This window comes from Streptomyces sp. NPDC005017 (genome assembly GCF_042873115.1).
Classification (GTDB): Bacteria; Actinomycetota; Actinomycetes; order Streptomycetales; family Streptomycetaceae; genus Streptomyces.
In genome coordinates this window covers 1-112921 of the sequence record NZ_JBIALD010000024.1, presented here as the reverse complement: position 1 = coordinate 112921, position 112921 = coordinate 1, and the positions used below count along the sequence as shown (strand labels likewise).

The 112921-nt window shown below is 70.8% G+C and carries 104 protein-coding genes and 1 tRNA gene (1 of these 105 cut by a window edge); 68 read left to right on the top strand and 37 right to left on the bottom strand.

The genetic code is table 11. The features are described 5' to 3' along the window. The 5 genes from ACFYR0_RS29615 to ACFYR0_RS29595 form a co-directional block, all read left to right on the top strand. Positions 1-233, top strand: partial view of a nuclease-related domain-containing protein gene (locus tag ACFYR0_RS29615; RefSeq protein ID WP_389334680.1) — the 3' portion only. The gene continues 574 nt to the left of window position 1, outside the view; the window shows 233 of its 807 coding nt (coding positions 575-807); the start codon falls outside the window, past its left edge; the stop codon is at positions 231-233. A gap of 873 nt (positions 234-1106) precedes the next feature. Further along, the gene (locus tag ACFYR0_RS29610; protein WP_389334677.1) at positions 1107-2408 is read left to right on the top strand and encodes a GNAT family N-acetyltransferase; all 1302 of its coding nucleotides are present in this window, start codon (positions 1107-1109) and stop codon (positions 2406-2408) included. A gap of 179 nt (positions 2409-2587) precedes the next feature. Continuing rightward, positions 2588-3763 carry a hypothetical protein gene (locus tag ACFYR0_RS29605; protein ID WP_389334674.1) on the top strand — a complete coding sequence of 392 codons (1176 nt, stop codon included), beginning with the start codon at positions 2588-2590 and terminating at the stop codon, positions 3761-3763. A 930-nt stretch (positions 3764-4693) separates the two neighbouring features. After that, entirely contained in the window at positions 4694-5929 is a 1236-nt protein-coding gene (locus tag ACFYR0_RS29600; protein ID WP_389334671.1) for a helix-turn-helix domain-containing protein, read from the top strand. Beyond that, positions 5911-6489 (top strand): flavoprotein, encoded by a 579-nt coding sequence (locus ACFYR0_RS29595; protein WP_389334668.1) that lies wholly within the window; start codon positions 5911-5913, stop codon positions 6487-6489. Before ACFYR0_RS29600 ends, ACFYR0_RS29595 begins: the two co-directional genes overlap by 19 nt. 216 nt (positions 6490-6705) lie before the next feature. Here ACFYR0_RS29595 and ACFYR0_RS29590 read toward each other — a convergent pair whose 3' ends face one another. Next, positions 6706-7101: a GntR family transcriptional regulator gene (locus ACFYR0_RS29590; protein WP_389334665.1), complete on the bottom strand. Its 396-nt coding sequence runs from the start codon at positions 7099-7101 to the stop codon at positions 6706-6708. 164 nt (positions 7102-7265) lie between these two features. Here ACFYR0_RS29590 and ACFYR0_RS29585 point away from each other — a divergent pair, with 164 nt between their 5' ends. The 14 genes from ACFYR0_RS29585 (at position 7266) to ACFYR0_RS29520 (ending at position 18192) form a co-directional block, all read left to right on the top strand. Then, a complete protein-coding gene (locus tag ACFYR0_RS29585) occupies positions 7266-7565 on the top strand; it encodes a hypothetical protein (protein ID WP_389334662.1) in 300 nt (99 codons plus the stop codon). Further along, entirely contained in the window at positions 7562-8551 is a 990-nt protein-coding gene (locus tag ACFYR0_RS29580; RefSeq protein ID WP_389334659.1) for a DUF2637 domain-containing protein, read from the top strand. Before ACFYR0_RS29585 ends, ACFYR0_RS29580 begins: the two co-directional genes overlap by 4 nt. Next, positions 8548-9198 carry a GGDEF domain-containing protein gene (locus tag ACFYR0_RS29575; RefSeq protein WP_389334656.1) on the top strand — a complete coding sequence of 217 codons (651 nt, stop codon included), beginning with the start codon at positions 8548-8550 and terminating at the stop codon, positions 9196-9198. Before ACFYR0_RS29580 ends, ACFYR0_RS29575 begins: the two co-directional genes overlap by 4 nt. Further along, a complete protein-coding gene (locus ACFYR0_RS29570; protein WP_389334653.1) occupies positions 9195-9941 on the top strand; it encodes a DNA methylase in 747 nt (248 codons plus the stop codon). Before ACFYR0_RS29575 ends, ACFYR0_RS29570 begins: the two co-directional genes overlap by 4 nt. Next, entirely contained in the window at positions 9941-10324 is a 384-nt protein-coding gene (locus ACFYR0_RS29565) for an RRQRL motif-containing zinc-binding protein (protein WP_389334650.1), read from the top strand. The genes ACFYR0_RS29570 and ACFYR0_RS29565 overlap by 1 nt, the downstream gene beginning before the upstream one ends. Positions 10325-10398: 74 nt before the next feature. Then, a complete protein-coding gene (locus ACFYR0_RS29560) occupies positions 10399-12654 on the top strand; it encodes a cell division protein FtsK (RefSeq protein WP_389334647.1) in 2256 nt (751 codons plus the stop codon). A gap of 139 nt (positions 12655-12793) precedes the next feature. After that, a complete protein-coding gene (locus ACFYR0_RS29555) occupies positions 12794-13045 on the top strand; it encodes a hypothetical protein (protein ID WP_389334644.1) in 252 nt (83 codons plus the stop codon). A 36-nt stretch (positions 13046-13081) separates the two neighbouring features. After that, a complete protein-coding gene (locus tag ACFYR0_RS29550) occupies positions 13082-13270 on the top strand; it encodes a hypothetical protein (RefSeq protein ID WP_389334641.1) in 189 nt (62 codons plus the stop codon). 11 nt (positions 13271-13281) lie between these two features. Further along, the gene (locus tag ACFYR0_RS29545; protein ID WP_389334638.1) at positions 13282-13890 is read left to right on the top strand and encodes a hypothetical protein; all 609 of its coding nucleotides are present in this window, start codon (positions 13282-13284) and stop codon (positions 13888-13890) included. 3 nt (positions 13891-13893) lie between these two features. Next, positions 13894-14403, top strand: a complete 510-nt coding sequence (locus tag ACFYR0_RS29540) for a hypothetical protein (protein ID WP_389334635.1) — start codon at positions 13894-13896, stop codon at positions 14401-14403. Between the two features lie 90 nt (positions 14404-14493). Further along, a complete protein-coding gene (locus ACFYR0_RS29535; RefSeq protein ID WP_389334632.1) occupies positions 14494-15393 on the top strand; it encodes a bifunctional DNA primase/polymerase in 900 nt (299 codons plus the stop codon). After that, entirely contained in the window at positions 15390-16550 is a 1161-nt protein-coding gene (locus ACFYR0_RS29530; RefSeq protein ID WP_389334629.1) for an AAA family ATPase, read from the top strand. The genes ACFYR0_RS29535 and ACFYR0_RS29530 overlap by 4 nt, the downstream gene beginning before the upstream one ends. Next, complete coding sequence (locus tag ACFYR0_RS29525) at positions 16547-16741, top strand: helix-turn-helix domain-containing protein (RefSeq protein WP_351364262.1); 195 nt, start codon at positions 16547-16549, stop codon at positions 16739-16741. Before ACFYR0_RS29530 ends, ACFYR0_RS29525 begins: the two co-directional genes overlap by 4 nt. Continuing rightward, on the top strand, positions 16738-18192 hold the full coding sequence (locus tag ACFYR0_RS29520; RefSeq protein ID WP_389334626.1) for a tyrosine-type recombinase/integrase: 1455 nt from the start codon (positions 16738-16740) through the stop codon (positions 18190-18192). Before ACFYR0_RS29525 ends, ACFYR0_RS29520 begins: the two co-directional genes overlap by 4 nt. Before the next feature lie 30 nt (positions 18193-18222). Here the strand turns inward: ACFYR0_RS29520 and ACFYR0_RS29515 are convergent, their stop codons facing one another. The 3 genes from ACFYR0_RS29515 to ACFYR0_RS29505 all read right to left on the bottom strand — a co-directional run bounded on the left by ACFYR0_RS29515 (position 18223) and on the right by ACFYR0_RS29505 (position 19980). Next, positions 18223-18813, bottom strand: a complete 591-nt coding sequence (locus ACFYR0_RS29515) for a hypothetical protein (RefSeq protein WP_389334623.1) — start codon at positions 18811-18813, stop codon at positions 18223-18225. Between the two features lie 158 nt (positions 18814-18971). Continuing rightward, positions 18972-19676, bottom strand: a complete 705-nt coding sequence (locus tag ACFYR0_RS29510) for a DUF6338 family protein (RefSeq protein ID WP_389334620.1) — start codon at positions 19674-19676, stop codon at positions 18972-18974. 232 nt (positions 19677-19908) lie between these two features. After that, positions 19909-19980 (bottom strand) — tRNA-Arg (locus ACFYR0_RS29505). Between the two features lie 193 nt (positions 19981-20173). Between ACFYR0_RS29505 and ACFYR0_RS29500 the strand changes: the two genes are divergently transcribed. The 26 genes from ACFYR0_RS29500 to ACFYR0_RS29375 all read left to right on the top strand — a co-directional run bounded on the left by ACFYR0_RS29500 (position 20174) and on the right by ACFYR0_RS29375 (position 47963). Continuing rightward, positions 20174-20632, top strand: a complete 459-nt coding sequence (locus ACFYR0_RS29500) for a response regulator (RefSeq protein WP_389334618.1) — start codon at positions 20174-20176, stop codon at positions 20630-20632. A 122-nt stretch (positions 20633-20754) separates the two neighbouring features. Continuing rightward, positions 20755-21762: an ArgS-related anticodon-binding protein NrtL gene (nrtL, locus tag ACFYR0_RS29495; RefSeq protein WP_389334615.1), complete on the top strand. Its 1008-nt coding sequence runs from the start codon at positions 20755-20757 to the stop codon at positions 21760-21762. A gap of 15 nt (positions 21763-21777) precedes the next feature. Beyond that, positions 21778-23169, top strand: a complete 1392-nt coding sequence (lysA, locus tag ACFYR0_RS29490) for a diaminopimelate decarboxylase (protein WP_389334612.1) — start codon at positions 21778-21780, stop codon at positions 23167-23169. Positions 23170-23330: 161 nt separating this feature from the next. Beyond that, the gene (locus ACFYR0_RS29485; RefSeq protein WP_389334749.1) at positions 23331-24629 is read left to right on the top strand and encodes a homoserine dehydrogenase; all 1299 of its coding nucleotides are present in this window, start codon (positions 23331-23333) and stop codon (positions 24627-24629) included. 6 nt (positions 24630-24635) lie between these two features. Next, a complete protein-coding gene (gene thrC, locus ACFYR0_RS29480; RefSeq protein ID WP_389334609.1) occupies positions 24636-25694 on the top strand; it encodes a threonine synthase in 1059 nt (352 codons plus the stop codon). 304 nt (positions 25695-25998) lie between these two features. Beyond that, complete coding sequence (gene thrB / locus ACFYR0_RS29475) at positions 25999-26928, top strand: homoserine kinase (protein ID WP_389334606.1); 930 nt, start codon at positions 25999-26001, stop codon at positions 26926-26928. Between the two features lie 422 nt (positions 26929-27350). Beyond that, the gene (gene rho, locus ACFYR0_RS29470; protein WP_389334603.1) at positions 27351-29390 is read left to right on the top strand and encodes a transcription termination factor Rho; all 2040 of its coding nucleotides are present in this window, start codon (positions 27351-27353) and stop codon (positions 29388-29390) included. 203 nt (positions 29391-29593) lie between these two features. Next, the gene (locus ACFYR0_RS29465) at positions 29594-31288 is read left to right on the top strand and encodes a trypsin-like serine protease (protein WP_389334600.1); all 1695 of its coding nucleotides are present in this window, start codon (positions 29594-29596) and stop codon (positions 31286-31288) included. Positions 31289-31493: 205 nt separating this feature from the next. Continuing rightward, positions 31494-32615 (top strand): LCP family protein, encoded by a 1122-nt coding sequence (locus tag ACFYR0_RS29460; protein WP_389334597.1) that lies wholly within the window; start codon positions 31494-31496, stop codon positions 32613-32615. A gap of 154 nt (positions 32616-32769) precedes the next feature. Then, positions 32770-32991 (top strand): 50S ribosomal protein L31, encoded by a 222-nt coding sequence (gene rpmE, locus ACFYR0_RS29455; protein WP_389334594.1) that lies wholly within the window; start codon positions 32770-32772, stop codon positions 32989-32991. 109 nt (positions 32992-33100) lie between these two features. Continuing rightward, the gene (gene prfA, locus ACFYR0_RS29450) at positions 33101-34177 is read left to right on the top strand and encodes a peptide chain release factor 1 (RefSeq protein ID WP_386380963.1); all 1077 of its coding nucleotides are present in this window, start codon (positions 33101-33103) and stop codon (positions 34175-34177) included. Between the two features lie 39 nt (positions 34178-34216). Continuing rightward, positions 34217-35062 (top strand): peptide chain release factor N(5)-glutamine methyltransferase, encoded by an 846-nt coding sequence (gene prmC / locus ACFYR0_RS29445; RefSeq protein WP_389334591.1) that lies wholly within the window; start codon positions 34217-34219, stop codon positions 35060-35062. Between the two features lie 52 nt (positions 35063-35114). Next, a complete protein-coding gene (locus ACFYR0_RS29440) occupies positions 35115-35762 on the top strand; it encodes an L-threonylcarbamoyladenylate synthase (protein WP_389334588.1) in 648 nt (215 codons plus the stop codon). Next, positions 35759-36427: a protein-tyrosine-phosphatase gene (locus ACFYR0_RS29435; RefSeq protein ID WP_389334585.1), complete on the top strand. Its 669-nt coding sequence runs from the start codon at positions 35759-35761 to the stop codon at positions 36425-36427. Before ACFYR0_RS29440 ends, ACFYR0_RS29435 begins: the two co-directional genes overlap by 4 nt. 82 nt (positions 36428-36509) lie before the next feature. Continuing rightward, the gene (glyA, locus tag ACFYR0_RS29430; protein ID WP_389334581.1) at positions 36510-37751 is read left to right on the top strand and encodes a serine hydroxymethyltransferase; all 1242 of its coding nucleotides are present in this window, start codon (positions 36510-36512) and stop codon (positions 37749-37751) included. Between the two features lie 162 nt (positions 37752-37913). Further along, positions 37914-39248, top strand: a complete 1335-nt coding sequence (locus ACFYR0_RS29425; RefSeq protein ID WP_389334578.1) for an MraY family glycosyltransferase — start codon at positions 37914-37916, stop codon at positions 39246-39248. A 299-nt stretch (positions 39249-39547) separates the two neighbouring features. Further along, positions 39548-39994: a hypothetical protein gene (locus ACFYR0_RS29420; protein WP_386380969.1), complete on the top strand. Its 447-nt coding sequence runs from the start codon at positions 39548-39550 to the stop codon at positions 39992-39994. A 210-nt stretch (positions 39995-40204) separates the two neighbouring features. Beyond that, entirely contained in the window at positions 40205-41044 is an 840-nt protein-coding gene (gene atpB, locus ACFYR0_RS29415; protein ID WP_389334575.1) for a F0F1 ATP synthase subunit A, read from the top strand. 77 nt (positions 41045-41121) lie between these two features. Next, on the top strand, positions 41122-41343 hold the full coding sequence (gene atpE / locus ACFYR0_RS29410; protein WP_004925497.1) for an ATP synthase F0 subunit C: 222 nt from the start codon (positions 41122-41124) through the stop codon (positions 41341-41343). Between the two features lie 53 nt (positions 41344-41396). After that, positions 41397-41933 carry a F0F1 ATP synthase subunit B gene (locus ACFYR0_RS29405; protein ID WP_389334572.1) on the top strand — a complete coding sequence of 179 codons (537 nt, stop codon included), beginning with the start codon at positions 41397-41399 and terminating at the stop codon, positions 41931-41933. Beyond that, a complete protein-coding gene (locus ACFYR0_RS29400) occupies positions 41930-42745 on the top strand; it encodes a F0F1 ATP synthase subunit delta (RefSeq protein WP_389334569.1) in 816 nt (271 codons plus the stop codon). The genes ACFYR0_RS29405 and ACFYR0_RS29400 overlap by 4 nt, the downstream gene beginning before the upstream one ends. Before the next feature lie 148 nt (positions 42746-42893). Beyond that, entirely contained in the window at positions 42894-44483 is a 1590-nt protein-coding gene (atpA, locus tag ACFYR0_RS29395; RefSeq protein ID WP_389334566.1) for a F0F1 ATP synthase subunit alpha, read from the top strand. A gap of 20 nt (positions 44484-44503) precedes the next feature. Continuing rightward, positions 44504-45424 carry a F0F1 ATP synthase subunit gamma gene (locus ACFYR0_RS29390; RefSeq protein ID WP_389334563.1) on the top strand — a complete coding sequence of 307 codons (921 nt, stop codon included), beginning with the start codon at positions 44504-44506 and terminating at the stop codon, positions 45422-45424. After that, positions 45424-46860, top strand: a complete 1437-nt coding sequence (gene atpD, locus ACFYR0_RS29385; protein WP_389334560.1) for a F0F1 ATP synthase subunit beta — start codon at positions 45424-45426, stop codon at positions 46858-46860. The genes ACFYR0_RS29390 and atpD overlap by 1 nt, the downstream gene beginning before the upstream one ends. A gap of 111 nt (positions 46861-46971) precedes the next feature. Then, on the top strand, positions 46972-47346 hold the full coding sequence (locus ACFYR0_RS29380) for a F0F1 ATP synthase subunit epsilon (protein ID WP_389334557.1): 375 nt from the start codon (positions 46972-46974) through the stop codon (positions 47344-47346). 170 nt (positions 47347-47516) lie between these two features. Further along, complete coding sequence (locus tag ACFYR0_RS29375) at positions 47517-47963, top strand: DUF2550 domain-containing protein (protein WP_389334554.1); 447 nt, start codon at positions 47517-47519, stop codon at positions 47961-47963. Positions 47964-47983: 20 nt separating this feature from the next. Here the strand turns inward: ACFYR0_RS29375 and ACFYR0_RS29370 are convergent, their stop codons facing one another. From ACFYR0_RS29370 to ACFYR0_RS29360, 3 genes are all read right to left on the bottom strand, one after another. Further along, positions 47984-49807 carry a glycosyl hydrolase family 18 protein gene (locus ACFYR0_RS29370; protein ID WP_389334551.1) on the bottom strand — a complete coding sequence of 608 codons (1824 nt, stop codon included), beginning with the start codon at positions 49805-49807 and terminating at the stop codon, positions 47984-47986. Between the two features lie 117 nt (positions 49808-49924). Beyond that, entirely contained in the window at positions 49925-50566 is a 642-nt protein-coding gene (locus ACFYR0_RS29365) for a response regulator (protein WP_389334548.1), read from the bottom strand. Continuing rightward, positions 50563-51762 (bottom strand): sensor histidine kinase, encoded by a 1200-nt coding sequence (locus ACFYR0_RS29360; protein ID WP_389334545.1) that lies wholly within the window; start codon positions 51760-51762, stop codon positions 50563-50565. The genes ACFYR0_RS29365 and ACFYR0_RS29360 overlap by 4 nt, the downstream gene beginning before the upstream one ends. A 151-nt stretch (positions 51763-51913) precedes the next feature. Between ACFYR0_RS29360 and ACFYR0_RS29355 the strand changes: the two genes are divergently transcribed. After that, positions 51914-52489, top strand: coding sequence for a hypothetical protein (locus ACFYR0_RS29355; protein WP_389334542.1), 576 nt, complete (start codon positions 51914-51916; stop codon positions 52487-52489). 238 nt (positions 52490-52727) lie between these two features. Here the strand turns inward: ACFYR0_RS29355 and ACFYR0_RS29350 are convergent, their stop codons facing one another. Next, positions 52728-53300, bottom strand: a complete 573-nt coding sequence (locus tag ACFYR0_RS29350) for a cob(I)yrinic acid a,c-diamide adenosyltransferase (protein ID WP_389334539.1) — start codon at positions 53298-53300, stop codon at positions 52728-52730. A gap of 156 nt (positions 53301-53456) precedes the next feature. Here ACFYR0_RS29350 and ACFYR0_RS29345 point away from each other — a divergent pair, with 156 nt between their 5' ends. The 3 genes from ACFYR0_RS29345 (at position 53457) to ACFYR0_RS29335 (ending at position 57584) form a co-directional block, all read left to right on the top strand. Beyond that, positions 53457-54305, top strand: a complete 849-nt coding sequence (locus ACFYR0_RS29345) for a 3-hydroxyacyl-CoA dehydrogenase family protein (protein WP_389334536.1) — start codon at positions 53457-53459, stop codon at positions 54303-54305. Between the two features lie 172 nt (positions 54306-54477). After that, on the top strand, positions 54478-54801 hold the full coding sequence (locus ACFYR0_RS29340; protein WP_386380984.1) for an STAS domain-containing protein: 324 nt from the start codon (positions 54478-54480) through the stop codon (positions 54799-54801). A gap of 251 nt (positions 54802-55052) precedes the next feature. Then, complete coding sequence (locus ACFYR0_RS29335; protein WP_389334533.1) at positions 55053-57584, top strand: ATP-binding protein; 2532 nt, start codon at positions 55053-55055, stop codon at positions 57582-57584. An 88-nt stretch (positions 57585-57672) separates the two neighbouring features. On the opposite strand, the gene nucS is transcribed toward ACFYR0_RS29335, so the two are convergent. Further along, entirely contained in the window at positions 57673-58344 is a 672-nt protein-coding gene (nucS, locus tag ACFYR0_RS29330; RefSeq protein WP_389334530.1) for an endonuclease NucS, read from the bottom strand. Between the two features lie 299 nt (positions 58345-58643). Here nucS and ACFYR0_RS29325 point away from each other — a divergent pair, with 299 nt between their 5' ends. Beyond that, positions 58644-59036: an SCO5389 family protein gene (locus ACFYR0_RS29325; protein ID WP_386380987.1), complete on the top strand. Its 393-nt coding sequence runs from the start codon at positions 58644-58646 to the stop codon at positions 59034-59036. Between the two features lie 84 nt (positions 59037-59120). Here ACFYR0_RS29325 and ACFYR0_RS29320 read toward each other — a convergent pair whose 3' ends face one another. Continuing rightward, entirely contained in the window at positions 59121-60149 is a 1029-nt protein-coding gene (locus ACFYR0_RS29320) for an LLM class flavin-dependent oxidoreductase (RefSeq protein WP_389334527.1), read from the bottom strand. 222 nt (positions 60150-60371) lie between these two features. On the opposite strand from ACFYR0_RS29320, the gene ACFYR0_RS29315 reads away from it, so the two are divergent. Beyond that, the gene (locus ACFYR0_RS29315) at positions 60372-60707 is read left to right on the top strand and encodes an ATP/GTP-binding protein (RefSeq protein WP_386380989.1); all 336 of its coding nucleotides are present in this window, start codon (positions 60372-60374) and stop codon (positions 60705-60707) included. Positions 60708-60774: 67 nt separating this feature from the next. Here ACFYR0_RS29315 and ACFYR0_RS29310 read toward each other — a convergent pair whose 3' ends face one another. From ACFYR0_RS29310 to mce, 7 genes are all read right to left on the bottom strand, one after another. Beyond that, positions 60775-61644 (bottom strand): ABC transporter permease, encoded by an 870-nt coding sequence (locus ACFYR0_RS29310; protein WP_389334524.1) that lies wholly within the window; start codon positions 61642-61644, stop codon positions 60775-60777. Then, entirely contained in the window at positions 61641-62888 is a 1248-nt protein-coding gene (locus tag ACFYR0_RS29305; RefSeq protein ID WP_389334521.1) for an ABC transporter ATP-binding protein, read from the bottom strand. Before ACFYR0_RS29305 ends, ACFYR0_RS29310 begins: the two co-directional genes overlap by 4 nt. A 125-nt stretch (positions 62889-63013) precedes the next feature. Continuing rightward, positions 63014-63784, bottom strand: a complete 771-nt coding sequence (locus ACFYR0_RS29300; protein ID WP_389334518.1) for an ABC transporter permease — start codon at positions 63782-63784, stop codon at positions 63014-63016. 2 nt (positions 63785-63786) lie between these two features. Further along, positions 63787-64761: an ABC transporter ATP-binding protein gene (locus ACFYR0_RS29295; protein ID WP_389334515.1), complete on the bottom strand. Its 975-nt coding sequence runs from the start codon at positions 64759-64761 to the stop codon at positions 63787-63789. A gap of 85 nt (positions 64762-64846) precedes the next feature. Next, entirely contained in the window at positions 64847-65782 is a 936-nt protein-coding gene (locus ACFYR0_RS29290) for a cellulose-binding protein (protein WP_386380994.1), read from the bottom strand. A 375-nt stretch (positions 65783-66157) separates the two neighbouring features. Continuing rightward, entirely contained in the window at positions 66158-70006 is a 3849-nt protein-coding gene (gene scy, locus ACFYR0_RS29285) for a polarized growth protein Scy (protein WP_389334512.1), read from the bottom strand. A 235-nt stretch (positions 70007-70241) separates the two neighbouring features. Continuing rightward, on the bottom strand, positions 70242-70682 hold the full coding sequence (mce, locus tag ACFYR0_RS29280) for a methylmalonyl-CoA epimerase (RefSeq protein ID WP_389334509.1): 441 nt from the start codon (positions 70680-70682) through the stop codon (positions 70242-70244). Positions 70683-70829: 147 nt separating this feature from the next. Between mce and ACFYR0_RS29275 the strand changes: the two genes are divergently transcribed. Further along, a complete protein-coding gene (locus tag ACFYR0_RS29275; RefSeq protein ID WP_389334506.1) occupies positions 70830-72032 on the top strand; it encodes an acetyl-CoA C-acetyltransferase in 1203 nt (400 codons plus the stop codon). Positions 72033-72074: 42 nt separating this feature from the next. Further along, entirely contained in the window at positions 72075-73031 is a 957-nt protein-coding gene (gene meaB / locus ACFYR0_RS29270; protein WP_389334503.1) for a methylmalonyl Co-A mutase-associated GTPase MeaB, read from the top strand. 231 nt (positions 73032-73262) lie between these two features. Here meaB and ACFYR0_RS29265 read toward each other — a convergent pair whose 3' ends face one another. The 4 genes from ACFYR0_RS29265 to ACFYR0_RS29250 form a co-directional block, all read right to left on the bottom strand. Then, positions 73263-73739 carry a MarR family winged helix-turn-helix transcriptional regulator gene (locus ACFYR0_RS29265; RefSeq protein WP_386380999.1) on the bottom strand — a complete coding sequence of 159 codons (477 nt, stop codon included), beginning with the start codon at positions 73737-73739 and terminating at the stop codon, positions 73263-73265. A gap of 92 nt (positions 73740-73831) precedes the next feature. Further along, positions 73832-74614, bottom strand: a complete 783-nt coding sequence (locus tag ACFYR0_RS29260) for an AIM24 family protein (protein ID WP_389334499.1) — start codon at positions 74612-74614, stop codon at positions 73832-73834. Continuing rightward, positions 74611-75261 carry an AIM24 family protein gene (locus ACFYR0_RS29255; RefSeq protein WP_389334496.1) on the bottom strand — a complete coding sequence of 217 codons (651 nt, stop codon included), beginning with the start codon at positions 75259-75261 and terminating at the stop codon, positions 74611-74613. Before ACFYR0_RS29255 ends, ACFYR0_RS29260 begins: the two co-directional genes overlap by 4 nt. Further along, a complete protein-coding gene (locus ACFYR0_RS29250; RefSeq protein WP_389334746.1) occupies positions 75261-75893 on the bottom strand; it encodes an AIM24 family protein in 633 nt (210 codons plus the stop codon). Before ACFYR0_RS29250 ends, ACFYR0_RS29255 begins: the two co-directional genes overlap by 1 nt. A 195-nt stretch (positions 75894-76088) precedes the next feature. Here ACFYR0_RS29250 and ACFYR0_RS29245 point away from each other — a divergent pair, with 195 nt between their 5' ends. The 4 genes from ACFYR0_RS29245 (at position 76089) to ACFYR0_RS29230 (ending at position 81403) form a co-directional block, all read left to right on the top strand. After that, a complete protein-coding gene (locus ACFYR0_RS29245; protein WP_389334493.1) occupies positions 76089-76433 on the top strand; it encodes a DUF3817 domain-containing protein in 345 nt (114 codons plus the stop codon). Further along, positions 76430-76723 carry an MTH1187 family thiamine-binding protein gene (locus ACFYR0_RS29240; RefSeq protein WP_386381003.1) on the top strand — a complete coding sequence of 98 codons (294 nt, stop codon included), beginning with the start codon at positions 76430-76432 and terminating at the stop codon, positions 76721-76723. Before ACFYR0_RS29245 ends, ACFYR0_RS29240 begins: the two co-directional genes overlap by 4 nt. Positions 76724-77617: 894 nt before the next feature. After that, positions 77618-79444 (top strand): glycosyltransferase family 2 protein, encoded by a 1827-nt coding sequence (locus ACFYR0_RS29235; RefSeq protein WP_389334490.1) that lies wholly within the window; start codon positions 77618-77620, stop codon positions 79442-79444. A gap of 3 nt (positions 79445-79447) precedes the next feature. After that, positions 79448-81403 (top strand): galactose oxidase-like domain-containing protein, encoded by a 1956-nt coding sequence (locus ACFYR0_RS29230; protein ID WP_389334487.1) that lies wholly within the window; start codon positions 79448-79450, stop codon positions 81401-81403. Positions 81404-81407: 4 nt separating this feature from the next. On the opposite strand, the gene ACFYR0_RS29225 is transcribed toward ACFYR0_RS29230, so the two are convergent. Then, positions 81408-82415: a glycoside hydrolase family 6 protein gene (locus tag ACFYR0_RS29225; RefSeq protein ID WP_389334484.1), complete on the bottom strand. Its 1008-nt coding sequence runs from the start codon at positions 82413-82415 to the stop codon at positions 81408-81410. Positions 82416-82641: 226 nt separating this feature from the next. Between ACFYR0_RS29225 and ACFYR0_RS29220 the strand changes: the two genes are divergently transcribed. The 3 genes from ACFYR0_RS29220 (at position 82642) to ACFYR0_RS29210 (ending at position 85381) form a co-directional block, all read left to right on the top strand. Further along, on the top strand, positions 82642-83151 hold the full coding sequence (locus ACFYR0_RS29220) for a MarR family winged helix-turn-helix transcriptional regulator (RefSeq protein WP_386381007.1): 510 nt from the start codon (positions 82642-82644) through the stop codon (positions 83149-83151). A gap of 124 nt (positions 83152-83275) precedes the next feature. Further along, complete coding sequence (locus ACFYR0_RS29215; RefSeq protein WP_389334481.1) at positions 83276-83608, top strand: DUF3817 domain-containing protein; 333 nt, start codon at positions 83276-83278, stop codon at positions 83606-83608. Positions 83609-83680: 72 nt separating this feature from the next. Beyond that, positions 83681-85381 (top strand): methylmalonyl-CoA mutase, encoded by a 1701-nt coding sequence (locus ACFYR0_RS29210; RefSeq protein WP_389334478.1) that lies wholly within the window; start codon positions 83681-83683, stop codon positions 85379-85381. A 294-nt stretch (positions 85382-85675) separates the two neighbouring features. On the opposite strand, the gene ACFYR0_RS29205 is transcribed toward ACFYR0_RS29210, so the two are convergent. After that, positions 85676-86305, bottom strand: a complete 630-nt coding sequence (locus ACFYR0_RS29205; protein ID WP_389334475.1) for a TetR/AcrR family transcriptional regulator — start codon at positions 86303-86305, stop codon at positions 85676-85678. Positions 86306-86568: 263 nt separating this feature from the next. Between ACFYR0_RS29205 and ACFYR0_RS29200 the strand changes: the two genes are divergently transcribed. From ACFYR0_RS29200 to ACFYR0_RS29185, 4 genes are all read left to right on the top strand, one after another. Further along, positions 86569-87543 (top strand): tetratricopeptide repeat protein, encoded by a 975-nt coding sequence (locus tag ACFYR0_RS29200; protein ID WP_389334471.1) that lies wholly within the window; start codon positions 86569-86571, stop codon positions 87541-87543. A 646-nt stretch (positions 87544-88189) separates the two neighbouring features. Further along, positions 88190-88825 (top strand): DUF6230 family protein, encoded by a 636-nt coding sequence (locus ACFYR0_RS29195; RefSeq protein ID WP_389334468.1) that lies wholly within the window; start codon positions 88190-88192, stop codon positions 88823-88825. 193 nt (positions 88826-89018) lie between these two features. Further along, the gene (locus ACFYR0_RS29190; RefSeq protein WP_389334465.1) at positions 89019-89651 is read left to right on the top strand and encodes a DUF6114 domain-containing protein; all 633 of its coding nucleotides are present in this window, start codon (positions 89019-89021) and stop codon (positions 89649-89651) included. After that, positions 89641-90927: a hypothetical protein gene (locus ACFYR0_RS29185; RefSeq protein WP_389334462.1), complete on the top strand. Its 1287-nt coding sequence runs from the start codon at positions 89641-89643 to the stop codon at positions 90925-90927. The genes ACFYR0_RS29190 and ACFYR0_RS29185 overlap by 11 nt, the downstream gene beginning before the upstream one ends. A gap of 97 nt (positions 90928-91024) precedes the next feature. On the opposite strand, the gene pyk is transcribed toward ACFYR0_RS29185, so the two are convergent. The 3 genes from pyk to pta form a co-directional block, all read right to left on the bottom strand. Continuing rightward, positions 91025-92455, bottom strand: a complete 1431-nt coding sequence (gene pyk, locus ACFYR0_RS29180) for a pyruvate kinase (RefSeq protein ID WP_389334459.1) — start codon at positions 92453-92455, stop codon at positions 91025-91027. A 113-nt stretch (positions 92456-92568) separates the two neighbouring features. Further along, a complete protein-coding gene (locus tag ACFYR0_RS29175) occupies positions 92569-93768 on the bottom strand; it encodes an acetate kinase (protein ID WP_389334456.1) in 1200 nt (399 codons plus the stop codon). Continuing rightward, positions 93765-95855 (bottom strand): phosphate acetyltransferase, encoded by a 2091-nt coding sequence (gene pta / locus ACFYR0_RS29170; protein WP_389334453.1) that lies wholly within the window; start codon positions 95853-95855, stop codon positions 93765-93767. Before pta ends, ACFYR0_RS29175 begins: the two co-directional genes overlap by 4 nt. Before the next feature lie 239 nt (positions 95856-96094). Here pta and ACFYR0_RS29165 point away from each other — a divergent pair, with 239 nt between their 5' ends. Continuing rightward, on the top strand, positions 96095-97120 hold the full coding sequence (locus ACFYR0_RS29165) for a 6-phosphofructokinase (protein WP_389334450.1): 1026 nt from the start codon (positions 96095-96097) through the stop codon (positions 97118-97120). Positions 97121-97191: 71 nt separating this feature from the next. Here the strand turns inward: ACFYR0_RS29165 and ACFYR0_RS29160 are convergent, their stop codons facing one another. Both ACFYR0_RS29160 and ACFYR0_RS29155 read right to left on the bottom strand, forming a co-directional pair. Then, the gene (locus tag ACFYR0_RS29160) at positions 97192-97827 is read right to left on the bottom strand and encodes a helix-turn-helix domain-containing protein (RefSeq protein ID WP_389334447.1); all 636 of its coding nucleotides are present in this window, start codon (positions 97825-97827) and stop codon (positions 97192-97194) included. Positions 97828-98019: 192 nt separating this feature from the next. Then, a complete protein-coding gene (locus ACFYR0_RS29155) occupies positions 98020-98277 on the bottom strand; it encodes a CopG family transcriptional regulator (protein WP_389334444.1) in 258 nt (85 codons plus the stop codon). Positions 98278-98453: 176 nt separating this feature from the next. On the opposite strand from ACFYR0_RS29155, the gene ACFYR0_RS29150 reads away from it, so the two are divergent. Continuing rightward, a complete protein-coding gene (locus ACFYR0_RS29150) occupies positions 98454-99014 on the top strand; it encodes a hypothetical protein (RefSeq protein WP_389334441.1) in 561 nt (186 codons plus the stop codon). Between the two features lie 224 nt (positions 99015-99238). Here ACFYR0_RS29150 and ACFYR0_RS29145 read toward each other — a convergent pair whose 3' ends face one another. Together ACFYR0_RS29145 and ACFYR0_RS29140 are read right to left on the bottom strand one after the other, a co-directional pair. Beyond that, positions 99239-99961 carry a response regulator gene (locus ACFYR0_RS29145; RefSeq protein WP_389334438.1) on the bottom strand — a complete coding sequence of 241 codons (723 nt, stop codon included), beginning with the start codon at positions 99959-99961 and terminating at the stop codon, positions 99239-99241. Beyond that, entirely contained in the window at positions 99958-101577 is a 1620-nt protein-coding gene (locus ACFYR0_RS29140) for an ATP-binding protein (RefSeq protein ID WP_389334435.1), read from the bottom strand. Before ACFYR0_RS29140 ends, ACFYR0_RS29145 begins: the two co-directional genes overlap by 4 nt. Positions 101578-101716: 139 nt before the next feature. On the opposite strand from ACFYR0_RS29140, the gene ACFYR0_RS29135 reads away from it, so the two are divergent. Then, a complete protein-coding gene (locus tag ACFYR0_RS29135) occupies positions 101717-103123 on the top strand; it encodes a cation:dicarboxylate symporter family transporter (RefSeq protein ID WP_389334743.1) in 1407 nt (468 codons plus the stop codon). A gap of 455 nt (positions 103124-103578) precedes the next feature. On the opposite strand, the gene ACFYR0_RS29130 is transcribed toward ACFYR0_RS29135, so the two are convergent. The 4 genes from ACFYR0_RS29130 to ACFYR0_RS29115 all read right to left on the bottom strand — a co-directional run bounded on the left by ACFYR0_RS29130 (position 103579) and on the right by ACFYR0_RS29115 (position 107188). After that, a complete protein-coding gene (locus ACFYR0_RS29130) occupies positions 103579-105798 on the bottom strand; it encodes a HelD family protein (protein ID WP_389334740.1) in 2220 nt (739 codons plus the stop codon). Between the two features lie 201 nt (positions 105799-105999). Continuing rightward, the gene (locus ACFYR0_RS29125) at positions 106000-106332 is read right to left on the bottom strand and encodes a thioredoxin family protein (RefSeq protein WP_389334432.1); all 333 of its coding nucleotides are present in this window, start codon (positions 106330-106332) and stop codon (positions 106000-106002) included. Further along, positions 106329-106715: a MerR family transcriptional regulator gene (locus ACFYR0_RS29120; protein WP_389334429.1), complete on the bottom strand. Its 387-nt coding sequence runs from the start codon at positions 106713-106715 to the stop codon at positions 106329-106331. The genes ACFYR0_RS29125 and ACFYR0_RS29120 overlap by 4 nt, the downstream gene beginning before the upstream one ends. 29 nt (positions 106716-106744) lie before the next feature. After that, positions 106745-107188 (bottom strand): Lrp/AsnC family transcriptional regulator, encoded by a 444-nt coding sequence (locus tag ACFYR0_RS29115; RefSeq protein ID WP_389334426.1) that lies wholly within the window; start codon positions 107186-107188, stop codon positions 106745-106747. A 132-nt stretch (positions 107189-107320) separates the two neighbouring features. On the opposite strand from ACFYR0_RS29115, the gene ACFYR0_RS29110 reads away from it, so the two are divergent. Next, the gene (locus tag ACFYR0_RS29110) at positions 107321-108259 is read left to right on the top strand and encodes an NAD-dependent epimerase/dehydratase family protein (RefSeq protein ID WP_389334423.1); all 939 of its coding nucleotides are present in this window, start codon (positions 107321-107323) and stop codon (positions 108257-108259) included. A gap of 30 nt (positions 108260-108289) precedes the next feature. Here ACFYR0_RS29110 and glgB read toward each other — a convergent pair whose 3' ends face one another. The 3 genes from glgB to ACFYR0_RS29095 form a co-directional block, all read right to left on the bottom strand. After that, the gene (glgB, locus tag ACFYR0_RS29105; protein WP_389334420.1) at positions 108290-110962 is read right to left on the bottom strand and encodes a 1,4-alpha-glucan branching enzyme; all 2673 of its coding nucleotides are present in this window, start codon (positions 110960-110962) and stop codon (positions 108290-108292) included. 43 nt (positions 110963-111005) lie between these two features. Then, on the bottom strand, positions 111006-112394 hold the full coding sequence (locus ACFYR0_RS29100) for a maltokinase (protein WP_389334417.1): 1389 nt from the start codon (positions 112392-112394) through the stop codon (positions 111006-111008). A gap of 146 nt (positions 112395-112540) precedes the next feature. Continuing rightward, on the bottom strand, positions 112541-112921 hold a 381-nt coding region (locus tag ACFYR0_RS29095), incomplete at its 5' end, for an alpha-glucosidase C-terminal domain-containing protein (RefSeq protein WP_389334414.1).

Here is a 112921-nt window from a genome sequence, read left to right as displayed (position 1 = left end):
TCCGCACGGCCGCCGACCGGGCCTCCCACGCCCTGACCGCCGAGGTACGTCCCCTCCTCGCCCTGGCTGGCCCCACCGCCCGGTTCACCGTCGCCGTACCGTCCCGCGAGGTCCGGGTCATCGAGGACGCCGACCTGGGCGGTCTGGCGCGGCTCGGCGGCGCGCTCAAACCGGCCGACGTGGAGGCGCTGCACGCGATGGCCCGTGACCGGCACACATGGGCAGGGGCGTAGGGCCCTGGCCAGACCCGGTCTGGCTGGCAAAGAAGACAGCGGCAAAGAGGTCAACCCTCCGCAAACGATCGGCGTGACCGATCACCGCACCCGCCCAGAACCCCGAAGCCCCCGCACCCACTCCGACCGCGTACTGACCCACGGCCACGGCCGACGACCTCAGCGAGGAGAACACCCGCCGTACCAAACGCCGGAACACCCCGATCCGCCGAGGAAATGACCCGACGCAGGCCGCCAGCCGCTCTGCACGTACGCGAAGACCCCGTCCTCAGCGAACTCGCTGACGGCGGGGTCTTTGGGCACCTGCTACAAGGTGCCCCCGGCAGGATTCGAACCTGCGCACACGGCTCCGGAGAGGGTGCGCCGATCAGCCACCAGGCAGGGCCTGGCCTGCGGCGGAGCCTATCAAGGGCACCAACCTAGCGTGGACTGTGTCGGAGGTGTGTCGCACGGGCACGAGCCCGCAGCTCGCCGCGGCTGGGCACTCCGCCGGCCTCTCTGGGCGGCGGGCTCCCTTATTGAGCGGTCGGCTCCACCGACGGGCTGTAACACCCCAGAGGTGTTACAGCCCGTCGGTGACCGGGCGGCCTGGACAGCGGCCCGCTGGGCCGTCCAGGCTGTTTGTGCAGGTGAGGGGCTTAGCATGACAGCCGGACACCCACCGCCTGGGCGCCGTCACCAGAGGGATTTCCTCGGTCAAGCCCTTTTTGCTTCTGAGCTGGAAGGCGACTCAATCCGGGGTATGGCGCCCATCGGTGTGCCGGAAGTGTGCCGCACGGAGAACGGTCGGACACTCCCCGTGTTCTTCCCGGGGCTTACAGGGGCAGGAATGAGCGGTCTGACCGATCCGGCTAGAGCGCGGGAGTAGAACGCATGACCGAGCGGACCATCCACCTTGTCGCCGATGCGAGCAGCCGGGACACCCGGAAGTTCCGAGTCCGGGCACTACGCTGGTTCGCTACCGTCCAGCTTGACCGAGATGAATACGTCGATGCCCAGTCCTCGCGGGGCCGCGAACCAACTCTGCCCGCGGACTACATCGAGGCGGTCGACAGGGCACGCTATGCAGCAATAGACCGCATTCGGTACGAAGGTTACCGAGGTGCCATTTTCTTCGGGAATGGCCCTCGATGGATTGATTTATGCGCTCGGTTCCGAGATGTCGAGGCTACGGTCGAAGCGTGGCGTACTGCCGAGCTCGAACACAACTACAGCGGCCTACACGCACTCGCCGACCGCCTTGCACTACCCGTCGATGAATGGCTCGCTCCTGGTGAGCGAGAGCTGATCCGCGGAGTCGACTTCGAGTCACCCCCCGCGGTGTTCCTGAGGTTCCTGCGAGCCAAGGCAGCGAAGTCCGGCCTGCGCCTCAACGGTCGGGCGACAGCTGGCAGTGTGTGGGTTCGTCCAACACTGCCAGCTGCTCAGAAGGAGATTCGGGAGATGTTCCCACAGCAATACCCGGGGTGGGTGGACCGCTGGACCGGCTACGTCGAGTCGGATGATGCACCCCTCCGGCCCTGGGTGGGAGGTGGTGGCGAGGATCTGAGCCGTGGCGCGATACCAGTCCAATTCAAGAAGTTGGAGACCGCGAGTGGCCATGAGTGCCCATGCGGTATGCGTCTTCGGGATACAGAGGACGATGACAACGTCCACCGCGTACACCATGCGGCTTGGGCGCTAGGTGTTCGGGTGCCGAGAGGCCTTGACTGGATGGGCGACCTGGCAATTGTCACAACGCAGTCACCTATTTCATGGCGGAAGTTGGCCCACCAAGTCGCGCGTATGCCGCAGAGGGAGGGTAATTATGACTTCCCGTCGTGGTCCCACCTGGAGGAGCCTGAAGCGACCACGGACAACTATCGCGCATTTCTATTGAAAGTGGACGAGCGCATCGTTGGCTATGTGGCGGCCCACGACGCTAGCGAGCACCGCCGTTGGGATCTCGATGACAGGTCCCAGTACGGGGATGAGGATGCCACCCTGCGTCCCCGAATCATCTTGATTTGGGTAGCAGACGCCTATCGACACCGTGGCATCGGTGCCACGCTCGTACAGGCGCTCGCTGCTGACTTCGGATGCAAGGTCGCGGATGTGTCCTGGTCGACTCCCGTAAGCGCCGCGGGCCGGCGCCTTGCTCGCCGACTCTCACCCGATGGCATCTGGGTCAGCTGAACAGAGTCTTACAGCACCTCGAAGAGAGTGCGCTGATCAGCCGCCAGCAGGCTTAGTAACCGCGCAGGACGTGCGGCGTGTGGTTGTTCAGGGGTTTGCCACGGCCGCGCCTTGCTGCCGTTAGGGATCCAGTGGAAAGTCATTTGAGTGGTCGGTGGAACGGCCTACGATCGTTCGTCATGGTTGTATATGCGAGCTGGAACCGGACGGATGCGTCACCGAGGCGGGCGGCCGAGTCGCACGCCCAGTTCTTCGAGAGGGTCGCCGGTCCGTTCTGGGATCAGGTTCGTGATGCGGTCAACGAGTGGTGGTCGCACCTCCCCGACCAGGTTCAGCCCGGCCTACGTAGTCGGCTGCTGGATCGGAACTCCGACGCCAACGTCTCCTCCGCGCTGTGGGAGCTGTACTTGCACGAGATGCTGCTCGGTTCCGGTTGCAGAGTGGAGATCGAGCAACGAATTGGTACGCGTGGAAATAATCCCGACTTCTTGGTCACCCGGAACGGCGAACAATTTGTCGTCGAGGCAATCTGGACGACCCAGCGCCTGAGCGGGGCCGGGTCTAGCCCGGCCCCGCCTCAGCTGGTCGATGCCATCGACCGGGTACCGAGCCCAAACTTCTTCGTGTCGTACAAGGTCGACAGGGTAGGGCCGACAACGCCACCGCAGAAGCGGCTAAGGGCTAGGCTGGAGCAGTGGCTTGCCAGCTTGGACCCCGACCAATTCATCGCCGGGTATGAGCGTGTATCGCTACCCAAATATACTTGGCAGGAAAATGGCTGGTGCCTCACGTTTGAGGCGATCCCTCGCAGCCCCGATAGCCGAGGTAACCCGACGAGCAGGGCAATCGGCTTCCACCCCGCTGCATGGCTTGATGACAAGACCGATCGAGTGCTCGAAGCCGTCAAAAAGAAGGGCGGGAAATACGGTGACCTAGCGCTGCCGTTCATTGTGGCAGTTGGCTATGCGGCCCCTTTCCCTGAGGATGAAGACACCGCGAGGGCGCTGTACGGGACATCGGTGGTTGAGTATGCCGACACTGGTGAACCAACCATCGGCCGAATGTCAGGCGGCTACTGGAATGCTAACCACGGCCATGCCCGGGTCAGCGGCGTGCTCGTCGTCGGCAACCCAGCCCCCTGGACCTGGACGAAACACACCCCCGTCCTTTGGCAAAGCTGTGACCCCAAGTCGATCCCCTCCCCGGTTCTTCCTCCCTGGGCCACCGTCCAGCTGGTCGACGTTCAGGTCGAACGCCGCCCCGCAGCATTCCCCATTCATGCCGCTCTCGGCCTGCCCGAGCACTGGCCGACCGGCGATGCCTTCCCTCGACGTCACCAGGGCAACCTCGGCTGACGGCAGCGACCGTCGCCGGTGTCAGCTACAGCGTTCACCTGTGACGACAGTGAGGCTCGCCAGACCTTGAGGTCGTCAAGTGCCGAGCCTTCGTAGTTGAGGCGTCGTATGCCGGCGTTGCTGACGAGCTGTATGCCATCAGGGTGTTACAGACCCTGGGGTGCGACACATCCTTGATGTCAGACGGACGTCGTAAGGTCGACCCAATCGAGCTCGATGGAGGTTAAATGCCAGAGGGTTTAGGCGAGTTGAGATGGTGGTGGATCAAGGCGCGAAACCCAGGGGTCGACAGGCTGTTTCTGTACTACCCAAACAGTGGGGTGGCGGACGCTCAGGTCCTGCGCGTGTGCAGTCGACTTGGTCATGATCACGCTGTCCTCATCTGGAACATCTGCCACGAGTGCCGAAGCGGTCTGATCGCGAAGATCTCGATGATTCCTGAATGGCAGCGTCAGGGGCTGGGGCGCCGACTTGTGCGATGGGCGCTACGTGGGGGACCGGACTACGACTGGGCTACCTCAAGTCAGTCGCCTGACGGTCAGCGGTTCTTCCCTGTACTGGCACGCGAGACCGGCGCAGCGCTCACCAACAAGGGAAAGACGTGCGCGCACATCGACGTGGCAAACCGGGCCTTTCCCAGGCCTCAACTCGTCCGCGACGTCTGAGTGTGTTGTCCCTGAACCGGACACCCCGGACAGCCTTCGTTCCAGCTGTCCGGGGTGTTGGCGCAGGTGAGAGCCGTAGTCGGACATCCGGACAGTGTGGACAGCTCCTACTGCGGTTCCATCGGACCCGGACAGTCCGTCCGGGTTCCGGCTTGCTCCGTGCCACACGCTGTTCATGGTGGCGGAAGGGCTGAGATCGCTCACCTGTTCTCGTCGCATCGGTACCGTGAAGGCGCCCCTACTCAGCAGCGGGAGGCAACACCCCATGCGTGGTCTTGGAGATCACCTCAGCATCGGCGAGCGCATCGCGTTCTACCGGAAGCGCCGCGGCTACACGCAAGAGGTGCTGGCCGGCCTGGTCGGTCGGAGCACTGACTGGCTGGCGAAGATCGAGACCGGCCGCAGGAAGCCGCCCCGCATCGACATGCTCGCGGAGCTGTCGCGCATCCTGCGCGTGTCACTGGGAGACCTGCTCGGACAGGCCGTCCTCATGGAAGACGAGCGGCAACAGGACGACGTCCCCGCCGTGCGCGACGCCCTTATGAGTCCGCGCCGGCTGTCCCGTCTCCTCTTCGGGCCGGACGCTGAGGCCCAGCTCCCGGCACCTCTTCCTGTGGCTGTGCGCGTGGAACATGGATGGAACGACTACCAGGGTGGTCGGCTCGGTAGCGTCGTCGCTGCGTTGCCTGCCCTACTTCAGACCGCTCAGGAGCTGGAGGAGCGAGCGGCGCGCGGTGGCGAAGATCGCGGCGACTGCTGGGCAGTGTCGGCCCGCACCCACCATTTGGCGGCTACGACGCTCGCGAAGATCGGCGAATCGGACATCTCATGGCTCGCCGCCGAACGCGCGATGCGAGCCGCTGACGAGTCGGATGACCCCCTGGTGCTGGCGTCCGCAGCACGTTCGGGCACGCACGCCTTGCTCGCCAACGGGCGCTATGACGACGCCCTTGAGCTGGGCAACACGGCCGCAGCCTGGCTGTCGTCTCAGGTGACCGATCGCAATCCGGCGGCCCTCAGTCTGCTGGGAATGATCCACCTGCGCGCCGCTGTCGCGGCGGCGCGCCATCAGGACCGGCCCTCCGCAACGGCACTGCTGAACCGTGCCGAGGAACTCGCGGAGGATCTCGGCTCGGATGAGAACTACTGGCAGACCTGTTTTGGGCCGACGAACGTGCTGCTTCACCGCCTGTCCATCGAGCTGGACCTCGACAACGTCTCGTACGTGGTGGAGCACGGTCGGATCAACGTCGACCACATGCCGCAGGAACGCAGCGTCTCGCATCGCATTGACTTCGCGCGTGCCCTGTCGCTGGCCGGGCAGGGTGATGATGCCTTCGCAGAGTTGCGTACGGCTGAGCGCACGTCGCCGCAGCTCGTGCGCAACAATCCGAGGGTGCGCGAGACGCTGCGGGACCTGATCAAGCAGTCTCCGGTGACGGGTGGCTCGCGTTCGTCGGACGTGTTCGCGATGGCTCAGCGGTGCAGGGCGGTGCAGTGAGTTCAGGCAGGCGTGGGGTGCTCGGAGTCGTCGGTTCGGCGGCTGGGGGCGTAGAAGCGTTGCGCACTGGGCTGGTGGAGCCCGCCATGGGGCGCGGATGGCGGGTGGCCGTCACGCTGACGCCGACCGCAGGTCAGTGGCTGCGCATGAGCGGCGAGCACGAGCGGTTGGAGAAACTGACCGGTCTGCCCGTGCGCGATGAGCCGCGCCTTCCTGGCGACGCCCGGCCGCATCCGCCGGTTGACTGCTACGTGGTCGCCCCCGCGTCCGCCAACATGGTCGCCAAGCTCGCGATCGGCCTGATGGACAATCAGGCGCTGACGCAGGTCGGCGAGGCCATCGGCACTCTCGGTCTCCCTGTCGTCGTCTTCCCTCGGGTGAACGCGGCGCATGCTCGCCACCCCGCCTGGCAAGGGCACATTGACGCACTACAGGGGGGAGGCGTGCATCTGGTCTACGGCCCGGATGTCTGGCCGCTGTACGAGCCGAGGGATGCGCCGGCAGGGCGTGAACTCCCGTGGGCGGCCGTGCTGGACGCTGTGGATGAAGCCGCCCAATGACGAGTCGTCAACATGCCTGATCTGCAAGGAAAGAGGACCCGGACAGTCTGTCCGGGTCCTCTGCTGTTTCCGATTGCATGCTCATTGGCATGTCAGGGATCAATGAGCGAAGCAGCGAGTCGGGAGGTCTGACCCCTGCCGAACTCGCCGCGATCAAAGAGAGCCTGAGCCAGGCGCGCGCAACGGCTGAACGGCTGCTGAGGCGTGCGGACAGGATCACGGCGTGGGTGGAGTCTCGTTACCGACGAGCCGCTCAAGACGGTCGAGCCGATCACCGAGCGTACGAAGCGCATCGTGAATCGCGCTGAGTTCAGCGGAGAGCGCGGTGAACGCAGGGCTACTGCCCGGCTCAGTGCCGAGCGGCACCGAAGGATCGCGGACGAAGGTTCCGCGGCCCTGTTGGGTGAGCACGAGCCCCTCGTCACGGAGCTGCCCGTATGCGCTCTGCACAGTCATGAGCTGCACGCCAAGGTCTTTGGCGAGCTTGCGAGCCGCGGGCAACTGATCGCCCGATTCGTACGAGCGGTTCGGACCCGCGATCTTCGCCCGGAAATCAGCGGCGATCTCCTTGGCCGTGGGCGTCTGCTTGGGCGCTTCTGGGCTCTGCTCCATGGGTTCGAGAGTAGCCGGACCTAGGTCAATCTCTGCTCGCCGCTCATCTCTCTTGACAGTCAGATTGACCTAGGTCAATCTGAATATGGCCGCGGCACTGGGACTCCCCAGCAAGGTCGCCCGCCGCTGCGGTTCTCCCTGCTCCTTCAACCCAGGAGAGCACCATGCGTACGTACGTCGGTCATCAACAGGCCGTCTCCGCTGAGGACTTCGCCGAACTGGCCCTTGGCACCCCGGTTGAGCTGTGGCTCGGGGTGGAGGGAGAGAGCGAGATGGAGCGCGCGGCCCGCTTGGACGCGGCGCGCGACATCCTTGCCGACCCCGAGTACAGGAACCTGCCGGATGACGTGGCCCGCATCGCCGCTGAGGTGATCGAGGCGCACGCCCCGGAGCTGTTCAACGTCGTTCCGCTGGCGCGCCCGGCGGGGCGCCGCCGGTCCTCCCGGACGGGAGCCGCGGCATGACGACGGCAACCGAGATGGCACGGCCGGCGGTTCCGCCGCTGACGAAGCCGGAGACGGGCCTTGCCGGACTGGGCGCGCTGGCCGCGGCCGGCGTGGGCGCTCTGGGGCTGATCGCCTCGTTCGACGCGGTCTCCTCTGCCGCCGCGAGCTGGGGCTTCGGCTCGCCGTGGATGCTGCCGGTCGGTATCGACGTGGCCATTCCGGTGTTCACCGTGGCCAACCTGCTGCTGATCCGGATGGATATGGCGCTGGCGTGGGTGAGGTTCGTGCCCTGGTTACTGACGCTGATCACGTGCGGGCTGAACGTTGCGGCCGGGCACTCGCTGTGGGCCAAGGTCGCGCACGGCACGATGCCGCTGCTGTGGGTGGTCTTCTCAGAGATCGGTGCCCACGTCTACGCCGTCCGCATCGGTGCCGCCACCGGCCGGCGGATGGAGAAGGTGCGGTTCTCCCGCTGGATGCTCGCCCCGCTGTCGACGTTCGCCCTGTGGCGGCGGATGACGCTGTGGGAGATCACGTCGTACTCCGAGGCGCTGAAGCGGGAGCGTGAGCGGCAGTTGGCCCGTGCAGCCTTACGCGAGCGGTTCGGCCGGCGGTGGCGGTCGAAGACCCCGCGCCCGGAGCGCGTGCTGCTGAAGCTGGGCGAGCTGGCCCCGGCGAGCGAGGACGTCCCGCCCGCGCCGCAGCAGACGAAGGAGCCGAAGCCGGAGGCGCCCAAGGCGCCGCGCAAGCGCCCGGCCGCCACCAAGGGCAAGGCCAAGACCTCCAAGGCGCAGCGGACCCCGGCGGAACTGCTCGCCGAGGCGCGTGAGGCCACGGCCGACTGGGCCGATGACGCGATCAACGCGGAAGCCATCCGGACAACGCTGCACTGCTCGGCCGCCAACTCCCGCGTGCTGCGCGATCTGCTGCTCAACGAGCGTGCTGAGGGGCGCCGCCTGCACTCCGTCGACGGCGACGAAGGGACCGAGGGGGAGGCGGCATGAACACCTTGCTGACCGTGCTGGCCGCAGCGGCTCCGATCGCCTCCGGCTGGACGGCGCACACGCTGTGGCTGCGGCGGCGCCTGAACGTCGCACGTCGTGACCCGCTCACCGGGCTGCCCACGCGCGAGGCGTTCACCCGCCGCGCCACTGTCCTGCTGCGGGACCCGCGGGCCGTCGTGGTGCTGGCCGACGTGGACCGCTTCAAGCAGATCAACGACACCTTCGGCCACGCGGCCGGAGACGCGCTGCTGAAGGCAACCGCGGACCGGCTCGCCCACCACGTCGGCCGCTCCGGCGTGGCCGGGCGGCTCGGGGGCGACGAGTTCGCCGCCGTCCTGATCGACGACCACGGCGCCGCCGCCGACATGCTCGCCGTGCTGCACGGCGTGCTCGCCCGGCCGGTCGACGGCCAGGACCTGGCCGTGCGCACCACGGTCTCTCTCGGCTGGGTGCGTGCCGCGGACTTCCCCGGCGACGACCTGTCCGCTCTGCTGCGGCGGGCCGATGAGGCGATGTACGTGGCCAAGCAAGCCCGCACCGGAACCCGCCGCGCCGGACTCGGCAGGCTCTTCGCCACCCTGGCCGGCCGTCGAGCCGGTCGCCCCGGCGCCCGTGCCGAGGCGCCAATTGTGGGGGTGACGGCATGAGGCGCCGACCGCGGGTGCTGGATCTGTTCTGCGGTGCGGGTGGTGCCGGAATGGGCTACTGGCGGGCGGGATTCGACGTGGTCGGGGTCGACTTCGTGCCCCGCCCCTCCTACCCGTTCGCGTTCATCGAGGGTGACGCCGTGGACGCGTTCCGGGAGATGGCACAGGACTTCCACCTGGTACACCTCTCCCCGCCCTGCCAGGCGTCCTGCGCGCTGACCAAGGGCACCAACAAGGGCCGCGCCTACGCCGACCTGATCCCGGCCGTACGGGGATTGTGTGAGTGGTACGGGGTGCCGTACGTGATCGAGAACGTGCCAGGCTCCGGACTGCGGCGGGATCTGACGCTGTGCGGGGAGATGTTCGGGCTCGGAGTCATCCGGCACCGCTACTTCGAGGTGGGCCTGTACTGGCGGCCTGTCCCGGCCGTGCACAAGCCACACCGCGGGCCGGTGCGCGGCTGGCGTCACGGAGTCTGGCGGGACGGCCCATACGTCGCCGCTTACGGCAGGGGCGGCGGTAAGGCCGGCGTGGTGGAGATGCAGCGTGCCATGGACATCACGTGGACCGACGTCCACGAGGAACTGACCGAGGCGATCCCTCCCGCCTACACCCGCTATATCGGCGAACAGTTCGTCACCACCGGCGAGTGGGGCGCCCGCTTCGAGCCCGACCCGAGCGCGCGCATGCGGCACTTGGCCCGCCCCGGAGCGCACCTCCGCGAACTGGCGGTGGTGGCCTGATGCCCGCCTACTCCAAGTGCTTTGACCCGGACGGCGCCCGGTTCGGCATCCCTACGTTCCCGTGGCGATTCGCCCCCGACGGCTACGCGACTCGTCGACAGCTGCGGGAGGCCGGGTTGCGGCCGGGCGGTCAGCCGGTCGCCGCGCAGGTGATGCGCAGTCGCCGAGGCCGCAAGGCGGGGGTTCAGGTCGCGTACCTCTACCGCGTCGACCTCGCGAAGCCGGTGCGGCCGATGACCTCCCGCAAGTGGGGTGCGCTCGCCCTGGCGATGCTCGCGCGCCGCACCTGCCCGCAGTGCCAGATCACCTACGGCTACTGCATCCCGACCTCGCTCGGGATGTGCGTCCCGTGTGCCTACCCCGATGAACAGCGCGCTGCGTGACCTGTACGGGGCCCGGTCTCAACCGACCAAAGCAGCGACCGGGCCCCGCATCCTCCAGAGAGAAGGAACCCTCAGTGAAACACCCCGACGACGACAACGAACTCTTCAACCGACTTGAAGCCGAGATGGCTGCCGACTCCACGGGCGATGTGGTCGACCTGAACAAGGCCCGATCCGCCCGTACCGAGTCGGCCGACTCCTCGCGCAGCACGCCGCCCGACTCCGGGTCCGACCGGTCGGCCGACGCGAAACCGACCGAGTCGGCCGACCCGAGCGAGGGGGAGTCGGGCGACTCCGGCCCGACCCTGGTCGACCGTGCGGCGCCGACTCAGTCGGGCCCCGGTCTGATCGACCGCATCCGTGACTCCAGGAGGCTGGACATCCTCCCGGCGTGGGTGAAGTCGGGTCCGGAGTTCGCCGACGCGATGTGGTGGCTGGCCGGGCACGTCTGGCACACCATCGCCTTCCATGCGGTGCGCGTGCTGTTCCTGTACCTGCCCAAGCTCATCTGGCGATCCCCGCGGGGCCTGGCCAACACTCTGACCCGCGTGGGCCGGTGGGCGGTTGACGCGGAGGGCGAGCCGCTGCGGCAGGCCGAGGCACGACGCGAGAACTCCGAGCTCTACCTGAAGCTCTCGCGGCAGCGTGACCGTCGGGTACGCCTGCGCATGCTCCTCACAATCCTCGGTGCCCTGTTCGCCCTGGGCATGGGCTTGTTCCTGATCTACGGCGCGGAGTTGCTCACGCAGGTCATCGCCGCCACGGTCACCGTGCTGACGCTGGGCTGGCTGGGCGCGCCGGCGGATGCGCCGCTGGCCACCCGCGCGGTCATCAAGACCGAGGTGCAGAAGCTGACCAGCGACATCGTGGTCAAGGCCATGGCGTCCATCGGCATCGGCCAGATCGCCTCCGCGGTCGCGAAGGGCCAGGACGGCATAAAGTTCGTCGCCCCGATCACCCGCGAGGGTCCGGGCTGGCGCGCGGACATCGACCTGCCGTTGGGCGTGACGGTCGCGGACGTGGCCGACCGGCGCGCCCGGCTCGCCTCCGGCCTGCGCCGCCCTCTCGGCTGCGTGTGGCCCGACGCCGACCCGAGCGAGCACGAGGGGCGCCTCGTCCTCTGGGTGGGGGACCGGGACCTATCCAAGACGGGCATCGTCAAGTGGCCGCTCGCCGCGGCACGCAGCCACGACATCTTCAAGCGCATCCCGTTCGGCATCGACCCGCGCGGCCGGGCACAGTCCGTGCCGATGATCCAGCACAACATCCTGATCGGCTCACTGCCCGGCCAGGGCAAGACCGCCTCCGTTCGCGTGCTGGCCTGCGGCGCCGCCATGGACCCGTCCGTGGAACTGTGGCTGCACGAGAACAAGGGCACCGGCGACCTGGACTCCCTCGAATGCGTCTCCTACCGGTTCGTCTCCGGTATCGACGACGACTCGATCAAGTACGCGGCCGACTCTCTGAAGCTGCTGCGCGAGGAAGTCATGCGCCGCGCGGCTGCGATCAAGAAGCTGCCGCGGGACCTGTGCCCGGACAAGCGCATCACCCGGCAGATCGCCGACAAGCGCTCGCTCAAGCTGTGGCCGCTCGTGGGCGTGTTCGACGAGTGCCAGAACCTGTTCGCCCACCCCAAGCACGGCAAACAGGCGGGTGACGACGCCGAGTTCATCATCAAGCTCGGTCGCGCCCTGGGCGTGGTCCTCATCCTGGCCACGCAGCGCCCAGACAAGGAATCCCTCCCGACGGGGATCAGCGGCAACGTGTCCATCCGCTTCGCCCTCAAGGTCGCCGGACAGGTCGAGAACGACATGATCCTTGGGACGTCGGCGTACAAGAACGGCGTGCGTGCCACCTCCTTCCGCCCGGAGATCGATGCCGGAAACGGCTACCTCGCCGGCGCGACCGCACTGCCGGTCGTCGTACGCACCGCCTACCTGGACGACAACGCCACCCACGCCATCGCCCAGCGCGCCTACGCTCTGCGCAAGGCCGAAGGAACCCTGTCCGGGCACGCGCTCGGCGAGGACCCCGAGGCCCTGACTGGCCCCTCGTACGACCTGCTCGCCGACGTCGCCGCGGTCGTGCCGCCGTCGGAGGAGCGGGTGTGGAACGAGCGGATCGCAGCCCGGCTCGCGGAACTGCGGCCGGAGATCTACGGCGGCTGGAAGGGCGAGAACGTCACCAGCGCGCTCAAGCCGCACGGCATCAAGACCCGCGACGTGGCCGGAACCACTGACGACGGCACCCGCACCACCCGCCGCGGCATCGCCCGCGCCGACCTCACGAAGGCAATCGCGGAGCGTGACGAAAATCGGGGCGCCGCCTAGCCCGGCTCGGTGCTACCGGTAGCACGTCGTTCTGCTACCGGTAGCACCCCCGCTAGCACCTCACATAGCACCTGATCTGCGATCTAGTGCATAGCAACCCACCTGCGTAAACCCCGGAAACCGCCTGGAAGGGCACCTCATGACCCTCATCGCCCTTGCTATCCCCTGCCTGTCCGCCGTCACACTCGGTTACGTCGCAATGTGTGCGGCCAGCCCGTTCGGCACCTGCCGCAAGTGCAACGGCATCGGCTTCGCCATGGAAACCGACCGCAAGGGACGGCCCAAGCGCGGAAAGAGCTGCCGCCGCTGCAAGACCACCGGCAAGCGCATACGCGTCGGCCGGTGGCTCTTCAACCGTGCCCAGCGGATCTACCGCGAAGGCACCAACTAACCCACCCGCCAACACCACCCGAAGGAGGTTCCGCCCGTGGCCGTCACTGTCTCGCTCGTGGCCCTGTTCGGACTCGTCCTGTTCTTCCTGCTGCGCTCCAAGTCCCTCGGCCACGGCGCCGCGTTCATTGCCGCCGGCTTCGGCTTCTTCCTCGCCTCCACTGGCGCCGCCGGACCCATCAACCAGCTCGCCGCCGCCGTCATCGACGCCATCCAGCAACTGTGAGGAGCCCGGCCATGAACGAACAGACCATCGCCCGGCACCGGCTCGCCGCAGCCCTGCCGAAAGCCGCGCCCGCCCTCGCCACGTCCACCGTTCTCATCCTGGCCCGGATCTGGAACACCAACGGCGCCGAACACTCCGTCGGCAACGCCGTGCTCATGACCGCGCTGTCCCTTGGAGCCGCGGCGGCCGGCGTATGCGCGAGCATCGGCCGAGCCGGAGACTCCGTGATCGCCGGAACCGCGCTTGCTGCGTCCGGCGGGCTCGCCCTCGCCGGAGTCGCCGGATACGCCGACGGGCTGTCCCTGCCACTGCTGCTGTGGGCGCTGGCCACGGCCATCGCCTACGGGATCGCTGCACGGTACTGGCGCACCGACCGCCGCGAGCGCACCGCCTACGAGCGGCAGACCACCGCGCGTCGCGAGGAACACGCCCACATCGAACGCGTGGAAGCCCTGCGCGCCGGAGCACAGATCGAAGTCGCGCGCACCGGCGCCGCCTACGCCGAACAGCTCGCCCAGGCCCTCATCACCCGCGCCGCCTTGCCCGGCTTCGACTTCAAGGCCGTGAACGCCGCCGGACTGCCCGAACTCCCGTCCATCAGCGCCAGCAAGGAGCACTGACCCATGTTCGAGATCCGCGTCATCTGCGACCCGGCCGACACCGACCGCGTCAGCCGCGCCCTGGCCGCCGCATTCGACACCGGCGCGGCACGCCAGTACCCCACCGCTGACGGCGAGCGCCAGCGCCTGTACGTCACGGCCGACCACCGCCCCGAACCGGGACCGTGGCCCACGCCGGAAGAGGCGTACACGCTCGCCCCGAGCATCATCCGCGAGATCGGATGGACCGCCCAGACGGCCGCCGACAAGCCCCACGGCGCGGACATGGACCGGGAGTACTGGCTCCGCAAGGCGGCCGTGCTGGACCGCATCGCCCTGAGCGACGAAGAAGACAACGTCACCGGCGACGCGACCGAGGCAGCCACGCAAGCCGCCCGCTGGCTCATCGCTTACGACCAGGTCGGCAAGCACGACTACCACGGCGCGCCGCACCGACCGGAACACCCGGCCACCAACGCCGAACCGCGCGGCTACGTCCGCCAGGAATACGCCCACTGGGCGAAGACCCACTAGCAACACCGCGGCGGCGGGACTCCCCAGCAAGGTCGCCCGCCGCCGCGGTTCTCCCTGCCCATCCGAAGACAGAACAGGAGAACCCCAAGCATGCCGCACTCGGCTACCTCTGCCCAGCTCACCGCCGCGCTTGACGCAGCGTCGCGTGACTGGCGCGTCTTTCCGCTCATCCCCGGAGACAAGCGCCCGGCCGTCTCCGACTGGGAGAGCCGCGCCACCACGGACCCCGACCGCCTCACCCGCGCGTGGTCCACCGCATCCTTCAACGTCGGCATTGCCACCGGCCCTTCCGGCCTGATCGTCATCGACCTGGACAAGCCCAAGCACCCCGGCGACACCCCGCCGGCCGCTTGGGCCGAGCACGGCGTCACCGACGGCGCCGACGTCCTCGCCATGCTCTGCGAGCGCCACGGCCAGCCCTTCCCCGCCGACACCTACACGGTGCGCACGTGGAGCGGCGGCACTCACCTGTACTTCCTCGCGCCTGCGGGCGAGCCCCTGCGCAACACCGCCGGAGACAGCGCCCGCGGACTGGGCTGGAAGGTCGACACCCGTGCCTGGGGCGGACTCGTGGTCGGAGCGGGCAGCACCTTCGCCGGACACCCGTACGAAGTCCGTCGCAACTGCCCCGTGGCGCCCCTGCCCGGCTGGCTTGCCGAACTCTTGCGCCCGGCTCCACTTCCCCCGCAAACGCCCATCACGGTCGCCCTTACGGGCCTGGGACGGCGCACTGCCTTCCTGCGTTCCGCAGTCAACGGGGAGGTGGAGAGGGTCACCGGCTCCGGCGCGCACGAGCACAACAACGCGCTCTATGTAGCCGCGGTTGCCCTGGGACAGCTCGTGGCCGGGGGTGAGCTGGGCGAAGCCGATGTCACAGGCTGGCTCCTCACGGCTGCTCTTCAAGTCGGCCAGGGCGAGCGCGAGGCCCGGCGCACCATCGCTTCCGGTCTCCGGGCCGGAGCACGGCGCCCCCGGACGGTCGCGGCATGAGCGCCAAGCCCATCCCGCCCCTGCACCTGTACTCCGTGCCCAGCGACCCTGGCACGGCCGCCCCCGCGGTGCTGCCCAAGCGGGAGCGCCCACGGACCGCATGGACGGCCGATCAACTCATGGCCGCTCACTTCCCCGAGCCGAAGTGGGCCGTGCCCGGCATCCTCGCCGAGGGCGTCAGCGTGCTGGCCGGACCGCCCAAGGTCGGCAAGTCCTGGCTCTCCCTCGGCCTGGGCCTGTCAGTCGCGGCCGGCGGCAAGGCGTTCGACTCCGTACCCGTGCAAGGCGGCCCGGTGCTCTACCTGGCCCTTGAAGACACCCCACGCCGTCTCCAGACCCGTATGGGCAAGCTCCTCGGAAGCCAGCCCGCCCCTGCCGGTCTGACCCTGGTCACCGAATGCCCACCCTTCCCCCAGGGCGGCACGGAGGCCATCGCCCAGTGGCTGGACCGCAATCCCGACGCGCGCATGGTCGTCATCGACGTGTTCGCCAAGATGCGCGGACAGGCCCCGGCCGGCGTGTCCGCATACGACGCGGACTATGTCGCCGTCGGCTACGCCAAGCGGCTCGCGGACCACTACGGCGTGGCCGTCGTCCTCGTGCACCACGTCCGCAAGGCAGGGTCCGAGGACTTCCTCACGGAGGTCTCCGGCACCAACGGCATCGCCGGAGCCGCTGACGCCACGCTCGTACTGAAGCGTGCGCGCGGACAGGCCGACGGCATCCTGCACGTCACCGGCCGCGACGTGGACGAAGCCGAATACGCCCTCAGCTTCCAACCCGCCTCCGGCGCCTGGCACCTGTTGGACGGCCCGGTCACAGACCACACCGTCGGCGACACCCGCGCCACGATCCTGCGCTACGTCCGCGCCAACCCTGGCGCCAAGCCGAAGGACATGGCGGGTGAGCTGCCGCAGGTAGACATCGACACGATCCGCCGAACGTGCAACCGCATGGCCGATGCTGGACAGCTCACCAAGGGCCTCGGCGGGCGGTACTACCCGGACACCGAGACCCGGACACAGGGCGCCCAAGAGGTGTCCGCACTGTCCGGCTGTCCGGTTACCCCCTCTGACCAGTACGAAGACCCCGGACAGTCGGAATTGGAGCTGTCCGGCCTGTCCGGTGCGGACGAAGCCGAAGGGATGGCGGAATGAGCGCCCGTACGCGGGACGAGAAGATGACTGTCAAGGAGGTCATCGCTGATCTGAAGGTCGCTCCGTCGACCTTCTACCGTTGGCGCCAGCTCGGGAAGGGGCCCCGCTCGATCAAGCTCCCGAACGGCGACGTGCGGATCAGGCGGTCGGAGTACGAGCGGTGGCTTGCGGAGCGGGAGGATGCTGCGTGAGCGCCGAGAACGACACCCCGACCGGGCGACCTCACGGGTCGGCCCGGCCGGGCTATTCCTTCGACGTCAAGCTGTGGAAGGTGTCCAAGACCGGGCGGAAGTCGCGCCCTTGGCGCCTTCGGTGGGTCGTCGCCGGCCTGGTGCACGGTGCCACGTTTGCCACGTCTGCTCTCGCGGAAAGCCGACGGTCCGAGCTGTGGCAGGCCATGAACCGGCGCGGCGAAGCGTTCGAGATCGAATCGGGGCTACCTGAGTCCGAGGTGCGCGCGGCGGCCGAAGCCGCGGACGCCGAACCGCCGCAACGGTGGTTCGAGTTCTGCCGGAAGTACGTCGCCAGCCGGTGGCGTACGGCTGCGGCCAAGACCCGTGAGGGCATGGCTGACGGTCTTGCGGCTGTGACGCTCGCAATGGTCAAGCGCGGGGACGGCACCCCCGAGGATGAGTTCCTGCGGCTGGCCTTTCGCTGGGGAGTCGTGCCCGCGAACGATGGTGAGGACCCGCCGGCCGAACTAAAGGCCGCGTACGAGTGGGTCACGACGGCTGACCGGCCGTTGGGTGATCTCGCCAATGCTGAGGTGTTCGAGGATGTGCTTTACCGCGTCAGCTACAAGCTGGACGGCACTCCGGCGGCGGGCGACACGTACAAGCGGCGGCGCCGGGCCCTGAACGCCGCTCTCGAACACGCCGTTGCCTCGGGGGAGCTCCTGGAGAACCCGCTTCAGCGAACCCGCAGGAGGCGCGTCGGCTCCCACGACGTGGTGGACCCGCGCGTCCTGGTGAACGCCGTACAGGCTCGGCAGTTGCTCACCGCTGTCTCCTACGTCGGGTCGTGGGATCGCTGCCGTGGGCGGCGCCTGGCTGCCTTCTACGCGGTCCTGTACCACTCGGGGCTACGGCCCGCCGAGGCGGTCGGGCTGCGGCTGTCAGACTGCCACCTGCCAGAGAAGGGCTGGGGTACGTTGACACTGCGGGAGACACGCCCCGTCTCGGGCAAGCAGTGGACCGACTCCGGGGAGCGCCACGACCGGCGCGGCTTGAAGGCGCGCGAGGCGTCTACCGAGCGGCCGGTCCCCATCCCACCAGTCCTGGTCGCCATCCTCCAGGCCCACCTGAAGGAGTTCGGGACCGCCAAGGAAGGGCGCGTGTTCGGCAACGAGCGCGGGGGAGTGGTCGGCTCATCCACGTATTGGCGAGTGTGGGAGGAAGCGCGGGAGTACGCCCTGCCGCCGGAGCGCATCGACTCGCCTTTGGCCGGGCGACCGTACGACCTGCGTCACGCGTGTATCACGCGGTGGCTAAACGCAGGCGTGCCCATCGCTGAGGTGGCCCGGCGGGTCGGCAACTCTCCGGAGGTGATCCACCGCCGATACCACGGTTGCGTCGATGGCCACGAGCAGGCGGCAAACCTAAGAATCGAGAGGTGCCTGCAAGAGGAAGGGGACGAGGTATAGACCTGGTCTTTCCGGAACTCGATCTTCTCACTATGAGTGATCGTCACCGCGTAGCGACTCCGGCCCCTGTAGTAGTTCGCAAACCTCTTCGGAGCTATTCATGCCGTTGGCCTCCCAGATCTCCCCGCAACGGCGCAGGATTTCGTCCGCGTCCTCGGTCAGCACCTGCCGAATCCTGTCCTCTTGTGGGAAGGCTTCAGTTACTTCCGTCCCAGCTGTGTCGCGAGACGCATCTTGAAGCGGGACAACTGCGATTACGACGAGGAGGTTCGGGTGGGGTGCCTTGTAGATCACGAAGTAGTCCGGGAGATCATCCGCATTCGATGTTGACACCAGGCGCCATAGAAACGTCTTATCATCTGACGTCAACTTCCCTTCGAGGGCGCTCTGTTCGTCTGGTTCCGGTGACAGGCGTGCGGTTGCTCGAAGGATCTCGGTAGCGTGCTCAGGGGGTAGTTCGCGTAGCTCGCGCACTGTGCTGGGTAGCCAGTAGACCTCGATGTGGCCTTCAGTTCGCAGGCGGACCGTTGCTGAGGACGCGCTCGATGCGCGCAGGCGCACGCTGCGAGGGGTCGACTCACCGGAGCCATAGATCATCCCGCGCACGTGACGTTTGATCACTCCTGCGCTCTCCCTTTCAGCCGTGAGCTCATCTTCCGATCGACCGAGACGTACAGTGGCCTTCGGCGCGGCTGTTGTCGCGACCCTCAAAGACAGGGGCGCAACTGCCCCTGACCCGTAGATCATGCCGCGAGGGCGGCGCTTGATCACAGACATGTTCACTGCCCTTCCTGGTCCATGACCTCGTATGCCTCTAGCCACAGAACGTTTTCGCGCCTCAAGTAGATGCCCGGCTCGTAGACCGGATTCTCTTGGCCGTCGAGTCGTAACTGACCTTGGTCATCAAGACGCACTTGCGCCTCCAGCCACACGTCCCCCTCCGACTCGCCGGCGGGGGTGACTGACTGGGGTCCAAAATACCCAGCCACCACCGTCGCATCCTCGTCGTTAAGCTGCGCTCTGACAACTAGGGCGCGGCCTGTCCCGGTGTTATTTCCGCCTCCCCCGTACTTGAAGAGCGTTTGCCACGCGCTCCGCGAGAGCGGCTTTCCGATGACGATGTCCTGAGCCTTAGTGCTGTTTCGTATCAGAAACGCCACAAAGGCCCCCAATAGTATTGGGACGGCCACGTACCCCGCGATCACCCAGTAAAACCACTGCGGCAGGTCGTTCGTTGTAAACCTGTTCACGTAGACGACACGGCCCGCTACTGAGCGTTGGACATGCCAGATGTGTGTGTACAGCATGTACAGCACCCAGAAGAAGGGCAGCCACAGCACTGCACTAGCGGCGATGAAGCGCATCGTGCGGTCGGCTACATCCCCGCCATATCGCTGCAAGAGCGCCTCGATCGTGTAGACGAAGAGTGCTCCAGGCAGCAGCGCGAGAAGAGCCAGCACCAAGAACGGCAGTGTCGTGCTCATGTGCCCTCCCGTGAGAGGTGCGACTCCCTCCATGATCCGGCATTCCCGGCGTTGACGCCTCTTCACGGAGAGGCGTCCGGTTCAGGGCGGAGGGGGCGGCCGAGTGTGTCGGAGGTGTGTCGCGAACGCTGAGAGACAACAAGAGAGGGCGGGAGTCAGTGAGACTGACTCCCGCCCTCTTCTGTCGGCATCCGCCCTGGTCAGCGCCTGATTTCTGCTGATCCTCGGCGAGTGCCCCCGGCAGGATTCGAACCTGCGCACACGGCTCCGGAGGCCGTTGCTCTATCCCCTGAGCTACGGGGGCGTGTCGGTTGCGGAGCGTGTTGCTCGCGGCGACGGGTAGAACACTACCAGCTCTCTCGGGGTGGTCATCAACGGGTTTGCGGGTGGGTCCGGGTGTCCCCCGCCCGGGGTGGAAGTCGGGAAAAGCCGGACGCGATGGCCGGTCTGGACCTACTCTCGGGTTTGTGCCAGGCGCGTCGGGCCGGGTGCTTGTTGTGGACGACAACAAGGTCATCCGGCAGTTGATCAGGGTCAATCTCGAGCTGGAGGGCATCGAGGTCGTGACCGCGGCCGATGGTGCCGAGTGTCTGGATGTCGTCCATCGGGTCCGCCCCGACGTCGTGACGCTCGATGTCGTCATGCCCCGGCTGGACGGTCTGCGGACCGCCGCCCGGCTGCGTGCCGACCCGCGGACCCGGCATCTTCCCCTCGCCATCGTCAGCGCCTGCACCCAGTACGAGCTGGACACCGGCCTCGACGTCGGCGTCGACGCGTTCCTCGCCAAGCCCTTCGAGCCGAACGAACTCGTGCGGCTCGTGCGGCAGTTGATCGAGCGCAAGACCGATCGTGAGCGGCGCGCCGCCGACCGGGAGCTCGACACGCTCGACGACCTCGGGGAGGCGGACGGGGCGGCCGCCGCGTACGGCAGCGCCCTCGGCAGCTGCGAGGGCTGACCCGGCCGTCGTGTCGCCCGTGAGCGTCGGCCTCCCCGGCGTGTCCACCCTCACGTCCACATCCCGGACCATCGCCCAAACCGGCTCGCATACCCACCCCCCTCCTCCCATACGCTTGTCCCGTGACCCCCGTCGAGCTCTCGCACACCGTCCTGCACGCGGTTCGCCGTGCCGTGGACACGGGTGAGCTCAGCGTCGACCTGCCCGAGCGGGTGGTCGTCGGGCCGCCGGGGGCCGGCGGCCGCGGGGACTACGCCACCAACGTGGCGATGCAGCTCGCCCGGTCGGCGGGGCGGCCGCCGCGGCAGGTGGCCCAGGTGCTGCTGCCCCATCTCCGTGCGGCGGAGGGCGTCACCGACGTCGTCATCACCGGGCCCGGCTTCCTGAACATCAGTCTGGACGGGCGGACCGGCGCCGAGCTGGTCCGGAAGATCCTCCGCGAGAACCTCCGGTACGGGCACTCCGACGCCCTCGCCGGTCAGGTCGTGGCGCTGCTGGTGCCGTACGAGGTGCGCGCCGAGGTCGTCGCCGACGCCGTGGCGCGGATCGTCGCCTCCCAGGGCGGCCGCACCGACATCAGCCACCTCAGCCAAGGCGACCCCGGCCGCGGCAACACCCCCGCCCCCCACCCCCTCCGCCCCGTCCCCGCCCCCCAGGACCCCTCCGTGCTCGGCCCCGACGCCTGCCGCTGGGCGCTGCTGCACCCCGCCCCGCACGACCGGCCCCGGATCGGTGCCGAGCTGCTGGTGCAGCGGGAGAGCAACCCGCTGTTCCGGGTCCGGTACGCGCACGCCCGCACCAGGGCGCTCGGCCGCAACGCCACGGACCTCGGGTTCCGTGCCGAGCCCGGGCCCGTGGCGGGCGCGGACTCCGGCCGGCTCGAGGCGCTGCTCGCCGACCACCCCCGCATCCTCGCCGCGTCCGCCGCCCACCGCGCCCCGGACCGGCTCGCCCGGCATCTCGTCACCGTCGCCGATGCCGTCCTCGTCCTGCTGCCCGGCGTGCTGCCCCTCGGTGAGGAGAAACCCTCGGCCGCCCACCGCGCCCGGCTCGCCCTCGCCGAAGCCGCCGGGACGGTGCTGGCCGGTGGCCTGTCCCTGCTCGGCATCGACGCACCCGACCACCTCTGAAAGAGACAGCCAACGATGAGCCGTTCCGCCCACCCCGCCGGGCCCCGTCACGCCGACGTCCTTCCCGAGGGCCACTACAGCGCCCCGCCGACCGACCTCAACGCCCTCGACACCAAGGTGTGGGCCGAGACCGTCGGCCGGACCGAGGACGGCGTGGTCACCGTCGGCGGCATCGACGTGAAGGCGCTCGCCGAGGAGTTCGGCACCCCGGCCTACATCCTCGACGAGACCGACTTCCGGGCCCGTGCGCGTGCCTGGCGCACCGCCTTCGGGCCGGACGCCGACGTCTTCTACGCGGGCAAGGCGTTCCTGTCGCGGGCGGTCGTGCGCTGGCTGCACGAGGAGGGGCTCAACCTGGACGTGTGCTCCGGCGGCGAGCTGGCCACCGCGCTGTCGGCCGGGATGCCCGCGGAGCGCATCGCCTTCCACGGCAACAACAAGTCGCCCGCCGAGATCCGCCGCGCCGTCGAGGCCGGGGTCGGGCGGATCGTGCTCGACTCCTTCCAGGAGATCGTGCGGGTCGCGCACATCGCGCAGGAGCTGGGCAGGCGGCAGCGGGTGCAGATCCGGATCACCGTCGGCGTCGAGGCCCACACGCACGAGTTCATCGCCACCGCGCACGAGGACCAGAAGTTCGGCATCCCGCTCGCCGGGGGCCAGGCCGCCGAGGCGGTGCGCCGGGCGCTCAAGCTCGACGGGCTGGACGTCATCGGCATCCACTCGCACATCGGGTCGCAGATCTTCGACCTGTCGGGCTTCGAGGTCGCCGCGCACCGCGTGGTCGGGCTGCTGAAGGCCATCCGCGACGAGCACGGCGTCGAACTGCCCGAGATCGACCTCGGCGGCGGCCTCGGCATCGCCTACACCAGCGACGACGACCCGCGCGAGCCGCACGAGATCGCCAAGACGCTGACCGACATCGTCACCCGCGAGTGCGAGGCCGCCCGGCTCGCCACCCCGCGCATCTCCGTGGAGCCGGGGCGCGCCATCGTCGGTCCCACCGCCTTCACGCTGTACGAGGTCGGCACGGTCAAGCCGCTCGACGGGCTGCGCACCTACGTCTCCGTCGACGGCGGCATGTCCGACAACATCCGCACGGCGCTGTACGACGCGGAGTACAGCGTGTCCCTCGTCTCCCGCACCTCCGACGCCGGGCCGATGCTCTCCCGGGTCGTCGGCAAGCACTGCGAGAGCGGCGACATCGTCGTGCGCGACGCGTTCCTGCCGGCCGACCTGGCACCCGGTGACCTGATCGCCGTACCGGCGACGGGCGCGTACTGCCGGTCGATGGCCAGCAACTACAACCACCTGCTCAAGCCGCCGGTCGTCGCGGTCCGGGACGGCGAGGCACGGGTCATCGTGCGGCGCGAGACCGAGGAGGACCTGCTCCGGCTCGACGTGGGGTGACGGCGCCCGCGCGGGCCACGAGGACGGCGGTGGAAGATCTCCTGTCTTCTACCCTCCGGCAGATGAAATAGATGTCTCACGATCCGGACCAGGGGCAGAAAGTCCGGTCCGGTGAGTGAGACTGGACCAACCTGAACGGTATGAGGAAACGAGGTCGGATGATGCGTACGCGTCCGCTGAAGGTGGCGCTGCTGGGCTGTGGAGTGGTCGGCTCAGAGGTGGCGCGCATCATGACGACGCACGCGGCCGACCTCGCCGCCCGCATCGGCGCCCCGGTGGAGCTGGCCGGCGTGGCGGTGCGGCGGCCCGACCGGGTGCGCGAGGGCATCGCGCGCGAGCTGATCACCACCGACGCCACCGCGCTTGTCAAACGAGGCGACATCGACGTGGTCGTCGAGGTCATCGGCGGTATCGAGCCCGCCCGCACCCTGATCACCACCGCCTTCGAGCACGGCGCCTCCGTCGTCTCCGCGAACAAGGCCCTGCTCGCCCAGGACGGCGCCGCCCTGCACGCCGCGGCCGAGGAACACGGCAAGGACCTCTACTACGAGGCCGCCGTCGCCGGGGCCATCCCGCTGATCCGGCCGCTGCGCGAGTCCCTCGCCGGCGACAAGGTCAACCGGGTGCTGGGCATCGTCAACGGCACCACCAACTTCATCCTCGACAAGATGGACTCCACCGGCGCCGGCTACCAGGAGGCCCTCGACGAGGCCACCGCCCTCGGCTACGCGGAGGCCGACCCGACCGCCGACGTGGAGGGCTTCGACGCCGCCGCCAAGGCCGCGATCCTCGCCGGTATCGCCTTCCACACGCGCGTGCGGCTCGACGACGTCTACCGCGAGGGCATGACCGAGGTCACCGCCGCCGACTTCGCCTCCGCCAGGGCGATGGGCTGCACCATCAAGCTGCTCGCCATCTGCGAGCGGGCCGCGGACGGCCGGTCCGTCACCGCGCGCGTGCACCCCGCGATGATTCCGCTGACCCACCCGCTCGCCTCCGTGCGCGGCGCGTACAACGCCGTGTTCGTCGAGTCCGACGCCTCCGGGCAGCTCATGTTCTACGGCCCCGGCGCGGGCGGCTCGCCCACCGCCTCCGCCGTGCTCGGCGACCTCGTCGCCGTCTGCCGCAACCGGCTCAGCGGGGCAACGGGGCCCGGCGAGTCGGCGTACGCCGCCCTGACCGTGTCGCCCATGGGCGACGTCGTCACGCGCTACCACATCAGCCTGGACGTCGCCGACAAGCCCGGCGTCCTCGCGCAGGTCGCGACCGTGTTCGCCGAGCACGGCGTGTCCATCGACACGGTGCGCCAGCAGGGACGGCAAGACGGCGTCGGCGAGGCCTCCCTCGTCGTCGTCACCCACCGCGCTTCCGACGCCGCCCTCACCGGCACCGTCGCGGCGCTGCGCAAGCTCGACACCGTGCGCGGTGTCGCCAGCATCATGCGGGTTGAAGGAGAGTAACCAGCAATGACCCACCAGTGGCGCGGCATCATCGAGGAGTACCGGGACAGGCTGCCGGTGTCCGACACCACGCCGGTCGTGACGCTCCGCGAGGGCGGCACGCCCCTCGTCCCGGCGCAGGTCCTCTCCGAGCGCACGGGCTGCGAGGTCCACCTCAAGGTGGAGGGCGCCAACCCGACCGGTTCCTTCAAGGACCGAGGCATGACCATGGCCATCTCCAAGGCCAAGGAGGAGGGCGCGAAGGCGGTCATCTGCGCGTCCACCGGCAACACCTCGGCCAGTGCCGCCGCCTACGGTGTGCGCGCCGGCATGGTCTCGGCCGTGCTCGTCCCGCAGGGCAAGATCGCGCTCGGCAAGATGGGTCAGGCCCTCGTGCACGGCGCGAAGATCCTCCAGGTCGACGGCAACTTCGACGACTGCCTCACCCTCGCCCGCGACCTCAGCGAGAACTACCCCGTGGCGCTGGTGAATTCCGTCAACCCGGTGCGTATCGAGGGGCAGAAGACGGCCGCCTTCGAGATCGTCGACATGCTCGGCGACGCCCCCGACGTCCACGTCCTGCCGGTCGGCAACGCGGGCAACATCACCGCGTACTGGAAGGGGTACACGGAGTACGCCCGTGACGGCGTCGCCGCCCGGACCCCGCGCATGTGGGGCTTCCAGGCCTCCGGCAGTGCCCCCATCGTGCGCGGCGAGGTGGTCAAGGACCCCTCGACGATCGCCACCGCCATCCGCATCGGCAACCCGGCCTCGTGGGACTACGCGCTGGCCGCGCGGGACGAGTCGGGCGGCCTCATCGACGAGGTGACGGACCGTGAGATCCTGCGCGCCTACCGGCTGTTGGCCGCGCAGGAGGGCGTCTTCGTCGAACCCGCCTCCGCCGCCTCCGTCGCCGGTCTGCTGAAGGCGGCCGAGCAGGGCCTGGTCGACCCGGGCCAGCGCATCGTCTGCACGGTCACCGGCAACGGCCTGAAGGACCCCGACTGGGCCGTCGCCGGCGCCCCGCAGCCGGTCACCGTCCCGGTCGACGCGTCCACCGCGGCCGAGCGCCTCGGTCTGGCCTGATCCACCCGCCCGGCCGGACACTTCCTCGTCCGGCCAGGTCACCGGACGCCGTAGGGGTATTCCCCGTGAAGGGTGCACGGGGGGCTTGCGACACGCATCGTGCGCCTCCTGTGCGCCCTATGTCGCCACAGAACCTTCCTTCGATAGGCTGTGGCGAACCCGCCTGCCGCATATGCCTGTGCGTTGCGTGCGGCACCGCGTCTCGGCCGCGGCCCGTGGGGTTCCGTCGGTACCTCATCGAACGTCTTCGACCGTCACGCAGCTCAAGTCGACAGTCACGCAGCTCAAGGAGAGTCATCGCGAGATGGCCGGTCCCGCCTTCCGCGCCGCCCCCGTCCGGGTGCGCGTCCCCGCCACCAGCGCCAACCTCGGCCCGGGTTTCGACTCCCTCGGCCTCTCGCTGGGGCTCTACGACGACGTCGTCGTCCGGGTGGCCGACTCCGGGCTGCACATCGACATCGCTGGCGAGGGCAGCGAGACGCTCCCGCGGGACGAGAAGCACCTCCTCGTACGGTCCCTGCGCACGGCGTTCGACGTGCTCGGCGGACAGCCGCGCGGCCTGGAGATCGTCTGCGCCAACCGCATCCCGCACGGCCGCGGCCTCGGCTCCTCCTCCGCCGCCATCTGCGCGGGCATCGTCGCCGCCCGCGCCGTGACCATAGGCGGCGAGTCCAGGCTCGACGACGCCGCCCTGCTGGAGCTCGCCACCGAGATCGAGGGCCACCCCGACAACGTGGCACCGTGTCTGATCGGCGGTTTCACCATCGCCTGGATGGAGGCCGGCGCCGCCCGTGCCATCAGGCTGGAGCCCGCCGATTCCATCGTTCCGGTGGTTTTCGTGCCCGGTAAGCCCGTGCTGACCGAAACCGCCCGCGGCCTGCTGCCGCGCACCGTCCCGCACGTCGACGCCGCCGTCAACGCCGGCCGTGCAGCCCTGCTCGTCGAGGCCCTCACCCGGCGCCCCGAGCTGCTGCTGCCGGCCACCGAGGACCGCCTCCACCAGGAGTACCGCGCGCCCGCCATGCCGGAGAGCGCCGCGTTGGTGGAGCGGCTGCGTGCCGACGGCGTACCCGCCGTCATCTCCGGCGCCGGACCCACCGTGATGGCCCTCGCCGACGCGGAGACGGCCGACAAGGTCGAGGCGCTGGCCGGTCCCGAATGGGCCGCGAACCGCCTGGGCCTGGACCTTCAGGGCGCCGGCGTGCTGCCGCTCGCCTCGGCCGGAGGGGAGTAGGGCACGCGATTGCCGGATTTGGAGAGGGGGAATGTTTGTTGGATCCGGTAGTGTTAATCTCAAGTCTGCACCCGACCCCACCATGGCGAGGTGCCTTGTGTCCCCGTCAGGGACAGACATTCTTCCGGGAGCCCCCCAAGCCGCACTGTGTTCCGTACGTCATACGCGGGCAGTACGCCGTATGCGGACACTGAGCGGTTCCACGGTGGGCGTACCCCCTCTGGGGGAGCTCCGGAATCGGTGCAACCACGCCACGTGACACTGGATGCCACGGCTCGGGGGAGCGCCATCACCAGATATCACGTCCGCCCTTCCGGCGGATTACCGCCCCGGCACGGTCCACACAGCAAGGACCGCAGCCGGACAGCACAACCGGTCGCCGAGCCAGACAGGCCGACGTCCGCTCCAGGGAAGGACCCTTCGTGAGCGACACCACCGATCTGATGGGCGCGCGTGTCGAGGAGACCGCTGCCGCGCCCGCCACGGACGCCTCCGCGCCTGCCACCGGTGCCGGCTCCCGGCGGCGCCGCGGTACCGGCCTCGAGGGCATGGTGCTTGCCGAGCTCCAGCAGGTCGCCTCCGGCCTGGGCATCAGGGGCACCGCGCGGATGCGCAAGAGCCAGCTGATCGAGGTCATCAAGGAGGCGCAGGCCGCAGGCGGCAGCGCCCCGGCGGCGAAGACCGACGCGCCGGCCGAGACCAAGCCCAAGCGCCGCGCCACCTCCCGCACCCGTACGGGCGACGAGGCCGCCGAGAAGAAGGCGGACGCCAAGGCCGAGGCCGTCGCCGAGAAGGCCGTCGCCCAGCAGCAGATCGAGATCCCCGGCCAGCCCGCCGGCGGCACCGGCCGTGCGGCCGAGCGCGGCGCGGAGGCCGAGCGGAGCGGGGACGAGGCACCCACCGAGCGCCGCCGTCGCCGGGCCACCGCCGAGGCCGGCAGCCCCGAGACCGTCACCGTCGAGGCGAAGACCGAGGCCAGGTCCGAGGCGCCCGCCGCGCAGGGCGACGCGAAGGGCGACGCCGACGGTGGCGAGGGCCGCCGTCGCGACCGCCGTGAGCGCGGCCGTGACCGCGACCGCGGTGACCGCGGTGACCGTGGCGACCGCCGCGGCAAGGGCGACGACCAGCAGGGCCAGGGCGGCGCGCAGCGCGGCCAGCAGCAGAGCCAGCAGCAGGGCGGCGGCCGCCAGGACCGCAACACCGGTCCGCAGGACGACGACGACTTCGAGGGCGGCCGGCGTGGCCGTCGCGGACGCTACCGCGACCGCCGTGGCCGTCGTGGCCGCGACGAGATGGGCCAGGAGCCGCAGATCGCCGAGGACGACGTCCTGATCCCGGTCGCGGGCATCCTGGACATCCTCGACAACTACGCGTTCATCCGGACCTCCGGCTACCTGCCCGGCCCGAACGACGTGTACGTCTCCCTCGCCCAGGTCCGCAAGAACGGCCTGCGCAAGGGTGACCACGTCACCGGCGCGGTCCGTCAGCCCAAGGAGGGCGAGCGCCGCGAGAAGTTCAACGCGCTGGTCCGCCTGGACTCCGTCAACGGCATGGCGCCCGAACACGGCCGCGGCCGCCCGGAGTTCAACAAGCTGACCCCGCTCTACCCGCAGGACCGCCTCCGTCTGGAGACGGACCCGGGCGTGCTCACCACCCGCATCATCGACCTGGTGTCGCCGATCGGCAAGGGTCAGCGCGGTCTGATCGTGGCCCCGCCGAAGACCGGCAAGACCATGATCATGCAGGCGATCGCCAACGCGATCACCCACAACAACCCCGAGTGCCACCTGATGGTCGTCCTGGTCGACGAGCGTCCGGAGGAAGTCACCGACATGCAGCGGTCGGTCAAGGGCGAGGTCATCTCCTCGACCTTCGACCGCCCGGCCGAGGACCACACCACGGTCGCCGAGCTCGCCATCGAGCGCGCCAAGCGTCTGGTGGAGCTGGGCCACGACGTCGTCGTGCTGCTCGACTCGATCACCCGTCTGGGCCGTGCGTACAACCTGGCGGCCCCGGCCTCCGGCCGCATCCTGTCCGGTGGTGTCGACTCGACCGCCCTGTACCCGCCGAAGCGCTTCTTCGGTGCGGCCCGCAACATCGAGGACGGCGGCTCGCTGACCATCCTCGCCACCGCGCTGGTGGACACCGGGTCCCGCATGGACGAGGTGATCTTCGAGGAGTTCAAGGGCACCGGCAACATGGAGCTCAAGCTCGACCGGAAGCTCGCCGACAAGCGCATCTTCCCGGCGGTGGACGTGGACGCGTCCGGTACCCGTAAGGAAGAGATCCTGCTCGGCAACGAGGAGCTCGCGGTCGTCTGGAAGCTGCGCCGGGTGCTGCACGCGCTCGACCAGCAGCAGGCGATCGAGCTGCTGCTCGACAAGATGAAGCAGACGAAGTCGAACATCGAGTTCCTGATGCAGATCCAGAAGACGACGCCCACGCCCGGCAACGGTGACTGAGCTTCGTCGAGCCGACAGCCGCTCGTGGGCCACGGTTCCTCCGTGGACCGACGGGCCGCGTGTCGAAGCAGTTCCACGCCCCTGAGGGGGTGTGTCCCGGAGGGCCGTCCTGTGAATCTGGGCGGCCCTTCGGGTTGTGTTCGTGGCGTGTAGGATCGCGTGCCTTGTATCGCCTTCGATTTCCACCCCCAGGGGGGACTCGCGTGGTTGTGTCCACATCCCAGGGGCGTAGCCGTAAACGCCGGATGCGGATCGCCCTGTCCCTCGGCGCCGCCGGTGTCGCCGCGGCCGTCACCGCCGTCGTGCTGACGCAGGTGGCGGGGGCATCGCCGGTGCTGCCCGAGCCGACGCTGGCGCCGCCGGGGCTGAGCACGCTGGGCGCGGGCGAGCTGGAGCGCCGGGTGGCGGGCGCGGTCGTGGGCGACACGGCCGCCGAGCCCGCGCGAGGCTCCGCCGCGGGGACCCCCGTGACGTCCGCCGCGGCCCCCTGGATGGCCCAGCTCTGGTACCACGACGACCGGGGCACCGGGGCGGCCTCCGACGACGTGGACCTCTTCTGCGCCGGGGTTGTCGTCGCGCCGACGAAGATCCTCACCGCCGCGCAGTGCGTCAAGGGCTACAACTGGTACGCGTACGGCGCCGTCGTCACCGGCACCGACCGGCTGCCCACGGCCGGCTCCGGCACGGCCGGCCTGCACGGCGGAACCGTCTCGCTGCCGCTGCGGCAGTACTACGACCCGGCGTACATCTCCGGCATCTACGCGGACGACATCGCTGTCATCACGCTGGACGCGCCGGTGAAGGCCGAGCCGATCCGCATGGCCACGTCGACCGACCCCGTGGCGTACGCCGCAGGCACCGCCGCCGAGGTCTACGGCTGGGGACGTACCGCCTCCGGCGGCGGGCATCCCGCGTCGGCCCTGCGCGTCGCCACGCTGAGGACGCGGTCCGACTGCGCCACCGCGGGCGTGTGCGCGCAGGGCGCGAAGCCGGCCCGCTGCACGGGCGACACCGGCGGCCCGCTCGTCGTGGGCGGCCGGGTCGTCGGCGTCGTCTCGGGGCGCCCGGGGGAGTGCTCCGGGGAGTTCTCCGGGCTCCGCGCCCACCTCGGCACGGTCTCCGCGCGGGTGGACGACGCCAACTTCAGCCGCGACCACCGGGCCGACGTGTTCTCCCGCCGCACAGACGACCGGACGGGCTTCTTCAAGACCTCCAAGGGCAGTTCGTTCGACCCGCGCGACGAGCTCGGCGTCTGGGAGGCCGCGGACCTGGTCGTCCAGACGGACCTGGACCGGGACGGCTTCCAGGACCTGGTGTGGCGCCGCGGCAGCGACGGCGGTGTCTTCTGGGCGCACTACGACCCGTTCCGCGAGGTCTGGTCGACGAAGCGGATCGCCGACGACTGGAGCACCCGCGCCCACGTCGTCGCCCCCGGCGATGTCACCGGCGACGGCCTGCCCGACCTGGTCTCGGTGGACGAGGCAGGTGTGCTGTGGATCCACCCCGGCCACGGCGACGGCACCTTCGCCGCCCCCGTGAAGGCCGGCTCCGGCTGGAAGCGCTACGACTTCGTCGTCGGCCACGGCGACCTCACGGACGACGGCAGGGCCGACCTGATCACCCGCGACGCCACCGGCCACGGCGTGTACCTCCACCAGGGCACCGGCAAGGCCGGCACCGACGCGTTCGCCCCGCCCGTCAAGGTGCGCACCTGGAAGGACTACGACGCCCTCGCCGCCGTCGGAGACGTCAACGGCGACAGCAGGGCCGATCTGCTCGCCCGCGGCCACGACGGCACGCTCTGGCTGTACAAGGGCACCGGGAAGGCCTCCGCGGAGATCTTCGACACACGCGTCGCGTCGGCGCCCGACTACGAGCAGTACGACCTGCTCGGCTGAAGCCGCTGGTCGGGGCGGGACCTTTCCCGTCCGGTGACCCTCCGTGTCCGTACGGCCGCACAGGTCGCCCGCAAGGTGCCGTGCAACCCTGCGCCGGGTTTACCCGTCTGACCCCACAGAGCGACGATGGTTCGGTGAGGGCCGATTCGACCTGGCCTGTCCGCCGATCCAGGGGGTACCCGACCGGGCGGGAGTCGAGGAGCGCATGTCAGCGGAAAGCACGCCGGGCGCCGGCATACCGGGCGCCCCGGGACCGAGCGAGCCCGGCAAGGGCCGTCGCCGCAAGCCCCGGGGCGGGCACACCGGACTGAGGATCGCCGTGTGGACCGCGGCGGGCGTCGTGGTGCTCGGCGGCGCCGGGGCCGGCTATGTGTACGTCAAGCTCAACGGCAACCTGGACAGCGTCGACATCAACCAGGCACTGGGCACCGACCGCCCCACCAAGGCCGACAACGGCTCCGAGAACGTCCTGGTCCTCGGCTCCGACTCGCGCTCCGGCTCCAACCGGAAGCTCGGCGGCGGCGCCGACGAGGGCAGCGCCCGCTCCGACACGGCGATGGTCGTGCACCTCCACAAGGGCCACAAGAAGGCCAGCGTGGTCTCCATCCCGCGCGACACCCTCGTCGACCGCCCCGAGTGCACCGACGCCGACGGCGTCACCCATGACGCGGCCCGGGGCGTGATGTTCAACTCGGCGTTCACCACCGGTGGCGCCGCCTGCGCGGTCAAGACCGTCGAGTCGATCACGGATCTGCGCATGGACCACTATCTGGAGGTCGACTTCAGCGGCTTCCAGAAGCTGATCGACGAACTCGGCGGCGTCGAGGTCACCACCACCCAGGACATCGACGACCCCGACAGCCATCTGAGGCTCGAGGCGGGCACCCACCGGCTCGACGGCGAGCAGGCCCTCGGCCTCGTCCGCACCCGGCACGGCGTCGGCGACGGCTCCGACCTCGGCCGCATCCAGCTCCAGCAGGCCTTCGTCAAGGCCCTCGTCGCCCAGCTGGGGGACGTCGGCGTCCTCGGCAACCCCAAGCGGCTCTACGACCTCGCCGACACCGCGACCAGGACCGTCACCACCGACAGCGACCTGGGCTCGGTCAACTCCCTGCTCTCCTGGGCGAGCGGCCTCAAGGGCATCGGCCCCGGCGACATGACCATGATCACGATGCCGGTCCAGTACGACCCGGCGGACCTCAACCGCGTCATGCTCGACGAGAAGAAGGCCGACCTGGTCTGGAGGGCCCTCAAGGCGGACCGGCCGATCCCCAGGGCCGCGACGACGGGCACGGCCACCGGCCAGGCGAAGTCGGTCGTCGAGTAGCCACCGCCGACCACACCCCGCGGGGAATACCTCACAGCCAGCCCCGGTTTTGGGAGATGGCGCCAGTCCTGGCAGACTGGTACGTCGGCTCCGGTTCACGCCGCCGCACTCCGCGGCAGGCGACCCGGCGCCCTCCCGATACCTAGGAGACACCTTGAAGCGCGACATCCACCCCGCGTACGTCGAGACGCAGGTCAGCTGCACCTGCGGCGCGTCGTTCACCACCCGCAGCACCATCGAGTCCGGCACCGTCCGGGCCGAGGTCTGCTCCGAGTGCCACCCGTTCTACACGGGCAAGCAGAAGATCCTCGACACCGGTGGCCGTGTGGCCCGCTTCGAGGCCCGCTTCGGCAAGGCCGCCAGCTCCAAGAAGTAGCGAGCCCCAACGCGCCGGTCCACGGCCACACCCCGCGCGGGTGTGCCCGGGACCGGCGTTTTTGGTCGCCCGCCCTTCACCCCCGTACACCCCCAACAGGAGCCCCAAGATGTTCGAGGCCGTCGAGGAACTGGTCACCGAGCACGCCGACCTGGAGAAGAAGCTCGCGGACCCCTCGGTCCACGCCGACCAGGCCAACGCGCGCAAGCTCAACAAGCGCTACGCCGAGCTCACCCCCATCGTCGCCACGTTCCGTTCCTGGAAGCAGCTCGGCGAGGACATCGACACCGCGCGTGAGCTCTCCGCCGACGACCCCGACTTCGCGGCCGAGGTCAAGGACCTCACCGAACAGCGCGAGCAGCTGACCGAGAAGCTCCGCCTCCTGCTGGTCCCGCGCGACCCCAGCGACGACAAGGACGTCATCCTGGAGATCAAGGCGGGCGCGGGCGGCGACGAGTCGGCCCTGTTCGCGGGCGACCTGCTGCGCATGTACCTGCGCTACGCCGAGCGCGTCGGCTGGAAGACCGAGATCATCGACGCCACCGAGTCCGAGCTCGGCGGCTACAAGGACGTCCAGGTCGCGGTGAAGACCAAGGGCGGCCAGGGCGCCACCGAGCCCGGCCAGGGCGTGTGGGCGCGGCTGAAGTACGAGGGCGGTGTGCACCGGGTGCAGCGCGTGCCGGCCACCGAGTCCCAGGGCCGTATCCACACCTCCGCCGCGGGTGTGCTGGTGACGCCCGAGGCCGAGGAGGTCGACGTGGAGATCAACCCGAACGACCTGCGCATCGACGTCTACCGGTCCTCCGGCCCCGGCGGCCAGTCCGTCAACACCACCGACTCCGCCGTGCGCATCACGCATCTGCCGACCGGAGTCGTCGCCTCCTGCCAGAACGAGAAGAGCCAGCTCCAGAACAAGGAGCAGGCACTGCGTATCCTGCGCTCCAGGCTGCTCGCGGCGGCGCAGGAGGAGGCGGAGAGGGAGGCCGCCGACGCCCGTCGCAGCCAGGTCCGCACCGTCGACCGCTCCGAGAAGATCCGTACGTACAACTTCCCGGAGAACCGCCTCTCGGACCACCGCGTCGGCTTCAAGGCGTACAACCTCGACCAGGTCCTGGACGGCGAACTCGACGCGGTGATCCAGGCCTGTGTCGACGCGGACTCGGCGGCCAAGCTCGCAGCCGCGTAAACAAGCGGGACGTACGAGTACCACTCACGGAGGACGAGCGTGAATCTGCTGCTCGCAGAGGTGGCCCAGGCCACCCAGCGGCTGGCCGACGCCGGCGTGCCCTCGCCGCGCACCGACGCGGAGGAGCTCGCCGCGTTCGTGCACGGCGTGAAGCGCGGCGAACTCCACTCCGTGAAGGACGCGGACTTCGACGCCCGCTACTGGGAGGTCGTCGCCCGGCGCGAGGCGCGCGAGCCGCTCCAGCACATCACCGGACGGGCCTTCTTCCGCTACCTGGAACTCCAGGTGGGGCCGGGCGTGTTCGTGCCGCGGCCGGAGACCGAGTCGGTGGTCGGCTGGGCCATAGACGCCGTGCGCGCCATGGACGTCGTGGAGCCCTGCATCGTCGACCTGTGCACCGGCTCCGGCGCCATCGCGCTGGCCCTCGCCCAGGAGGTGCCGCGCTCCAGCGTGCACGCCGTGGAGCTCAGCGAGGACGCCCTCGTCTGGACCCGCAAGAACATGGAGGGCTCCCGCGTCGACCTGCGCCAGGGCAACGCGCTGGACGCCTTCCGCGACCTCGACGGCCAGGTCGACCTGGTCATCTCCAACCCGCCGTACATCCCGCTCACCGAGTGGGAGTACGTCGCCCCCGAGGCCCGCGACTACGACCCGCAGATGGCGCTGTTCTCCGGCGAGGACGGCCTCGACCTGATCCGCGGCCTCGAGCGCACAGCGCACCGTCTGCTGCGCCCCGGCGGCGTGGTCGTGATCGAGCACGCCGACACCCAGGGCGGCCAGGTGCCCTGGATCTTCACCGAGGAGCGGGGCTGGGCCGACGCGGCCGACCACCCCGACCTCAACAACCGCCCGCGGTTCGCCACCGCCCGCAAGGCGATGCCGTGAGCAGCCCCCAGACTTCAGTCCGGCAGTACGTGCACGAGGAGGACCGCTAGACATGGCTCGGCGATACGACACCAACGACGCGACCGACCGCGTGACCGGTCTGCGCGAGGCCGCGTCCGCCGTCCGCCGTGGCGAGCTGGTGGTCCTGCCCACCGACACGGTGTACGGCATCGGCGCGGACGCGTTCTCCAAGGAGGCCGTGGGCGATCTGCTGGACGCCAAGGGCCGGGGCCGCAACATGCCCACGCCCGTCCTCATCGGCTCCCCGAACACCCTGCACGGCCTCGTCACGGACTTCTCCGAGACGGCCTGGGAACTGGTCGACGCGTTCTGGCCGGGTGCGCTCACGCTCGTCGCCAGGCACCAGCCGTCCCTCCAGTGGGACCTCGGCGACACCCGCGGCACGGTCGCGGTGCGCATGCCGCTGCACCCGGTCGCCATCGAGCTGCTCACCGAGGTCGGCCCCATGGCCGTGTCCTCGGCCAACCTCACCGGCCACCCCGCGCCGGAGGACTGCGACGCGGCCCAGCAGATGCTCGGCGACTCCGTCTCGGTCTACCTCGACGGCGGCCGCACCCCGGGCATCGTCCCCTCGTCCATCGTCGACGTCACCGGCCCGGTGCCGGTCCTGCTGCGCGAGGGCGCGCTGTCCCCGGACGAGCTGCGCAAGGTCGTACCCGACCTTGAGGTGGCCAGTTGACACCCCCGGACGCGGGGCGTGGCATAGGCGGCATCGGGGAGGAGACGACCACCTTCGGCTTCCCCCGGGACACCTTCCGCATCCTTCACGTCAGTACCGGGAACGTGTGCCGCTCACCCATCACCGAGCGGCTGACCCGGCATTACGTCACCCAGCGCCTCGGCGTGCTCGGTGGCGGCCTGATAGTCGAGAGCGCGGGCACCTGGGGTCACGAGGGAGCCCCGATGGAGGCGAACGCCGAGGCCGTGCTCGTCGAGTTCGGTGCGGACCCGTCCGGCTTCATGGGCCGCGAGCTCCTCGACGAGCACGTCATCATGGCCGACCTGGTCCTGACGGCCACCCGTGACCATCGCGCCCAGGTCATCTCCATGGGCCACTCGGCGGGTCTGCGCACCTTCACCCTGAAGGAGTTCACCCGTCTGGTGAAGGCGATAGACCCGGCGACGCTGCCGCCGCTGGAGGACGGTGTGGTGCACCGCGCGCGTGCGCTGGTGCGCGCGGCCGCCGCGCTGCGCGGCTGGCTGCTGGCGCCCACGGCGGAGGCGGACGAGGTCCATGACCCGTACGGCGCCCCGCTGGGCTTCTTCCGTTCCATCGGCGACGAGATACACCAGGCGCTCGATCCGGTCGTCACGGCGCTCACCGGGGTACCCGCGCGGATGTGACGGCCGCGCGGGTCCGAGGGCCCGGGCCTACATTGGACGTACGTCAGCGCCGACGTACGCCCGCTCGCCCCCGGAGCCCCCCATGACGGTCACTCCCGCCCTCGACGAGGTCGACGCGCTCCGGCGCCAGGACCCCGAACTGGCCGATGTCCTGCTGGGCGAGCGCCGACGACAGTCGACGACGATCCAGCTGATCGCCGCCGAGAACTTCACCTCGCCCGCCGTGCTGGCCGTACTGGGCTCACCGCTGGCGAACAAGTACGCCGAGGGCTACCCCGGCTCCCGCTACCACGGCGGCTGCGAACTCGTCGACGTGGCCGAGCGGATCGCCGTGGAACGGGCCACCGCGCTGTTCGGCGCCGGCCACGCCAACGTCCAGCCGCACTCGGGCTCCTCGGCCGTCCTCGCGGCCTACGCGGCGCTGCTGCGCCCCGGCGACACCGTCCTGGCCCTCGGCCTCACACACGGCGGGCACCTCACGCACGGCTCGCCGGCGAACTTCTCCGGCCGCTGGTTCGACTTCGTCGGCTACGGCGTCGACGCGGAGACCGGGCTGATCGACTACGAGCAGGTGCGCGCCCTGGCCCGCGCGCACCGCCCGAAGGCGATCGTGTGCGGCTCGATCGCGTACCCGCGGCACATCGACTACGCCCTCTTCCGGGCGATCGCCGACGAGGCGGGCGCCTATCTCATCGCGGACGCCGCCCACCCGATCGGGCTGGTGGCCGGGGGAGCGGCGCCCAGCCCGGTGCCGTACGCCGACATCGTCTGCGCGACCACCCACAAGGTGTTGCGCGGGCCGCGCGGCGGGATGCTGCTGTGCGGTCCGGAGCTGGCCGAGCGGGTGGACCGGGCGGTGTTCCCGTTCACCCAGGGCGGGGCGCAGATGAACTCGGTCGCCGCGAAGGCGGTCGCGTTCGGCGAGGCGGCCGGCCCGGCCTTCACGACGTACGCCCATCAGGTGGTGGCGAACGCGCGGGCGCTGGCGGCCGGGCTGGAGGCGGAGGGGCTGACCGTCACCACGGGCGGCACCGACACGCATCTGATCACGGCCGACCCGGCGCCGCTGGGGGTGGACGGCCGCGGGGCGCGCGGACGGCTCGCCGCCGCCGGGGTGGTCCTGGACTGCTGTGTGCTGCCGCACGGGGACACCAGGGGCCTCAGGCTGGGCACGGCCGCGGTCACCACGCAGGGCATGGGGAAGCCGGAGATGGCCCGGCTCGCCGCGCTCGTGGCGGGGGTGCTGCGGGACGAGGTGGACAGCTTCGGGGCCCGCGAGGAGGTGCGGGAACTGGTGGCGGCCTTCCCGCCGTATCCGGGCTGAGGCGGGGTAGGCGGACCAGGGCCCCGACCGGGGCGCGGGCCGGTGCGCGGCCGTCCGTGGAACCATCGTCGCTACCCGGAAGTCCCCACACATATGCGTCGCGTACGCGAGCGTCGCTAGGGTGTGGGGCTGTGATGGCCAGCGAGACCTGTGGGGAAGCCCGTGCGTGAATACCTGCTGACGCTCTGCGTCACGGCCGCGGTGACGTATCTGCTGACAGGGCCGGTACGGAAGTTCGCGATCGTGGCCGGGGCTATGCCGGAGATCCGGGCCCGGGACGTGCACCGGGAGCCCACTCCGCGGCTCGGCGGTATCGCCATGTTCTTCGGACTGTGCGCGGGCCTGCTGGTGGCCGGGCACCTGGCGAACCTGAGCGAGGTCTTCGAGACCTCCAACGAACCGCGCGCGCTGCTCTCCGGTGCCGCGCTGATCTGGCTGATCGGTGTCCTCGACGACAAGTTCGAGATCGACGCGCTGATCAAGCTGGGCGCGCAGATGATCGCCGCGGGCGTGATGGTCATGCAGGGTCTGACGATCCTGTGGCTGCCCATCCCGGGCGTCGGCAACGTGGCGCTGACCCAGTGGCAGGGCACCCTGCTGACCGTCGCCCTGGTCGTCATCACCATCAACGCGGTGAACTTCGTCGACGGCCTGGACGGCCTCGCGGCGGGCATGGTGTGCATCGCGTCGGCGGCGTTCTTCCTCTACGCGTACCGGGTCTGGGTGTCGTACGGCATCGAGGCGGCCGCTCCGGCCACGCTGTTCTCGGCGATCCTGATGGGCATGTGCCTGGGCTTCCTGCCGCACAACATGCACCCGGCCCGGATCTTCATGGGCGACTCGGGCTCGATGCTGATCGGCCTGGTGCTGGCGGCGGGCGCGATCTCCGTCACGGGGCAGGTCGACCCGGACGCGCTGAAGCTGTTCGCGGGGTCGGAGAAGGCGGCGGTGCACCAGACGGTGCCGGTCTACATCCCGCTGCTGCTGCCGCTGACCATCATCGCGATCCCGGCGGCCGACCTGATCCTGGCGATCGTGCGCCGGACCTGGCGGGGGCAGTCGCCCTTCGCCGCGGACCGCGGGCATCTGCACCACCGGCTGCTGGAGATCGGCCACTCGCACAGCCGTGCCGTCCTGATCATGTACTTCTGGTCCGCGCTGATCGCCTTCGGCGCCCTGGCCTACTCCGTGAACTCCGCGTCCATGTGGATCGTGCTCGGTGTCGTGGTACTCAGCGCGATCGGTCTGATCCTTCTGCTGCTGCCCCGTTTCACGCCCCGCGCGCCCCGCTGGGCCGAGCGCTTCGTGCCGCCCCGCTACCGCCGTCGCCGCGGCGAAGCGGAACCGTTCGCGGAGGCGGTGCCGGAGACCGCGGAGCCCGGTACCGCGGAGCCGCGCACGCCGGTCGCGGCCGGTGTCCCCTCGGTCAACGGAGCGACCGCTCTCAGCGCCCGTCCGCACGTCATGGATCGGGGCAAAGCGGAGAGCTCGCGCTGAGGTAAAGGTAAGAATCTGACTAGAGCATTGCCAAGTCATGGGGGAACGAACCGGGCCAATATCAGGCAAGTCGGCTCGGTTTCTGCACAGACGCGCACCTTCACTCTCATGTGTGACGGCAGGCACACTCAGCAGGTAAAGACCTCATCAAATAGTTTGTGATAGCGTTCACGAGAACCCGGGATAGAGCCGAAGGACCGTAGTGCGACGGCCCGCTCGGACGTGAGTTTCCCTCTCGGCCCGGGACTACGCTCGTCCATGACGACACCCCTGCCCCCTGCGAAAGCGGAGTTGCCGCCATGCCGTCCAATGACGTCCGGATCCTTGCCCAGGCCGCTGTACCCACAGCTGCCGTAGGGGCGGTCGCGGCCGTCGTGAGCGGTGTGGTGGCCGGCGGCGAAGGAGCGGTGGGGGCCGTCGTCGCGACGCTGGTCGTCATCCTCTTCATGGGGATCGGCCTGTACGTGCTCCAGCGCACCGCCAAATCGCTTCCGCATCTGTTCCAGGCCATGGGCCTGATGCTCTACGCGGCGCAGATCCTGCTGTTGTTCATCTTCGTCGCCGCGTTCAAGAACACCACGCTGTTCAACCCCAAGGCCTTCGCGCTCACCCTCGTCGTCGCCACCCTGACGTGGATCGCCGCACAGACGCGGGCGCACATGAAGTCCAAGATTCTCTACGTCGAACCCGACTCGACCTCCTCCTCGACCGGTGACAAGCCCGGAAAATCGGGGCACTCGTCGTGATGGGTAGGGCCGGGATAAAGACGCCTGAGAGATGCTGCTATCGTCCGGTGCCAACTGCGGCATCGCGGGCGCGGGCATCCGAGCTGACGCCTGTTCGATCGCGAGGCGAGATGCCCCACAGCCGCCCCCACATCCGAAACACCAGTCCCGTGCCGAACCGCGGCCGCACGCCGCGCCGACACAACGAGGTTGCCGTACCTATGCGCCACGATGAAGGAGCCCGCGGTGAGTGCTGACCCGACGCAGGTGCTCGCCTTCGAGACCGACTGCCACCTGTTCGACGGTTGTGGCTTCCCGGCTCCGGGCCTGCACTCGTTCCTGTTCGAGCCGCTCTGGGGCGACGCCGACGGCAACGGCTTCTACTTCAACAAGCCGATGCTGCTCGCGCTGCTCGGCTCGATCATCGTGGTCGGCTTCTTCTGGGCGGCCTTCGCCCGGCCGAAGCTCGTCCCCGGCAAGCTCCAGATGGTCGCCGAGGCCGGCTACGACTTCGTCCGCCGCGGCATCGTCTACGAGACGATCGGCAAGAAGGAGGGTGAGAAGTACGTACCGCTCGCCGTCTCCCTCTTCTTCTTCATCTGGATGATGAACCTCTGGTCCATCGTTCCCGTGGCCGCGTTCCCGGTGACGTCGATCATCGCCTACCCGGCGATCCTGGCCCTGATCGTCTACATCACCTGGGTCTCGCTGACGTTCAAGCGTCACGGCTTCGTCGGTGCCTTCAAGAACTTCACCGGCTACGACAAGTCGCTCGGCCCGGTGCTCCCGCTGGCCATGACGATCGAGTTCTTCTCGAACCTGCTGGTCCGCCCGTTCACGCACGCGGTCCGGCTCTTCGCGAACATGTTCGCCGGCCACACGCTGCTGCTGCTCTTCACCATTGCCACCTGGTACATGCTGAACGGCATCGGCATCGCCTACTCGGCCGTCTCGTTCACGATGGTCATCGTCATGACCGCGTTCGAGCTCTTCATCCAGGCGGTCCAGGCGTATGTGTTCGTCCTGCTGACCTGCACCTTCATCCAGGGCGCGCTCGCCGAGCACCACTGAGCACCGCCGCTTTCGAAACCCCCGCACTCGTCCGGTGGCCAACCCCCACCGGTCCGTAAAGAGAAGGAAGAACTGGCATGTCCAACCTTGCTGCTGTCACCGGTGACCTCGGTTCCGTCGGTTACGGTCTTGCGGCCATCGGCCCCGGCGTCGGCGTTGGCATCATCTTCGGCAACGGCACCCAGGCCCTCGCCCGCCAGCCCGAGGCGGCCGGTCTGATCCGCGCCAACCAGATCCTGGGCTTCGCCTTCTGTGAGGCGCTCGCCCTGATCGGTCTCGTCATGCCGTTCGTCTACTAAGACGAACCTGACGACCGTCCCTTTCGACGAAAGGCACTGATGTGAACCTCGCCATGATCCTGGCGCAAGAGGGTGAGAAGGAGAACCCCCTCATTCCGCCGTGGCCCGAGGTGGTCATCGGCCTCATCGCCTTCGTCATCGTCTTCGGCTTCCTCGCCAAGAAGCTCCTCCCGACCATCAACAAGGTTCTGGAAGAGCGTCGCGAGGCCATCGAAGGCGGTATCGAAAAGGCCGAGGCCGCGCAGACCGAGGCCCAGAGCGTTCTCGAGCAGTACAAGGCTCAGCTCGCCGAAGCCCGGCACGAGGCCGCGCGTCTCCGCCAGGAGGCGCAGGAGCAGGGTGCCGCGCTCATCGCCGAGATGCGCGCGGAGGGCCAGCGCCAGCGCGAGGAGATCGTCGCCGCCGGCCACGCCCAGATCGAGGCCGACCGCAAGGCGGCTTCGTCCGCCCTGCGTCAGGACGTCGGCAAGCTCGCCACCGACCTGGCCGGCAAGCTCGTCGGTGAGTCCCTCGAGGACCACGCCCGGCAGAGCCGCGTCATCGACCGCTTCCTCGACGAGCTCGAGGAGAAGGCCGAGGCCACGCGATGAACGGAGCGAGCCGCGAGGCCCTGGCTGCCGCACGCGAGCGTCTCGACGCGCTGACGGACTCCACGTCCGTGGACGCGACGCGGCTCGCCGACGAGCTGGCCGCCGTCACCGCGCTGCTCGACCGCGAGGTCAGCTTGCGTCGGGTCCTCACCGACCCGGCGCAGTCCGGCGAGGCCAAGGCCGAGCTGGCCCAGCGCCTGCTCGGCGGCCAGGTCGGCGGCGAGACCGTCGACCTGCTGGCCGGCATGGTGCGCTCCCGCTGGTCGCAGTCGCGCGACCTGGTGGACGCGCTGGAGGAGCTGGCGGACACCGCCGACCTCACCGCCGCCCAGCAGGCGGGCACGCTCGACGACGTCGAGGACGAGCTGTTCCGGTTCGGCCGGATCGTCTCCTCGAGCACCGAGCTGCGCGCCGCGCTGACCGACCGCAAGGCCACCACCGCCGCCAAGGGCGAGCTGCTGCGCAGCCTGCTCGGCGGCCGTGCGAAGGCCACCACCGAGCGTCTGGTGACGCGTCTGGTGACCGTCCCGCGTGGACGTAGCCTGGAGTCGGGACTCGAGTCCCTGTCCAAGCTCGCCGCCGAGCGCCGGGGCCGCATGGTCGCCGTCGTCACCTCGGCGGTGCCGCTGAGCGACGGCCAGAAGCAGCGCCTGGGCGCCGCCCTGGCGAAGCTCTACGGGCGCACGATGCACCTCAACCTCGACGTGGACCCCGAGGTCCTCGGCGGGATGCGGGTGCAGGTCGGTGACGAGGTCATCAACGGCTCGGTCGCGGACCGCATCGACGACGCCGCCCGCCGACTGGCGAGCTGACGCGGGCGCCCAGCGCCACGCCAACTGAAAACGCAAGACGTACCTACGGCCCATGTTGGGCCGTGCAGAGGATTCACCTCGTTCAGGGGGGAGTCCCCATCCCCCCAAAGTGAAACTTCGGGCCCAACAAGGAGAGCAGGGAACCCAGATGGCGGAGCTCACGATCCGGCCGGAGGAGATCCGGGACGCGCTGGAGAACTTCGTCCAGTCGTACAAGCCGGACGCGGCCTCGCGCGAGGAGGTCGGTACGGTCACCCTTGCCGGCGACGGCATCGCGAAGGTCGAGGGTCTGCCCTCGGCCATGGCCAACGAACTGCTGAAGTTCGAGGACGGCACCCTCGGCCTCGCCCTCAACCTCGAGGAGCGCGAGATCGGTGCCATCGTCCTCGGCGAGTTCAGCGGCATCGAAGAGGGCCAGCCGGTCACCCGCACCGGTGAGGTCCTGTCGGTCGCCGTGGGCGAGGGCTACCTCGGCCGCGTCGTCGACCCGCTCGGCAACCCGATCGACGGCCTCGGCGAGATCGAGACCAGCGGTCGCCGCGCCCTCGAGCTGCAGGCCCCCACGGTCATGCAGCGCAAGTCGGTGCACGAGCCGATGGAGACCGGCTACAAGGCCGTCGACGCGATGACCCCGATCGGCCGTGGTCAGCGTCAGCTGATCATCGGTGACCGCCAGACCGGCAAGACCGCCCTGGCCGTCGACACGATCATCAACCAGCGCGACAACTGGCGCTCGGGCGACCCGAAGAAGCAGGTCCGCTGCATCTACGTCGCCATCGGCCAGAAGGGCTCCACCATCGCCGGCGTGCGCCGCGCGCTGGAGGAGAACGGCGCGCTGGAGTACACGACCATCGTCGCCGCCCCGGCGTCCGACCCGGCCGGCTTCAAGTACCTCGCCCCCTACACCGGCTCGGCCATCGGCCAGCAGTGGATGTACGAGGGCAAGCACGTCCTGATCATCTTCGACGACCTGTCGAAGCAGGCCGACGCCTACCGCGCCGTGTCGCTGCTGCTGCGCCGTCCGCCGGGCCGTGAGGCCTACCCGGGCGACGTCTTCTACCTGCACTCCCGTCTGCTGGAGCGCTGCGCGAAGCTCTCCGACGACCTGGGCGCCGGTTCGATGACGGGTCTGCCGATCGTCGAGACCAAGGCCAACGACGTCTCGGCGTTCATCCCGACCAACGTCATCTCCATCACCGACGGCCAGTGCTTCCTGGAGTCCGACCTGTTCAACGCCGGTCAGCGTCCGGCCCTGAACGTCGGTATCTCGGTCTCCCGCGTCGGTGGCTCCGCCCAGCACAAGGCGATGCGCCAGGTCTCCGGCCGTCTCCGTCTGGACCTCGCCCAGTACCGTGAGCTGGAGGCGTTCGCCGCCTTCGGTTCCGACCTGGACGCCGCGTCGAAGGCGCAGCTGGAGCGCGGTCAGCGCCTGGTCGAGCTGCTCAAGCAGCCTCAGTACCAGCCGATGCCGACCGAGGACCAGGTCGTGTCCGTGTGGGCCGGCACCACCGGCAAGATGGACGACGTCCCGGTCGCCGACATCCGCCGCTTCGAGAAGGAGCTGGTCGAGTACCTGCACCGCTCGGAGCAGGGCCTGATGACCTCCATCAAGGAGGGCGCCAAGATGTCGGACGACACCCTGACCGCTGTTGCCGACGCCATCGCCGCCTTCAAGAAGCAGTTCGAGACCTCGGACGGCAAGCTTCTCGGCGAGGACGCCCCGGCCGCGGCCAAGTGACGTAGGAAGGGACCTGACTCATGGGAGCCCAGCTCCGGGTCTACAAGCGTCGCATCCGCTCCGTCACCGCGACCAAGAAGATCACCAAGGCGATGGAGATGATCGCCGCCTCGCGCGTCGTCAAGGCGCAGCGCAAGGTGGCGGCCTCCACGCCGTACGCGCAGGAACTGACCCGCGCGGTCACGGCGGTCGGCACCGGTTCGAACACCAAGCACCCGCTGACCACCCAGGCCGAGACGGTCACCCGGTCCGCAGTACTCCTGCTGACCAGCGACCGTGGTCTGGCCGGCGCCTTCAACGCCAACGCCATCAAGGCGGCGGAGAAGCTGACGGAGCGTCTTGAGGCCGAGGGCAAGGAGGTCGACACGTACATCGTCGGCCGCCGCGGTCTGGCCCACTACAACTTCCGCGAGCGCAAGGTCGCGGAGTCGTGGTCGGGCTTCACCGACGAGCCCGCCTACGCGGACGCCAAGAAGGTCGCGGGTCCGCTGATCGAGGCCATCGAGAAGGAGACGGCGGACGGCGGCGTGGACGAGCTCCACATCGTCTACACCGAGTTCGTGTCGATGATGACGCAGACGGCGGTGGACAGCCGGATGCTGCCGCTCAGCCTCGACGAGGTCGCCAAGGAGACCGCCCCGTCCAAGGGCGAGATCCTCCCCCTGTTCGACTTCGAGCCGTCGGCGGAGGACGTCCTCGACGCCCTTCTGCCGCGCTACGTCGAAAGCCGTATCTACAACGCGCTGCTGCAGTCGGCCGCTTCCAAGCACGCCGCCACCCGCCGCGCGATGAAGTCGGCCACCGACAACGCGGGCGAGCTGATCAACACGCTCTCCCGTCTTGCCAACGCGGCCCGCCAGGCCGAAATCACCCAGGAAATCAGCGAGATCGTCGGTGGCTCCGCAGCCCTTGCCGACGCGACCGCGGGGAGTGACAAGTAATGACGACGACTTCTGAGACGGCCGTTGCCACGGGCCGCGTCGCCCGGGTCATCGGTCCGGTCGTCGACGTGGAGTTCCCCGTCGACGCCATGCCGGACATCTACAACGCCCTGCACGTCGAGGTCTCCGACCCGGCCAACGAGGGTGAGAAGAAGACGCTGACCCTGGAGGTCGCCCAGCACCTGGGTGACGGCCTGGTCCGCACGATCTCGATGCAGCCCACCGACGGTCTGGTCCGCCAGGCCCCGGTCACCGACACCGGTGCCTCCATCACGGTGCCCGTCGGCGACTTCACCAAGGGCAAGGTGTTCAACACCCTCGGTGAGGTGCTGAACGTCGACGAGTCCTACGAGGGCGAGCGCTGGGGCATCCACCGCAAGGCCCCGAACTTCGACGAGCTCGAGTCGAAGACCGAGATGTTCGAGACCGGCGTCAAGGTCATCGACCTTCTCACCCCGTACGTCAAGGGTGGAAAGATCGGTCTGTTCGGTGGTGCCGGCGTCGGCAAGACGGTGCTCATCCAGGAGATGATCTACCGCGTCGCCAACAACCACGACGGTGTCTCCGTGTTCGCCGGTGTCGGTGAGCGCACCCGTGAGGGCAACGACCTCATCGAGGAGATGGCCGACTCGGGCGTCATCGACAAGACCGCCCTGGTCTTCGGTCAGATGGACGAGCCCCCGGGCACCCGTCTGCGCGTGGCCCTCGCCGGTCTGACCATGGCGGAGTACTTCCGCGATGTGCAGAAGCAGGACGTGCTGTTCTTCATCGACAACATCTTCCGCTTCACCCAGGCCGGTTCCGAGGTGTCGACCCTGCTCGGCCGTATGCCCTCCGCGGTGGGCTACCAGCCGAACCTGGCCGACGAGATGGGTCTCCTCCAGGAGCGCATCACCTCGACCCGCGGTCACTCGATCACCTCGATGCAGGCGATCTACGTCCCCGCGGACGACCTGACCGACCCGGCGCCGGCCACCACGTTCGCCCACCTCGACGCGACGACGGTTCTCTCCCGTCCGATCTCCGAGAAGGGCATCTACCCGGCCGTGGACCCGCTGGACTCCACGTCCCGCATCCTGGACCCGCGGTACATCGCGGCGGACCACTACAACACCGCGATGCGCGTCAAGACGGTGCTGCAGAAGTACAAGGACCTCCAGGACATCATCGCGATCCTCGGTATCGACGAGCTCGGCGAGGAGGACAAGCTCGTCGTCCACCGTGCCCGTCGCGTGGAGCGCTTCCTGTCCCAGAACACCCATGTCGCCAAGCAGTTCACCGGCGTCGACGGGTCGGACGTGCCGCTGGACGAGTCGATCGCCGCGTTCAACGCGATCATCGACGGCGAGTACGACCACTTCCCGGAGCAGGCGTTCTTCCTCTGCGGTGGCATCGAGGACCTCAAGGCCAACGCCAAGGAGCTGGGCGTCTCCTGAGCCTCGCGCTCGGCCGGAGGGGGCGGGCGCGTCCTGCCCCCTCCGCCACGCCCATTAGACTTGTAACCAACACCCGGCAGACCCGCCGGGTGGTGACCCGAGGAGCCACCCTTGGCTGCTGAGCTGCACGTCGCGCTGGTCGCGGCCGACCGAGAGGTCTGGTCCGGCGAGGCCACCCTGGTCGTCGCGCGCACCACGTCCGGCGACATCGGCGTCATGCCCGGTCACCAGCCGCTGCTCGGTGTGCTGGAGTCGGGCCCCGTGACCATCCGTACGAGTGACGGTGGAACCGTGATCGTCGCGGTGCACGGCGGATTCATCTCGTTCGCGGACGACAAGCTGTCGCTGCTGGCGGAGGTCGCCGAGCTCTCCGAGGAGATCGACGTCCAGCGTGCGGAGCGGGCGCTGGAGCGCGCCAAGTCGGTGGAGGACGCCTCCGCCGAGCGTCGCGCCGAGGTCCGCCTGCGGGCGGCGACGGCGCGCTGACCCACCGGCGCCCCTGGGGGTGACCCCAGGTCCTCCAGACACTGGGGGAGTCACGCGATGATGTAACTCAGCCGCGGCTGGGACCGGAGCTCTCCGGTCCCAGCCGCGGCTGAGGCAGATCTGGGTGTTTTTTACGTTCCGTTACCTAGGAGACGAGGAGGTCGGTGTCGATGGTCCTCGCTCTGACTGTGTGCGGAATCGTCGTGGCGCTCGTGGTGCTGGGGCTGTTCGTCTTCGGTCTGCGCCGCAGACTGATCCAGCGTTCCGGGGGCACCTTCGACTGCAGCCTGCGCTGGGACGTCCCCGAGGGGGGCGACACCAGCGGCAAAGGGTGGGCGTACGGTATCGCCCGCTACAGCGGTGACCGTATCGAGTGGTTCCGGGTCTTCTCCTACGCGCATCGTCCGCGCCGCGTCCTGGAGCGTTCCGCGATCGAGGTGGCCGGCCGCCGCGTCCCCGAGGGCGAGGAGGAGCTGGCCCTGCTGTCCGACGCGGTGATCCTGGTCTGTCTGCACCGGGGCACACGTCTGGAGCTCGCGATGAGCGAAGACGCGCTGACCGGTTTTCTCGCGTGGCTTGAGGCAGCCCCGCCCGGTCAGCGCGTCAACGTCGCTTAGTGGAACTCTTCAGTCAGCTGTTACTTCAGACCGTTGCTGATGGCGCCGACCAGCTCACCGTTGCTGGTGTCGCCGGAGAACTCCCAGAAGAAGGCGCCGCCCAGGTTCTGGGACTTGGCCCACGCCATCTTCGTGCCGATGGTGGCCGGGGTGTCGTACGACCACCAGTTGGTGCCGCAGTGGGCGTACGCCGTGCCGCCGACGGTGCCGGTGGCCGGGCAGGCCGTCTTGAGGACCTTGTAGTCCTCGATGCCGGCCTCGTAGGTGCCGGGAGCCGCGCCGGTCGCCGTGCCGCCGGGGGCGGCCTGGGTCACGCCGGTCCAGCCGCGGCCGTAGAAGCCGATGCCGAGCAGGAGCTTGCTCGCCGGGACGCCCTTGGCCTTGAGCTTGGCGATCGCGTCGGCCGAGTTGAAGCCGGCCTTCGGGATGCCCGAGTACGAGGTCAGCGGGGAGTGCGGGGCCGTCGGGCCCGTCTTGTCCCAGGCGCCGAAGTAGTCGTAGGTCATCACGTTGTACCAGTCGAGGTACTGCGCGGCGCCGCCGTAGTCGGCCGCGTCGATCTTGCCGCCGGAGGAGGCGTCAGCGGTGATGGCGGCGGTGATCAGGTAGTTCTGGCCGAACTCGGCACGCAGCGCCTGGGAGAGGTTCCTGAAGGCCGCGGCGCCGGAGGTGTCGCAGGTCAGACCGCAGGCGTTCGGGTACTCCCAGTCGATGTCGATGCCGTCGAACACATCGGCCCAGCGCGGGTCCTCCACGACGGCCTTGCAGGACTTGGCGAACGCGGTCGCGTTGGCCGCGGCCTGGCCGAAGCCGCCGGAGTAGGTCCAGCCGCCGAACGAGTACAGCACCTTGATGTGCGGGTACTTGGCCTTCAGCTGGCGCAGCTGGTTGAAGTTGCCGCGCAGCGGCTGGTCCCAGGTGTCGGCGACACCGGAGACGGACTGGTCGGCGGTGTACGCCTTGTCGTAGGCGGCGTAGGTGTCGTCGACGGTGCACTGACCGTTCTTGACGTTGCCGAACGCGTAGTTGATGTGGGTGATCTTCGACGCGGAGCCGGAGGTCACGAGGTTCTTGACGTGGTAGTTGCGGCCGTAGACGCCCCACTCGGTGAAGTAGCCGAGGTTGACCTTGGCGCCGGGCTGCGGGTCGGTGCCGCCGCCGGTGGTGCGGACGGCGACGGAGCCGCTGGCCGGGCCGGTCTGGTCGGCGGTGTCACGGGCCTGGACGGTGTAGGAGTAGTCGGTGCCGGCGGTGAGGCCGGTGTCGGTATAGGTGGTGCCGGTGACGGTCGCGACCTTGGTGCCGCCGCGCAGGACGTCGTAGTTCTTGACGCCCTTGTCGTCGGTGGCCGCCGACCAGCTGAGCTTCACCGAGGTGTCGGTGACGCCGGAGGCGGTCGGGGTGCCCGGCGCGGACGGTGCGGTGTCGCCGGGGACCGTCGGGCCGCCGTCGCAGCTGCCACCGTTGATCTTGCAGTTGGAGGGCGAGCCGGGGCCGGCGCCGTTGAAGCCGAAGGAGATGGAGGCACCGGGGTTGAGGGTGCCGTTCCAGGTCTTGTTCTTGGCGGTCCAGTGGTTGCCGGCGGAGGTGACGTCGGCGTCCCAGGCGGAGGTGACGGACGTGCCGGAGGGGAAGTCCCACTCGACCGTCCAGGAGTTGATGGTCGTGTCACCGGTGTTCTTCACCGTCCACTGGCCGCCGAAGCCGGTGCCCCAGTCCTGGGTCTTGGTGAAGGTGGCGGTGGCACTGGTCGCCGCCTGGGCGGGGCTGGCGAGCCCCACCATTCCGGCCAGCGGGAGCAGCAGGGTCGCGAACCCTGCCGCAGCTCTGTGTCCGAAGCGCATGCGCTTCTCCTCAGGGGGTGTTGGGGGCATGACTGAGCCTTCACGCCCACGGTGCCGCGAGGATAGGAAAGGTCTGGACCAGAGGTCAATAGGTCTGGACCACTCTGGCGGTGTGTACTACCTCAGTCCCAACTCCTGGGCGAGCACCGCCGCTTGCACCCGGCTGCGCAGTTCCAGCTTCCCCAGCAACCGGCTGACGTGCGTCTTCACCGTCGCCTCGGCCATGTCCAGACGGGCCGCGACGGCCGCGTTCGACAGTCCCTCGCCGAGGCAGATCAATACTTCGCGCTCACGCGGTGTCAGCGACTCCAGCAACGCCGGATCGGCCTTCGGGCGGGCAGGCCCGGAGGCGAACTCGGCGATCAGACGCCGGGTCACCGCCGGCGCGATCAGGCCCTCGCCCCGTGCGACCGTGCGCACCGCCTCCAGCAGGTCCCGGGCGTCGGTGTCCTTCAGCAGGAACCCCGCCGCCCCGGCCCGCAGCGCCCCGAACACATACTCGTCGAGGTCGAAGGTGGTCAGCACCAGCACGTCCGCCAGCCGCTCCGCGACCACCGCCCGGGTCGCCGACACCCCGTCCATGCGCGGCATCTGAACGTCCATCAGCACCAGATCCGGCCGCAGCTCCCGGGCCAGCTCCACCGCCTGCTCGCCGTCGGCCGCCTCGCCGACCACCTCGACGTCGGGCGCGCTGCGCAGGATGAGCACCAGCCCGGCGCGGACGGCGGACTGGTCCTCGGCGACGAGGACGCGGATCATGCGGGATCTCCTTCGGCAGTGGGAAGCGTCGCGCGGACCGCCCAGACCCTGCCGTCCGGGGAGTCCTCCGCACCCGCCCGGAGCGTGCCGCGCAGCAGCGTGGCCCGCTCCCGCATCCCCACCAGCCCGGCGCCCGAGCCGGGAGCGCGCGGCCCGTCGTGGCCGCCGCAGGGACTGGTGACGGTCAGGGACAGCGCGCCCTCGCAGGCGCGCAGCACGACCGAGACCCGGCCGGGGCCCGCGTGCTTGAGGGCGTTGGTCAGCGACTCCTGGACGATGCGGTACGCGGCGAGCTCGACCGGCGCGGGGACACCGGCCGGGGAGTCGCCGTCCAGGGACACGTCCAGGGACACGTCCAGGCCGTTGCTCCGGGCCGAGGCGACCAGCGCGTCCAGGCCGTCCAGGGTGGGTGTGGCGGCGGGCTCGCCGTCCCCGCTGCCGTCGCGCAGGATGCCGATGAGACGGCGCATCTCGGCCAGCCCCGCGACACTGTTCTCCCGGATCACCCCGAGCGCCTGCCGGGTGGTGGCCGGCTCGTCCAGGGACAGCGCGGCGGTGGAGTGGATGGCGATCGCCGACAGATGGTTGGCGACCATGTCGTGCAGCTCCCGCGCCATCCGGGCGCGCTCGGCGGTGACCGCCTGCACCCGGTCCATCTCGGCCAGCAGCGCCGTGCGTTCGGCCGCCAGCCGGGCCGCCTCGGCGGCGTCCCGGTGGTTGCGCACGATCAGGCCCGTGGCCGCGGGCGCGAACGCCACCACTCCGACGGCCACGCCGATCAGCAGCGCCTCGGGCACCCGCCACATCGCGTACGGCACCACCATCCCGGCCACCGACATGATGCCGGTCACCCGGGGGACACGGCGGGCCGCGGCGGGCGGGCCGTACAGCACGGACGCGTAGATCACGTCCGTGAACATCACGACGGTGACCAGATTGCCCTGGGTCAGCAGATCCGCGAAGACCGCCGCCGTCGCCACCAGCAGGGCCTGGCGCGGCGCGGTCCGCCGCAGCAGCTCGCAGCCCGCCATCACCACCAGCGGCACCAGGACCGGCCAGCGGCCCGGCCACACCACGACCGGCTCGTCCGCCGCCCGCGAGCCCAGCCCCAGGCCCCACAGCAGCAGACCGCCCAGCAGCCCGGCCAGCGCGATGAGCACGTCGAAGCGGCGGGGGCGGGGGAGCGCGGACAGCATGCCCTCATCCAACACCGCCGCCGGACCGCGCGCGTGCACCCCGGGGACGGTCCCGGCTGCATCTTTCGATGTAGTGCGGGTTCCTCACCGCCGACGACGCGCGGCGCGCGGACCGCCGGGAGCCTGGAAGGGTGACCGAGAGGAGCGAGCCGTGATCGTCGGACTGATCGTCGCCTGTGAAGTGGCTTTCTGGGTGCTGCTGGCCGGGGGACTGACCCTGCGCTACGTGCTGAGGATGCCGCGCCTCGGGCTGGCCCTGCTGCTGTGCGAGCCGCTGCTGGAGATCCTGCTGCTCGCCGTCACCGCGGTCGACCTCAAGAACGGCGCCGAGCCCGACTGGAAGCACGGCCTGGCCGCCGTGTACATCGGTTTCACGGTGGGTCTCGGCCACGCCACCGTCAAGTGGGCCGACGCCCGCTTCGCCCACCGTTTCGCCGACGGACCGCCGCCGCCCCGGCCGCCGAGGTACGGCACCGCCCGCGCGGTCCACGAGTGGAGGGTGGCCGGCCGCTGGACCCTCGCGGCCGTGGTCGCCCTCGCCCTCCTCCAGGCCGCCGCCTGGTACGTCGGCGGCGACGGGGACACCAGCTCGCTGCGCTCCTGGCAGCAGCGCATGCTCTGGGTGATCGGCATCAACCTGGTCATCGCGACGAGCTACACCCTCTTCCCGAAACGCGAGAAGACCTCACCCGCCCGGGAGCACGTCGCCCCCGACCGCCGCCCTTAGGAGTACGGGGCTGTACCGACCCGCGGCTCCGCCGCGCGGGCGCGACGTCGGCTCCGACCGCCGCCCATAGGGGCGCGGGGCTGTGCCGATGCGCGGCTCGCCCGCGCGGGCGCGACCAGCGCCCCCGACCGCCGCCCTTAGGGGCGCGGGGCTGTGCCGAATACGCGGCTCCGCCGCGCGGGCGCGACCAGCCCCCACGGCGCCGCACCCGAAGAACCGCCCGGCCCAGCGCCCAGCGTCACCGCTCGCCGCCGGGCACCCACAGCACGTCCCCGACCTCCTTGTTCGCGGTGCGCGCGAGGATGAACAGCAGGTCCGAGAGCCGGTTGAGGTAGGTCGCCGTGAGCGGGTTCATGACCTCCTCGTACACCTCCAGCGCCGCCCAGGTCGAACGCTCGGCCCGCCGTACGACCGTGCAGGCCTGGTGCAGCAGCGCCGCGCCCGGGGTGCCGCCCGGCAGGATGAACGACCTCAGCTTCTCCAGCCGCTCGTTGAAGCGGTCGCAGTCGGCCTCCAGCTTGTCGATGTAGAACTGCTCGACCCTCAGCGGCGGGTACTCCGGGTCCTCCACCACGGGCGTCGACAGATCCGCACCCACGTCGAACAGGTCGTTCTGCACCCGGGTGAGGACCGCGACGACCTCCTCCTCCAGACCGCCCAGCGCGACGGCCGTCCCGATGACCGCGTTGGCCTCGTTGGCGTCGGCGTACGCCGAGATCCTCGGATCGGTCTTGGCGACCCGGCTCATGTCGCCGAGGGCGGTGGTGCCCCGGTCGCCGGTCCTGGTGTAGATGCGCGTCAGATTGACCATGGGATCAGGGTAGTTACGCCTTCTGCCGCCCACCGGTGTGATGTCCGTCAGATGAGACGTGACGCGCGTTACTTACCGGTCACACAGCGGCTCACGCCCGCTAGTGTCCGCCCGAGAGCAAACGTAAACAGCGTGTATGCATACAAGGGAGTCGGAGTGGCACGGAAGCTTGCCGTCATCGGGGCCGGTCTCATGGGTTCCGGCATCGCTCAGGTCTCCGCGCAGGCGGGGTGGGACGTCGTCCTGCGCGACGTCACCGACGAGGCGCTGAAGCGCGGTACGGACGGCATCAAGGCGTCGTACGACAAGTTCGTGAGCAAGGGCAAGCTGGACGCCGCCGACGCCGAGGCGGCGCTCGGGCGGATCACCACGACGACCGACCTGGACGCGGCGGCGGACGCCGACATCGTGGTCGAGGCCGTCTTCGAGAAGCTCGAGGTCAAGCACGAGATCTTCCGCGCGCTCGACAAGATCGTGCGCCCGGAGGCCGTGCTCGCCTCCAACACCTCCGCCATCCCGATCACCAAGATCGCGGCCGTCACCGAGCGCCCCGAGCGCGTCGTCGGCGTCCACTTCTTCTCGCCGGTGCCGATGATGCAGCTCGTCGAGCTGGTGCGCGGCTACAAGACCGGCGACGAGGCGCTCGCCACCGCGCGGGAGTTCGCCGAGTCCGTCGGCAAGACCTGCATCGTCGTCAACCGTGACGTGGCCGGCTTCGTGACCACCCGGCTGATCTCCGCCCTCGTGGTGGAGGCCACCAAGCTCTACGAGTCGGGCGTCGCCACCGCCGAGGACATCGACCTGGCCTGCAAGCTGGGCTTCGGCCACGCCATGGGCCCGCTGGCCACCGCGGACCTCACCGGCGTCGACATCCTGCTGCACGCCACCGGCAACATCTACACCGAGACCCAGGACGAGAAGTTCGCCCCGCCGGAGCTGATGCGCCGGATGGTGGACGCCGGTGACATCGGCCGCAAGAGCGGGCAGGGCTTCTACAAGCACTGAGAACCGCACACGCCCCACAGGTGTCACACCAAGGGGTGAATTGGGTATCGGTTCGCTTACGGACGGCAACCTCTGACGCCTCGACACCGTCAGAGGTTGCAACCGTAGCTCGTACAGCACGGCACCACACTCATCGCATCGCGGAGCACCAGACGCACGCACAGGAGCACTTATGTACATCAGGGGCGACCACGCCGAGGTGGTCGTCGGGGGCCGCCTCGACGTTCGCAGTGCCGCGGACGCCCGTACGGTCCTGCACTCGGCCGTCGACGACGGAGCCGGGGACCTGGTCCTCGACCTGTCGGAGCTGGACTCCTGGGACGCCACCGGGCTCGGCGTGATCATGGGCGCCCACCGGCGCGCCGGCCGCTGCGGCCGCCGCCTGGTGCTGCGCGACGTGCCGCCGCAGATGCAGCGCCTGCTCGTGGCCACCCGGCTGCACCGGATCCTGGCCATCGAGGGCGGCCTCGGGGTGGAGTCGCTGCCCCGGGTGTGACCCCCGATACGGGCGGTGACCAGGACCGGACGCGAGGCGTCGAATCGCCCGACGCGCCCAATCATCACGAGACCATGACGTCTCGGACGGGCCGGCACCCCGGGCTGTCGTAGAAGCGGATCGAAGGTTTACGGTTCGTCTGCCCGCCGCCTGAAACCCATCGGCGGGTACCGGACCAGAAGCGACAGCGCAGCGTGCAGCAAGGCCGGGAGGGGCTACCGCCACACCACGCTTTTGGGGGGCTTGAACCTATGGACCCGACCACCCGGGGACCCGAGGACCACGGCCACGACGACGGACGTGCCTCCCGCCCGAACGCCTTCGAGGGCGGCACGGCACAGCCGCCGCGCCAGCGCCCGCCCCGGGACGCCATCGCGCCCGAACTCGGCCAGCACACAGCCCCTCAGGCCCGCATGACCGAACTCGTCTCCGGCGAGTTCCTGCTCACCGTCAACCCCGTCGACGGCAGCGAGATCGAGGTCTGTCCGCCCGCCCGGCGCCCCGCCCGCCCCGAGAAGCTCGACGCCGACGAGCGCGCCGAGACCGCCCGCGCCGCCGAACCGCCGGTCCCGGCCGGCCCGGCCCGAGCCGAAGCGCCGCTGCTGGGCCGCCAGGACGAGCACGAGCGCCTTGTACGGCTCCTCGCCCGGGGCCGCTCCATACGGCTGACCGGCGCCTCCGGATCCGGCCGCACCCGCCTGCTCGACCTCGTCGCCCGCGACTGCGCCGACCTCGCCCCCGACGGCGTGGTCCGCCTCAGCGGCTTCCACCGCACCGCCGACGACCTGCTGCACGACCTCTTCCACGCCGTCCACCGCGCACCCGGGCACCGCCCGGAAGGCGACGAACTGCTCGACCGCGTCGGCGAGATCGGCGCCGTCGTCGTCGTGGACGACCTGGAGTTCGGCGGCGCCGCCCTCGACGCCCTGCTGGACGCCACCCCCGAGTGCGCCTTCCTGGTCGCCGCCACGCCCGACGTGCCCGCGCCCTCCGCCGACGCCGACTTCGACGAGGTCCTCCTCGACGGCCTCGACCGCGCCGGCGGACTGAAGCTGCTGGAGTCCGCCGTCGGCCGCACGCTCTCCGAGGACGAGGCCAACTGGGCCGGCGACCTGTGGTTCGAGTCCGAGGGCCTGCCCCTCAGGTTCGTCCAGGCCGGCGCCCTGCTGCGGCAGCGCGACCGGCTTCGCGCCGGGGCCGACGCCCTCGACGAGTACGGCGTCTTCGAACCCGACGTCCCCGTCGAGGACACCCCGGCCCCCGCCGACGAGCCCGCCGACGAGGTGCCCCTGCCCTCCCTCGCCGAGGGAGCCGCGCCCGCCGCTCTGCTCGCCTCCCGGCTCAGCTCCTCCGCCCGCGCCGCCCTGCGCTTCGCCGTCGCCCTCGGCGGCGAGGTCCCGGACCAGGCGCATCTGCCCGCCCTGGTGGGCGACACCCATGCCGACGCCGCCCTCGGCGAACTCCTCGGCTGCGCCCTGGTCACCCCGGTCGGCGCCCGCTACCGGCTCGCCGCCGGTGTGCTGACCCAGCTGGAGTCCGCCGGATACGGCGACGAGGCCGACACCCGTGCCCTGGCCGCCGCCCAGCACTACGCCTGGTGGGCCGCACACCCCTCGGTCACCCCCGAGCGCGTGTGCGCCGAGGCCGACGCCGTGCTCAGCGCGCTCACCGCGCTGGTGCCGGTGACCACCGTGCCGCCCGAGGACGAGGAGAGCCCGGCCGTACAGCTGGCCCGCGCCGCGGCGCCCGCGTTCGCCGCGGGCCTCGACTGGAGCGCCTGGGAGCGGACGCTTCGGGCCGGCGCCGAGGCCGCACGGCTGGCCGGTGCCGTGTCCGAACAGGCCTACTTCCACCACGAGCTCGGCGTCCTCGCGCTGTGCGGCGGACAGCTCGACCGAGCCCGCGCCGAACTGGAGGCGTCCATCGGCCTGCGCGGCGCCCTCGCCGACAAGCGCGGCACGGTCGCAGGCCGCAGGGCGCTCGCCCTGGTGGACGACCGCTCCGGCACGACCCCGGGGCCGGGCCTGCCGCTCGCCCTCCTGGCCGAACTGCCCGAGCCCCGCAAGGACGAGGCGGCGGGCGCGGCCGGTGCCGCGCCGTCGCTCATGCCGTTCCCCGCGCTGAGGCGCTCCCACGACGACACCTCGGGGCCGGTGACGCGGCGGGACCCGGAGGGCTCCGCCCCGCCCCGCGCCGCCCGCGGCGGGCTGCTCGGGCTGGCCCGGCGCAACCTCGCGGCGACGGGCGCGGGCGCGCTGCTCGTCGCGGTGCTGGGCACGGTGGTGACCCTGGGCGCCACGTCCGGCCACGACGCCGACGACCCCTCGGACCGGGTGGGGGTGAACCCCTCGGTCAGCCAGGACCAGGGCGAGGACAGCCTGGGCTCCGACGAGGCCCCCGAGACCGGCGGCGACACCGGCACCGCCACCAGCCGCCCGACCGGCCCCAGCCCCGAGGGCACCCTGGACGACCCGGCCACGGTCCCCGTGCAGAACGCTCCCGTGCCCACCCCGAGCGGCACCGGCGGCCGGACGCCCCGGCCGTCCGCCTCGCCCACGAAGTCGCCCACCAAGAAGCCGACGAGCCGTCCCTCCACCTCCCCGCGGCCGTCGTCCCCGACGCCGACACCGTCCGGGACGCCGAGCGGCACACCCTCGGGAACCCCGAGCGGGTCGCCCTCGGGCTCGCCGACCACGAGCAACTCGGCGAGCGGTTCGGCGACGGCCTCGGCGAGCACCTTCGAGACCGGCCGGGAGAGCGCTGGCCCGGCCGGCATCGTCTGACCCACGGCGGTACGCGTCAGGGCCGGGGTCCCCCTGGGGAACCCGGCCCTGATCGCGGTGCGGTGCGGTACGCGCGAAGGCGCCCGGATCAGAACAGCCGCAGCTTGTCGTCCTCGATGCCGCGCATCGCGTCGTAGTCCAGGACCTGGCAGCCGATGCCGCGGTCGGTGGCGAGGACGCGGGCCTGGGGCTTGATCTCCTGGGCGGCGAAGACACCGCGGACCGGCGCGAGATGCGGGTCGCGGTTCAACAGCTCCAGATAGCGGGTCAGTTGCTCGACGCCGTCGATCTCGCCCCGGCGCTTGATCTCGACCGCGACGGTCTGCCCCTCGGCGTCACGGCACAGGATGTCGACCGGTCCGATCGCCGTCATGTACTCGCGGCGGATCAGCGTGTAGCCGTCGCCCAGCGTCTCGATGCGGTCGGCGAGCAGTTCCTGGAGGTGCGCTTCCACGCCGTCCTTGATCAGGCCGGGGTCCACGCCCAGTTCGTGCGAGGAGTCGTGGAGGACTTCCTCCATCGTGATGATCAGTTTCTCGCCCGCCTTGTTGACGACGGTCCACACGCCCTCGTCGTCGCCCGTGCCCTCCTTCAGAGTGCACGGCGGCGACATCCAGTTGAGGGGCTTGTAGGCCCGGTCGTCGGCGTGGATCGAGACGCTCCCGTCCGCCTTGACCAGGATCAGACGGGGCGCCGAGGGCAGGTGAGCGGTGAGCCGGCCGGCGTAGTCGACGGAACACCGGGCAATGACGAGACGCATGGTCCGCAACGCTACTCGACGGCCGGGGGTGGACGCGATTCGCCCGTCCGTCGCCCACCACCGCCCCCAGCCGTCGCTCGGGGTGCCGCCCCTTTTGATCCAGAACGGTCCTGTTCGGTAGTGGCCGATTGTGCGCGGGCCCGGGGTTCCCTATGTGTGCATTCTCCTGGTGCCGTCACCGTCTGTTGCCTACCGTATGAAACGGGAGGTTGCGATGTGTGTACGCAGCGTGTCGGAGTTCGCGACCTTCCTTTTCTGTCCGGCAACCCCTGCGTCGCGGGGGTGCGAGAGGAGAACCCATGTCGCTCGACGTCTCACCGGCCCTACTCGAACAGGCCGAGCGAGGCGAGGTCGACGAAGCAGCCTTCGTCGACTGCGTCCGGACCTCCCTGCCCTACGCATGGGAGATGATCAGCTCCCTGGTGGCCCAGCTGAAGGTGGACGGCGGACAGTTCGCCGACAACCAGACGCCCCCGCCGGACGAGCAGGCACGCGGTCAGCTGTTGCGTGCGCTGGCGAGTGACGCCATACGCGGTGCGCTGCAACGGCACTTCGGGGTGCGACTGGCCTTCCAGAACTGCCACCGGGTGGCGGTGTTCCCGATGGACACCTCCGTCGACCAGACGCTGGCCCGCTTCACCTCGGTCCGCAGTCAGTTGCTGAACCAGTCCCCGGAGCTGCGGGACTGCTGAGGCGTTGAACGACTCGCTTGCCGCTCCGTACGGGGGGAGGTGCAGTTCGGCCGGGGCGGCAAGCAGCCCGTGGGGCACGGTGGTTCAGCGCAGCTGTGGCAGGACTTCCGCGCCGAGCCGCCGTACGTTCTCCTCCGTGGCCGCGAGGTCGCCCGAGCCCTCGACGAGCAGGGCGAAGCGGGAGACCCCGGTGCGCTCCGCCGTCGCGGCGAGCCGGTCCGCGCACAGCCGCGGGGTGCCCACCGGGTGCAGCCCGCAGAGCAGTTCGGTGTACGCCAGGGGATCGCGCATCCGGCGCTCGCGGCCGTCGACCGTGACATGCGCGTCGAGCCCCTGCCTCAGCCAGCCCGGCATCGCCTTCAGCAGGGCCTCGGCCGCGTCCGTACGCCGGTCGGCGATCTGGCAGACCCCGGCGGACACATGGCCCGGGTCCCGGATCTCCTCGGCGGGGCGGCCGGCCGCGCGGGCGTGCCGGCGCCACTGCGCGGTCATCTCGGCCTTCTCCTCGTCCCCGATGTGCATGCCCAGCAGCATCGGCAGCCCGCGCTCGGCGGCCAGCCGGACGGACGCGGGGGAGGTGCAGGCGACCAGCGTCTCCGGCCCGGCGGCGTCCGTCAGGGACTCCGACGGCCTTGGCACGACCGGGACTTCACGGAACGCGAAGCGCTCCCCGGCCGCCGACACCCGCGCCTCGCGCAGCCAGCGCACCAGCAGATCGAGTGATTCCGGGAACCCCTTCTCGTACGCGTCCAGGCCGGTGCCGAACACCTCCAGGTCCACCCACGGCCCGCCCCGGCCCACGCCCAGCGAGAAGCGGCCGCCGCTCGTCAGGTGCAGCAGCGCGGCCTGTTCGCCGAGCGTCACGGGGTGGGTGGTGGGCAGGACGGACACCGCGGTGCCGACCCGGATCCGGCGGGTGCGGCCCAGCAGCAGCGCGGCCAGCGTGACCGCGGACGGGCAGGTGCCGTACGGCACGAAGTGGTGCTCCGCCAGCCAGACCGCGTCCAGCCCGGCCTCCTCCGTGACCTCCGCCGTGCGCACCGCCCGGTGCAGTGCCTCCCCCTGGCCCTGTCCCGGGAACTGGGCCGCCAGCACGAAACTTCCTACGCGCATCGCAACTTCCTGCTTCCTTGGCTCCGACACGGAGCTCCCCCACCCGGCATAACCGTCCGACACGTGCCGAGGACACGGCCTGACGGATGAATTTGCGGATTGTCTGCCGAATGGGCCGTCCCGGTGGGGACGGGCGAACCCCACGGACCGCCGGGTGCCCTGCCTGATGCCGCGTACGCTGGACACGGACCGTGATTCCTGTATAGCCCCGTGAGGTGTTCTGTGTCCCCGCGTCGCAACCGACCCAAGGGTGGCGAATCCTCGTCCGGCCGCAATGCCGAGGACGACCGGCCGGGCCGCTACGGCGGCTGGGAGTCCTCGGAGCACTGGCAGGGCGAGGACTGGACGGTGCGGCACGTGGCGGGCGCGAGCGCGCAGGGCAAGACCTACCGCTGCCCCGGCTGCGACCAGATGATCCCCTCCGGCGTCCCGCACGTGGTGGCCTGGCCCGCGCACGCGGGTGTGGACGACCGCCGGCACTGGCACAAGGCGTGCTGGAACGCGCGGGACCGCCGCACCACACCGGTGCAGCGGTCCCGTAACGCGCCCAGGTTCTAGATCCTGTTCCGAAGGTCCCGTCTCCCGCACGGCCCGGGCGGTCCGGGTGCGGGAAGGGCGGGCGGGGTCACACGTCCCGCCGCTCCAGCAGGGCGTAGGCGCCCGCGAAGGCCACGCCGACCGCGACCAGCATGATCCACAGCGGGTCCCAGCCCGACGGGCCGGTCTCGGTGAGGGAGTTGGAGTAGAAGACGCTCAGCTGGTTCGGGATCGAGTACTCGAACAGCGCCTGGCGCACGTCCTCCAGCGAGGACGAGAACATGAACAGCGCGATCACCAGCGGCGCGAGCACCGCCGCGATCATGATCGTGATGGCGCCCGCCGAGTGCCGGATGACCGAGCCGATCAGCAGCGACAGCAGGCCGAGCAGGGCCAGGTAGAGCGAGACGCCGACGGTCCCCTTGAACCACTCCGCGCCGGTGGGCTCACGCGCGTCGCCGACCAGGCCGACCTGGACCAGGGCGACGAAGCCCGAGGCCACCAGCGTCACCACGAACGCCAGCACGAAGAACACCAGCGACTTCGCCGCGAGGACCCGGCCGCGGGTGGGGCAGGCGGTCATGGTCGTGCGGATCATGCCGGTGCCGTACTCGGAGGCCGTGGTGAGCACGCCCAGCGTGATCAGGCACATGTTGCCGAGCAGCAGCCCGAAGAAGCCGAGGCCGAGCGGGTTCTCGTCACCGAGGCCCGCGTCCTCGGAGTTGGACGCCACCACCAGGCCGGTCAGCAGGCCGATGCCGACGACCAGCAGGAGGAAGACGCCCAGCGTCCACATCGTGGAGCGGATCGACTTGATCTTCGTCCACTCCGAGGCGAGGGCGTGGCCCAGGTGCGTGCGCACCACGGGGATGGGCGAGCTGTACGCGGCGTGCGGCGGACCGGCCGGCGCCTTCCACTCGGGCGCGGCCTGCGGCATCGGGTGCTGGGGCGTGCTCATCGGACGTCCTCGGGCTTGTTCGGGGCGGCGGAGGGTGCGGACGCGGGCGGCTGAGGAGCGGCGGCCGGGGCCTGCGGCGCGGGAGCGCCCTGCGGGGCGGCGAACGGCTGCGGCGCCGGCGCACCCGGCACCGGCTGGCCGAAGCCGGGCTGATCCGCGCCCGGGGCGGCCTGGAGGTACGGGTTCGCGCCCTGCGGGGCGGTGAAGGGCGCACCGCCCTGCTGGGGCGGCGGCGGGGCGTACCAGCCGGGCTGGCCCTGGCCGGGCACCGGCATGGGCGGCTGGGCGCCGGGCGGCAGGGGCTGCTGGAGGCCGGCCTTCTGGTCGATGGTGGAACGGTAGTCCACCGCGCCCTGCGTCATCCGCATGTACGCCTCCTCCAGCGAGGCCTGGTGCGGCGACAGCTCCCACAGCCGTACGTCGGCCTCGTGCGCGATGTCGCTGATGCGGGGCAGGGGCAGCCCGGTCACCCGCAGGGCGCCGTCCTGCTCGGGCAGCACGTGCGCGCCCGCCTCGGTCAGCGCGGAGCCCAGCTTCTCGCGCAGCTGCGGCTCGGTGTCCGGGGTGCGCACCCGCGCGAAGCCCGCGGAGTTCGCCGCGATGAAGTCCTTGACGCCCATGTCGGCGAGCAGCTGGCCGCGGCCGATCACGATGAGGTGGTCGGCGGTCAGCGCCATCTCGCTCATCAGGTGCGAGGAGACGAAGACCGTACGGCCCTCCGCGGCCAGCGCCTTCATCAGGTTGCGCACCCAGAGGATGCCCTCGGGGTCGAGGCCGTTGACCGGCTCGTCGAAGAGCAGCACCTGGGGGTCGCCGAGCAGCGCGGCGGCGATGCCGAGACGCTGCCCCATGCCGAGCGAGAAGCCCTTGGAGCGCTTGCGTGCGACGTCCTGGAGGCCGACGACACCGAGCACCTCGTCGACGCGGCGGGCCGGGATGCCGGACAGCTGGGCGAGGCTGAGCAGATGGTTGCGGGCCGAGCGGCCGCCGTGCACGGCCTTGGCGTCGAGCAGCGCGCCGACCTGGCGCGGCGCGTTCGGCAGCTTGCGGTACGGGTAGCCGCCGATCGTCACCTGCCCCGAGGTGGGGTTGTCCAGCCCGAGGATCATCCTCATCGTGGTCGACTTGCCCGAGCCGTTCGGCCCGAGGAAGCCGGTGACGGCCCCGGGCCGCACCTGGAAGGAAAGGTTGTACACAGCGGTCTTGTCGCCGTAGCGCTTGGTCAGGCCGACTGCCTCGATCATGCTCCGCACCCATCGAGAGGTTCAGGACAGCGGGGCACACGCCCCCGTAAGGGTTAGGAGGATATCGAGGCGCTGACGGTTCCCTCCAAGAGGAGGTAAAAAACGAGCACCCTTTCGAGTGCGAGTCACGCGTCCCGCCGCTTCAGCAGCACATAACCGCCGATCAGGGCCGCGGCCACCCACAGCGCCATGATCCCGAGCCCGCCCCAGGGCCCGTACGGCGTGTCGTCGTCGACCGGGCGGACCACCTGCATGATCCGGCTGCCGGCCTGGTCGGGCAGGTAGCGGCCGATCTTCTCCGTGGCGCCGACGTTGCCGAGGATGTTGGAGATCAGGAAGAAGAACGGCATCAGGATGCCGAGCGAGAGCATGGGGGAGCGCAGCATCGCGGCCACCCCCATGGAGAACATCGCGATCAGCGCCATGTAGAGGCCGCCGCCGATGACCGCCCGCAGCACGCCCGAGTCGCCGATCGACGCCTTCAGCGAACCCAGCATCGACTGGCCGAGGAAGAACGTGGCGAAGCTGGTCGCCATGCCGACCGCCAGCGCCAGCACGGCGGCCACGGCCACCTTGCTGAACAGGAAGGTCGCCCGCTGCGGCACGGCGGACAGCGAGACCCGGATCATGCCGGTGCTGTACTCGTTGGACACCACCAGCACCCCGAACACGATCATCGCGAGCTGTCCGAGGCTCATCCCGGCGAAGCTGATGAAGGTCGGGTCGAAGTCGAGCCGCTCACGGGCGTCCAGGTTGTCGAACTCGCTCTTCGACAGCGCCGAGATCAGCATGCCGAGCGCGATGGTGACCACCACGGAGAGGGAGAGCGTCCACACCGTGGACGCCACCGAGCGGATCTTGGTCCACTCCGACCGGATGACCTGTGCGGCCGCCATGCTCAGCCCTTCTTCCAGCTCTCGCCCCACTGCGGCCGCCGCTCCGGCGGCGGCGCCTGCGCGGGAGGCCTGTCGGTGTGCGCGTGGTACTCGACGGACTCGGCCGTCAGCGCCATGAAGGCCTCCTCCAGGGAGGCCTGCTGAGGGCTCAGCTCGTGCAGCACGACCTGGTTCTGCGCGGCCAGCTCACCGATCCGCTCGGACTTGCCGCCGTCGACCTCCAGCACCCCGCTGCCCGTCTCCACCACCGTGATCCCGGCCCGGTGCAGCACGTCGAGCAGCCGCTCGCGCTGCGGGGAGCGGACCCGGACGAAGGTCCGCGAGTTGCGGGCGATGAAGTCGGCCATGGAGGTGTCCGCGAGCAGCCGGCCCTGTCCGATGACGACGAGGTGGTCGGCGGTCAGCGCCATCTCGCTCATCAGGTGCGAGGAGACGAAGACCGTACGGCCCTCCGCGGCGAGCGCCTTCATCAGGTTGCGGATCCAGTGGATACCCTCGGGGTCGAGCCCGTTGACCGGCTCGTCGAACATCAGGATCCGCGGGTCGCCGAGCAGCGCGGCCGCGATGCCGAGCCGCTGCCCCATGCCGAGCGAGAACCCCTTGGCCTTCTTGCGGGCGACGGCGGTCAGACCCACCGTGTCCAGCACCTCGTGCACCCGGCCGCGGTGGATGCCGTTGCTCTGGGCCAGGCACAGCAGATGGTTGAAGGCGCTGCGGCCGCCGTGCACGGCCTTGGCGTCGAGGAGGGCGCCGATGTACCTGAGCGGATCGGTCAGCTGGTTGTAGTGCCTGCCGTCGATGCGCACGTCCCCGGCCGTCGGCCGGTCGAGCCCGAGCATCATGCGCATGGTCGTGGACTTCCCGGCGCCGTTCGGGCCGAGGAAGCCCGTGACGATGCCCGGACGGACCGCGAAGGTGAGGTTGTTGACCGCCACCTTCTCGCCGTACCGCTTGGTCAGTCCCTCGAGCTCGATCATGCGGCCACGCTAGAACGGGACAAAGCCCTCTGCCACCGGAGTGACAGAGGGCTCGTCAGCTGTTCCGCGAAGCGACGCCGGAGGGTTACCGGGACTGCTGCGCCGGGACGCCGCGGGAGATCGGCTCGTCCTCGGCCGGGGAGCCGGCGGCGGCCACCGCGGCACCGGTCAGCGTGGCGAGCATCTCGCGGACGTTCGTCAGCTGCGCGTTGATCGAGTCGCGGCGGTTGGTGAGGGCGGCCAGCTCGCGCTCGGATTCCGAACGGATACGGTCGGCCTTGGCGTTGGCGTCGGCCACGATGTCCTCGGCCTGGCGCTGGGCGGTCTCCACCGTCTGGCGGGCGCGGCGCTCGGCGTCCGTGCGCAGCTTCTCCGCCTCCAGGCGCAGCTGCTCGGCACGGTGCTCGATCTCCGCGAGGCGCTTCTCGGCCTTCGCCTGACGCGAGGCCAGGTCGCGCTCCGACTGCTCGCGGCGCTTGGCCAGGTTCGTCTCGAAGTCGGCGGCGGCCTGCGCGGCCTTGGCACGGGTCTCCTCGAAGAGCGCGTCGGCCTCCTCGCGCTTGGACTGCGCGTCCTTCTGCGCCTCGGAGCGCAGCTGGACGGCCTCGCCCTGGGCCTTCTCGACGATCCGGACGCCCTCGTCCTCGGCCTTGGACTTGCGCTCGGCCGCGAACGACTCGGCGTCGTTGCGCACCTGCTGGGCGGCCGACTCGGCGAGCTCGCGGTGCTGCTCGGCCGCGCGGCGGGCCTCCTCGCGCAGGTCCTTGGCCTCTTCCTCGGCCAGGCGCAGGATCTTCTCGACCCGCGCGCCGAGACCGGCGTACGACGGCTCGGCGTCGGTTACCTGGGCCTGGGCGTTCTGCGTCTCGAGGTGGAGCTCCTCGATGCGCTTTTCCAGAGCGGTGATGCGGGAGAGAGCGCTGTCACGGTCGGAGACGAGCTTGGAGATACGTTCGTCCACCTGAGCGCGGTCGTACCCACGCCGCACAAGCTCGAAGCCGTAGGGGGAAGTGTCGCTCATGGGATTCCTGTCGAATGAGACCGGTGAGGTGATAGGTGGAATCCTAGGGGTCGGAACGGTGTGTCATCGAGCGGATGCGTGTTTGATCTGGAGAATGACACCCCTTTTGGGTGGCTGACTCCCGGATCGCTTGCCAAGTCATGGGCAAAGCTCCGGGAACGTCTGGGGGCAAAGCCCCCAGAACCCCCCTGAACGTATCCGCCTGACCAGCGCCCTTCTGATGGATCGCCGTGGGAGAAGGAGCGGCGTTCGGTCTGGAGGGTCACGTGGCGGAGCCGCCTGTCCCCTCCACACCGTGCGGCTGGGGTACCTCCCACGCCCTTGAGGCGGTGGGGGAGTGCGTGCCGGGCGCCGCGGAGATCCGTCAGAAGGGCCCTAGCCGTCCGACGGCTTCGCACCCGCACGGGGTGCCCCGACCGTCGCGCCCGCCTTGACGCCCCCGTCCTTGCCCGCGGACGGCGCCTCGAAGGACTCCAGCGCCTCCAGCACGTCCTGGACCCGGGAGATCTCGGCCTGGATGTCCTCGCGCCGGCGCACCAGGACCTCCAGCTCCCGCTTGCCCTCCTCGACCGTCGCCCGCGCCTCACGGATCGCCTCGGCCCGCAGCTCCTCGGCCTCCTTGATCAGCGAGGCCTTCTTCTGCTCGGCCTCCTTCAGCAGACCCTCGGCCTTGCGGACCGCCGCGATACGCACCTTGCTCGCCTCGGAGCTCGCCTCCGACACCAGGTCCTTGGCCTTCGCCTTGGCCTTCTCCAACTGCTCCTCGGCGGCCGTGATCAGCGCGTCACAGCGGTCGCCGGTCGACTTCATCGTCTCCGCGGCCTCCCGGCGGGCCCGCTCGTGCAGCTCCTCGATCTCGGCCGTGATGCGGTCGCGCAGCTCCTCCGCGCGCTCCCTTATGGCCGTCGCGTCCCGGCGCGCGCCGACCAGCAGCTCGTCGGCGTCCGTACGGGACCGCTCCACCCGGGAGTTGCCCTCGATCGTCGCCTCGGAGACGATCCGGTCCGCCTCCTTGCGCGCCGCGCCCACCATCGTGTCGGCCTGCGACTCGGCGTCCGCGGTCGTCTTCAGCGCCTGCTGCCGCGCCTCGTTCAGCAGCTTGTCGGCCTCCGCCGCGGTCTCCGTGATCAGCGTGTCGACCTGCTCGGCCGCCTCCGAACGCCGCTTGTTGGCGTCCTGGCGCGCCTCGTCCAGGGTGCGCTCGGCCTCCTGGCGCGCGGCCGTGGTGAGCCGCTCCGCCTCGCGGGCCGCGTCCTCGCGCAGCCGCTCGGCCTCCGCGCGCAGCCGCTCGGCGTGCTGCTGCGCCGAACCGACCGTCTCCGCGGCGCCGGCACGCAGCCGCTCCGCCTCGCCGGTCGCGTCCGAGACCAGCTGCTCGGCGGCCGACTGCGCCTCGGCACGCACCCGGTCGGTCTCCGCGACCGTCTCGGTGGTGAGCCGCTCCGCCTCGCTGCGGGCCTCGGTGATGAGGGTGTCCGCCTGCGTCGCCGCGTCCGACCGGATGCGGTTGGCGTCCTCACGGGCGTCCGCCCGGGTGCGCGCCGCGTCCTGGTCGGCCTGCGCGATGGTGTCCGAGGCCTCCGTGCGCACCCGCTGGGCGTGCTCGGAGGCGTCCGAGCGCACCCGCTCGGACTCGGCCAGCGCGTCCGCCATCGTCCGCTCGGCGAGCGCCTTCGCGGCCTCCGCCTCCTCGGACGCCTCGCGGCGCACCCGGCTCGCGTCCTCGCCGGCCCGCTCCCGCTCGGCGTAGGCGTCGGAACGGACCCGGTCCGCCTCCTCCTCGGCCTCCCGGCGGGTACGGTCCGCTGCGTGCTCGGCTGCCGAACGCAGCCCGGTGATCTCCTCCTGCGCCTGCTCGTGCAGGCCCGCCACCGACTCCCGCACCTGCTGGGCGTGCTGCTCGGCGGCCGACACCATCTCGGTCGAGCGCCGGTCGGCCTCCTCGACCAGACGGGTCGCCTCGGTCTGGGCCTCCTCCACGCGGTTGCGCGCGCTCGCCAGCAGCTCCTCGCTCTGCTCGCGGGCCCGCTCGCGCTCCTGGTCGGCCTCCTGCCGGGCCGAACCCAGCAGCTCCTCCGCCTCGCGGCGGCGCCGGACGGCCTCCTCCTGAGCGGCGGCCAGCGTCTCCGACGCCTCGGTGGCCAGCCGCTCGGCGGCGGCCTGCGCCTCCGCGCGCATACGGTCGGCGCCGTCCCGCGCCTCCTGCCGCATCCGCTCCGCCTCGGTCGCGGCCTCCGTGCGCAGCCGTACGGCGACGGCCTCGCCCTCGGCGCGGGCGGCGGACGCGTCGGCGGCGGCCTCGTCACGCAGCCGCTCCGCCTCCGTCTCGGCCTGCTGCTGGAGCGTACGGATGCGCTCGGCGGCCTCGGCCCGCAGCCGGTCGGTCTCCTCGGCGGCCTCGCGGCGGATGCGCTCGGACTCCTCCCGGGCCTCGCCGAGAGCCTGCTCGGCGGAGGCCAGCCGCTGCTCGGCCTCGGTGTGCCGGCGGGTCAGGTCCTCGGCGGCCTCCGCCTGCCGGGCCGCGACCGCCCGCTCGGTCTCCTCGCGCAGCTCCCGCGCGGCCCGCTCGGCGTCCGCGCGGATGCCGTCGGCCTGCTCCACGGCCTCCTCGCGGTGGCGGTCGGCCTCCGCGCGGGTGCGCTCCAGGGTCTCCTCGGCCTGCCGGCGCAGGCTCGTCGCCCGCTCGATCGCCTCGGTGCGGACCTTCTCGCTGTCCGCGGTCGCGATACGGCGCAGCTCGTCGGCGTCGGCCTTCGCCTTCGACAGCAGTTCCTCGGCGGACCGGGCCGCCTCCTCGATCTGCGCGACCGCCTCACGGCGGGCCTCCGCGCGGATCTTCTCGCCCTCGCCGACCGCCTCCGAGCGCAGGTTCTCGGCCTCGCCGCGCAGCCGGCGCGCCTCCTCCTGGAGCTCGACGGTCTTGGCGCGGTACTCCTGGGTGTCGTCCTTCGCCGCGCCCTTGAGCTGCTCGGCGATGCCGTGCGCCTCGGCGCGCAGCCGGTCCGCCTCCGCCTCGGCCTCACGGCGGATGCGCTCGGCCTCCTCGGCGGCGGCGCGGGTGGTCTGCTTGGCCTCCTCCGAGGCCTTGTTCAGCACGTCCTCGGCGGTCTTGGCCGCCTTCGACAGCTGGGTGGCGCTCTCCTCGGCGGTGAGCGTGCGGGCCTTCTCGGAGGCCTCCGCGACGATCTTCTCGGCCTCCGCGCGGGCGTCGGCCAGCTGCTGCTCGGCCTCCTCCCGGGTGGTGTCGGCCTCCTTGGTGGCCTCGCTGACCAGCCGGGCGACCTGCTCCTTCGCGGTGCGGGTGCGGGTCTCGTTGGCGGCCTCGGCGCCGGCCAGCGCCTTGGCGGCGGACTCCTTGGCCTCGGTCAGCAGCTTCTCGGCCTCGGTCTGCGCCTTGCGCAGCGCCTCCTCGGCCTCGCTCATGCGCTGCTCGGCGGCCCGGCTCAGCTCGGCGGACTGCCGGCGGGCCGAGTCCGACTCCGTCGCCGTCGACGAACGCAGCTGCTCGGCGTGGTCGGTGGCCTCCTGGGCCTGGGTGGAAGCCGCGTTCAGCAGCCGCTCGGCGTCCGCACGGGCCCGGCGCAGGATCTGCTCGGCCTCCGCGCGCCCCGCCTCGGCCTCGGCCTGGAGCCGCCGGCCGGCCTCGCCGGTCAGCCGCTCGGCCTCCGTGCGGGCGGCCGCGAGGGCCTTCTCGGCCTCCGCGCGGGACTCCTCCAGCAGCCGCCGGGCCTGCCCCTCGCTGCGGGCACGCAGCTGCTCGGCCCAGGCCACGTTCTCGTTGACGTGCGCCTCGACCGTCTGGCGGCGCTCGGCCAGCTCCTGGTCGAGCTGCTGGCGCCGGGTCACCGCCTCCTGGTGCAGCTCGGCCTGGAGCCGGGCCGCCTGCTCGGCGTGCTCCTGGAGGATGCGCTGGGTCTGCGCCCGCGCCTGGCTCAGCTCGCGCTCGGCGTCCGAGCGCAGCTGGTCGGCCTGCACCTGCGCGTTGCGCAGCAACTGCTCGGCCTGATAGCCGATGTCCGCACCGTCGTAGGCGGGCCTGGTCATCAGGGTGCGGCGCGCCTCGTGCAGCTTGGCGCGCAGCACCTCGACCTGGTAGCCGAGGTCCTCGGCGTGCTGGATCGCCTTTTCCCGCTCGGTCTTCAGCCGCTTCATCTCGGCCTCGAACCGAGAGAGGTGGTCGACGTCAGCCGCCGGCTCTCGCTCCTGGCTCTCGTAGCCCCGCACTGCGCGGTCCCATCCGTCCCCTGGTCGCAAGTCTCTCCAAACGAGCCCCGCCCATCCGCCGAACGGGGCCCCCGGGGAATGGTGTCAGATCAACGAACGGAGCATGGGCTGCTGCCCGGCGCTCGTCCCCCGAAACCCGGACCCCGGCGGTCCTGGCGCCGTCTCCGACGCCAGGACGTGGACGCCCGGGAGCCGGGCGACCGCACCCAACCCTACCGGCCCATATGTACGAGGGTCAGTGCTCAGGTGACTCAACGGCCGCCGAAGTGACCAGTTCCGTGAGAACACCGCCGCAGTCCTTGGGGTGGAGAAAGGTGATCCGGGACCCCATGGAGCCGATACGGGGCTCGTCGTAGAGCACTCGCACGCCCTTGCCGCGGATGTCGGCGGCGTCCCCGTCGACGTCCGCGGTGCCGAAGGCGATGTGGTGGACCCCCTCGCCGTTCTTGGCGAGCCACTTTGCGACTGTGGAGTCCTCGCGGGTGGGCTCCAGCAGCTGGAGGTACGAGGCTCCGCCGTCGGACGTACCGTTGATCTTGAGCATGGCCTCGCGCACGCCCTGCTCCTCGTTGACCTCGGAGTGGAACACCTCGAAGCCGTAGGTGGACCGGTAGAACTCGACGGTCCTGTCGAGGTCGAAACAGGCGATCCCGATGTGGTCGATTCGCGTCAGCATGGATTCAGTGGAGCGCTCCGAAGATGGTTACGCAACGTGCGCGCGATCACACCGACGGCCCGATGACGCGCGGAGTACCGGCTCAGTACATTCGAGTAAACCCTCGTTCACTCCTCAGCTTGTGCAGCTGAAAGGGGATCGCACCTCATGTCTGGAACGAACAGCGCCACCTCGGTCATCGTCGCGGGCGCCCGTACTCCCATGGGCCGCCTGCTCGGCTCCCTGAAGACCTTCTCCGGAGCCGACCTGGGCGGCTTCGCGATCAAGGCGGCCCTGGACCGCGCGGGCATCGGCGGTGACCAGGTGCAGTACGTGATCATGGGCCAGGTGCTCCAGGCCGGGGCGGGGCAGATCCCGGCACGCCAGGCCGCCGTCAAGGCCGGCATCCCGATGAACGTCCCGGCGCTCACCATCAACAAGGTGTGCCTGTCCGGCCTCGACGCCATCGCGCTGGCCGACCAGCTCATCCGCGCGGGCGAGTTCGACATCGTGGTCGCGGGCGGCCAGGAGTCCATGACCAACGCCCCCCACCTGCTGCCGAAGTCCCGCGACGGCTTCAAGTACGGCGCCGTCGAGATGCTCGACGCCATGGCCTACGACGGCCTGACCGACCCGTGGGAGAACATCCCGATGGGCGAGTCCACCGAGAAGCACAACACCCGCCTCGGCATCGGCCGCGCCGTGCAGGACGAGATCGCCGCCCTGTCGCACCAGCGCGCCGCCGCCGCCCAGAAGAACGGCGTCTTCGAGGCGGAGATCACCCCGATCGAGATCCCGCAGCGCAGGGGCGAGCCGGTCGTCTTCAGCAAGGACGAGGGCATCCGCGCCGAGACCACCGCGGAGTCGCTCGGCAAGCTGCGCCCGGCCTTCACCAAGGACGGCACGATCACCGCCGGCACCGCCTCGCAGATCTCCGACGGCGCCGCCGCCGTGGTCGTGATGAGCAAGGCCAAGGCGCAGGAGCTGGGTCTGGACTGGATCGCCGAGATCGGCGCCCACGGCAACGTGGCCGGCCCGGACACCTCTTTGCAGTCGCAGCCGTCGAACGCGATCCTGCACGCCCTGAAGAAGGAGGGCCTGGAGACGTCCGACCTGGACCTGATCGAGATCAACGAGGCGTTCGCCGCCGTCGCCGTGCAGTCGATGAAGGACCTCGGCGTGGACACGGACAAGGTGAACGTCAACGGCGGTGCCATCGCCCTCGGCCACCCCATCGGCATGTCCGGCGCCCGGCTGGTGCTGCACCTGGCGCTGGAGCTGAAGCGGCGCGGCGGCGGTGTCGGCGCGGCGGCGCTGTGCGGCGGCGGCGGCCAGGGCGACGCGCTGATCGTGCGGGTGCCCAAGGCCTGACCGGCCGCCGTCGTACCCGACACGAGGAGAACGGGAGCTGTGATGCAGGACGTCGCCACGCTGGTTTCCCAGGCCAGGGAGGGCCGGCCGCGCGCCGTGGCCCGGCTGATCTCCCTGGTGGAGGGGGCGTCCCCGCAGCTCAGGGAGGTCATGGCGGCGCTCGCCCCGCTGACCGGCAACGCCTACGTCGTCGGTCTCACCGGGTCCCCGGGCGTCGGCAAGTCGACGTCGACCTCGGCCCTGGTGACGGCGTACCGCAGACAGGGCAGGCGGGTCGGCGTCCTGGCCGTCGACCCGTCCTCGCCGTTCTCCGGCGGGGCGCTGCTCGGTGACCGGGTGCGGATGTCCGACCACGCCTCCGACCCCGGCGTCTACATCCGCTCCATGGCGACCCGCGGGCACCTCGGCGGGCTCGCCTGGGCGGCGCCGCAGGCGATCAGGGTGCTGGACGCGGCGGGCTGCGACGTCGTGCTCGTGGAGACGGTCGGCGTGGGCCAGTCGGAGGTGGAGATCGCCTCCCAGGCCGACACCAGCATGGTCCTGCTGGCCCCGGGCATGGGCGACGGCATCCAGGCCGCCAAGGCGGGCATCCTGGAGATCGGCGACGTGTACGTGGTCAACAAGGCCGACCGGGACGGCGCCGACTCGACGGCCCGCGAGCTGAACCACATGCTCGGGCTCGGCGAGTCCCGTTCCCCCGGCGACTGGCGTCCCCCGATCGTGAAGACCGTCGCCTCCCGCGGCGAGGGGGTGGACGAGGTGGTCGAGGCCCTGGAGAAGCACCGGGCCTGGATGGAGGAGCACGGCGTGCTCACCGAGCGCCGCCTCGCCCGTGCCTCCCACGAGGTGGAGACGATCGCGGTCACCGCCCTCCGCGAACGCATCGCAGACCTGCACGGCGACCGCCGGCTGAGCAGCCTCGCCGAGCGGATCGTGGCGGGCGAGCTGGACCCGTACCGCGCGGCGGAGGAACTGGTGACGGGCCTGACCCGGGGCTGAGGCTCCGGCCGTCACCGGGCCGCCCCGCGCGGACGTGCCGAGGGCCCCTGACGCGTGCTGCGTCAGGGGCCCTCGGCATGCCCTGGGCAGGGCCGGTCACCCGGCCGCCGCCGAGGCCGCTACCGCTGCCGGTTCCCCGCGGCAGCCGTTGCCGATACGCGGTTGCGAAGCCCCCGTGCGGTGTCCTGTCCGGTCGCCGCCCGGCACGTGCGAGGCCTCGTCGCGGCTGCCTCAGGGGCGGCCGCGCTGACCGCGCAGATGCTCCGCGATCGGCTTCAGGGACTTGTCGAGCTCACCGAGCGCGTCCTCGGAGAGCAGGTCGATGAAGTGCCGGCGCACGGAGGAGACATGGTGCGGTGCGACCCGCTGCATGGTCTCCATACCGTGCTCGGTGAGGACCGCGTACAGCCCGCGGCGGTCGGACTCGCAGTTCTCCCGGCGCACCAGATCGGCGTTCTCCATGCGCGTGATCTGGTGCGAGAGACGGCTCTTGGACTGGAGGGTGGCGGAGGCGAGGTCACTCATCCGCATCCGGAGGTCCTCCGACTCGGAGAGGTTCACCAGGATCTCGTAGTCGTTCATCGTCAGGCCGAACGGCTGCAGGTCCTTTTCGAGCTGATATGTCAACAGCCTGTTGACCTCCAGGTGGGTGCGCCAGGCGCACTGCTCCGCATCGGTCAGCCAGCGCGTGGCCGTTTCGGTCTCCATGATTGAAGTCTACCTAAGAAGTTGAAAGGCGTACTATCGGCGGTGGTGTGACGGCGTGCACGCGTTCGATGTCACACTCCGCAGACTACCGCTCACAGCCCGAAGCGACGCTGGAGGTCTCCCAGCTGTCCGGGAAGGCGCGGTACGCCTTGGCCACCGGGCGCCCCGCCGCCCGGTACCCCCGCCTGATGCGGAACGGTCCCCGTCGCCTGCTCGGCCATCAGTGCCTCGGACGACTGCAGCAGGACCGTGCCGGCTCCGACGAACTCGAACTGGTGCTCCTCCCCGGAGGCTCCGCCGAGACCCGTCAGCGCACGTAGACCGCCCATCACACCGGCCATATAGCCATGGTCGTAGTGATGGCACGGCGAGGGGCAGTCGGCCCAGCCGACGAGAGCCTGCGGATCCACCCGGATCGGCGGCTCCATGAACACCACCGGGCCGTTAGATGCGGCGACGAACTTGCCGGTTCCGATCAGCGTCAGAAATCCCGGCACGATGGATTGCTTCAGTGCCAGAGTTGGCTGAAAAGCGAGCAGATTGCCGGAGCGAATGGTCAGGTTGCCGTTGTCAAGGTCGTATGAATTGACATCGAAGGCCCGGTCGGCGAGCAGCATCTTGCCCGAGCCCTCGGCCACGACCCAGTCCGACGCGTGCAGAGGCGAATGGAACGACGTACGGACAAGCCGGTCCAAACGTCCGTGTCCGATGCCGTTGAACTCGATCGACCCGTAGTAGGCGATCATCTTCCCCTTCTGCATGAACCACTGGGAGCCCTTGAGCTCCACGCAGAAGGTGTACTTGTCGACGTTGTCGTCGGTGGGCAGGGTCATCGGGTCGTACACGACGGGACCCGCGCCGGGGTAGCCGGTCACAGCTTCTCCTCCGAGGCCTGGACGTACACCGTGCCGCTGCCGCTGAGCTCCAGCTGGAACGCCTCACCCGAGCCGCGGCCCACCATGTCGCGCCAGCCCAGCGCCGTCGACAGCTTGTTGCGCACGTCGCCGCTGTGGGCGACGTAGGCCTGCGGGTCCACGTGCACGGGCCGCTGCGGGGTGATCGGCACCTCGAACACGCCCCCGTGGGCCATCACCGCCACCGCCCCGTGCCCGCGCAGGGAGGTGGTGAACAGTCCCTGCCCGCTCACCTGCCCCCGCACCATGCCCATGACCCCGCCCTGGGAGCCGAGGAACACCGTCGACTGCTCCAGCGTGCCCTCGAAGGCGAGCAGCCGGTCCGCCTCCACATGCAGGGTGTCCCCGCCCAGCCGGATGATCTGCACATGGTGACCGCCGTGCCCGAAGAACACGGTGCCGCTGCCCTCGACGGTCATCAGCGGAGTGTCCTCGTTCGCCACCCGCCGCCCGATCATCGACATGATCCCGCCCTGGCCGCCGGCCGAGTTGGGGGTGAAGGTCACGTCCCCCTTGTACGCCAGCATCGCGCCGCGCTGACTGAACAGCCGCTGCCCGGGCGCGACGGTGGCCTCCACCATCTTGGAGTTGATCTCGCGGAAGGCCATCAGACGTCCCCCGCGATCGTGTTGCGCTCGCTCGGCTGCACGTACACCAGGCCGTCCCCCTCGAACCGGATCTGGAACGCCTCGCCGCCGCCCTCACCCACGAGTGTGCGGAAGGTCACACCCGACTGGAAGGACTGCCGCAGATTCCCCTGGTGCGCGACGTACGCCCCCGGGTCGACGGTCAGCGGGTACTGCGCGCTGACCCGCAGCACCACGGCCGGCCCGTGGGAGGTGATCGCGGCCTGCCCGTGCCCCTCGACGGTCGTGGTGAACAGCCCGTTGCCCTGGGAGGCGCCGCGCAGGCCGGTGAACGTCGTGCCGGTCCGCAGACCCGCGTCGGTGGCCAGCAGATTGCTGCTCTCCACGAACAGCTTGTCCCCCTGGAGGTTCACGAGACTGATCTCGGAAGCCCGGTCGGCGAACCAGCACGTCCCCTGCCCACTCACCTCCATCACCGTCATCTGCTCACCGGTGAGCCGCCGGGTCACCATCCCGCGCAGCCCCTCCCCTCCACCACTCAGCTTCTTGAAGGCCATCTGCCCGTCGTACGCGACCATCGAGCCGTTCTTCGCCTTCACGGCGTCTCCGGTCACGTCGACGGCGAGGACCTTGCTTCCCTGAAGTCGGAACATCGCCACGCAGGGACGGTAGCCCGGGGCCGGGCGTCCCGGACAGGGCCCTGGGGCGGAGACCGACCCTGACCGGACCCCGAGGGGGCCCCGCCGACGGGCCCCCCGCGCCGGGGCCGCGCCGGCGTTTGCCACAATGGCAGCGCGTTTGTGCACTCGTTCACAAACTGTCGATGACTCTCCCACCGAAGGTGAACCGTGGACATCAAGACCGCCTCCGCCCTGCGCCGGCTCCGCCTGGTCTCGACCCCCGAGGCCGTGTCCTTCCTGCTGCTGCTCGTGTGCTCGGTGCTCAAGCGCACGACGGACTTCAACGCGGTGCCGGTCATGGGTGCCGTCCACGGCCTCCTCTTCGTCCTCTACGTGCTCTTCTGGCTCGACGCCTGGAACCGCGCGAAGTGGTCCTTCCAGACGGCCGCCTTCTACTTCGCCCTCTCCGTCCTGCCCACCGGCGGCTTCTTCGCCGACCGCAGGCTGCGCCGCGAGTCCGAGGACGCGCTGATCGCCTCCGGCGCCCGCAAGGAAGGGGTGGTCGGCGCGTGATCGTCGCCTTCTCCGTGACGCCGCTCGGCGTCGGCGAGGACGTGGGGGAGTACGTCGCCGACGCGGTCCGGGTCGTCCGGGAGTCGGGGCTGCCCAACCGGACGGACGCGATGTTCACGTCCGTGGAGGGGGAGTGGGACGAGGTCATGGACGTCGTGAAGCGGGCGGTGGCCGCGGTCGAGGCGCGGGCGCCTCGGGTCTCCCTCGTCCTCAAGGCGGACATCCGTCCGGGGGTGACGGACGGCCTCACGGCCAAGGTCGACAGGGTGGAGCGGTACCTCGCGGAGTAGCGGGGCGGGGTTGAGGGCGGTGCGCAGCTCGGCGTCAGCGACGTACCGCCCGGTGGTTGCTGAGGGCGGGGCGCCGCGCGACTCGGCGTCAGCGAGGTGCCTCCCCCGGAGGGGGGACCCCAGCGCCCGCCCGTGCCGTCCCTGGCGGCACGCATGCCCGCGGCGGCAGGCGGTCGCGGACGGCGTGGAGGGGCACGGGCGTGGCGGGGGGGGGTGTCCGCCCGCGGCGGCCACGGACGAGGACGGAAGACGCGTACGGCACGCGGCGCCACGGACGAGGACGGGAGACGCGTGCGACGCGAAGCGCCCACGGGCGGGGCCGTCAGCCGCGTACGGCGGGGAGGGGACGGGGCGGGGGGTGTCCGCCCGCAGCGGCCGCCGTCAGACACCAGAGCCCCCGTAGGGGACCGGATCGGCGGACCGAGGACGGACACCCCCCGCCCCGGCCCCGCACCACCCACCGGCACCGGGCGGGCGGACACGCCCAGGTGAGGCGCGCCATCCACCGGCACCGGGCGGGCGGACACGCCGACGTGAGGCGCGCCATCCACCGCCAGCAGGCGGGCGGACACGCCCAGGTGAGGCGCGTCACCCACCGGCACCGGGCGGGCGGACACGCCGACGTGAGGCGCGCCATCCACCGCCAGCAGGCGGGCGGACACGCCCACGCGCGGCGCGCCACCCACGGGCGATAGCCGCGCCCAGAAGACCGACGGCTGATACGCCACCGGGCGGGTTCGTGCCAGTTGTCGGTGGGGTGGGCCACACCAACGGGCCGCCGTAGGCACCCGCCTGGGCGCATCCCGTTCGACACGCCCCGTCGTCTCCCTTTTTGTGTGAGTAGTTGAGCGGTCCGACCCAGACCGATCGCTCCTCACCGACGGGAGGGAAGCCGTGCGACCGGAGGGCTACGACTACGACAGCCACAGCCGACTGGCCGGACCCCTGACCGAGCCCGGCCACGGCACCGCCTACCGCGTGCGGTACACCTCTCTCCTCTCCCGCGAGCCCCACCGAATACGAGCCGTCGCCCTGATGAGCCTCGCCCCGCTCGTCACCGGCCTCCTCCTCGTCTACCTCGTCTGGCCCACCCACTGGGTCGAGCGCGAGGCCGGCGAGCAGTGGATGGTCGGGCTCGACATCGTGATGCTGATAGCCATCGGGCTCATCGAGCTGTTCATGGTCGTCAACGTCGCCTCCGTCGCGCACGCGACCCTCGTGGCCCGCGACCCCGTCCCCGTCGTCCCCGAGCCCGGCACCCGCGTCGCCTTCCTCACCACGTACGTCCCCGGCAAGGAACCCCTCGCCATGGTCCGCGCCACGCTGGAGGCCGCGGTCCGGGTCACCCACGCCGGCCCCGTCGACGTCTGGCTCCTCGACGAGGGCGACGACGACGGCGCCAGGGAACTCTGCGCGGAACTCGGCGTGCACCACTTCACCCGCCACGGCGTCCCGGAGTGGAACGCCGACAGCGGAGCCCACAAGGCCCGCACCAAGCACGGCAACTACAACGCCTGGCTCGCCCGGCACGGTCACGCGTACGAGTTCTTCGCCTCCGTGGACACCGACCACGTCCCGCTCCCGGAGTTCCTGGAGCGGATGATGGGCTACTTCCGCGACCCGGACGTCGCCTTCGTCGTCGGCCCGCAGGTGTACGGCAACTACCACAACCCCGTCACCAAGGCCGCCGAGTCCCAGCAGTTCCTCTTCCACGCGCTGATCCAGCGCGCGGGCAACCGCTACCGCGCCCCGATGTTCGTCGGCACGAACAACGTCGTCCGCGTCGAGGCCCTGCTCCAGATCGGCGGCCTCCAGGACAGCGTCACCGAGGACATGGCGACCGGCTTCGAGCTGCACCGCCGCCGCAACCCGGGGACCCGCAACCACTGGCGCTCGGTCTACACCCCGGACGTGCTCGCCGTCGGCGAGGGCCCGGCCTCGTGGACGGACTTCTTCACCCAGCAGATGCGCTGGTCGAGGGGCACCTACGAGACCCTGTTCAAGCAGTACTGGAAGGCCCCGTTCACGATGCCGCCGGGCCGCCTCTTCTCGTACACGCTGATGCTCGTCTACTACCCGATGACGGCGGTCAACTGGCTCCTCGGCATCCTCAGCTGCGTGCTGTTCCTCTGGTTCGGCGCCTCCGGCACCCAGGTCGCCGCCTCGGTCTGGCTGATGCTCTACAGCGACGCCGCAGCGCTCCAGGTCGGCCTCTACCTCTGGAACCGCCGGCACAACGTCTCGCCGCACGAGCCGGAGGGCTCCGGCGGTCTCGCGGGCATGGCGATGTCGGCGCTGTCGGCGCCGATCTATCTCAAGTCGCTCGGCGAGGCCGTCGCGGGCCGCCCGAGCCGGTTCGTGGTCACGCCGAAGGGCGGCGACACGAGCGCGGACCGCCTGCTGACCTTCCGTATCCATCTGGCGTGGGCGGCGCTGCTCGCCGTCTCCCTCGCCGCCTCGGTCGTCCTCGGCCACACGCACGCGGCGATGCGCACCTGGGCGGTCCTGGCGACGGCCATCTCCCTGGCCCCGGTGGTGGTCTGGCTGTCGAGCCGGGCGGCGGCCCGCGCACCACACCGGCCCCGCACCCGTACTGCCGCGAACGCGCCCACGTCCGCCACCGCGACGGCCACGACCCCCCTCCACCCCGACGGCACGGAACCCGCGCTCGCCAGCGGCGCCCCCGCCCAGACGCCCGGTACGACGACAGGAGAGAACTAGGCCATGGCCTACCAACCTTCGCAGAGGACCAGGCGAACCGTACTGAGCATCGGCGGCATCGCGATCCTGGCGGGCCTGAACGCCCCGGCCGTGCTGGACTTCGCGGGCGAGAAGTACCACGCGTACAAGATCGCCCAGCCCGGGTACAAGGCGCGCTACGGCTCCTGGAGCCAGGTCTCCATCCCCGAGGAGTACCGGACGAACGCCATCCACGCGGCCCTGCTGCACACCGGGAAGGTGCTGATCATCGCGGGCTCGGGCAACGAGCAGCGCAAGTTCGACAAGGGCGACTTCGACACCGTCCTGTGGGATCCGAAGGCGAACACGTTCAAGGAGATCCCCACCCCGGACGACTTCTTCTGCTCGGGTCACGCGCAGCTCCCCGACGGTCGGCTCCTGGTCGCGGGCGGCACGGCGCGCTACGAGCTGCTCGACGGCGAGGTGGACCGCGCGGGCGGCGGCATGCGGGTGAAGAACGAGAGCCCCGACAAGGCCGTGCACCTCAAGAAGGGCACCCGCTTCCGCTCCCCGGCCGGCGTCGAGTACGTCACCCGGTTCGACGTCACCGTGCCGAAGGCCGAGCGTGCCTTCGACATCACGTACGACGCGCGCGGGGTGATGCAGCCCTGGCGGACGAAGGTCACGGCCGGCGAGGCGCGGGTGTTCGTGGAGGCCGTGAAGAAGGGCCCGCGGTCCGTCGCCGACAGGCAGGCGCAGTACTCGATCGTCGGCCTGAGCGGCAAGGACGCCGCCAACACCTACGGTCTGTCCGAGAAGATCACCCTCGACAAGCAGGACTTCCAGGGCATCCGCGCGGCCTACGAGTTCGACCCGGTCGCCGAGCGGTACCTGCCCGTCGACCCGATGGACAAGGCCCGCTGGTACCCGACCCTGGTCGGCCTCGCCGACGGCCGGGTCCTCGCGGTCTCGGGCCTGAACGACGTGGGCGCGATCGACCCCGGCGACAACGAGATCTACGACCCGGTGAGCAAGACCTGGACGCCGGGTCCCAAGCGGTACTTCCCGACGTACCCGGCGCTGTTCCTCACCCGGGGCGGCAAGCTGTTCTACTCGGCCTCCAACGCCGGTTACGGCCCGGCGGACCAGGGCCGCGAGCCCGGGATCTGGGACCTGGAGTCCAACACCTTCACCAAGGTCCCCGGTCTGCGTGACGCCGACGAGACCGAGACCTCCTCCTCGCTGCTGCTGCCCCCGGCGCAGGACCAGAAGGTGATGATCCTGGGCGGCGGAGGCGTGGGCGAGTCGAAGAGGTCGACCCCGCGCACGGCGGTCGTCGACCTCAAGAAGGCGAACCCGGTCTTCGAGGACGGCCCCGACCTGCCGCAGGGCACGCGCTATCTGAACAGCGTGATCATGCCGGACGACACCGTCTTCACCGCCAACGGCTCCGAGGACTACCGCGGCCGCAGCGCCAGCAACATCCTCAAGGCGCAGTTCTACGACCCGAGGACCAACGCCTTCCGCGCGGCGGCGGACCCCACGGTCGGACGCAACTACCACTCCGAGGCGCTGCTCCTGCCCGACGGACGGGTCGCCACCTTCGGATCGGACCCGCTCTTCGACGACCAGCAGAACACCAAGCTGGGCCACTTCGAGCAGCGGATGGAGGTCTTCACCCCGCCCGCGCTGCACCGCAACGCCGCCGGCCGGCCCGAACTGGCGGACGGCCCGCAGCAGCTGGACGCCGGGCGCACGGTGACGTACCGGACCGGCCATCCCGAGCGGATCGCCAAGGCCCGTCTGATGCGCCCGAGCGCGGTCACCCACACCACGGACGTCGAGCAGCGTTCGATCGAGCTGGGCATGACCAAGGCAGGCGACTCGGTGACCTTCACGGTGCCGGACGACCCCGCGCTGGTGCCGCCCGGCTGGTACATGCTGTTCGTGACGGACGCCGAGGGCACGCCGTCCGAGGCGAAGTGGCTCCAGGTCGGCTGAAGTCCTAGGAGGCGGAGTTGCGGGCCAGCGCCAGCGCGTACTCCGGCCACCACCGCCCGGCGGCCGGCCCGCCCTCGCAGGTGCCGTCGGACTCGCCGGGCCGCTTCACCCACAGATAGGCGTCCAGCGCCGGCTCACCGGTCTCGGTGGTGGGCGGTGTGCCCAGCGCCCGGCCGGGCGGGTTGCACCAGACGCCGTCCAGCGGGCCGTTGCCGTTGCGGCTGCTGTCGACGACGAAGTGCTTGCCGCCCAGTTCCTGCGAGAGCCGGAGCCCGTACGCCGTCGTGACGTCGTCCGGCTGGAAGTTGGAGACGTTCAGCGCGAAGCCGTCGGCGGCGTCGACGCCGGCCCGCCGCAGCGGTTCGACCAGCTTCGCGGGGTCCTGGATCCAGGACGGGTTGCCCGCGTCCAGGTACACCCGGGTGCCGGGCTGCCGCTTGAGCCGGGCGACGGCCTCGGCGAGCAGGCTCTCGCGTTCGGCGTGGTACTCGGCGGGCGTGCAGCCGTCCACGACGTGGGCGACCGCGTCCGGTTCCAGGACCACCAGGGCCCGGGCGTCACCGAGGGCGTCGGCGAGACTCCCGATCCAGGCCCGGTAGGCGTCGGCGTCCACGGCCCCGCCCGCGGAGTGCTGACCGCAGTCCCGGTGGGGGATGTTGTACGCGGCGAGGACCAGGGTCTGCCCGGTGCCGCGCGCCGCCGTGGCCGCGGCCCGCACGGCGGGGGCCGGGTCCGTCTCCCCGGTGGGCCACATCGCGGCGGGCCGGTCGGCGATGCGCCGCAGCACCTCGGCGTCGCCGGCGCGGCCCTCCCGCCGCCACCGCTCGATCTGCCGGGCGGCCGCGCTGTCCGGGTCGACCCAGAACGGCGAGGCGGGCGCGGTGCCCACCTTGCGGGAGGCGGCCCCGGCGACCGAGGCCTCGTCGAGGCCGGGCGCGGAGGAGCAGCCCGCGGTGAGGGCGAGGGCGGCGAGCGCGGCCAGGGCCGCGAGCGTGGAGGTCGGCCGGGTCATGCTGCTCCCTGGACGGAGGTGACGTGCCGTCACCCATCGTCGCACAATCGGAACATGTGTCACGTAAGGTGCAAGTCGGTCACCGCCGTATGGCCGAGTCCCACGAGAGGTCCGGCTCCGGCGGCACCGCGCCGAGCCCCACCGCCTTCGGCCCAGGTCACGCGCACCCGCCCGAAACGCGAGACGGAGCTGACCGCATAATGACCGGCCGGTAAGGTCTGTTGCCGTGCCCAAGCCGCTCAGTCTCCCCTTCGACCCCATCGCGCGCGCCGACGAGCTCTGGAAGCAGCGCTGGGGTGGCGTGCCGTCCATGGCCGCGATCACCTCGATCATGCGGGCCCACCAGATCCTGCTCGCCGAGGTCGACGCCGTGGTCAAGCCGTACGGGCTGACGTTCGCGCGCTACGAGGCGCTCGTGCTGCTCACCTTCTCCAAGGCCGGGGAGCTGCCGATGTCCAAGATCGGCGAGCGCCTCATGGTCCATCCCACGTCCGTCACCAACACGGTCGACCGTCTCGTGCGCTCCGGCCTGGTCGACAAGCGCCCCAACCCCAACGACGGCCGCGGCACCCTCGCCTCCGTCACCGAGAAGGGCCGCGAGGTCGTCGACGCCGCCACCCGCGACCTGATGTCCATGGACTTCGGCCTCGGCGTCTACGACGCGGAGGAATGCGCCGAGATCTTCGCGATGCTGAGGCCGCTGCGGATCTCGGCGGGGGACTTCGACGAGGAGTAGGCCCGCGGCGCCGGCCGGCCGCCGTCCCCGCCGCGCGAGTGTTCCGAGCCGCGGCGCAGAGCACGAGAAGCATCACACGCTCCCCGCGTGAGCGACGGTTTTCCGGGCGGTTACGCTCATTGCCATGAAATCCAGCGTGCTGACCCGCTACCGCGTCATGGCGTATGTGACCGCCGTCATGCTGCTCGTTCTCTGTGCCTGCATGGTGGCCAAGTACGGCTTCGAGGTCGGCGAGGACGTGACCTTCGCGGTCTCCCAGGTGCACGGTGTGCTCTACATCATCTACCTGATCTTCGCCTTCGACCTGGGCTCCAAGGCGAGGTGGCCGTTCGGCAAGCTGCTGTGGGTGCTGGTGTCCGGCACGATCCCCTTCGCCGCCTTCTTCGTCGAGCGCAAGATCGCCGAAGAAACGCTTCCGCTGGTCAGCGGCGCGCAGGCCGATCCCGTCAAGGTCTGACCGATACCGCCGTGAGCGACTCGCGGCGGTTCACGTCGACGCTTACTTGGACGTCCTAGTAAATTCGACGGTATGGACGCTGACGCCATCGACGAGGGTCGCCGACGCTGGCAGGCCCGGTACGACGCCGCGCGCAAGCGTGAGGGTGACTTCACCACGCTCTCCGGGGATCCCGTGGAGCCGGTGTACGGGCCGCGGCCGGGGGATGTGTACGACGGTTTCGACCGGATCGGCTGGCCGGGGGAGTACCCCTTCACCCGTGGTCTGCACTCCACCGGTTACCGGGGGCGGACCTGGACCATCCGGCAGTTCGCCGGGTTCGGCAACGCCGAGCAGACCAACGAGCGCTACAAGATGATCCTCGGCCACGGCGGCGGCGGGCTGTCCGTCGCCTTCGACATGCCGACGCTCATGGGCCGCGACTCCGACGACCCCCGCTCACTGGGCGAGGTCGGACACTGCGGTGTGGCCGTGGACTCCGCCGCCGACATGGAGGTCCTCTTCCGGGACATCCCGCTCGGCGACGTCACGACGTCCATGACGATCAGCGGCCCCGCCGTCCCCGTCTTCTGCATGTACCTGGTGGCCGCCGAGCGCCAGGGCGTGGACCCGTCCGTCCTCAACGGCACGCTCCAGACGGACATCTTCAAGGAGTACATCGCCCAGAAGGAGTGGCTCTTCCAGCCCGAGCCCCACCTCCGTCTCATCGGCGACCTCATGGAGCACTGCGCCGAGCACATCCCCGCCTACAAGCCGCTCTCCGTCTCCGGCTACCACATCCGCGAGGCCGGGGCCACGGCCGCGCAGGAGCTCGCCTACACGCTCGCCGACGGCTTCGGCTACGTCGAGCTCGGCCTCAGCCGCGGCCTGGACATCGACGCGTTCGCGCCCGGGCTCTCCTTCTTCTTCGACGCGCACCTCGACTTCTTCGAGGAGGTCGCCAAGTTCCGTGCCGCGCGCCGTATCTGGGCCCGCTGGATGCGGGACGTCTACGGGGCCGAGTCCGCCAAGTCGCAGTGGCTGCGCTTCCACACCCAGACCGCGGGCGTCTCCCTCACCGCCCAGCAGCCGTACAACAACGTCGTCCGTACGGCGGTGGAGGCCCTGGCCGCGGTCCTCGGCGGCACCAACTCCCTGCACACCAACGCCCTCGACGAGACCCTCGCCCTGCCGAGCGAGCGGGCGGCGGAGATCGCGCTGCGCACCCAGCAGGTCCTCATGGAGGAGACCGGCGTCGCCAACGTCGCCGATCCGCTGGGCGGTTCGTGGTACGTCGAGCAGCTCACGGACCGTATCGAGGCCGACGCCGAGAAGATCTTCGACCGGATCAAGGAACGGGGGCTGCGCGCCCACCCCGACGGACGGCACCCCATCGGTCCGATCACCTCCGGCATCCTGCGCGGCATCGAGGACGGCTGGTTCACCGGCGAGATCGCCGAGTCCGCGTTCCGCTATCAGCAGGCCCTGGAGAAGGGGGAGAAGCGGGTCGTCGGCGTCAACGTCAACACCGGTTCGGTGACGGGCGATCTGGAGATCCTGCGCGTCAGTCACGAGGTCGAGCGGGAGCAGGTGCGGGTGCTGGGGGACCGGCGCGCGGGACGCGACGAGGCGGCGGTGCGGGCCGCGCTCGGCGCGATGCTGGTCTCCGCGCGGGACGGGTCCAACATGATCGGCCCCATGCTGGACGCGGTTCGCGCGGAGGCGACGCTGGGCGAGATCTGCGAAGCGCTCCGCGAGGAGTGGGGCGTCTACACAGAACCCCCGGGCTTCTGAGCGCCCTCAGGGCTCAGCCTCAGCGAGGTGCCGCCCGCCCGCGGCTGGGAAGGGGTGCGGGGAACTGCGCGACCGGCCACCCACGACCCGCACCTGACTCGGCGTCGGCAGGCGGGGCGGTGCGCGGCTCGGCGTCAGCGAGGTGCCTCCCCCGGAGGGGGACCCCCAGCGCCCACCCGTGCCGCCCCTGGCCGCACGCCTGCCCGCGGCTGGGGCGGTGTCGCCCTGGGGGCGCGGGGAACTGCGCGACCGGCCACCCACGACCCGCACCCGAATCCGCGGCGGCTCCGGGCCTCAGGAAGGGGTGGGCTGTTCCGCTCCGGGCAGGCCCAGAAGCAGGATCCGGGTGAAGCTTCGTACCCACTCCTCGTCCGCCGGCTCCGCGCTCACGAGCGTGCGATGGACCACCGCCCCGGCGACCATGTCGAAGATGAGGTCGGCGGTCCGGGCGGCCTCCTCCGCGGAGGCCTCCGCGGCCAACTCCCCCCGCGCCTGCGCCCGCTCACGCCCCTCGGTCACGAGACACTTCTGCCGTTCCACGATCGACGCCCGGATCCGCTCGCGCAGAGCATCGTCCCGCGTGGACTCGGCGACCACCGCCATCAGCCCGCTCTTGGCCTCCGGTCGAGCCAGGATCGCGGCGAACTGGAGCACCACGCCCTCGATGTCCGCCGCCAGCGACCCCCGGTCCGGCAGCCGCAGTTCGTCGAACAGCTCCGCGACCGCGTCGCACACGAGCTCGTTCTTGCCCGCCCAGCGGCGGTAGAGCGTCGTCTTCGCAACCCCCGCCCGCGTCGCCACGTCTCCCAGGGTGAGCTTGGACCACCCCAGCTCCACCAGGGCCGCACGGGTCGCGGCGAGGATCGCCGTGTCCGCGGCGGCGCTGCGGGGACGGCCTCGGACGGCTGGGGTGCGGCTTTGCATCCCAAGACCATAGACCGCCGCCGCGCACACGGCGCCGCCCGCGGCAGTGAGGCAGATCACCGGGTACGGGGCCCCACGGGAGACCTCGACACCATTACGCTACGACTCGTAGCGAAAGCTGGACGGCGACCCCTGCTGGACGTGCACGGGGCGACCTCCGCAGGGCGCGGGTGGGGACCCGGCGTCAACGGCGGAGGGGCGGGCCGGAGCCCGCTTTCGCGACGTTTTTTCACTGACGCGCGGGTACGGGGGAGGATAGGCGCATGCAGCCACGGAACATGTCCATGAGCGGCGTCGTCGACCTCGCCGCGGTCAAGGCGGCCCAGGAGGCCAAGGCCAAGGCCGAGCAGACGCGCGCCGAAACCGCCCGGCAGGGCGGAGGCGGGGCCGTGTCCCCCGCCGACCTGGTCATCGACGTCGATGAGGCGGGCTTCGAGCAGGAAGTCCTCCAGCGCTCCGCCGAGGTCCCGGTCGTCATCGACTTCTGGGCCGAGTGGTGTCAGCCCTGCAAGCAGCTGAGCCCGGTCCTGGAGCGGCTGGCGGTCGAGTACAACGGGCGCTTCCTGCTCGCGAAGATCGACGTCGACGCCAACCAGATGCTGATGCAGCAGTTCGGGGTCCAGGGGATCCCCGCGGTCTTCGCGGTCGTCGCGGGACAGGCACTGCCGCTCTTCCAGGGAGCTGCGGGCGAGGCCCAGATCCGCCAGACCCTCGACCAGTTGGTGCAGGTCGCCGAGCAGCGCTTCGGTCTGACCGGCCTCGTCGTCGACCCGGACGCCGAACCGGGTACGGCGGCCCCGCCCGCCGAGATGCCGGCCGGCCCCTACGACGCCCTGCTCAACGCGGCCGCGCAGGCGCTCGACGCGGGCGACCTGGGCGGCGCGGTGCAGGCGTACAAGAACGTGCTGGCCGACGACCCGGCCCACCCGGAGGCGAAGCTCGGTCTGTCGCAGGCCGAACTGCTCCAGCGGGTGCAGCGCCTCGACCCGCAGCAGGTGCGCCGGGACGCCGCCGAGAAGCCGGCCGACGTCCAGGCGCAGATCGCCGCCGCCGACCTGGATCTCGTCGGCGGGCATGTGGAGGACGCCTTCGGGCGGCTCATCGACGCCGTCCGGCGCACGGTGGGTGACGACCGGGACACCGTACGGCTGCGGCTGCTGGAGCTGTTCGAGGTCGTCGGGGCGGAGGACCCGCGGGTCGCCGCGGCGCGCCGGGCCCTCGCACGGGCCTTGTTCTAAAGGGACTTACCGGGCTGGAACGGGCGGTTCCCCGAGCTCACGGCGCTGGTGCCGGAGTGGCTGAAGCTGCCCCCGAGGCTGGAAGGCGGCCGCGCTTTGCCAAATCTTGGTAATCGCGGCCGCTGTTACTTCAAGTAAGTCCAAGTCGTTCGTCTGTCTGGTTCCGTCCAGTAATCAATAGTTCTGTCCCGCCCCCATCTGACACACTCCGTCGCCGACCGAGATCCGTGGGTCGTTGTTCGGTTATCCGGCCGTTACTAGCGAGTAACGAACCCCCTTGTGCCGACGGCGAGAATGCACCACGATCGGCCACGCTCGGTCCGTTTCCCACCCCCGACAGCCGGTCGGGACGCGGGAGTTCCTGGGTCCCCACCGAGCAGGGCCGGCGGCAGTGGAGCCGGCTCTTGGGCAGGGGGGTCTTCGCCGCTCGGTGAAGCCTGTCCAGCAAGGTTGTGCGTGATGCGTGTCAGGCGCGACCAGTGGTTGTCGCTCGGGGGTGATCGCCGGTGATTCAGGCGCGGTTCGCGCCGCTGAAAGCGGGCGCTCTCCTTCCCGAGGACGTAGCACTTCTCCCATCCCTGCCCGGCTGAGCCGCAGTCAATGCGGCAGTCAGGGCCGGAGATGTACGTCCGAGAAGGAGGAAATCATGGGTTCCAAGCCTCGTGGCGGGACCAGATGGAAGCGGTTCGCTGTGGTCATGGTGCCCAGCGTCGCCGCGGCCGCAGCGGTCGGTGTGGGTCTGGCGCAGGGTGCGCTCGCCGCGTCGTTCGCCGTCTCCGGCCAGAGCTTCAAGGTGCGCGCCGGTCACCTGGAGGGCACCGGCTTCGCCCAGTACGGCGGTGTCGATGAGGGTTACACCGACATCTCCGGCTCCAAGACCACCAAGCGCCCGGTCGCGATCTCGACGTTCAAGCACGCCGAGATCAACGACATGTGCCAGTCGCTGAAGACGGACATCCCGCTCCTGGGCACCGTCTACATGCGTCTGGACGCGGGTCGCAACGGCAAGACGGTCGAGGCGGACAACCTCTACCTCGACATCGCCCAGCTCGACGCCGACGCCACGTTCAAGGGCATCGACATCGGTGTGGCCGTCAAGGACCAGAACAAGGGTCCGGCCGTCACGGACAAGGGCGTGCTGCCGGGCGGCTTCGCCCAGCAGGCCGACACGGCGATCCTCGACGACGCCAAGCAGGTCGCGTGGGCCACCACCGCCGGCACGTTCAAGCTGAGCGGTCTGAGCCTGCGGCTCGGCACCGACTCCAAGATGGAGTGCTTCTGAGCCTCCGTCGCGCGAGTACCCCCGGGTACTTGAGCTGACCGCCGGGCGGGGAGGCCCGCGCCTCCCCGCCCGGACCGGAACGATCCGCCCGGTGCACCCGCACCGGGCATCGCTTCACGCGCGTCGACCTCGATCTCTCCCCGCCGGTACAGCCGGTACGTACTTCCCCCCGGATCCAGGGAGCTGTTTTTCCATGAGTGCCGAGACTCCGGTCCAGAGCGTCGGGTCATTCGCCCGGACGCGTCTGCGGTTCCGCGCCTGGCGGGGCGACCGGCCTTTCTGGGCGGGTCTGTTCACCATGCTCGGCGGTGTACCGATCGCCTACTTCCCGTACGCCACCCTCAAGCTCGGCCATATGTCCATCACGATGGCTACGACGGCCGGCGCGGGCTCCCTGATCATCGGTGTCCTTCTGGTCACCCTCGGTCTCACCATGTGGTTCCAGCACGCGACCCGCATCTTCGCCGGTGTCGCCTCGATCGTGCTGGCCCTGGTGTCGCTGGTGGTGTCCAACATCGGCGGCTTCGTCATCGGCTTCCTGCTGTCCCTGGTCGGCGGCGCGCTCGCCGTCTCCTGGGTGCCCGGCGACGAGACCGACGACTCGCCCACCGCGAAGGCGAAGAAGCTGAAGGAGGCCGCGGTCCCGGCCGCACCGGCCACCGCGCCGCTGCCTCGGGCGGACGCCGACGCCGCGGCCGGGCCCCAGCCCGAGCCGCAGGCCGGACCGGAGACCGCCGAGGACGGTACGGGCGGTGTGCCCGCCCCGCGGGAGCACAGCGAAGACGTCGTGCCCGACAACGACAACGGGAGGTACCGTGCCGGCTGAGCCGCTCGGCCCGGAGGACTACGCGGCCGAGCCGTCCGTCCGCACCGGACCTCGCCATGCGGCCCCGAAGAAGCCGCTCCTGACCCGACTTCACATGCCCACCGGACGGGCCATCGCGCTGGCCGCGATGCCGACCGCCGTCCTGATGGGTGTCGGCATGGGCCCGCTCGCCCAGGCCGACGGCCAGGACCCCAAGCGCCTCTCGGCCGAGGAGTACAAGGCCTGCGTCGAGGCCCTCGAGGTCACCCAGGACGGCGCGGAGAAGACCGCCGAACCGTCCGCGACGCCGACCGCCACCCCGTCGGAGACCGCCACCGGCGACACCGGCGGACCGACCGACACCGGCTCCGGCGACACGGACACCGGCACCCCGTCCCCCACGGCCACCCCCGAGGCGCCCACCACCGCCCCGGAGGAGCCGGCCGGCTCCACGGACACCGAGCCCCAGTCCGCCGAGCCGTCCGCGACCCCCAGCCCGTCGGAGACCGAGACCGGCAACCCGCTCGACCCGCTGGGCATCGGAGAGGCGCTCGAGGACCTCATCACCGGCGGCGACGAGGCGGAGGCCACCCCGGCCGCCACTCCCTCGCCCACGGAGACGCCGAAGGCCGCGGCCACCGAGGCCCCCGCCCCGACCGAGTCCGCCGAGGACAAGGCCGAGGACACGGGCAGGACCGTCATCGAGGACGCCAGGGGCGCGATCGAGGACACCGCCGAGGAGGTCACCGAGGCCCCCACCGAGGTGCCGTCGGCGACCGCGACGGCCTCGCCCAGCCCGTCGGCCTCCGAGAGCGTCGACCCCGAGGACTGCCCGGCCGCCACCGACGCCGAGGGCGCGTACGCGAACGTCCCCGCCCTGCCGGACCGCCCCTGGCGCCTGGAAGCCAGCTCCCTGCTCCTGAAGGGCGCCGACTACCAGGGCATCGTCGAGGTGCGCACCGCGAGCGGCAAGGTCAAGCAGGTCCTGAAGTACGTCATCAGCGACGGCACCGACATCGGCGACCTGCACCAGCTCGTCCAGGACGAGGACGGCGGCAGGACCTACCACGTCCAGGCCGCCAAGGGGTCGACGTCGACCATCCGCAACGGCGACACGACCATGTACACGGAGTCGATCTCGGGCAAGCTGTTCGGCCTGATACCCGTGACGTTCAGCCCGGAGAACCCGCCGCCGCTGAACATCCCGCTGATCTACTTCACCGACGTGAAGGTCATCCAGGCCGGCCAGTTCGGCGGCGACCTGCACGTCCCCGGGCTGCACCAGTTCATCGACTGAGCCGTCCGCTCCCGAGCCGCTCCGGGAGCCGCGAGAACACAGAGGGCGCCCCTTCCACCGGGAAGGGGCGCCCTCTGTGCCGTGTCCGGACGCCGCGTCAGTCGCGGCCGCCGCCACCGAGGTGGTGGACGCGGACCATGTTCGTGGTGCCGGGGACGCCGGGCGGCGAACCGGCCGTGATGATCACGATGTCGTGCTCGTTGAAGCGGTTGAGCTTGACCATCTCCTGGTCGACCAGGTCGACCATCTCGTCGGTGCTGTTCACGAACGGCACGACGTGCGAGTCCACGCCCCAGCTGAGCGCCAGCTGGTTGCGGGTCGACTCGTCGGTGGTGAAGGCGATGATCGGCTGCGCCGCGCGGTAGCGGGACAGACGGCGGGCGGTGTCACCGGACTTGGTGAAGGCCACCAGGCCCTTGCCGCCGAGGAAGTCGGCGATCTCGCAGGCGGCCCGGGCCACCGAACCGCCCTGCGTGCGCGGCTTCTTGCCCGGCACCAGCGGCTGGAGGCCCTTGGAGAGGAGCTCCTCCTCGGCCGCGGCGACGATCTTCGACATCGTCTTCACGGTCTCGATCGGATACGCGCCCACGCTCGACTCGGCGGACAGCATGACCGCGTCGGCGCCGTCCAGGATCGCGTTCGCCACGTCGGAGGCCTCGGCGCGGGTCGGCCGGGAGTTGGTGATCATCGACTCCATCATCTGGGTCGCCACGATCACCGGCTTGGCGTTGCGGCGGCACAGCTCGATGAGGCGCTTCTGCACCATGGGGACCTTCTCGAGCGGGTACTCGACGGCCAGGTCGCCGCGGGCCACCATGACGGCGTCGAACGCCATCACGACGTCCTCCATGTTCTCCACCGCCTGCGGCTTCTCCACCTTGGCGATGACCGGGACCCGGCGGCCCTCCTCGTCCATCACACGGTGGACGTCGGTGACGTCCTTGGCGTCCCGGACGAAGGACAGCGCCACCATGTCGCAGCCCATCCGGAGGGCGAAGCGCAGGTCCTCGATGTCCTTCTCGGACAGCGCGGGCACGTTGACGGCCGCGCCGGGCAGGTTGATGCCCTTGTGGTCGGAGATGACACCGCCCTCGATGACGATCGTCCGCACCCGCGGGCCCTCGACGTCCAGGACCTTCAGCTCGACGTTGCCGTCGTTGATCAGGACCTGGTCGCCGCGCGACACGTCGCCGGGCAGGCCCTTGTAGGTGGTGCCGCAGATGGTCCGGTCGCCGGGGACGTCCTCGGTGGTGATGGTGAACTCGTCACCCCGCACCAGCTCGACGGGACCCTCGGCGAAGGTCTCCAGACGGATCTTGGGGCCCTGGAGGTCGGCGAGGACACCGATGGCCCGGCCGGTCTCCTTGGCGGCGGCACGGACCCGGTCGTACCGGCCCTGGTGCTCGGCGTGGGAGCCGTGGCTGAAGTTGAAGCGGGCCACATTCATGCCGGCCTCGATCAGCGACACGAGCTGTTCGTGGGAGTCGACCGCGGGGCCGAGAGTACAGACGATTTTCGAACGGCGCATGAGGCGATCCTATCCGTTTGTTTCGCTCCGGAATATTCCGTCTGGTGGAAGATACAAATGAGTGGCCTTTTGCTCAGGTGGGCTCAGGTGCCACCCGGTGGAGCCGCAATTCGTTACCGTCCGACCAGTGCGTAGGTCTGCGTCGCGATCTCCAGTTCCTCGTCCGTCGGTACCACCGCGACGGCGACGCGAGCGTACTCGGGCGAAATCAGGCGCGGCTCGGCGCCGCGCACGGCGTTCAGTCCGGGGTCGACCAGGAGGCCCAGTTCCTCGAGGCCCGCCAGGGCCGCGGCCCGCACCTCGGCCGCGTTCTCACCGACGCCCGCGGTGAACGCGACCGCGTCCACCCTGCCGAGAACGGCGTAATAGGCGCCGATGTACTTCTTCAGCCGGTGAATGTAGATGTCGAAGGCGAGCGCCGCCTGTTCGTCGCCCTCGTCGACGCGCCGGCGGATCTCCCGCATGTCGTTGTCCCCGCACAATCCGATCAGCCCGCTCTTCTTGTTGAGAAGAGTGTCGATCTCGTCGGCGGACATTTCACCAACACGCATCAAATGGAAGATGACGGCCGGGTCCATGTCACCGGACCGCGTCCCCATCACCAGCCCCTCCAGCGGGGTCAGCCCCATCGAGGTGTCCACGCACACCCCGCCGCGGACGGCGGAGGCGGACGCGCCGTTGCCCAGGTGCAGCACGATCACGTTCACCTCCCGCGGCGCCCGGCCCAGCAGCTTCGCCGTCGCGCGGGAGACATACGCGTGCGAGGTGCCGTGGAAGCCGTAGCGGCGGATGCGGTGGGCGTCGGCCGTCCCGGTGTCGATGGCGTAGCGGGCGGCCGACTCCGGCATCGTCGTGTGGAACGCGGTGTCGAACACGGCGACCTGCGGCAGGTCCGGGCGCAGTGCCCGGGCGGTGCGGATGCCGGTGAGGTTCGCCGGGTTGTGCAGCGGGGCGACCGGGATCAGCCGCTCGATCTCGGCGAGCACGGTGTCGTCGACGACGGTCGGCCGGGTGAACCGCCGGCCGCCGTGCACCACGCGGTGGCCGATGGCGGCGAGTTCGGGGGAGTCGAGGCCCAGCCCGTCCCTGGCGAGTTCGGCCGCCACCGCCTTCAGCGCCGCGTCGTGGTCGGCCACCGGGCCCGACGACTCCCGGGTCTCCCCGCCCGCCGGGGTGTGCACGAGCCGGGAGGTCTCCTCGCCGATGCGCTCGACGAGCCCCACCGCCAGCCGCGCGCTGTCACGCATGTCGAGCAGCTGGTACTTCACCGACGAGGAGCCGGAGTTGAGGACGAGGACACGCGACGGGCTCACTGCTGGGGCGCCTTCTGGTCGGAGGACTGGGCCTGGATCGCCGTGATGGCGACGGTGTTGACGATGTCCTGCACGAGTGCGCCGCGGGACAGGTCGTTGACGGGCTTGCGCAGACCCTGGAGCACCGGCCCGACGGCGATGGCGCCGGCCGAGCGCTGCACGGCCTTGTACGTGTTGTTGCCCGTATTGAGGTCCGGGAAGATCAGAACCGTTGCCTGCCCGGCGACTTCGGACTCCGGCAGCTTGGTCGCCGCGACCGTCGGCTCCACGGCCGCGTCGTACTGGATGGGCCCCTCGATCTTCAGGTCGGGCCGCCGGGCACGCACCAGCTCGGTCGCCTCGCGCACCTTGTCGACGTCGACGCCCGAACCGGAGGTGCCCGTCGAGTACGACAGCATCGCGATCCGCGGCTCCACCCCGAACCGGGCGGCGGTCGCGGCCGACTGCACGGCGATGTCGGCCAGTTGCTCGGCGTCCGGGTCCGGGTTGACCGCGCAGTCGCCGTAGACGAGGACCCGGTCGGCCAGGCACATGAAGAACACCGAGGACACGATCGCGGTGTCCGGCTTCGTCTTGATGATCTCGAAGGCCGGGCGGATGGTCGCCGCGGTGGAGTGCACCGAACCCGACACCATGCCGTCGGCCAGGCCCTCCTGCACCATCAGCGTGCCGAAGTAGTTGACGTCGGAGACCACGTCGTAGGCCAGCTCCACCGTGACGCCCCGGTGCGCGCGCAGCGCCGCGTACTTCTCGGCGAAGCCGTCGCGCAGCTCGCTGGTCGCCGGGTCGATCAGCCGGCAGTCGCCGAGGTCGATGCCGAGGTCGGCGGCCTTCTTGCGGATCTGCTCGACCGGGCCCAGCAGGGTCAGCTCGCACACGCCCCGGCGCAGCAGCACCTCGGCGGCGTGCAGCACCCGCTCCTCGGTGCCCTCCGGCAGCACGACCCGGCGCAGGCCGGAGCGGGCCTGTTCGAGCAGCTGGTGCTCGAACATCATCGGGGTGACCCGGTCGCTGCTCGGCGCGGAGACCCGCTTGAGCAGGTCGGCGGTGTCGACGTACCGCTCGAACAGGCCGAGCGCGGTCTCCGCCTTGCGCGGGGTGGCCGCGTTGAGCTTGCCCTCCAGGGAGAACAGCTGCTCGGCGGTGGGGAAGCTGAGCCCCGGCACCGACAGCACCGGCGTACCCGGGGCGAGCCGCTCGGCGAGGGTGAGGACCTCCGGGCCGGGCACCTCGTCGAGGGTGAGCACCACCCCCGCGATCGGCGGGGTGCCGGCGCTGTGCGCGGCGAGCGTGCCGATCAGCAGGTCGGCCCGGTCGCCGGGGGTGAGGACCATGCAGCCGGGGGTCAGGGCGGTGAGGAAGTTCGGCAGCATCGCGCCGCCGAAGACGAAGCCGAGGGCGTCGCGGGCGAGCCCGGAGTCGTCGCCGAGCACAACCTTCGCGCCGAGCGCCTGGGAGACCTGGGAGACGGTCGGCGCGGACAGGGCGGGCTCGTCGGGCACGACGTAGCAGGGCACCGGCAGCCGGGAGCCGAGCCGCTCGGCTATCAGGTCGCGGTCCTCGCGGGCCACCCGGTTGGTGATCATGGCCAGCACGTCGCAGCCGAGGGTGTCGTAGGCGCGGAAGGCGTTGCGGGTCTCGGCGCGCACCGACTCCGCGGTCTGGCCGCGGCCGCCGACGACCGGGATCACCGAGGCGCCGAACTCGTTCGCCAGGCGCGCGTTCAGCGCGAGCTCGTCCGGCAGCTGCGTGTGCGCGAAGTCGGTGCCGAGGACGAGGACGACGTCGTAGTCGCGGGTCACCGCGTGGAAGCGGTCGACCAGCACGGAGACCAGCTCGTCCGTGCCGCGCTCGGCCTGGAGCGCGGAGGCCTCGTGGTAGTCCAGGCCGTAGACGGTGGCCGGGTCCTGCGAGAGCCGGTAGCGTGCGCGCAGGAGTTCGTAGAGCCGGTCCGGGCGGTCGTGGACGAGCGGACGGAACACACCGACCCGGTCCACCTGCCGGGTCAGCAGCTCCATCACTCCCAGCTCGACGACCTGGCGGCCGTCGCCTCGGTCGATACCGGTCACGTACACGCTGCGGGTCACGCCAGCTCTCCGTTTCGTGGTGCCTTGGTCGTTCCGGGTGCTTTCCCTGCGCCGCACCGGCCGTAAAGGCCCGGCCGCCGTCACAAAAATCGCCCACCGAGGTGAGCGGAACCCTCTTGACAGTACCCCTCTCCATAGATAAGGCGCCCGTCAAGTGCTGACGGCGACGATGCCCCAGGGGACGTGGAACAATCGGAACCGGGTCATCGGCATTCACACTGAGCGGGAGACAGAACACGATGCGTATCGGAGTTCTCACGGCGGGCGGCGACTGCCCCGGCCTGAACGCGGTGATCCGGTCGGTCGTACACCGAGCGGTCACCAACTACGGCGACGAGGTCATCGGCTTCGAGGACGGCTACGCCGGGCTCCTCGACGGCCGTTACCGTGCCCTCGACCTCAACGCGGTCAGCGGCATCCTCGCCCGTGGCGGCACCATCCTCGGCTCCTCCCGGCTGGAGCGCGACCGCTTCCGCGCGGCCTGCGACAACGCCAAGGAGCTGATCGAGCGCAGCGGCTTCGACGCCCTCATCCCGATCGGCGGCGAGGGCACGCTGACCGCCGCGCGCATGCTCTCGGACGCGGGCGTGCCCGTGGTCGGCGTACCGAAGACCATCGACAACGACATCTCCTCCACCGACCGCACCTTCGGCTTCGACACCGCGGTCGGCGTCGCCACCGAGGCGATGGACCGGCTGAAGACCACCGCCGAGTCCCACCAGCGGGTGATGGTCGTCGAGGTCATGGGCCGGCACGCGGGCTGGATCGCCCTGGAGTCCGGCATGGCGGCCGGCGCCCACGGCATCTGCCTGCCCGAGCGGCCGTTCGATCCCTCCGACCTGGTCAAGATGGTCGAGGAGCGCTTCTCCCGCGGCAAGAAGTTCGCCGTCATCTGCGTCGCGGAGGGCGCCCACCCCGCCGACGGCACCATGGACTACGGCAAGGGCGCCATAGACCAGTTCGGCCACGAGCGCTTCCAGGGCATCGGCACCGCCCTCGCCCACGAACTGGAGCGCCGGCTCGGCACGGAGGCCCGCCCGGTCATCCTCGGCCACGTCCAGCGCGGCGGCACCCCCACCGCCTACGACCGCGTGCTCGCCACCCGCTTCGGCTGGCACGCCGTCGAGGCCGCACACCGGGGCGAGTTCGGCAACATGACCGCGCTGCGGGGCACCGACGTCCAGATGGTGCCGCTCGCGGAGGCGGTCACCGAGCTGAAGACGGTCCCGAAGGACCGGATGGACGAGGCGGAGTCGGTCTTCTAGCCCGTTCCGGGCCGTCGGACCGTTCCGGAACCGTCCGAGGCCGCCGACGCGAGGCCGCGGCGGCGGCCTCGTCACCGGTACGTCGACCCGCCCTCGACCGCCGCCCAGAAGTGCTCCACGATCCGCTCGAGGTAGTCGCGGCCGGCGTCCCGTGAGTCGTCGGCCGCGTTGCCGCCGCCCCAGCTGAGGGTGGCCACCATCTGCCCCTGGTACTCCTGGTACAGCGTCTGGAGCGCGTGCTCCAGCCTGCCGCGGTCCAGGGGCACGATCTTGCCCAGCGGGCGGACCTGGCCCTGCCAGCGGGTGGCGACCGCGCTGCGCAACAGTTCCGCGAGCCTGGCCTCGCGTCCGGTGACCGTCACCAGGTCGGGCAGCGCGAGCTCCAGCGTGTCCGCGAGCGCGGCGGCCTGCCGGTCGGAGCCGCGCCACTGCCCGGTGTCCTCCATCCGCAGATACGAGTCGAGGTCGTGCCCGACCGCCCGCGCGACGTCCTCGGGCGCCAGGCCCCGCGCGATCCGGTGCTCGCGCAACGTCCGCGGCCGCCCTATCAGTTCACCCGGCGAACACCACAGCACTCCCGCGAGCGCGGTGAGTTCGGGGCTGGTCGGGGTGAGCGCCCCGCGCTCCCAGGCGATGACGAGGTCCGGCGTCACATAGGGGAGCCCGTACGAGGCGCGCAGTCCGTACGCGACGTGCTCCGGCCCCATCCCGAGCCCCGCCCTCAGTCTGCGGGCGGCTGGCGCGTTGAACGGGGGGCCGGGGTGGTTCGGTTGAGCCGTGGATCGGTGCACGGGTCGACAAGGTAGGGGTGCGGGGGGTGTGATGACTACGGGCTGTTCGGACACAATCACGCATTGTACGAACGTACGGTCTTTGTTGTACGGGGGGTTACTTGAGGGTTACCCCTTGACAGGGGGCGGGGAGTGTTCGGGGAGGGCGGCGGCTTGGGCGCGGGCATCTGCTGCTTCGGCGGGTGCGTTGGCGCGGGTGCAGGCGTCGGCGGCGGCGATGAGTTCGTTGAGGTTGTCTCGTTCGATCTGGCGGGCGACGGCCGCCGCCACGTAGGCGGACAGACCGGACGGGCCGCTGCGGGCCTTGGCGGCCTCGGCGATGTCACGCGGCATGGTGATCGAGTACTTGCCGGTAGGTTCGCTCATGCTGCCTATCCTGCCGATTGTCCTCCAGCTGGTCGGCAAGATCCTGAGCGCTTTCTGTCCTGTCCCGAGGCTCACCGAGGCCGGGAAGCATGGTGGGGCGGTGATCGCACGCGCGTGCTGCGGCTACGGTGGGGCGGCGTGCCTGGAGGCCGGGCGGCGTCGGGGGAGGGGACCACGTGTCAGAACAGGGCGTCACCGTAGGGCATTTGCTGCTCGCCGAGTACCAGACCGTCAAGGACGAGCAGAAGACGCGGATCGGGTTCCGGGACAACCTGCTGTACGTCACCCTCGCGGTCGTGGCCGCCGTCATCGCCGCCGCCGCGCAGGCCAAGGAGCCCGCGATGCTGCTCGCGCTGCCGCCGGTGTGCGTCGTGCTGGGATGGACGTACCTCGTCAACGACGAGAAGATCTCGGCGATCGGGCTGTACGTGCGCGATGAGCTGGGGCCTCGGCTCGCTCAAGCCGCCGCGTCGGGCACCGACTTCTCCACCTTCGGCTGGGAGTCCTTCCACCGGCGCGACGCGCGGCGGCGCTCCCGCAAGGCCATCCAGTGCGTGGTGGACCTGGTCGCGTTCTGCGCGGTGCCGCTCGCCGCGCTCGTGGTGTTCTGGGCGAGCGGGGACGGCGGAGGGCTGATGCTCGGGCTGTCGGTGGTGGAGGCGCTGGCCGTCTGCGGACTCGGGGTGCAGGTCGTGCTCTACACCAGGCCGGCGGGACCGGCGCTGACTCCGGCCTGACGTCGTACCGTTGGTGTCCATGAACGTGGCGTTACCAGCTGCCCTGGCCGAAGGCGCGGGCGGGGACGCCGGACTTCGGGCCGTGACGGAACTGGCGAGGCTTCTCGCTCTCGACGCGGGTGCTTCCGCGCGGGCGCTCGCTCGGGCCGCCGACGCCTTTACCCGTGCCAACGCCCGCGACGAAGCTGCGGACGCCCGAGACCAAGCCGCCGCCCTACCCCCGCCTAACGCCCCCGCCCCCACCGATACACCAACTCCGGCCGCCCCACCTGCCCGTACAAGGGGCTCCGGCCGGCCCGTCCCGCCTCCACCAAGTGCTCCAGGTACCGCCGCGCGGTGATCCGGGAGATCCCCACCGTCTCCGCGACCCCCGCGGCCGTGAGTCCCTCCCCGGCCTCCCGCAGCGCGACCGTCACCCGTTCCAGCGTCGGGGCGCTCAGCCCCTTCGGGAGGGCCGCGGGGCCCGGGGCGCGCAGGGCGGCCAGGGCGCGGTCCACCTCGTCCTGGCCGCTGGCCTCGCCCGCCGCGCCCCGGAACTCGGCGTAGCGGACCAGGCGGTCGCGCAGGGTCGCGAAGGTGAACGGCTTCAGGACGTACTGCACGACCCCCAGCGACACCCCCTCCCGCACCACGGCCAGGTCCCGCGCCGAGGTCACCGCTATGACGTCGGCGTGGTACCCGGCCGCCCGCAGGGAGCGGGCCAGCTGCAGCCCGTGGACGTCCGGCAGGTGCAGGTCCAGGAGCAGCAGGTCGACGGCGGTGCGCTCCAGCGTCCGACGGGCCTCCGCGCCGGTGTGCGCCTTGCCGACGGCGACGAACCCCGGCACCCGCCCCACGTACAGCACATGCGCGTCGGCGGCGACCGGGTCGTCCTCCACGACCAGCACCCGAATGGGCTCGGACCCGCCCACGGCCGGCCCTCGCCCACCGACCCCGTCGGCACTCATGACCTGCCCCCGTCCAGCGTCGCGGCCCGCAGCGGCAGCCGTACCTCGAACGACGCCCCGCCGCCCGCCGCCCCGGTGACGGCCAGGGTCCCCTCGTGGCGCTGCACGGCCTGCCGTACCAGGGCCAGCCCCAGGCCACGGCCGCCCGGCCCGGCCGGCTTGGTCGAGTAGCCGCGCTGGAAGAGGAGCTCGGAGTGCGCGGCGTCCACGCCCTCGCCCGTGTCCGTGACCCGCAGCACCAACGCCGAGGAACCCTCCGTGCGGGCCGCCACCGTCACCCGCGCCCGCACACTGCCCTGCGCCGCGTCCACCGCGTTGTCGATCAGGTTGCCCAGGATCGTCACCAGGTCCCGCGCCGGCAACGACTCCGGCAGCAGCCCGTCGTCCAGGCCGCCCTCCTGCGACACCACCAGCTCCACACCCCGCTCGTTCGCCTGCGCGGTCTTGCCCAGCAGCAGCGCGGCCAGCACCGGCTCGCTCACCGCGGCGACCACCTGGTCGGTCAGCGTCTGGGCCAGCTCCAGCTCGGCCGTGGCGAACTCCACGGCCTCCTGCGCCCGGCCCAGTTCGATCAGCGACACCACCGTGTGCAGCCGGTTCGCGGCCTCGTGCGCCTGGGAGCGCAGCGCCTGGGTGAAGCCGCGCTCGGAGTCCAGCTCGCCCGTCAGCGACTGGAGTTCGGTGACGTCCCGCAGCGTCACCACCGTGCCGCGGCGCTCACCGCCCGACACCGGGGAGGTGTTCACGACCAGCACCCGGTCGGCCGTCAGATGGACCTCGTCGACCCGCGGCTCCGAGGACAGCAGCGCCCCCGTCAGCGGCGCGGGCAGCCGGAGCTCCGCCACCGAACGGCCGACCACCTCCCCGGACACCCCGAGCAGCTCCCGCCCGCCGTCGTTGACCAGCGCGACCCGGTACTGCCCGTCCAGCATCAGCAGCCCCTCGCGGACCGCGTGCAGCGCGGCCTGGTGGTAGTCGTGCACATGGCTCAGCTCGGTGGCGTTCATGCCGTGGGTGTGGCGGCGCAGCCTGGCGTTGACGACGTACGTGCCGATCGCGCCCAGCGTCAGGGCCCCGGCCGCCACGCCGATCAGCGCGGTGAGCTGCTCGGACACCCGTCGGCTGATGGCGTCGACCTTGATGCCCGCGGAGACCAGGCCGACGACCCGGCCGCCGTCCATGACGGGGGCGACCGCGCGCACGGAGGGGCCGAGCGTTCCGGTGTACGTCTCGGTGAAGGCCCGGCCCCGCTGGGCGGGTGCGGTATGGCCGAGGAAGCGTTTGCCTATCTGCCGCTCGTCGGGGTGGGTCCAGCGGATGCCCCGCGGGTTCATGATCGTGACGAAGTCGACGTCGGCGTCCCGCACCACGGCCAGCGCGTACCGCTGGAGCCGCGCGGTCGGGTCGGAGGTGCGGATCGCCGCGCGCACCGAGGGCGAGTCGGCCACCGACCCGGCCACCGCCATGACCTGCCGGCCCGCGGCCTCCTCGGCCTGGCTGCGGTCGCTGACGTAGGTGAACAGGGCGTATCCCGCGACCACGGCGGCGAGCAGCACGGCCTGGACGGCGAAGAGCTGTCCGGCCAGGCTGCGGGGTCTGGGCAGGCGGGGGCGCATGCCGTCAGTGTGCCCCGCCCCCCGAGGGCGCGGTAAATGCCCTCGCACGTGAACTCAATGAACGGAAGGGTGACCGCCCTCACAGGCCGGGAGATAGTCACGGCATTCCCCCACCCCGGACGTGAGCCGCACGCCGGTGATGCCGACGAAGACGTCAAGGAGGGCAGCCGTGGCCGCCAGTACCCCCGTAACGGCACCCGAAGTGAAACGGGACCGCACGCACTACCTCTACATCGCGGTGATCGTCGCGGTCGCCCTCGGAATCACCGTGGGTCTGATCGCCCCCGACTTCGCGGTCGAGCTGAAGCCCATCGGCACCGGGTTCGTGAACCTGATCAAGATGATGATCGCGCCGATCATCTTCTGCACGATCGTGCTGGGCATCGGATCGGTCCGCAGGGCCGCCAAGGTCGGCGCGGTGGGCGGTATCGCCCTCGCCTACTTCCTCGCGATGTCGCTGGTGGCGCTCGCCATCGGCCTGCTGGTCGGCAACATCCTGGAGCCGGGCACCGGCCTCGCGGTCACCGACGCGGTCAAGGAGACGGGACAGGCGCAGGTGTCGGCGGAGGCCAAGGACACCACCGAGTTCCTGCTCGGCATCATCCCCACCACGATCGTCTCCGCCTTCACCGGGGGCGAGGTGCTCCAGGCGCTGCTGATCGCGCTGCTCGTCGGCTTCGCGCTCCAGGCGATGGGCCCGGCCGGGCAGCCGATCCTGCGCGGCGTCGAGCACATCCAGCGTCTGGTCTTCCGGGTCCTCGCGATGGTGATGTGGGCCGCCCCCGTCGGTGCCTTCGGCGCCATCGCGGCCGTCACCGGCTCGGCCGGACTGGACGCGCTCAAGAGCCTGGCCGTGCTGATGCTCGGTTTCTACGTCACCTGCTTCCTGTTCGTGTTCGTGGTGCTGGGCGTGCTGCTGCGGCTCGTCGCCGGGCTGAACGTCCTCACCCTGTTCAGGTACCTGGGCCGTGAGTTCCTGCTGATCCTGTCGACCTCGTCCTCGGAGTCCGCGCTGCCGCGGCTCATCGCGAAGATGGAGCACCTCGGCGTCAGCAAGCCGGTGGTCGGCATCACCGTCCCGACCGGCTACTCCTTCAACCTCGACGGCACCATGATCTACATGACCATGGCCTCGCTGTTCATCGCCGACGCCATGGGCACGCCGATGTCCGTCGGCGAGCAGATCCCGCTGCTGCTCTTCCTGCTGGTCGCCTCCAAGGGCGCGGCGGGCGTCACCGGCGCGGGCCTGGCCACGCTGGCCGGCGGCCTGCAGTCCCACAAGCCCGCCCTGGTCGACGGCATCGGCCTGATCGTCGGCATCGACCGCTTCATGAGCGAGGCCCGCGCCCTGACCAACTTCGCGGGCAACGCCGTCGCCACGGTGCTGGTGGGCACCTGGACCAAGGAGATCGACAAGGAGCGGGTCGCCGAGGTGCTCGCGGGCCGGCTGCCGTTCGACGAGAAGACGCTGCTGGACGAGGACACGGCCGCCACGCCCGCGACCGACGCCCTTCCCGACCCCCACCCGGAACTGACCAAGGCCTGACCGGCGTGGCTGGCCCCGGCTTTCCGTCCCGCGCCGTCCGGGCTGGTCGCGCAGTTCCCCGCACCCCTGGGACGAGGCCGTACCCGGCGGTGGTGGGGGTCGGCCTCGGTGCCCCAACCCCTCTGGCCGAGGCTGACGGGCGTGGCTGGCCCCGGCTTTCCGTCCCGCGCCGTCCGGGCTGGTCGCGCAGTTCCCCGCGCCCCTGCGGCGAGGCCGTACCCGGCGGTGGTGGGGGTCGCCCAGGTTCCCCGAGCTCTGTGACCGACGTGGGGGCAGCCGCCTCAAGGGGCGCGGGGAACTGCGCGAACGGCCACGGCGCCGCCGCACCCGGCGACGGCGAAGCCGGACCTCGACGCGCCCCGCAAGCCGCCCCCGCGGCCGCACGCCGCACGCCCGGCCCCGCCTGAACCGGGGCCGGGCGTCCGTGTGCACTGCCCGATCGAGCGGCCGCCGCCTCAGACCAGCTCCGCCAGCCCCCGCGGCAGCGACCCCGTGTGCAGCACACCCAGCCGCTGCGTCGCCCGGGTCAGCGCCACGTAAAGGTCGCTCGTGCCGTACAGCGCCGGCTCGACCACGAGCACCGAGTCGAACTCCAGGCCCTTCGACTGGCGGGGGTCGAGCAGGACGACCGCCCGGGTGAGGTCGGGCTCGCCGTCGGCCGTGACGCCGTCCAGACGGGCGGCCAGCCCGCGGTGCAGACCGCGCGGCGCGACGACCGCCAGGCGGCCCTCCGCCGGGGTCAGTTCGGCCACCGCAGCGGCCACCGCGGCCGGGAGGTCGTCCGTGGCGCGGATCCAGGGGCGGACCCCGGTGGAGCGCACCGAGCGCGGCGGCTCGAAGTCCGGCCGCTCGGCACGTACGACCGCCGCCGCCAGGTCCATGATCTCGGCGGGGGTACGGTAGTTGACGCCCAGCCGGGTGTGCTCCCAGCGGTCCTCCACGTACGGCCCGAGGATGTCCTGCCAGGAGCCGACACCGGCCGCCTCGGCGGTCTGGGCCGGGTCGCCCACCAGGGTCATCGAGCGGGTCGGGCTGCGCCGCATCAGCATCCGCCAGGCCATCGGCGACAGCTCCTGCGCCTCGTCGACGATGATGTGCCCGAACGCCCAGGTCCGGTCGGCCGCCGCGCGCTCGGCGGCGCTGCGGTGGTCGTCCTCCTCCTGCCGCTCGGCGAACCGCTCGGCGTCGATGATGTCGTGCGCCGACAGCACCTCGCTGTCCTCGTCGTCCTTGTCGTCGAACTCGTACGTCCGCGACGCGTACGACACGTCCAGCACGCCCTGCGCGTAAGCGACCTGCGTCTCGCGCTCGCGTTCCGCCAGCGCCCGCGCGAACCGGGCGTCCTCGCCGAGGAGTTCGGCGGCCTCGTCCAGCAGCGGCACGTCCGAGACGGTCCACGCGCGGGTCACCGGGCGGCGGATCGCGTCGGCGTCCTCGTCGCCGACGTACCCCTCGGGGGCGGCGAGGAAGTCCGCGACGAGCCGCCGCGGGTTCAGCCGCGGCCACAACTGGTCGATCGCCGACCAGACTTCGGGGTTCTCGGCGAGTTCGTCGCGGATCTGGGTGACGTCGCTGGGGTCCAGCAGGCTGGAGCCGTCGTACGGGTCGGTGCCCACGCGCTCGGCGTACAGCTCGGTGAGGGTGTTCAGGATGTGGCCCTCGAAGTGCTCGCGGGCCGCGTTGTGCGGGAGCCGCGCGGCCCGGGTCCGCTCGCGGGCGACCTTGACCAGGCCGTCGTCGAGCATCAGGATCTCCCGGTCGTGCGCGATCGCGACGACCGGGTCGGGCAGTGACTGCCGGTCGCGGACGACCTCGGCGAGGACGTCCGCCATGGCGGCACGGCCCTTCACCGCCGCGGCCGCGACGGTGTCGGCCGCGGTCGCCCGCACACCGGGGAACAGCTCGCCGACGGTCGCGAGCAGCACACCGGTCTCGCCGAGGGCGGGCAGCACCTCGCCGATGTAGCCGAGGAAGGCCGGGTTGGGGCCGACGATCAGCACGGCCCGGCGGGCGAGCAGTTCGCGGTGCTCGTAGAGGAGGAAGGCCGCCCGGTGCAGGGCGACCGCGGTCTTGCCGGTGCCGGGCCCGCCCTCGACCACGAGCACGCCCCGGTGCGGGGCGCGGATGATCTCGTCCTGCTCGGCCTGGATGGTCTGCACGATGTCGCTCATCCGGCCGGTGCGGGCGGAGTCGAGCGCGGCCAGCAGCACGGCGTCGCCGGCCGGGTCCTCGTGGCCGGTCCGCTCCCGGTCGCCCACGTCGAGGAACTCGTCGTGCAGGGCGGTCACCCGGCGGCCGTCGGTGGAGATGTGGCGCCGCCTGCGCAGCCCCATCGGGGTGTGCCCGGTGGCCAGGTAGAACGGCCGGGCCACGTCCGCGCGCCAGTCGACCAGGACGGGCGTGCGCTCGGCGTCGTCGCGGCGCAGGCCGATCCGTCCGATGTGGTGGCTGGCGCCGGCCGCGAGGTCGATCCGGCCGAAGCACAGCGAGCCGTCCACGGCGTTCAGCGCGGCGAGCAGCCCCGAACGCTCGGCGACCAGGATGTCCCGCTCCAGGCGGGCCTGCATGGGCTTGTCGCCCTGCCCCAGCGCGTCGGCGACGGAGGTCTCGGCGTCGCCGCGCAGCGCGTCGACACGGGCGTGGAGCCCGTCGATGAATTCCTGCTCAGCACGGATTTCCCCGCTGTTTCCGTCACTGTTCTCAACGCTGTTTGACAATTCCACTCCCGCGCCGATATGCTGTGCTCACCGAACTTCACAGCGACTCAATTCCCTCGAAGTCGCGAACTCTTGAATATACGCAAAGAAATCCCCCGGACGCAATTGCCCGGGGGATTCTTCGTGAGGCCGCCCGTCTTCCGGGCGCGTCACGGCACTTCAGAGGACGTCGGCGAGTTCCTCCAGCAGCCGCCGCTTGGGGCGGGCGCCGACCATCGCCTTCACCGGCTCGCCCCCGTGGAAGACCATGAACGTCGGCATGGACAGCACCCGGTACGCGTTCGTCGTCTGCGGACTCGTGTCCACGTTCAGCTGGACCACCTTCAGCCGCTCGCGCGTCTCCTCGGCCAGCGCGCCGATCACCGGCCCCATCTGCCGGCACGGCGGGCACCAGTCGGCGGTGAACTCCACCAGCACCGGCAGATCCGCCCCGATCACCTCCGCCGCGAAGTCCGCGTCCGACACCTCCGCCACACCCGCTGCCCTGATCACAGCTCCTGCCCTCCCAGTTCGCACAGTGGTGGTTCTCCTCCGGCGCCCGCGAGCCGCACCCCGATCTCGGCCCGGACCGTCTGCAACTCGCCGATCAGCGCGTCCAGTTCGTCCAGCTTGCGCCGGTAGACCGCGATCGACGCCGGGCAGGCGTCGCCCTCCGGGTGCCCGGCCCGCAGACACTCCACGAAGGGGCGGGTCTCCTCCAGGTCGAACCCGAAGTCCTGGAGCGTCCTGATCTGCCGGAGCAGCTTCAGATCGCTCTCGTCGTACGTCCGGTACCCGTTGCCGCCGCGTCGTGCGGGCAGCAGGCCCCGTGACTCGTAGTACCGCAGCGTCCGGGTCGTGGTCCCGGCCCGAGCGGCCAGCTCGCCGATGCGCATGGGTACGAACGTAAGCCCTGACGCCGACGTCAAGGCAAGAGCGGTCTGCGTTCCACCGGAGAGGTCAGCACGATCGACGTGGTGGTGCGGCCCAGCGCGGAGACCGCCTCCAGCACCTCCTCCAGGTGGACGGTGTCGCGCACGGCGACCTTGAGGATCCAGCAGTCCTCGCCGACCACGTGATGGACCTCGGTGATCTCGGGGCGCTCGATCAGCTCCAGGGTCCTCGGGTGTCTGAGGGTGTAGCCGCCGTGCGGGTTGACCCGGACGAAGGCCTGGATGCCGTAGCCGAGCCGGGCGGGGGCGACCCGGGCGCCGTACCCGGTGATCACGCCCGCCGCCTCGAGGCGCCGCACCCGTTCGGTGACCGCGGCCGGGCTCAGCCGCACCCGCCGGCCCAGCTCGCTGAGCTTGATCCGGCCGTCGCTCTGGAGCAGGCCGAGGATCTGCCGGTCCAGCCCGTCGAAGGCCACCGAGGTTTCGGTGGCGCCGGGTCGCGGGCGCCGGGGTTCTTTCGGTGCGGACGCCGGATTTCCCATCTTCTCCCCTTCAGGACCGGGTGCACGGCCGGGAGAATTATGGGCATGGCAAAGGGGTGTGAGGAAATGCCGGAGGAAGGCGACGCCGCGGTGACGGCACGCGAGATATTGGTCATCGGCGGCAACCGGTACTTCGGAAAGCGGCTCATCGAAAGGCTGCTGGCCGCGGGCGACCGGGTCACCGTCCTCAACCGCGGTTCGGCACCGCCCCCGCCCGGGGCCGCGCATCTCGTCGCCGACCGCGACGACGAGGCCGCGCTGCGCGCCGCGCTCGGCCCGCGGACCTTCGACGCCGTCGTCGACCAGGTCTGCTACACCCCGCGCCAGGCCGCCGCCGCCCGCCGCGTCCTCACCGGCCGCACCCGCCGGTACGTCATGACCTCCACGGTCGAGGTCTACGAGTACGAGGACACCCTCGGCCTCGTGCGCGAGTCGGACCTCGACCCGCGCACGGTCCGGATGGACCACGAACTCCCCTGGGACGAGCCGGGGTTCCGTGAGTCCGCGTACGGCGAGGGCAAGCGCCAGGCGGAGGCCGTGCTCGCGGCCGGGCCCGCCTTCCCGTACACGGCCGTCCGGGTGGCCCATGTCCTGGGCGGAGCCGACGACTTCACGGGCCGCCTCGCCCACTACGCCGACCGCATCCGCGCCGGTGAGCCCATCGCCGTACCCGCCGAGAACCGCCCGGCTACCTACATCCACGTCGAGGAGATCGCCGACTTCCTCCAGTGGACGGTCGGCCAGGACTTCACCGGCCCGGTCAACGCCGCCTCGCACGGCACCCTCGTCACCGCCGACCTGTGCGCGGCCGTCGCCGCCCGGCTCCCCGGGGGCGAGGTCCGCTACCAGGAGGTCGAGGTGGGAGAGATCTCCCCGCTGTCCTTCCGCCGCGCGTACGGCATGGACAACTCCCGGGCCACCGAACTCGGTTACCGCTTCGGCAACGCCCGCCAGTGGCTCCCGCGAGCCGTCGCCGAGACCCTCGGGACCGGCCGGAGCACCTGAACGGCAGGGCTCCGGCCGGACCGGACGGGGTCAGGCCGGGCGCAGCCAGACCGTGGCCAGCGGCGGCAGGGTCAGCCGGACGCTGGCCGGGCGGCCGTGGGCGGGCTGGGGCTCGGGCTTGAGGGGGTCGGGATGGGTGAGGCCGGAGCCGCCGTAGCGGGCGGCGTCGGTGGAGAGGACCTCCTGCCAGCCGAGGGCGTCGTCGGGGACCCCGAGACGGTAGTCGTGGCGGACCACCGGGGAGAAGTTGCTGACCGACAGCAGCGGGGTGCCCTCGGCGTCCAGCCGGAGGAAGGCCAGGACGTTGTCGTCGGCGGCGTCCGAGGTGATCCACTGGAAGCCCGCCGGATCGGTGTCCCGCTGCCACAGCGCCGGGGCCGCCCGGTAGGCGTGGTTCAGGTCACGGACCAGGTCGCGCACCCCACGGTGGTCCGGCTCGGCCCCGTAGGCCGGGTCCAGCAGCCACCAGTCGGGGCCGTGCGCCTCGGACCACTCCGCGCCCTGGGCGAACTCCTGCCCCATGAAGAGGAGTTGCTTGCCCGGGTGGGCCCACATGAAGGCCAGGTAGGCCCGGTGGTCGGCGCGCTGCTGCCACCAGTCGCCCGGCATCTTCGACACCAGCGACCGCTTGCCGTGCACGACCTCGTCGTGGGAGATGGGCAGGACGTAGTTCTCGCTGTACGCGTACACCATCGAGAACGTCATGTCGTGGTGGTGGTACTTGCGGTGTACCGGCTCCTTGCCCATGTACTGCAGGGAGTCGTGCATCCAGCCCATGTTCCACTTGAGGCCGAAGCCGAGCCCGCCGAAACCGCTCGGGCCCTTGTGGTGGGTGGCGCGGGTGACGCCGTCCCAGGCCGTCGACTCCTCCGCGATCGTCACGACGCCCGGCGCCCTGCGGTACACGGTGGCGTTCATCTCCTGGAGGAACGCCACCGCGTCCAGGTTCTCCCGGCCGCCGTGCTCGTTCGGCACCCACTGCCCGGGCTCGCGCGAATAGTCCAGGTAGAGCATCGAGGCGACCGCGTCCACCCGCAGGCCGTCGATGTGGAACTCCTCGCACCAGTACACGGCGTTCGCCACCAGGAAGTTGCGCACCTCCCGGCGGCCGTAGTCGAACTCCAGCGTGCCCCAGTCGGGGTGCGCGGACTTCAGCGGGTCCTCGTGCTCGTAGAGCGGGCGGCCGTCGAACTCCGCCAGCGCCCAGTCGTCGCGCGGGAAGTGGGCCGGCACCCAGTCCATGAGGACGCCGATCCCCTCCTGGTGCAGCCTGTCCACCAGGTACTTGAAGTCGTCCGGCGTGCCGAGCCGGGCCGTGGGCGCGTAGAAACCGGTGACCTGGTAGCCCCACGAGCCGCCGAAGGGATGCTCGGCGATCGGCATCAGCTCCACATGCGTGAAGCCGAGATCCTTCACATACGCGGGGAGGTGCTCCGCGAGCTGTCGGTATGTCAGTCCCGGCCGCCAGGACGGCAGATGGACCTCGTAGACCGAGAACGGGGACTCGGTGACGGGGACCTCGCCGCGGCGCGCCAGCCAGTCGGCGTCCTGCCACTCGTGGCGCGAGGTGTGCACGATCGACGAGGTGTTCGGCGGCGCCTCGGTGCGGCGGGCCAGCGGGTCCGCGCGCAGCGAACGGGAGCCGTCGGGGCGGGTGATCTCGAACTTGTACAGCTCGCCCTCGCCGATCTCCGGCACGAACAGCTCCCAGACCCCGGCGCCGCCCAGCGAGCGCATCGGGTATCCGGTGCCGTCCCAGTAGTTGAAGCCGCCCGCCACCCGCACGCCCCGAGCGTTCGGCGCCCACACCGAGAACCGGGTGCCCGTCACCCCCTGGTGCGTCATCGGCTCGGCGCCGAGCGCCTTCCACAGCTCCTCGTGGCGGCCCTCGCCGATCAGATGCAGATCCAGCTCACCGAGCGCGGGCAGGAACCGGTAGGCGTCCTCCACCTCCCGCACGGTCCCCTCGTACGTCACCCGCAGCCGGTACCCGGGAACCTCCCGCAGCGGCAGCAGCCCCGAGAACAGGCCGTCCCCGTCGTCGTGCAGGTCGGCCCGCAGATCGCCGGAGACGACGGTGACCGACAGGGCGAACGGCCGCAGGGCGCGGAAGACGACGCCCTCCGGGTGCAGATGCGCGCCGAGGACCGAGTGGGGGTCGTGATGCGTGCCGGCGAGCAGACGCTCACGGTCGGCCGCGTCCAGCGCGATCGAGGGGGAGGGGCCGGCCTGCGGGCCGACCTGCCCGACGACGGCCGGGGCCTTCCCCGGGGCGCGCTTCCGCGCGGCGGCGGGCTTCCCGGCGGCGGGGGACTTCTTTGCCGCGGTCTTCGCCGTCTTCTTCGCGGCCGGGGCCGCCGTCTTCCTCGCCGCGGCCGTCGACTTCCCGGCGGTGGCGGTGATGGAGGTGGTCTTCTTGGCGGCCGGCGTCTTCTTCGAGGCCGGCGTCTTCTTCGCGGCCGGCACCTTCTCGGCTGCCGCCTTCTTCCCGGCGGCGGCCGCCGCGGGTTTCTTCGCCGCGGACGTCGCCGCCTTCTTGGCCGCCGGGACCTTCTTGGCCGCGGCCTTCCTGGCGGGCGCCGCCTTCTTGGCCGGTGCCGCCTTCTTCACGGGCGCCGCCTTCTGCGCGGGGATCTTCTCCTCGGCCGTCTGCTCGGCCGTATCGTTCGGGAGCGGGCCGCTGGACGGGGAGCTGGGGGTCACGGAGGGAGCCTCCTAGGCGAGGGTCTCGGGGGGTGGGCGGGGGTCAGGACGGGTCGGGGGACGCGAGCCGGCGTACCGCGGAGAGCGGGACCGGAAGCCAGTCGGGGCGGTGCCGGGCCTCGTAGACCACCTCATAAACCGCCTTGTCCGTCTCATAGGCACGCAGAAGCACCGATTCGCCCCGTGGATCTGACCCGGATGCCTCCGCGTACCCGGCGCAGTAGGCGTCCCGGCAGGTCCGTGTCCAGTCCGGCGCGGGCGGGCTCGCGGAGTGGGCGGCGTAGTCGAAGGAGCGCAGCATGCCCGCGACGTCCCGCACGGTCGGCTGCGGCATCCGCCGCTCGGCCAGCGGCTTCGCGGGCTCGCCCTCGAAGTCGATCAGCGACCACCGGCCCGACGCCGAACGCAGACACTGCCCGAGATGCAGATCGCCGTGGATGCGCTGGGCGGTCCAGGTGTGGCCCGCGGCGGACCGGACGGTCAGCGCGTCGAACGCCGAACGCAGACCGGGGACGTACGGGCGCAGCGCCGGCACCGCCTGGGCGGCGGCGTCCAGGTGCTCCCGCATGGAGGCGACCAGCGGTTCCAGCTGGGCGCGGCCCAGGGTGACCGTGGGCAGCGCGCGGGCGAGCGCCGTGTGGACCTCGGCCGTGGCCCGGCCCAGCGCATGCGCCTCGGCGGTGAAGTCCTCACCCTTGGCCAGCCGGCTCAGGGCCAGTTCCCAGCCGTCCGCCGCGCCCTGCACGAACGGCTGGAGCACGCCCAGGACATACGCCTCGTCGTCCAGCTCGGCCCGGATCCACGCCGTCGGCGCGGGCACCCGCGCGCAGCCCTCCCCGGACAGCGCCAGCGGCAGTTCCAGATCGGGGTTGACCCCGGGCACGACCCGGCGCAACACCTTCAGGATGAACGTATCTCCGTAGACGACCGAGGAGTTGGACTGTTCGGACGTCACCAGCCGCGGTACCAGTCCGGACCGGATCTCCTGCCCGGGGTCGCCCTCGAAGCGCAGCACGCCGACCCGGGCCCGGGTACGCAGCGCCTCCAGCAGCACGTCCGCGGGGCGGGGATCGTACAGGGCGTCGTACACCGTGCGGCCGGCCAGCGGGCCGGTCGGCACATGGCCGATCAGCGCGGGCGCGAGCCGCGGCGGCAGCGCCTCGCGCGCTCCTATCAGGAACTGGTAGCTGTCCCCGGGGTGTGGCCGCTCGCCCGGCAGCCCGCTCTGATGGACGCGCACGATCAGGTGATAGAGGCCCAGCGGGCCGTCGGGGGGCAGGAGTTCGGTGGCCGCCACCAGGGAGAGGCCGGTGACCGGGCGGCCCTTGCCCGCGAACCAGCGCTGTCTGGGCAGCCAGGCGCGCAGCAGGGGGTCGAGCGAGGCGAGCAGGCCGGTGCTGGCGGTCGCGGGGCGGGTGACGGCTTCCGACATGGCGTGCGTCCTTTCCCCATGTGCGGTGCGCCTCGAGGGAGCTCCGGCCCTCTCGGCTCACGCGATGGGCGGGGTGTTACTGATGCGTGCCCCGGGCGGGACGGGAGAAACCGCCCCGCCCCGGGCTGTGGGACCCGGTGTCCGGGTCAGGGCTGGCCGGCGTCCTTGCGGAGCCGGAACCAGTAGAAGCCGTGGCCCGCCAGGGTCAGCAGGTACGGCAGTTCGCCGATGGCCGGGAACCGCACCCCGCCGATCAGTTCGACCGGATGGCGTCCGCTGAACCTCCGCAGGTCCAGCTCGGTCGGCTGGGGGAAGCGGGAGAAGTTGTGGACGCACAGCACCAGGTCGTCTCCTCCTTCCTCTGTCGAGGGGGCCTCGCGCAGAAACGCGAGCACCGCCGGATTCGTGGACTGGAGCTCGGTGTACGAGCCCAGCCCGAACGCGGGGTTCTGCTTGCGGATCTCGATCATGCGGCGGGTCCAGTGCAGCAGCGAGGAGGGCGACGACATCGACGCCTCCACGTTGGT

What these genes read in the sequence shown, in the direction of transcription:
- ACFYR0_RS29320 (WP_389334527.1), bottom strand. Translation starts at nt 60,149, where the DNA reads ATGCGCGTAGGAAGTTTCGTGCTGGCGGCCCAGTTCCCGGGACAGGGC.
- ACFYR0_RS29510 (WP_389334620.1), bottom strand. Translation starts at nt 19,676, where the DNA reads ATGAGCACGACACTGCCGTTCTTGGTGCTGGCTCTTCTCGCGCTGCTG.
- ACFYR0_RS29230 (WP_389334487.1), top strand. Translation starts at nt 79,448, where the DNA reads ATGGCCTACCAACCTTCGCAGAGGACCAGGCGAACCGTACTGAGCATC.
- ACFYR0_RS29195 (WP_389334468.1), top strand. Translation starts at nt 88,190, where the DNA reads ATGGGTTCCAAGCCTCGTGGCGGGACCAGATGGAAGCGGTTCGCTGTG.
- ACFYR0_RS29585 (WP_389334662.1), top strand. Translation starts at nt 7,266, where the DNA reads ATGCGTACGTACGTCGGTCATCAACAGGCCGTCTCCGCTGAGGACTTC.
- ACFYR0_RS29365 (WP_389334548.1), bottom strand. Translation starts at nt 50,566, where the DNA reads ATGATCCGCGTCCTCGTCGCCGAGGACCAGTCCGCCGTCCGCGCCGGG.
- ACFYR0_RS29275 (WP_389334506.1), top strand. Translation starts at nt 70,830, where the DNA reads ATGTCTGGAACGAACAGCGCCACCTCGGTCATCGTCGCGGGCGCCCGT.
- ACFYR0_RS29340 (WP_386380984.1), top strand. Translation starts at nt 54,478, where the DNA reads ATGTACATCAGGGGCGACCACGCCGAGGTGGTCGTCGGGGGCCGCCTC.
- ACFYR0_RS29200 (WP_389334471.1), top strand. Translation starts at nt 86,569, where the DNA reads ATGCAGCCACGGAACATGTCCATGAGCGGCGTCGTCGACCTCGCCGCG.
- ACFYR0_RS29215 (WP_389334481.1), top strand. Translation starts at nt 83,276, where the DNA reads ATGAAATCCAGCGTGCTGACCCGCTACCGCGTCATGGCGTATGTGACC.
- ACFYR0_RS29590 (WP_389334665.1), bottom strand. Translation starts at nt 7,101, where the DNA reads ATGGAGCAGAGCCCAGAAGCGCCCAAGCAGACGCCCACGGCCAAGGAG.
- ACFYR0_RS29440 (WP_389334588.1), top strand. Translation starts at nt 35,115, where the DNA reads ATGGCTCGGCGATACGACACCAACGACGCGACCGACCGCGTGACCGGT.
- atpE (WP_004925497.1), top strand. Translation starts at nt 41,122, where the DNA reads ATGTCCAACCTTGCTGCTGTCACCGGTGACCTCGGTTCCGTCGGTTAC.
- ACFYR0_RS29530 (WP_389334629.1), top strand. Translation starts at nt 15,390, where the DNA reads ATGAGCGCCAAGCCCATCCCGCCCCTGCACCTGTACTCCGTGCCCAGC.
- ACFYR0_RS29160 (WP_389334447.1), bottom strand. Translation starts at nt 97,827, where the DNA reads ATGGGGCCGGAGCACGTCGCGTACGGACTGCGCGCCTCGTACGGGCTC.
- ACFYR0_RS29360 (WP_389334545.1), bottom strand. Translation starts at nt 51,762, where the DNA reads ATGCTGTCCGCGCTCCCCCGCCCCCGCCGCTTCGACGTGCTCATCGCG.
- ACFYR0_RS29300 (WP_389334518.1), bottom strand. Translation starts at nt 63,784, where the DNA reads ATGGCGGCCGCACAGGTCATCCGGTCGGAGTGGACCAAGATCCGCTCG.
- ACFYR0_RS29295 (WP_389334515.1), bottom strand. Translation starts at nt 64,761, where the DNA reads ATGATCGAGCTCGAGGGACTGACCAAGCGGTACGGCGAGAAGGTGGCG.
- meaB (WP_389334503.1), top strand. Translation starts at nt 72,075, where the DNA reads ATGCAGGACGTCGCCACGCTGGTTTCCCAGGCCAGGGAGGGCCGGCCG.
- ACFYR0_RS29135 (WP_389334743.1), top strand. Translation starts at nt 101,717, where the DNA reads ATGCCGACGAAGACGTCAAGGAGGGCAGCCGTGGCCGCCAGTACCCCC.
- ACFYR0_RS29335 (WP_389334533.1), top strand. Translation starts at nt 55,053, where the DNA reads ATGGACCCGACCACCCGGGGACCCGAGGACCACGGCCACGACGACGGA.
- ACFYR0_RS29575 (WP_389334656.1), top strand. Translation starts at nt 8,548, where the DNA reads ATGAACACCTTGCTGACCGTGCTGGCCGCAGCGGCTCCGATCGCCTCC.
- ACFYR0_RS29250 (WP_389334746.1), bottom strand. Translation starts at nt 75,893, where the DNA reads ATGTTCCGACTTCAGGGAAGCAAGGTCCTCGCCGTCGACGTGACCGGA.
- ACFYR0_RS29290 (WP_386380994.1), bottom strand. Translation starts at nt 65,782, where the DNA reads ATGAGCGACACTTCCCCCTACGGCTTCGAGCTTGTGCGGCGTGGGTAC.
- pyk (WP_389334459.1), bottom strand. Translation starts at nt 92,455, where the DNA reads ATGCGCCGTTCGAAAATCGTCTGTACTCTCGGCCCCGCGGTCGACTCC.
- ACFYR0_RS29120 (WP_389334429.1), bottom strand. Translation starts at nt 106,715, where the DNA reads ATGCGCATCGGCGAGCTGGCCGCTCGGGCCGGGACCACGACCCGGACG.
- thrC (WP_389334609.1), top strand. Translation starts at nt 24,636, where the DNA reads ATGACCCACCAGTGGCGCGGCATCATCGAGGAGTACCGGGACAGGCTG.
- ACFYR0_RS29390 (WP_389334563.1), top strand. Translation starts at nt 44,504, where the DNA reads ATGGGAGCCCAGCTCCGGGTCTACAAGCGTCGCATCCGCTCCGTCACC.
- ACFYR0_RS29525 (WP_351364262.1), top strand. Translation starts at nt 16,547, where the DNA reads ATGAGCGCCCGTACGCGGGACGAGAAGATGACTGTCAAGGAGGTCATC.
- ACFYR0_RS29545 (WP_389334638.1), top strand. Translation starts at nt 13,282, where the DNA reads ATGAACGAACAGACCATCGCCCGGCACCGGCTCGCCGCAGCCCTGCCG.
- ACFYR0_RS29265 (WP_386380999.1), bottom strand. Translation starts at nt 73,739, where the DNA reads ATGGAGACCGAAACGGCCACGCGCTGGCTGACCGATGCGGAGCAGTGC.
- atpA (WP_389334566.1), top strand. Translation starts at nt 42,894, where the DNA reads ATGGCGGAGCTCACGATCCGGCCGGAGGAGATCCGGGACGCGCTGGAG.
- ACFYR0_RS29420 (WP_386380969.1), top strand. Translation starts at nt 39,548, where the DNA reads ATGCCGTCCAATGACGTCCGGATCCTTGCCCAGGCCGCTGTACCCACA.
- ACFYR0_RS29190 (WP_389334465.1), top strand. Translation starts at nt 89,019, where the DNA reads ATGAGTGCCGAGACTCCGGTCCAGAGCGTCGGGTCATTCGCCCGGACG.
- prfA (WP_386380963.1), top strand. Translation starts at nt 33,101, where the DNA reads ATGTTCGAGGCCGTCGAGGAACTGGTCACCGAGCACGCCGACCTGGAG.
- ACFYR0_RS29535 (WP_389334632.1), top strand. Translation starts at nt 14,494, where the DNA reads ATGCCGCACTCGGCTACCTCTGCCCAGCTCACCGCCGCGCTTGACGCA.
- ACFYR0_RS29155 (WP_389334444.1), bottom strand. Translation starts at nt 98,277, where the DNA reads ATGAGCGAACCTACCGGCAAGTACTCGATCACCATGCCGCGTGACATC.
- atpD (WP_389334560.1), top strand. Translation starts at nt 45,424, where the DNA reads ATGACGACGACTTCTGAGACGGCCGTTGCCACGGGCCGCGTCGCCCGG.
- ACFYR0_RS29485 (WP_389334749.1), top strand. Translation starts at nt 23,331, where the DNA reads ATGCGTACGCGTCCGCTGAAGGTGGCGCTGCTGGGCTGTGGAGTGGTC.
- ACFYR0_RS29255 (WP_389334496.1), bottom strand. Translation starts at nt 75,261, where the DNA reads ATGGCCTTCCGCGAGATCAACTCCAAGATGGTGGAGGCCACCGTCGCG.
- ACFYR0_RS29400 (WP_389334569.1), top strand. Translation starts at nt 41,930, where the DNA reads ATGAACGGAGCGAGCCGCGAGGCCCTGGCTGCCGCACGCGAGCGTCTC.
- ACFYR0_RS29145 (WP_389334438.1), bottom strand. Translation starts at nt 99,961, where the DNA reads ATGAGTGCCGACGGGGTCGGTGGGCGAGGGCCGGCCGTGGGCGGGTCC.
- ACFYR0_RS29305 (WP_389334521.1), bottom strand. Translation starts at nt 62,888, where the DNA reads ATGATCGAGGCAGTCGGCCTGACCAAGCGCTACGGCGACAAGACCGCT.
- ACFYR0_RS29370 (WP_389334551.1), bottom strand. Translation starts at nt 49,807, where the DNA reads ATGCGCTTCGGACACAGAGCTGCGGCAGGGTTCGCGACCCTGCTGCTC.
- lysA (WP_389334612.1), top strand. Translation starts at nt 21,778, where the DNA reads ATGAGCCGTTCCGCCCACCCCGCCGGGCCCCGTCACGCCGACGTCCTT.
- ACFYR0_RS29405 (WP_389334572.1), top strand. Translation starts at nt 41,397, where the DNA reads ATGATCCTGGCGCAAGAGGGTGAGAAGGAGAACCCCCTCATTCCGCCG.
- ACFYR0_RS29610 (WP_389334677.1), top strand. Translation starts at nt 1,107, where the DNA reads ATGACCGAGCGGACCATCCACCTTGTCGCCGATGCGAGCAGCCGGGAC.
- ACFYR0_RS29460 (WP_389334597.1), top strand. Translation starts at nt 31,494, where the DNA reads ATGTCAGCGGAAAGCACGCCGGGCGCCGGCATACCGGGCGCCCCGGGA.
- ACFYR0_RS29570 (WP_389334653.1), top strand. Translation starts at nt 9,195, where the DNA reads ATGAGGCGCCGACCGCGGGTGCTGGATCTGTTCTGCGGTGCGGGTGGT.
- ACFYR0_RS29205 (WP_389334475.1), bottom strand. Translation starts at nt 86,305, where the DNA reads ATGCAAAGCCGCACCCCAGCCGTCCGAGGCCGTCCCCGCAGCGCCGCC.
- ACFYR0_RS29110 (WP_389334423.1), top strand. Translation starts at nt 107,321, where the DNA reads ATGCCGGAGGAAGGCGACGCCGCGGTGACGGCACGCGAGATATTGGTC.
- ACFYR0_RS29210 (WP_389334478.1), top strand. Translation starts at nt 83,681, where the DNA reads ATGGACGCTGACGCCATCGACGAGGGTCGCCGACGCTGGCAGGCCCGG.
- ACFYR0_RS29540 (WP_389334635.1), top strand. Translation starts at nt 13,894, where the DNA reads ATGTTCGAGATCCGCGTCATCTGCGACCCGGCCGACACCGACCGCGTC.
- ACFYR0_RS29565 (WP_389334650.1), top strand. Translation starts at nt 9,941, where the DNA reads ATGCCCGCCTACTCCAAGTGCTTTGACCCGGACGGCGCCCGGTTCGGC.
- ACFYR0_RS29140 (WP_389334435.1), bottom strand. Translation starts at nt 101,577, where the DNA reads ATGCGCCCCCGCCTGCCCAGACCCCGCAGCCTGGCCGGACAGCTCTTC.
- ACFYR0_RS29600 (WP_389334671.1), top strand. Translation starts at nt 4,694, where the DNA reads ATGCGTGGTCTTGGAGATCACCTCAGCATCGGCGAGCGCATCGCGTTC.
- atpB (WP_389334575.1), top strand. Translation starts at nt 40,205, where the DNA reads ATGAAGGAGCCCGCGGTGAGTGCTGACCCGACGCAGGTGCTCGCCTTC.
- ACFYR0_RS29225 (WP_389334484.1), bottom strand. Translation starts at nt 82,415, where the DNA reads ATGACCCGGCCGACCTCCACGCTCGCGGCCCTGGCCGCGCTCGCCGCC.
- ACFYR0_RS29580 (WP_389334659.1), top strand. Translation starts at nt 7,562, where the DNA reads ATGACGACGGCAACCGAGATGGCACGGCCGGCGGTTCCGCCGCTGACG.
- ACFYR0_RS29350 (WP_389334539.1), bottom strand. Translation starts at nt 53,300, where the DNA reads ATGGTCAATCTGACGCGCATCTACACCAGGACCGGCGACCGGGGCACC.
- mce (WP_389334509.1), bottom strand. Translation starts at nt 70,682, where the DNA reads ATGCTGACGCGAATCGACCACATCGGGATCGCCTGTTTCGACCTCGAC.
- ACFYR0_RS29605 (WP_389334674.1), top strand. Translation starts at nt 2,588, where the DNA reads ATGGTTGTATATGCGAGCTGGAACCGGACGGATGCGTCACCGAGGCGG.
- ACFYR0_RS29555 (WP_389334644.1), top strand. Translation starts at nt 12,794, where the DNA reads ATGACCCTCATCGCCCTTGCTATCCCCTGCCTGTCCGCCGTCACACTC.
- ACFYR0_RS29375 (WP_389334554.1), top strand. Translation starts at nt 47,517, where the DNA reads ATGGTCCTCGCTCTGACTGTGTGCGGAATCGTCGTGGCGCTCGTGGTG.
- ACFYR0_RS29100 (WP_389334417.1), bottom strand. Translation starts at nt 112,394, where the DNA reads ATGTCGGAAGCCGTCACCCGCCCCGCGACCGCCAGCACCGGCCTGCTC.
- thrB (WP_389334606.1), top strand. Translation starts at nt 25,999, where the DNA reads ATGGCCGGTCCCGCCTTCCGCGCCGCCCCCGTCCGGGTGCGCGTCCCC.
- ACFYR0_RS29165 (WP_389334450.1), top strand. Translation starts at nt 96,095, where the DNA reads ATGCGTATCGGAGTTCTCACGGCGGGCGGCGACTGCCCCGGCCTGAAC.
- ACFYR0_RS29310 (WP_389334524.1), bottom strand. Translation starts at nt 61,644, where the DNA reads ATGAGCACGCCCCAGCACCCGATGCCGCAGGCCGCGCCCGAGTGGAAG.
- nucS (WP_389334530.1), bottom strand. Translation starts at nt 58,344, where the DNA reads ATGCGTCTCGTCATTGCCCGGTGTTCCGTCGACTACGCCGGCCGGCTC.
- ACFYR0_RS29325 (WP_386380987.1), top strand. Translation starts at nt 58,644, where the DNA reads ATGTCGCTCGACGTCTCACCGGCCCTACTCGAACAGGCCGAGCGAGGC.
- glyA (WP_389334581.1), top strand. Translation starts at nt 36,510, where the DNA reads ATGACGGTCACTCCCGCCCTCGACGAGGTCGACGCGCTCCGGCGCCAG.